Annotated in this window: 99 protein-coding genes, 1 tRNA gene, 1 pseudogene and 1 riboswitch (1 of these 102 running past the window's edge); of the genes and pseudogenes, 62 read left to right on the top strand and 39 right to left on the bottom strand. The window is 67.3% G+C overall.

Annotation, left to right across the window (positions count from 1 at the left end; genetic code table 11):
- The 14 genes and pseudogenes from PI246_RS18555 to hrpB form a co-directional block, all read left to right on the top strand.
- Positions 1-1,185 (top strand): annotated as a pseudogene (locus tag PI246_RS18555) (YadA family autotransporter adhesin); the annotation flags it as partial.
- A gap of 57 nt (positions 1,186-1,242) precedes the next feature.
- Entirely contained in the window at positions 1,243-2,052 is an 810-nt protein-coding gene (locus PI246_RS18550; RefSeq protein WP_407069804.1) for a YadA C-terminal domain-containing protein, read from the top strand.
- A 196-nt stretch (positions 2,053-2,248) separates the two neighbouring features.
- A complete protein-coding gene (gspE, locus tag PI246_RS10425; RefSeq protein ID WP_320551190.1) occupies positions 2,249-3,964 on the top strand; it encodes a type II secretion system ATPase GspE in 1,716 nt (571 codons plus the stop codon).
- Positions 3,965-3,975: 11 nt separating this feature from the next.
- Positions 3,976-5,193: a type II secretion system inner membrane protein GspF gene (gene gspF, locus PI246_RS10420; protein ID WP_320551189.1), complete on the top strand. Its 1,218-nt coding sequence runs from the start codon at positions 3,976-3,978 to the stop codon at positions 5,191-5,193.
- Between the two features lie 24 nt (positions 5,194-5,217).
- Positions 5,218-5,643: a type II secretion system major pseudopilin GspG gene (gene gspG, locus PI246_RS10415; RefSeq protein WP_320551188.1), complete on the top strand. Its 426-nt coding sequence runs from the start codon at positions 5,218-5,220 to the stop codon at positions 5,641-5,643.
- Between the two features lie 24 nt (positions 5,644-5,667).
- Positions 5,668-6,108, top strand: a complete 441-nt coding sequence (locus tag PI246_RS10410; RefSeq protein ID WP_320551187.1) for a GspH/FimT family pseudopilin — start codon at positions 5,668-5,670, stop codon at positions 6,106-6,108.
- The gene (locus PI246_RS10405; RefSeq protein WP_320551186.1) at positions 6,105-6,548 is read left to right on the top strand and encodes a prepilin-type N-terminal cleavage/methylation domain-containing protein; all 444 of its coding nucleotides are present in this window, start codon (positions 6,105-6,107) and stop codon (positions 6,546-6,548) included. Before PI246_RS10410 ends, PI246_RS10405 begins: the two co-directional genes overlap by 4 nt.
- The gene (locus PI246_RS10400; protein WP_320551185.1) at positions 6,545-7,210 is read left to right on the top strand and encodes a prepilin-type N-terminal cleavage/methylation domain-containing protein; all 666 of its coding nucleotides are present in this window, start codon (positions 6,545-6,547) and stop codon (positions 7,208-7,210) included. The genes PI246_RS10405 and PI246_RS10400 overlap by 4 nt, the downstream gene beginning before the upstream one ends.
- Positions 7,207-8,061 carry a type II secretion system minor pseudopilin gene (locus PI246_RS10395; RefSeq protein WP_320551184.1) on the top strand — a complete coding sequence of 285 codons (855 nt, stop codon included), beginning with the start codon at positions 7,207-7,209 and terminating at the stop codon, positions 8,059-8,061. The genes PI246_RS10400 and PI246_RS10395 overlap by 4 nt, the downstream gene beginning before the upstream one ends.
- Positions 8,058-9,305 (top strand): PilN domain-containing protein, encoded by a 1,248-nt coding sequence (locus PI246_RS10390; protein ID WP_320551183.1) that lies wholly within the window; start codon positions 8,058-8,060, stop codon positions 9,303-9,305. Before PI246_RS10395 ends, PI246_RS10390 begins: the two co-directional genes overlap by 4 nt.
- Positions 9,292-9,888: a type II secretion system protein GspM gene (gspM, locus tag PI246_RS10385; protein ID WP_320551232.1), complete on the top strand. Its 597-nt coding sequence runs from the start codon at positions 9,292-9,294 to the stop codon at positions 9,886-9,888. The genes PI246_RS10390 and gspM overlap by 14 nt, the downstream gene beginning before the upstream one ends.
- Positions 9,885-10,661 carry a hypothetical protein gene (locus PI246_RS10380; protein ID WP_320551182.1) on the top strand — a complete coding sequence of 259 codons (777 nt, stop codon included), beginning with the start codon at positions 9,885-9,887 and terminating at the stop codon, positions 10,659-10,661. Before gspM ends, PI246_RS10380 begins: the two co-directional genes overlap by 4 nt.
- A gap of 43 nt (positions 10,662-10,704) precedes the next feature.
- On the top strand, positions 10,705-12,894 hold the full coding sequence (gspD, locus tag PI246_RS10375) for a type II secretion system secretin GspD (RefSeq protein WP_320551181.1): 2,190 nt from the start codon (positions 10,705-10,707) through the stop codon (positions 12,892-12,894).
- A 108-nt stretch (positions 12,895-13,002) separates the two neighbouring features.
- Entirely contained in the window at positions 13,003-15,513 is a 2,511-nt protein-coding gene (gene hrpB, locus PI246_RS10370; RefSeq protein ID WP_320551180.1) for an ATP-dependent helicase HrpB, read from the top strand.
- Positions 15,514-15,528: 15 nt separating this feature from the next.
- Here the strand turns inward: hrpB and PI246_RS10365 are convergent, their stop codons facing one another.
- The 11 genes from PI246_RS10365 to PI246_RS10315 all read right to left on the bottom strand — a co-directional run bounded on the left by PI246_RS10365 (position 15,529) and on the right by PI246_RS10315 (position 26,827).
- Positions 15,529-16,605 (bottom strand): hypothetical protein, encoded by a 1,077-nt coding sequence (locus PI246_RS10365; RefSeq protein WP_320551179.1) that lies wholly within the window; start codon positions 16,603-16,605, stop codon positions 15,529-15,531.
- A 4-nt stretch (positions 16,606-16,609) separates the two neighbouring features.
- Positions 16,610-17,722: a hypothetical protein gene (locus tag PI246_RS10360; RefSeq protein ID WP_320551178.1), complete on the bottom strand. Its 1,113-nt coding sequence runs from the start codon at positions 17,720-17,722 to the stop codon at positions 16,610-16,612.
- 3 nt (positions 17,723-17,725) lie between these two features.
- Complete coding sequence (locus tag PI246_RS10355; protein WP_320551177.1) at positions 17,726-18,691, bottom strand: hypothetical protein; 966 nt, start codon at positions 18,689-18,691, stop codon at positions 17,726-17,728.
- A 5-nt stretch (positions 18,692-18,696) separates the two neighbouring features.
- Complete coding sequence (locus PI246_RS10350) at positions 18,697-19,836, bottom strand: hypothetical protein (RefSeq protein WP_320551176.1); 1,140 nt, start codon at positions 19,834-19,836, stop codon at positions 18,697-18,699.
- Positions 19,837-19,986: 150 nt separating this feature from the next.
- Positions 19,987-21,045, bottom strand: coding sequence for a hypothetical protein (locus PI246_RS10345; protein ID WP_320551175.1), 1,059 nt, complete (start codon positions 21,043-21,045; stop codon positions 19,987-19,989).
- A gap of 3 nt (positions 21,046-21,048) precedes the next feature.
- Positions 21,049-22,152 (bottom strand): hypothetical protein, encoded by a 1,104-nt coding sequence (locus PI246_RS10340; protein WP_320551174.1) that lies wholly within the window; start codon positions 22,150-22,152, stop codon positions 21,049-21,051.
- The gene (locus PI246_RS10335) at positions 22,149-23,195 is read right to left on the bottom strand and encodes a hypothetical protein (RefSeq protein WP_320551173.1); all 1,047 of its coding nucleotides are present in this window, start codon (positions 23,193-23,195) and stop codon (positions 22,149-22,151) included. Before PI246_RS10335 ends, PI246_RS10340 begins: the two co-directional genes overlap by 4 nt.
- Positions 23,192-24,169 (bottom strand): hypothetical protein, encoded by a 978-nt coding sequence (locus tag PI246_RS10330; protein ID WP_320551172.1) that lies wholly within the window; start codon positions 24,167-24,169, stop codon positions 23,192-23,194. The genes PI246_RS10335 and PI246_RS10330 overlap by 4 nt, the downstream gene beginning before the upstream one ends.
- 238 nt (positions 24,170-24,407) lie before the next feature.
- Positions 24,408-25,127, bottom strand: coding sequence for a pseudouridine synthase (locus PI246_RS10325; RefSeq protein ID WP_320551171.1), 720 nt, complete (start codon positions 25,125-25,127; stop codon positions 24,408-24,410).
- Between the two features lie 3 nt (positions 25,128-25,130).
- A complete protein-coding gene (locus PI246_RS10320; RefSeq protein ID WP_320551170.1) occupies positions 25,131-25,898 on the bottom strand; it encodes an ABC transporter permease in 768 nt (255 codons plus the stop codon).
- Entirely contained in the window at positions 25,895-26,827 is a 933-nt protein-coding gene (locus PI246_RS10315; RefSeq protein WP_320551169.1) for an ABC transporter ATP-binding protein, read from the bottom strand. The genes PI246_RS10320 and PI246_RS10315 overlap by 4 nt, the downstream gene beginning before the upstream one ends.
- 82 nt (positions 26,828-26,909) lie before the next feature.
- On the opposite strand from PI246_RS10315, the gene PI246_RS10310 reads away from it, so the two are divergent.
- Positions 26,910-27,656, top strand: a complete 747-nt coding sequence (locus tag PI246_RS10310; protein ID WP_320551168.1) for an FAD-binding oxidoreductase — start codon at positions 26,910-26,912, stop codon at positions 27,654-27,656.
- Positions 27,657-27,728: 72 nt separating this feature from the next.
- The gene (locus tag PI246_RS10305; protein WP_320551167.1) at positions 27,729-29,009 is read left to right on the top strand and encodes a flavohemoglobin expression-modulating QEGLA motif protein; all 1,281 of its coding nucleotides are present in this window, start codon (positions 27,729-27,731) and stop codon (positions 29,007-29,009) included.
- Between the two features lie 6 nt (positions 29,010-29,015).
- Here the strand turns inward: PI246_RS10305 and PI246_RS10300 are convergent, their stop codons facing one another.
- On the bottom strand, positions 29,016-30,824 hold the full coding sequence (locus tag PI246_RS10300) for a reprolysin-like metallopeptidase (protein ID WP_320551166.1): 1,809 nt from the start codon (positions 30,822-30,824) through the stop codon (positions 29,016-29,018).
- A 215-nt stretch (positions 30,825-31,039) separates the two neighbouring features.
- Between PI246_RS10300 and PI246_RS10295 the strand changes: the two genes are divergently transcribed.
- The 3 genes from PI246_RS10295 to PI246_RS10285 all read left to right on the top strand — a co-directional run bounded on the left by PI246_RS10295 (position 31,040) and on the right by PI246_RS10285 (position 36,730).
- Positions 31,040-33,337 carry an NADP-dependent malic enzyme gene (locus PI246_RS10295; RefSeq protein ID WP_320551165.1) on the top strand — a complete coding sequence of 766 codons (2,298 nt, stop codon included), beginning with the start codon at positions 31,040-31,042 and terminating at the stop codon, positions 33,335-33,337.
- A gap of 240 nt (positions 33,338-33,577) precedes the next feature.
- On the top strand, positions 33,578-36,271 hold the full coding sequence (aceE, locus tag PI246_RS10290; protein ID WP_320551164.1) for a pyruvate dehydrogenase (acetyl-transferring), homodimeric type: 2,694 nt from the start codon (positions 33,578-33,580) through the stop codon (positions 36,269-36,271).
- A 120-nt stretch (positions 36,272-36,391) separates the two neighbouring features.
- Positions 36,392-36,730 (top strand): DUF4377 domain-containing protein, encoded by a 339-nt coding sequence (locus PI246_RS10285; protein WP_320551163.1) that lies wholly within the window; start codon positions 36,392-36,394, stop codon positions 36,728-36,730.
- A gap of 134 nt (positions 36,731-36,864) precedes the next feature.
- Here the strand turns inward: PI246_RS10285 and PI246_RS10280 are convergent, their stop codons facing one another.
- From PI246_RS10280 to PI246_RS10265, 4 genes are all read right to left on the bottom strand, one after another.
- Positions 36,865-37,185 carry a hypothetical protein gene (locus tag PI246_RS10280; RefSeq protein ID WP_320551162.1) on the bottom strand — a complete coding sequence of 107 codons (321 nt, stop codon included), beginning with the start codon at positions 37,183-37,185 and terminating at the stop codon, positions 36,865-36,867.
- Between the two features lie 97 nt (positions 37,186-37,282).
- Positions 37,283-37,960, bottom strand: coding sequence for a glutathione S-transferase family protein (locus tag PI246_RS10275; protein WP_320551161.1), 678 nt, complete (start codon positions 37,958-37,960; stop codon positions 37,283-37,285).
- A 79-nt stretch (positions 37,961-38,039) separates the two neighbouring features.
- Positions 38,040-39,347, bottom strand: coding sequence for a thioredoxin family protein (locus tag PI246_RS10270; RefSeq protein ID WP_320551160.1), 1,308 nt, complete (start codon positions 39,345-39,347; stop codon positions 38,040-38,042).
- Positions 39,348-39,410: 63 nt separating this feature from the next.
- The gene (locus tag PI246_RS10265; protein WP_320551159.1) at positions 39,411-40,670 is read right to left on the bottom strand and encodes an MFS transporter; all 1,260 of its coding nucleotides are present in this window, start codon (positions 40,668-40,670) and stop codon (positions 39,411-39,413) included.
- Between the two features lie 98 nt (positions 40,671-40,768).
- On the opposite strand from PI246_RS10265, the gene PI246_RS10260 reads away from it, so the two are divergent.
- Positions 40,769-41,476 (top strand): hypothetical protein, encoded by a 708-nt coding sequence (locus PI246_RS10260; protein ID WP_320551158.1) that lies wholly within the window; start codon positions 40,769-40,771, stop codon positions 41,474-41,476.
- A gap of 46 nt (positions 41,477-41,522) precedes the next feature.
- Here the strand turns inward: PI246_RS10260 and PI246_RS10255 are convergent, their stop codons facing one another.
- Together PI246_RS10255 and PI246_RS10250 are read right to left on the bottom strand one after the other, a co-directional pair.
- A complete protein-coding gene (locus PI246_RS10255) occupies positions 41,523-42,344 on the bottom strand; it encodes a ferritin-like domain-containing protein (RefSeq protein ID WP_320551157.1) in 822 nt (273 codons plus the stop codon).
- A gap of 97 nt (positions 42,345-42,441) precedes the next feature.
- Positions 42,442-42,855: a universal stress protein gene (locus tag PI246_RS10250; RefSeq protein WP_320551156.1), complete on the bottom strand. Its 414-nt coding sequence runs from the start codon at positions 42,853-42,855 to the stop codon at positions 42,442-42,444.
- A gap of 204 nt (positions 42,856-43,059) precedes the next feature.
- On the opposite strand from PI246_RS10250, the gene PI246_RS10245 reads away from it, so the two are divergent.
- From PI246_RS10245 to PI246_RS10225, 5 genes are all read left to right on the top strand, one after another.
- Positions 43,060-43,515, top strand: coding sequence for a hypothetical protein (locus PI246_RS10245; RefSeq protein WP_320551155.1), 456 nt, complete (start codon positions 43,060-43,062; stop codon positions 43,513-43,515).
- 115 nt (positions 43,516-43,630) lie between these two features.
- Positions 43,631-44,155 carry a peroxiredoxin gene (locus PI246_RS10240; protein ID WP_320551154.1) on the top strand — a complete coding sequence of 175 codons (525 nt, stop codon included), beginning with the start codon at positions 43,631-43,633 and terminating at the stop codon, positions 44,153-44,155.
- A complete protein-coding gene (locus tag PI246_RS10235; protein WP_320551153.1) occupies positions 44,155-44,697 on the top strand; it encodes a hypothetical protein in 543 nt (180 codons plus the stop codon). Before PI246_RS10240 ends, PI246_RS10235 begins: the two co-directional genes overlap by 1 nt.
- 58 nt (positions 44,698-44,755) lie before the next feature.
- Complete coding sequence (locus PI246_RS10230) at positions 44,756-45,508, top strand: DUF2884 family protein (protein ID WP_320551152.1); 753 nt, start codon at positions 44,756-44,758, stop codon at positions 45,506-45,508.
- 67 nt (positions 45,509-45,575) lie between these two features.
- Positions 45,576-46,010 carry a PA2169 family four-helix-bundle protein gene (locus tag PI246_RS10225; protein WP_320551151.1) on the top strand — a complete coding sequence of 145 codons (435 nt, stop codon included), beginning with the start codon at positions 45,576-45,578 and terminating at the stop codon, positions 46,008-46,010.
- A 4-nt stretch (positions 46,011-46,014) separates the two neighbouring features.
- Here the strand turns inward: PI246_RS10225 and PI246_RS10220 are convergent, their stop codons facing one another.
- On the bottom strand, positions 46,015-46,236 hold the full coding sequence (locus tag PI246_RS10220) for a hypothetical protein (RefSeq protein WP_320551150.1): 222 nt from the start codon (positions 46,234-46,236) through the stop codon (positions 46,015-46,017).
- A gap of 37 nt (positions 46,237-46,273) precedes the next feature.
- Positions 46,274-49,849: a transporter substrate-binding domain-containing protein gene (locus tag PI246_RS10215; protein ID WP_320551149.1), complete on the bottom strand. Its 3,576-nt coding sequence runs from the start codon at positions 49,847-49,849 to the stop codon at positions 46,274-46,276.
- Positions 49,850-49,958: 109 nt separating this feature from the next.
- Between PI246_RS10215 and PI246_RS10210 the strand changes: the two genes are divergently transcribed.
- From PI246_RS10210 to PI246_RS10200, 3 genes are all read left to right on the top strand, one after another.
- On the top strand, positions 49,959-50,588 hold the full coding sequence (locus PI246_RS10210) for a response regulator transcription factor (RefSeq protein ID WP_320551148.1): 630 nt from the start codon (positions 49,959-49,961) through the stop codon (positions 50,586-50,588).
- 123 nt (positions 50,589-50,711) lie between these two features.
- Positions 50,712-51,545, top strand: coding sequence for a DUF2884 family protein (locus PI246_RS10205; protein ID WP_320551147.1), 834 nt, complete (start codon positions 50,712-50,714; stop codon positions 51,543-51,545).
- Positions 51,546-51,775: 230 nt separating this feature from the next.
- On the top strand, positions 51,776-57,607 hold the full coding sequence (locus PI246_RS10200) for an autotransporter-associated beta strand repeat-containing protein (RefSeq protein ID WP_320551146.1): 5,832 nt from the start codon (positions 51,776-51,778) through the stop codon (positions 57,605-57,607).
- 96 nt (positions 57,608-57,703) lie between these two features.
- Here the strand turns inward: PI246_RS10200 and PI246_RS10195 are convergent, their stop codons facing one another.
- Together PI246_RS10195 and PI246_RS10190 are read right to left on the bottom strand one after the other, a co-directional pair.
- Complete coding sequence (locus PI246_RS10195) at positions 57,704-58,735, bottom strand: aldo/keto reductase (protein WP_320551145.1); 1,032 nt, start codon at positions 58,733-58,735, stop codon at positions 57,704-57,706.
- 111 nt (positions 58,736-58,846) lie between these two features.
- On the bottom strand, positions 58,847-59,704 hold the full coding sequence (locus tag PI246_RS10190; protein ID WP_320551144.1) for a PA4780 family RIO1-like protein kinase: 858 nt from the start codon (positions 59,702-59,704) through the stop codon (positions 58,847-58,849).
- 187 nt (positions 59,705-59,891) lie between these two features.
- Here PI246_RS10190 and PI246_RS10185 point away from each other — a divergent pair, with 187 nt between their 5' ends.
- The 4 genes from PI246_RS10185 to PI246_RS10170 are packed head-to-tail and all read left to right on the top strand — an operon-like array spanning position 59,892 to position 63,154.
- Positions 59,892-60,488, top strand: a complete 597-nt coding sequence (locus PI246_RS10185) for an anthranilate synthase component II (RefSeq protein WP_320551143.1) — start codon at positions 59,892-59,894, stop codon at positions 60,486-60,488.
- Positions 60,489-60,507: 19 nt separating this feature from the next.
- The gene (trpD, locus tag PI246_RS10180) at positions 60,508-61,539 is read left to right on the top strand and encodes an anthranilate phosphoribosyltransferase (protein ID WP_320551142.1); all 1,032 of its coding nucleotides are present in this window, start codon (positions 60,508-60,510) and stop codon (positions 61,537-61,539) included.
- 50 nt (positions 61,540-61,589) lie between these two features.
- Complete coding sequence (gene trpC, locus PI246_RS10175; RefSeq protein ID WP_320551141.1) at positions 61,590-62,441, top strand: indole-3-glycerol phosphate synthase TrpC; 852 nt, start codon at positions 61,590-61,592, stop codon at positions 62,439-62,441.
- Positions 62,442-62,449: 8 nt separating this feature from the next.
- Positions 62,450-63,154, top strand: a complete 705-nt coding sequence (locus tag PI246_RS10170; RefSeq protein ID WP_320551140.1) for a haloacid dehalogenase-like hydrolase — start codon at positions 62,450-62,452, stop codon at positions 63,152-63,154.
- Here the strand turns inward: PI246_RS10170 and PI246_RS10165 are convergent.
- Entirely contained in the window at positions 63,151-63,903 is a 753-nt protein-coding gene (locus PI246_RS10165) for a sulfite exporter TauE/SafE family protein (RefSeq protein WP_320551139.1), read from the bottom strand. The genes PI246_RS10170 and PI246_RS10165 overlap by 4 nt on opposite strands.
- Positions 63,904-64,047: 144 nt before the next feature.
- Here PI246_RS10165 and PI246_RS10160 point away from each other — a divergent pair, with 144 nt between their 5' ends.
- A complete protein-coding gene (locus PI246_RS10160; protein WP_320551138.1) occupies positions 64,048-64,998 on the top strand; it encodes a bifunctional helix-turn-helix transcriptional regulator/GNAT family N-acetyltransferase in 951 nt (316 codons plus the stop codon).
- Positions 64,999-65,013: 15 nt separating this feature from the next.
- Here PI246_RS10160 and crp read toward each other — a convergent pair whose 3' ends face one another.
- Entirely contained in the window at positions 65,014-65,709 is a 696-nt protein-coding gene (gene crp / locus PI246_RS10155) for a cAMP-activated global transcriptional regulator CRP (RefSeq protein ID WP_320551137.1), read from the bottom strand.
- A gap of 340 nt (positions 65,710-66,049) precedes the next feature.
- On the opposite strand from crp, the gene speD reads away from it, so the two are divergent.
- Positions 66,050-66,835: an adenosylmethionine decarboxylase gene (gene speD / locus PI246_RS10150; RefSeq protein ID WP_036109987.1), complete on the top strand. Its 786-nt coding sequence runs from the start codon at positions 66,050-66,052 to the stop codon at positions 66,833-66,835.
- A 122-nt stretch (positions 66,836-66,957) separates the two neighbouring features.
- Here speD and coq7 read toward each other — a convergent pair whose 3' ends face one another.
- Positions 66,958-67,599, bottom strand: a complete 642-nt coding sequence (coq7, locus tag PI246_RS10145; protein WP_320551136.1) for a 2-polyprenyl-3-methyl-6-methoxy-1,4-benzoquinone monooxygenase — start codon at positions 67,597-67,599, stop codon at positions 66,958-66,960.
- A 271-nt stretch (positions 67,600-67,870) separates the two neighbouring features.
- Here coq7 and rplM point away from each other — a divergent pair, with 271 nt between their 5' ends.
- The 5 genes from rplM (at position 67,871) to PI246_RS10120 (ending at position 73,314) form a co-directional block, all read left to right on the top strand.
- Positions 67,871-68,299, top strand: a complete 429-nt coding sequence (gene rplM, locus PI246_RS10140) for a 50S ribosomal protein L13 (protein WP_144916172.1) — start codon at positions 67,871-67,873, stop codon at positions 68,297-68,299.
- Positions 68,300-68,308: 9 nt separating this feature from the next.
- Complete coding sequence (gene rpsI, locus PI246_RS10135; RefSeq protein WP_144916175.1) at positions 68,309-68,701, top strand: 30S ribosomal protein S9; 393 nt, start codon at positions 68,309-68,311, stop codon at positions 68,699-68,701.
- A gap of 69 nt (positions 68,702-68,770) precedes the next feature.
- Positions 68,771-68,844: transfer RNA gene (locus PI246_RS10130), tRNA-Gln, on the top strand.
- Between the two features lie 535 nt (positions 68,845-69,379).
- Positions 69,380-72,808, top strand: coding sequence for an EAL domain-containing protein (locus PI246_RS10125; protein WP_320551135.1), 3,429 nt, complete (start codon positions 69,380-69,382; stop codon positions 72,806-72,808).
- Positions 72,809-72,867: 59 nt separating this feature from the next.
- Entirely contained in the window at positions 72,868-73,314 is a 447-nt protein-coding gene (locus PI246_RS10120; RefSeq protein WP_320551134.1) for a GNAT family N-acetyltransferase, read from the top strand.
- Between the two features lie 314 nt (positions 73,315-73,628).
- Here the strand turns inward: PI246_RS10120 and PI246_RS10115 are convergent, their stop codons facing one another.
- On the bottom strand, positions 73,629-74,936 hold the full coding sequence (locus PI246_RS10115) for an nSTAND1 domain-containing NTPase (protein ID WP_320551133.1): 1,308 nt from the start codon (positions 74,934-74,936) through the stop codon (positions 73,629-73,631).
- Positions 74,937-75,186: 250 nt separating this feature from the next.
- Here PI246_RS10115 and PI246_RS10110 point away from each other — a divergent pair, with 250 nt between their 5' ends.
- The 3 genes from PI246_RS10110 (at position 75,187) to PI246_RS10100 (ending at position 77,107) form a co-directional block, all read left to right on the top strand.
- Positions 75,187-75,852, top strand: coding sequence for a response regulator transcription factor (locus PI246_RS10110; RefSeq protein WP_320551132.1), 666 nt, complete (start codon positions 75,187-75,189; stop codon positions 75,850-75,852).
- Positions 75,853-75,946: 94 nt separating this feature from the next.
- Positions 75,947-76,435, top strand: coding sequence for a hypothetical protein (locus tag PI246_RS10105; protein ID WP_320551131.1), 489 nt, complete (start codon positions 75,947-75,949; stop codon positions 76,433-76,435).
- 162 nt (positions 76,436-76,597) lie between these two features.
- Positions 76,598-77,107 (top strand): hypothetical protein, encoded by a 510-nt coding sequence (locus tag PI246_RS10100; RefSeq protein WP_320551130.1) that lies wholly within the window; start codon positions 76,598-76,600, stop codon positions 77,105-77,107.
- Positions 77,108-77,151: 44 nt separating this feature from the next.
- Here the strand turns inward: PI246_RS10100 and PI246_RS10095 are convergent, their stop codons facing one another.
- Positions 77,152-77,532 (bottom strand): hypothetical protein, encoded by a 381-nt coding sequence (locus PI246_RS10095; RefSeq protein ID WP_320551129.1) that lies wholly within the window; start codon positions 77,530-77,532, stop codon positions 77,152-77,154.
- 5 nt (positions 77,533-77,537) lie between these two features.
- The gene (locus tag PI246_RS10090; RefSeq protein WP_320551128.1) at positions 77,538-80,804 is read right to left on the bottom strand and encodes an nSTAND1 domain-containing NTPase; all 3,267 of its coding nucleotides are present in this window, start codon (positions 80,802-80,804) and stop codon (positions 77,538-77,540) included.
- A gap of 248 nt (positions 80,805-81,052) precedes the next feature.
- Here PI246_RS10090 and PI246_RS10085 point away from each other — a divergent pair, with 248 nt between their 5' ends.
- The 11 genes from PI246_RS10085 to PI246_RS10035 all read left to right on the top strand — a co-directional run bounded on the left by PI246_RS10085 (position 81,053) and on the right by PI246_RS10035 (position 86,863).
- A complete protein-coding gene (locus PI246_RS10085) occupies positions 81,053-81,730 on the top strand; it encodes a response regulator transcription factor (RefSeq protein WP_320551127.1) in 678 nt (225 codons plus the stop codon).
- 98 nt (positions 81,731-81,828) lie between these two features.
- Positions 81,829-82,383, top strand: a complete 555-nt coding sequence (locus PI246_RS10080) for a glycoside hydrolase family 108 protein (RefSeq protein ID WP_320551126.1) — start codon at positions 81,829-81,831, stop codon at positions 82,381-82,383.
- Between the two features lie 3 nt (positions 82,384-82,386).
- Complete coding sequence (locus tag PI246_RS10075; protein ID WP_320551125.1) at positions 82,387-82,926, top strand: DUF2589 domain-containing protein; 540 nt, start codon at positions 82,387-82,389, stop codon at positions 82,924-82,926.
- Between the two features lie 68 nt (positions 82,927-82,994).
- Positions 82,995-83,648: a DUF2589 domain-containing protein gene (locus tag PI246_RS10070; protein WP_320551124.1), complete on the top strand. Its 654-nt coding sequence runs from the start codon at positions 82,995-82,997 to the stop codon at positions 83,646-83,648.
- 60 nt (positions 83,649-83,708) lie between these two features.
- Positions 83,709-83,966, top strand: coding sequence for a hypothetical protein (locus PI246_RS10065; RefSeq protein ID WP_320551123.1), 258 nt, complete (start codon positions 83,709-83,711; stop codon positions 83,964-83,966).
- 9 nt (positions 83,967-83,975) lie between these two features.
- Positions 83,976-84,434, top strand: a complete 459-nt coding sequence (locus PI246_RS10060) for a hypothetical protein (protein WP_320551122.1) — start codon at positions 83,976-83,978, stop codon at positions 84,432-84,434.
- Positions 84,422-84,592, top strand: coding sequence for a hypothetical protein (locus tag PI246_RS10055; protein ID WP_320551121.1), 171 nt, complete (start codon positions 84,422-84,424; stop codon positions 84,590-84,592). Before PI246_RS10060 ends, PI246_RS10055 begins: the two co-directional genes overlap by 13 nt.
- Positions 84,593-84,603: 11 nt before the next feature.
- Positions 84,604-85,038: a hypothetical protein gene (locus PI246_RS10050; protein ID WP_320551120.1), complete on the top strand. Its 435-nt coding sequence runs from the start codon at positions 84,604-84,606 to the stop codon at positions 85,036-85,038.
- Entirely contained in the window at positions 85,035-85,388 is a 354-nt protein-coding gene (locus tag PI246_RS10045) for a hypothetical protein (RefSeq protein ID WP_320551119.1), read from the top strand. The genes PI246_RS10050 and PI246_RS10045 overlap by 4 nt, the downstream gene beginning before the upstream one ends.
- Complete coding sequence (locus PI246_RS10040) at positions 85,385-85,699, top strand: hypothetical protein (protein WP_320551118.1); 315 nt, start codon at positions 85,385-85,387, stop codon at positions 85,697-85,699. Before PI246_RS10045 ends, PI246_RS10040 begins: the two co-directional genes overlap by 4 nt.
- A 723-nt stretch (positions 85,700-86,422) precedes the next feature.
- Complete coding sequence (locus PI246_RS10035) at positions 86,423-86,863, top strand: hypothetical protein (protein WP_320551117.1); 441 nt, start codon at positions 86,423-86,425, stop codon at positions 86,861-86,863.
- A 25-nt stretch (positions 86,864-86,888) separates the two neighbouring features.
- On the opposite strand, the gene PI246_RS10030 is transcribed toward PI246_RS10035, so the two are convergent.
- Positions 86,889-87,827, bottom strand: a complete 939-nt coding sequence (locus tag PI246_RS10030) for an MASE1 domain-containing protein (RefSeq protein ID WP_320551116.1) — start codon at positions 87,825-87,827, stop codon at positions 86,889-86,891.
- 512 nt (positions 87,828-88,339) lie between these two features.
- Here PI246_RS10030 and bufA2 point away from each other — a divergent pair.
- The 3 genes from bufA2 to PI246_RS10015 are packed head-to-tail and all read left to right on the top strand — an operon-like array spanning position 88,340 to position 90,232.
- A complete protein-coding gene (gene bufA2 / locus PI246_RS10025; RefSeq protein WP_320551115.1) occupies positions 88,340-88,609 on the top strand; it encodes a BufA2 family periplasmic bufferin-type metallophore in 270 nt (89 codons plus the stop codon).
- 49 nt (positions 88,610-88,658) lie between these two features.
- Entirely contained in the window at positions 88,659-89,504 is an 846-nt protein-coding gene (gene bufB, locus PI246_RS10020; RefSeq protein WP_320551114.1) for an MNIO family bufferin maturase, read from the top strand.
- Entirely contained in the window at positions 89,501-90,232 is a 732-nt protein-coding gene (locus PI246_RS10015) for a DNA-binding domain-containing protein (protein ID WP_320551113.1), read from the top strand. The genes bufB and PI246_RS10015 overlap by 4 nt, the downstream gene beginning before the upstream one ends.
- A gap of 13 nt (positions 90,233-90,245) precedes the next feature.
- Here PI246_RS10015 and PI246_RS10010 read toward each other — a convergent pair whose 3' ends face one another.
- Complete coding sequence (locus PI246_RS10010; protein ID WP_320551112.1) at positions 90,246-90,713, bottom strand: DUF1203 domain-containing protein; 468 nt, start codon at positions 90,711-90,713, stop codon at positions 90,246-90,248.
- 104 nt (positions 90,714-90,817) lie between these two features.
- Here PI246_RS10010 and PI246_RS10005 point away from each other — a divergent pair, with 104 nt between their 5' ends.
- The 3 genes from PI246_RS10005 (at position 90,818) to pnuC (ending at position 94,870) form a co-directional block, all read left to right on the top strand.
- Entirely contained in the window at positions 90,818-91,942 is a 1,125-nt protein-coding gene (locus PI246_RS10005; protein WP_320551111.1) for a phosphotransferase enzyme family protein, read from the top strand.
- 20 nt (positions 91,943-91,962) lie between these two features.
- Positions 91,963-92,059, top strand: a riboswitch (TPP riboswitch).
- 56 nt (positions 92,060-92,115) lie between these two features.
- Positions 92,116-94,287, top strand: coding sequence for a TonB-dependent siderophore receptor (locus PI246_RS10000; protein ID WP_320551110.1), 2,172 nt, complete (start codon positions 92,116-92,118; stop codon positions 94,285-94,287).
- A complete protein-coding gene (gene pnuC / locus PI246_RS09995; protein WP_407069799.1) occupies positions 94,277-94,870 on the top strand; it encodes a nicotinamide riboside transporter PnuC in 594 nt (197 codons plus the stop codon). Before PI246_RS10000 ends, pnuC begins: the two co-directional genes overlap by 11 nt.
- Before the next feature lie 195 nt (positions 94,871-95,065).
- On the opposite strand, the gene PI246_RS09990 is transcribed toward pnuC, so the two are convergent.
- From PI246_RS09990 to PI246_RS09965, 6 genes are all read right to left on the bottom strand, one after another.
- Entirely contained in the window at positions 95,066-95,983 is a 918-nt protein-coding gene (locus PI246_RS09990; protein ID WP_320551109.1) for a hypothetical protein, read from the bottom strand.
- Between the two features lie 62 nt (positions 95,984-96,045).
- A complete protein-coding gene (locus PI246_RS09985) occupies positions 96,046-97,128 on the bottom strand; it encodes a DNA topoisomerase IB (protein WP_320551108.1) in 1,083 nt (360 codons plus the stop codon).
- A gap of 48 nt (positions 97,129-97,176) precedes the next feature.
- Positions 97,177-98,346, bottom strand: a complete 1,170-nt coding sequence (locus tag PI246_RS09980; protein ID WP_320551107.1) for a class I SAM-dependent rRNA methyltransferase — start codon at positions 98,344-98,346, stop codon at positions 97,177-97,179.
- Positions 98,347-98,392: 46 nt separating this feature from the next.
- Positions 98,393-98,836, bottom strand: coding sequence for a hypothetical protein (locus tag PI246_RS09975; RefSeq protein ID WP_320551106.1), 444 nt, complete (start codon positions 98,834-98,836; stop codon positions 98,393-98,395).
- A gap of 59 nt (positions 98,837-98,895) precedes the next feature.
- Positions 98,896-99,840: a serine/threonine protein kinase gene (locus PI246_RS09970; RefSeq protein ID WP_320551105.1), complete on the bottom strand. Its 945-nt coding sequence runs from the start codon at positions 99,838-99,840 to the stop codon at positions 98,896-98,898.
- Positions 99,837-100,289 (bottom strand): hotdog fold thioesterase, encoded by a 453-nt coding sequence (locus PI246_RS09965; RefSeq protein ID WP_320551104.1) that lies wholly within the window; start codon positions 100,287-100,289, stop codon positions 99,837-99,839. The genes PI246_RS09970 and PI246_RS09965 overlap by 4 nt, the downstream gene beginning before the upstream one ends.
- Before the next feature lie 48 nt (positions 100,290-100,337).
- Here PI246_RS09965 and PI246_RS09960 point away from each other — a divergent pair, with 48 nt between their 5' ends.
- On the top strand, positions 100,338-101,393 hold the full coding sequence (locus PI246_RS09960) for a 2Fe-2S iron-sulfur cluster-binding protein (RefSeq protein WP_320551103.1): 1,056 nt from the start codon (positions 100,338-100,340) through the stop codon (positions 101,391-101,393).
- Positions 101,394-101,435: 42 nt separating this feature from the next.
- On the opposite strand, the gene PI246_RS09955 is transcribed toward PI246_RS09960, so the two are convergent.
- From PI246_RS09955 to PI246_RS09945, 3 genes are read right to left on the bottom strand one after another with little or no spacing between them, the layout of a single operon-like run.
- Positions 101,436-101,882 (bottom strand): rhodanese-like domain-containing protein, encoded by a 447-nt coding sequence (locus PI246_RS09955; RefSeq protein WP_320551102.1) that lies wholly within the window; start codon positions 101,880-101,882, stop codon positions 101,436-101,438.
- 46 nt (positions 101,883-101,928) lie between these two features.
- Entirely contained in the window at positions 101,929-102,342 is a 414-nt protein-coding gene (locus PI246_RS09950) for a hypothetical protein (protein ID WP_320551101.1), read from the bottom strand.
- Between the two features lie 29 nt (positions 102,343-102,371).
- A complete protein-coding gene (locus tag PI246_RS09945) occupies positions 102,372-102,836 on the bottom strand; it encodes a YiiD C-terminal domain-containing protein (protein ID WP_320551100.1) in 465 nt (154 codons plus the stop codon).
- A 136-nt stretch (positions 102,837-102,972) separates the two neighbouring features.
- On the opposite strand from PI246_RS09945, the gene PI246_RS09940 reads away from it, so the two are divergent.
- Together PI246_RS09940 and PI246_RS09935 are read left to right on the top strand one after the other, a co-directional pair.
- Entirely contained in the window at positions 102,973-103,743 is a 771-nt protein-coding gene (locus PI246_RS09940; RefSeq protein WP_320551099.1) for a uroporphyrinogen-III synthase, read from the top strand.
- Positions 103,744-103,789: 46 nt separating this feature from the next.
- Positions 103,790-103,971, top strand: the start of a protein-coding gene (locus tag PI246_RS09935) for a uroporphyrinogen-III C-methyltransferase (RefSeq protein WP_320551098.1). 991 nt of this gene lie beyond the right edge of the window; the window shows 182 of its 1,173 coding nt (coding positions 1-182); it begins with the start codon at positions 103,790-103,792; its stop codon lies beyond the right edge, outside the window.

Genomic DNA, 103,971 nt, shown 5'->3' with positions numbered 1-103,971 from the left:
TCCGGCCAGCAGTCCACGGCCGCGGGCTACGGCGCGGTGGCGACGGGACAGAACAGCGCGGCGTACGGCGCGAACGCACAGGCGACGGGTCCGGGTAGCGTGGCGGTCGGCGGCAACGCCGTCGACGAAGACGGCAACGCGCTGATCACTAATGGCGGCGAGCCGGTGGATACGGGCGCGACAAGCGCGGGCGTCGGCGGCACGGCCGTCGGTGCGAGCGCCGTGGCGAGCGGCTTTGCTTCGACGGCGAATGGCGTAGGTTCTTACGCGGCCGGTGCGCAGTCCGTCGCGGTGGGTGCGGTCGCCAATGCCACGGGCGATTACGCCACGGCGGTCGGTAGCTCGACCACGGCATCCGGCAACGGGTCGGTGGCCGTGGGTGGGCCGGGCGACCTCGGCGGCGGCCTGCTGGTTTACACCGGCGCGACCGGCGAAAACGCCGCGGCGTTCGGCGCTGGAGCGCAGGCCACGGCGGCCAATGCCACGGCCGTGGGCGCCATCACGGCGGCCGAAGGCGTCGGCAGTACGGCGGTGGGCTTCTTCGCCTACGCCCCGGGCACGAACGCCACGGCGGTCGGCATCAACAGCTGGGCATCCGGGGCGAGCAGCGTCGCGCTGGGCGATTACTCCACGGCACGCGCCGCCAACAGCGTGGCGCTGGGTGCCAACGCCGTGGCTACGCGTACCGACACGGTATCGGTGGGTAGCGCGGGCGCGGAGCGCCAGGTCGTCAACGTGGCGGCCGGCACGCAGGCCACCGACGCGGTCAACCTGGGGCAGCTCAATGCCGTGTCCGACGGCGTCAGTGCGGCGAAGCATTATGTGTCGGCCACCGGCACCGGCGACGGCACCGATGACGCCGTGGCCAGCGGTGGCTTCGCCACGGCGATCGGCTCCGGCAGCGCCGCGGCGGGCGACTTGTCTACCGCCGTCGGCGCGTTGGCCTCGGCCAGCAAGGAGTCCGCCACCGCCATCGGCGCCTCAGCCCTTGCGGGTGCGGCCTCGTCCACCGCCATCGGCGACAGCGCGCGGGCGCTGGCGGCCAATTCGGTGGCCCTGGGCGCCGGCTCCACGGCGACCCGGGCGAACACCGTGTCGGTGGGCAGTGCGGGCAACAACCGGCAGATCACCAACGTGGCGGCGGGTACGCAGACCAGTGACGCGGTCAACCTAGGCCAGCTCAACACGGCCTTGTCCAGCGCCTTCGCCGGCACGTCGAACGCCGCGGGCAATGCCGTGGCGATGGCCCTGGGCGGCGGTGCGACCATGGGGGCCAACGGCCTGGTCGGTCCGACCTATCGCGTGCAGGGCGGCACCTACGGTTCGGTCGGTGACGCGGTCGGTGCGCTGGATGGCGCCATCTCGTCGCTCAGCGGACGGGTGGGCAACCTTGAGTCGAAGACCGGTAGCACTGGCGGTACCGGCACGACGGTGCCGCGCCGTAACACCGTGGCGACGGCCTCGGCCGTGGCCACGCCCGAGGTCGCGGGCACGATGTCGGCGACGGCCTCCGCGCCAGTGGCGTCCGGTACGCCCACGACGGCGGCGTTGGGCGCGGCCATTCCGGTGACCCCCGCCGTGGACGGCGGCGGCGCCCGGATCACCAATGTCGCCGCGGGCACTGCGACGACTGACGCGGCGAACGTCGGCCAGGTCGACCAGGCCCTCACCACGGCGAAGTCCTACGCCGACCAGGGGGACGCCGCGACGCTGAGCAGCGCCAAGGCCTATACCGATCAGAAGTTCGGCGACGTGGTGACCGGCGGGGCGTTTGACCAGTACAAACGTGAGGTCGATAACCGCTTCAGCAATCTCAACGATCGCCTGAACAAGGTCGGTGCGATGGGGGCGGCCATGTCGCAGATGGCCTTCAGTACCCAGGGCGTCAGCGGCGACAACCGACTGGGTGTCGGCGTCGGCGGCTACAAGGGGCAGGGTGCGCTGTCGGTCGGTTACTCACGCTCCCTGTCGCCCAAGGCGAGCCTGACCTTCGGCGCCGCAGTCAGCGGCGGTGAGGCATCCGGCGGCGTAGGCGTGGGTATTGGCTGGTAAACGAGTCGGGCGGCGGCCGTCAGGTCGCCGCCCGTGGCGCGGCGGCGTGCGTTGTTGCGTTGTTGTCATGCGTCACGTCATCTACACGTCGCGGTCGCCCTCGACGCATGGGATGTGCTACCAATATCGGCCCGCGCAGTCAGGAACGACCGCGCAACCCATGCATTGAACGGACCGTGAGGATGGCATGTCTGCAATGACCGAGCATAAGGACATGCTTACCGGAGAACCCGGCGAAGCCCAGGTGTGTGCGCACCTGGTGGCGCATGGCCGCCTGAAGGACACCGATCTGGCGCGGGCGCGCCGCCTTCACGACGAGGCGCCCGACGGCACGCTCACCGCCCTGATGGCGCGGCTGGGCCTGGTGTCCGAACGGGACCTCGCCGACGCCTGGGCCGACCTTTTGGGCCTTCCGCTGCTCGCGGCCAAGGATGCGCCCGACCTCCCGCCGGCCGATATCGAGCTGTCGCAGCGTTTTCTGAAGCAATACCACGTGGTGCCCGTGCGCGAGGGCGACGAGGGCGTGGCCCTGCTGGTGGCCGATCCCGCCGATCCCTACCCGTTGCAGGCCGTCCGCTTGGCGACGGGGCGCGAGGTGCAGCTGCGCGTGGGCCTTCGCTCGGAAATCGACGACCTCATCGAAAGGTATTACGGCCAGGGCCGCTCCGCGATGGGCAGCATCGTCGAGAGCCTCGACGGTAGCGCGGCCGAGGAAGACGACGTCGAACACCTGCGCGACCTCGCCTCCGAAGCGCCGGTCATCCGCCTGGTGAACCTGATCCTGCAGCGTGCGGTCGAACAGCGCGCGTCCGACGTTCACATCGAACCGTTCGAGAATCGGCTCAAGGTGCGCTACCGCATCGATGGCGTGTTGCACGAAGTGGAGGCCCCCCCGTCCAGTTCGACCGCGGCGGTCATTTCGCGCGTGAAGATCATGGCGCGGCTGAACATCGCCGAGCGCCGACTGCCCCAGGACGGCCGCATCCAGTTGCGCGTGCAGGGCAAGGAGCTCGACCTGCGCGTTTCCACGGTGCCCACCAGCTTCGGCGAATCGGTGGTGATGCGTATCCTCGATCGCGAGTCGGTGGTGTTCGATTTCGCCTCGCTCGGCTTCACCGATAACTTCCGCGACCGCTTCGTGGAGGTGCTCGACCGACCGCACGGCATCCTGCTGGTCACCGGTCCCACCGGTTCGGGCAAGACAACCACGCTATACACCGCCCTGGCCCAGATCAACACGCCCGACGTCAAGATCATCACCGTCGAAGACCCGGTCGAATACCAGATCGAAGGCATCAACCAGATCCAGGTCAAGCCGCAGATCGGCCTCGATTTCTCCGGGGCGCTGCGTTCGATCGTGCGCCAGGATCCGGACGTCATCATGATCGGCGAAATGCGTGACCTGGAGACCTGCCGCATCGCCATCCAGTCGGCGCTCACGGGCCACCTGGTGCTCTCGACCCTCCATACCAACAGTGCCGCCGGTGGGGTCACCCGCCTTCTCGACATGGGCGTGGAAGACTACCTGCTCGGCTCGACGGTCAACGGCATCCTCGCGCAGCGACTGGTGCGCAGGCTCGATCCCGAAACGGCGGAGCCTTACGAGGCGCTGCCGGAAGTGATCGAGCAGTTCCAGCTCGACAAATACACCGACGAGCGGCCCATCCGCCTGTGGAAGCCCGGTTCGAGCGCCGCCAATCCCACGGGCTACCGCGGACGACGAGCCATCATGGAGTTCCTGGTCATGAGCGACCCGCTGCGTCGCCTCGTGATGCAGCGTGCCGACGCGGGCGAAATCGAACGCCAGGCCCGTGCCGAGGGCATGCGCACGATGTATGAAGACGGACTGGCCAAGGCGGTGGCCGGCATCACCACCATCGAGGAGGTCCTGCGCGTCACGCAGGAGTCCTGAGGGGCGACCGGATGAGCCAGTTCCGTTATCGCGCGATCAGTGCCGTCGGCGAGGTGCTATCTGGACGCATGGAGGCCGCGTCCGTCGAAGACGTGGTCGCCCGGCTCCAGGATCAGGGCCATACCCCGCTTGAAGCCGCGCCCGCGGACGGCGATGCGGCGGGCAGCGGTTTCGCGCGATGGTTCCAGAAGGGCCCCTTCACCGGCGACCAGCTCGCCCAGTTCACGCATCAGCTCGCCACGCTGTTGGGCGCGGGTCAGCCCCTGGATCGGGCGCTCGGCATCCTGCTCGACCTGCCCGAAGGCGAGCGGGCACGCAACCTCGTGGAGCGCGTGCGCGACCGGGTACGTGGCGGTACCACCTTGTCCACCGCGCTCGACGAGGAAAACGGCGTGTTTCCCCGCCTCTACATCAGCCTCGTGCGTGCCGGCGAAGCCGGCGGCTCGCTCGACGACACGCTGCGCCGGCTCGCCGACTACCTCGAACGCTCGCAGGCGCTGCGCGGCAGCATCATCAACGCGCTCATCTACCCGGCGTTCCTCATGGTGGGCGTGCTCGGTTCGCTCGTGCTGCTGCTGGCCTACGTGGTGCCGCAGTTCGTGCCGATCTTCGCCGACATGCAGGTGCCTATTCCTCTCATCACCAAGGTGGTGCTCGCCATCGGCACGGTGGTGGGCGACTGGTGGTGGGCGTGCATGCTCGTGCTGATCGTGCTTGGCGTACTGTTCAACGTGCGACTGCGCGACCCGGACACGCGCCTGGCGTTCCATGCGCGACTGTTGACGATGCGCGTCGCCGGCCCGCTGTTGCTCAAAGTGGAGACCGCGCGTATCGCGCGTACGCTCGGCACCCTGCTCAAGAACGGCGTACCGCTGCTGGCGGGGCTATCCATCGCGCGCCAGGTCACCGGCAACCGCGCGCTCGACCAGGCGCTCGAACAGGCGGCCGACCGGGTCAAGGGCGGCACCGGCCTCGGGAGCGCACTCAGCCAGACCGAGCGGTTTCCCCGGCTGGCCCTGCAGATGATCCAGGTCGGCGAGGAAGCCGGTGCGCTCGATACGATGCTTCTCAAGGTGGCTGACACCTTCGATGTCGAAGCCAAGCGGGCCATCGACAGGCTGCTCGCCGCCCTGGTGCCCACGCTCACCATCGTCATGACGGTGCTGGTCGCATTCATCATGGCGGCGATCCTGTTGCCGCTGCTCAGCCTTACCAGCAACATCAACTGATCCCCTCGTGCCAAGGAGCTAGCCATGCGTCCCACGCGTACCCTGCGACACCGCCACGCCCGCGGCTTCACGCTGCTGGAAATGCTCGCCGTGATCGTGTTGATCGGCATCATCGGCGCCATCGTGGTGACCCAGGTCGGCAAGAACGTCGACAAGGGCAAATACGGCGCAGGCAAGGCGCAGCTGACCACGCTCAGCCAGAAGATCGAAAATTACGCGCTCGACAACGGCACCCCGCCGGCCCAGCTCGGCGACCTGATCGCCAAGCCGGCCGACGCGCCGGGCTGGCAGGGCCCTTACGCGAAAGAATCCGACCTGAAGGACCCCTGGGGCCATGCCTTCGGCTACCGCTACCCGGGCGAACACGGCAACTTCGACCTCGTGTTCTACGGTCAGGACGGCAAGGCCGGCGGCGACGGCTACTCGGCCGACGTGGGCAACTGGCAGTAAGGGACGAAGGCGCGATACACGGCCATGCGCACGCGCGGATTCACGTTGTTCGAAATGCTGGCCGTGATCCTGCTGATCGGCGTGGCCGCGGCGGCGGTATCGATCCCCATCACGCAAGGCCTGGCCAGTGCCCGCGTCAACGCGGCCAGCGGTGAAGTCGCCGCCGCGCTGCGGTGGACGCGTGCGCAGTCGATCGTGCACGGCAAAGACCTCGCCTTCGAGGTGGATACCGCCCGCGCCACTTACCGTGCGCCGGGCAAGGCCGATGTACGGTTGCCCAAGGACATGCGCGTGTCCATCACCAGCGCGCGCGAAGACCAGGCCAACGCCACCACGGGCCGCATCCGTTTCTTTCCGGACGGCAGTTCCACCGGTGGCCGCATCACGCTCAAGCGGGGCGACCGCGAGTGGCACGTCAACGTGGCGTGGCTCACCGGTGCGGTGAGCGTGGTGGACACCCGATGAGTGTGCCGGGTCACCCGGTGCAGGGTCACGTGGCGCGGTCCCAGGGCGGTTTCAGCCTGCTCGAGATCATCGCCGCCATCGCCGTGCTTGCCATCGCGTTCGCTGCCCTGATGCAGGTGGCCGGCAGCGCACTGCAACTCACCGCGCGCGCGAACGAGCGGACGCAGGCGGCTCTGCGCGCACGCACGCTGCTCGACGGTGCGTTCGTGATGGATCCGATCCAGTCCGGCGGCACCGATGGCCGCTTCGACGCCACCTATCGCTGGCACCTGGACGTCACGCCGTGGCAGGTGCCCGGCACCGACCCGGGCAGCGACCCGACCAACGGCAACGTGATGTATCGGCTCGACCTGGACGTCATGTGGGGCAAGGGCGGCGACGAGCGCCACGCCCGGTTCTCCACGTTGCGGCTGGGCGGACCGCCGGGAGCCTCGCCGTGAGGCCGTCCCGCGGTTTCAGTCTCATGGAGGTGCTCGCGGCGCTGGCCTTGCTCACCATCGTGCTGCTCGGCGTCTATTCGGGCATCAGCACCGCCACGCGCATCGTGCGCAGCGGTGACAACGCCATCGCCCGCATGGACGAGATCCGCTCCGCCCAGACCTTTATCCGCAATGAGCTCGCGCAGGCGCTGGTGATGCCCTTCGGCCAGACCGACGACGGTGATCCCCTCGTGTTCAGCGGCGAGCCGCAGCGGATGCGGTTCGTCGCGCCCCTGCCGGGATACCTCTCCCGCCTCGGGGCGCAGATGCTGACGTTCGCGCTGGTCGACGACGGCCCGCATCGCCAACGGCTGGAGGTCTCGCTGGCCCTGCTTCCGCCGGACGGCAGCGATCCCCAGCCCTTGGGCGAGCCGGAGGTCCTTCTGCGCGACATCCATTCAGGCAGCTTCGCCTATCGCGGCATGGACGATCAGAATCGCCCCATGGACTGGCAGGACACCTGGCCGGACGCGCGTCGCACGCCCTCTCTCGTGCGCGTGCAGCTCGCGGCGAACGGTGGGGTGGCCTTCCCCGACATGGTGGCCCCGATCCGCATCGATCCGTCGGCCTCGCGCAATGGCTTTTTCATGGGGCGCGGCACGCGCGGGCCGGTGATCCGATGAGGTGGCGGCAGCGGCGTGGCGTGGCCCTGCTCATCGTGCTGTGGGGATGCACGTTGCTGGCGATCATGCTGGGCGGTTTCGCGGCGCTGGCCCGTACCGAGGGCCTGCAGGCCCGTTACCAGTTTTCGCAGGTGCGCGCGCACTACGCCGCGGAGGCGGGATTCGCCCGCGCCGTGGCCGGCCTGCAAGCGCCCGACATCGACTCGCGATGGATCGCCGACGGGCGCGTTTATCCTTTTCAGTTCGATGGTGCGAACGTCGCCATCACCATCGTCGACGAAGACGGCAAGATCGATCTCAACGCAGCGTCCGACGACGTGCTGGTGGGACTGTTTAAGGCGGCCGGCGCAAATGACGACAAGGCCCGGCACGTGGCCGCGGCGATCGAGGACTGGCGCCGTCCCGGTGACGATCCGTCGCCCAACGGGGCGAAGAAGGCGCAATACGACGCGGCCGGGCTCGGATACGGACCGCGAAACGCGCCGTTCGCGACGGTGGAGGAGGCACGCATGGTGCTGGGCATGGATCCCGACCTGTGGGCCAGGGTGCAGCCGGTGCTCACGATCTGGTCCGGGCGCGAACGGCCCAACACCGACCATGCGCCGCCGCTGGCCCTCGCGGCGGTTCCCGGCCTGGGCGACAACGGCGCCCAGGCGATCCTCGCCCAGCGCGGACAGTCGCAAGGCGCGCTCGCGGCGGGTGGCAACGGTGTCACGCACACGATACGTGCCGAAGCGACCCTTGACGACGGCACGAGAAGTTCGCTGACATCGACGATCCGACTACGTGGGATAAGATCGGGCAACCAGCCCTACGCTATTTTGCGTTGGCGCGAAGGAGACGCTGAATGACCGCTTTGCAGGATGCCTCGCAACTGCAGCTCGAACGCTTGCGCCGCGCCTGGCGAGGCAGCGCGTTGCCGGGCTTCCTGCGGTGGTGGGGCGGTGAGTTGGGTGCGCTGGTGCCTGCCCGGTGGCGCCAGGCGTTCGCCGGTGGCAGGCGCTGGTATGTCGTCGAACGCCAGGACGAGGCGTGGTCGCTGCGCCGGGTGGACGAGGCACAACCGCTGGCGGTCGCTGACGACGCCGAAGACATCGAGCGTCGCATCGCCGTGCTGGCGGGTGCGCTAGCGGAGGCCGATCCCGCCGATCGCCGCGTCGCCCTCGTGCTGCCCCCCGGGCGCGTGCTGCGCCGCCGCCTCGTGTTGCCCCTGGCCGCCCGCGACAACCTGCGGCAGGTCGTCGGCTTCGACCTCGACCGCCAGACGCCCTTCCGTGCCGAGGAGATCCACTTCGGCGTGCGCGATCTCGGTGAGGTGGCGCCCGAAGGTCGCTTCGTCGCCGAACTCGCCGCGACGCCGCGACAAGCGCTCGACGCCCAGCTCGACGAGCTCGCCGGCCTGCGCGTCACGCCTGATCGCGTCGACGTCCGCGACGGCCAAGGGCTGGCCGGGGTCGACCTCCTTCCACCGGCGCGCGCGCCACGCCGTGTCGACCGACGCGCCCGCCTCAACGCCGCGCTCGTAGCGGTGATCGTCCTGTTGTCGTTCGGCGCGATGGCCGGCTGGCTGCATAATCGCAACGCGGCGCTTGACGCCATGCGTGCCGAGGTCGACTCACTGCGTACCGACGCGCAACGGGTCAAGGCGCTTCGCCAGCGCCTCACCGAGAGCGCAGGCGCATCCGGCTTCCTCGCACGTCGAAAGGCCGAGTCGCCGACCATCCTGCCGATGCTTGCCGAGCTTACCGCGCGCCTGCCTGACGATACGTGGCTGGAGCGCTTCACCGTGAACGCAAGTGGACAGATCGGCTTCCAGGGACAGAGCCCGCAGGCTGCGCGCCTGATCGATGCCCTCAAGGGGGCCGCCTACATCGGCGAACCGAGTTTCCAGGGCACCATCCAGAGCGACCCCACGTCCGGCAAGGAGCGCTTCTACATGCAGGCCAAGGCGCTCACGCCCAAGCCGGGCGGGGCCGCTACGCATCCGCACGCGGCGCCCTCCGCCGCCGCGAGCGCGTCCACCGCCCCCGCACGGGCGAAAGCGCCCCCGCCCAAGCCCGCCAAGGAGACCGCCCGTGCGCATGAAGCCCGGTGAATCCCGCATCGCCGCGATCCTGCTGCTCGTGGTGGCGATCGCGGTGGCGTACTTCGCGTTGGTCCACTGGTGGTTCGTGGCGCCCCAGCTCGCCATCGCCGACGAGATGAGCGACCTGCGCGACACGCAACGCCGGTTCGCCACGGCCATTGCCGAGCGCCCGCTGCTCGAGAAGCGCCTCGCGGCGCTCGAACAGGGGCAGACACGCAGCGATGCGTTTCTGGAAGGCGACGACACCAACGCCGCGGCCGCCGGCCTCATGCAGCGCATCGTCGACGTGGCCGCCGCCCATCACGAGGATGGCGCGTGCGACGTGGTGCAGAAGATGCCGGTGCCCAGCCAGGAAAAAGCCGGTGATCCTTACCGCAAGGTTACGGTCAACATCAGCCTGCGCTGTCAGATGCAGCCGATGACGGCCGTGCTGCACGACATCGAAGAAGCCGCGCCGTATCTCTTCATCGAAGATTTCAGCATCTACCGAAATCCGGTGGCCGCGCGTAACGGGGGCACCGCACCGATGGAGGTCCAGTTCACCGTCTCGGGCTACATCCATGCCGCGCGTGCGGCGAAGGCGGCATCGTGAACGCCGCCGGTCAACGCCGTCTTACCCCGGTGCTCGTTGGCGTGGCGCTGGTACTGGCCGCCGTGTGCGGGGCGTTCGCGATGGGCGTCGGGCGTGGGGTGCGGTGGGACGAACCCGCGCCGCCCGAACCCTTGCCGCAGATGCGCGCGGCCGTCATGCCGACGCCGACGCCGATCACCGCCTTCGCCGATGTCTGGCAACGTCCGCTGTTCATGGCCGATCGCAAGCCGGTCGCGTCCACCGGCGGTGACGATTCGGCCAGCAACATCGGCGATCTCGAACTGACCGGCATCATCATGACCTCGGGCCTGCGCATGGCGCTCCTGCGCGATACCAACAAGGATGCCGAAACACCCACGGTCCGTGTGAAAGAAGGCGCGGCGCTCGGGGACGGCCACTGGACGCTGGCATCGCTCACCCCACGCAGCGCGATCTTCGACAACGGTGGCGAACGCCGCGAGCTGACGCTCAAGGTTGCCGCCCCCGATCCGTTGGCGAACACGCCGAAGAACGGACAGCCCGTGCCGCCTCCCAACCCGCCGCCCATGCCACACCCCACCCAGGTCGGCAATGGCATCCACATCGAACAGCGTGGCGCATCGTCGGGCATCGCCGGTCCGATGCCACCGCAGCCGGCGTCGACCGGGACACGCCAGGCGCCGCCCCGGCAGGACGACCAGGCGCTGCAGCAGGCCCGCATCGAAGCGCTGAAGGCCGCCGTGCAGCGGCGACGCATGGAACAACAGCAACAGCAGAACACGCAATCGAGGTAACGGCGCCGCCCGCGCCGTCAAGGAAGACAACAAGGAGCGACACATGCAACGACGCATCCTCGGCCTGGCCCTGGTCGCGGCCACGCTGACGGCGGCTTGCGCCCCGGTCAAGCCCATCCGCACTTCGCACACGCTGGAATACGAGGCCCTCGCGGGCGCCGATGCTCCCGCGCCCACTCCACGGCCGCTCGCGAGCGATGCCGTCCATGGGTCCGGCACGCAAGCGGGCGCCCCCGCCGATATCCTTCGCGGTAGCGGCCGCTTCGTCCGCCCGCTCGAACGCGCGGCGCCACGCGCCGCGGCATCCGGAGAGGCGGCGGTCACGCTGAACTTCGAGAACCAGCCGGTCGATGCCGTGGTCAAAGCGATCCTGGGCGATCTGCTCGACGCCAATTACGCCATCGCACCCGGCGTGCGCGGGGCGGTGACGTTTTCCACGGCCCGGCCGGTGCGTCGCGAGGATGCCCTGCCCATCCTGGAGACCCTGCTCGCGTGGACCGGCAACGCGTTGGTGACGACCCGCGACCGCTATGACGTGGTGCCGTCGTCCCAGGCGATCGCTGGACAGGTCGTGCCACGGCTCGCGGCCGGTGCACCGAGGGCTGGTCTGGGGGCTCGGCTCTATCCGCTACGCCATGTCGCCGCCCCGGAGATGCTTCGCCTGCTGCAACCGTTCGTGACGCCGGAGGCGACGCTGCTCGCCGACGCCGCGCACAACGTCATCGTCCTGGCCGGCACGCCCGCGCAGCTCGCGAATTACGGTGAGACCATCGACACGTTCGACGTCGACTGGGTGGCCGGCATGTCCGTCGGCACGTTCACGCTCGACCACGCGCCCGTGAACGAAATGATGCAGGCGCTCGACGCGGTCTTCGGCGCACAGGGCGGCGCGCCCATCGCGGGCATGGTCCGGTTCATCCCGATCGAGCGGACGCGGTCGATCGTGGCTATCGCCATGCGTGCGGAGCTGCTCGATCAGGTCGGCGAATGGATCGGACGCATCGACCGCGGCGGCGGTAATGGTCCCCGCCTGTTCATCTACGACGTGCGCAACCTGTTGGCTTCCGACCTCGCCCGCTATGTGGGCAACGTGTTCGGCGCCGCCGTCGCGGGCGACACGGGTGGTTCGCCGGTGGCTCCCGGTCTGACGGCGACCCGTGTCGCGGGCGCAGGCGCCAAGGGACCGGACACGTCCCCGGGCGTGACCGGTGACAGCGATCCATCCTTTTTCGAGGCGTCGACCCCCAAGGCCACGGCGGCGCCTTCTCGCTCCGGCAGTGCGGACACGGGCATCCGCGTGACGGCGGTGGACGCCAACAATCAATTGCTGGTGCACGCACGCCCTTCCGAATGGGTCCAGGTGCGTGAGGCGATCGAACGGCTCGACGCGGTGCCGTTGCAGGTGCAGATCGAGACGCGCATCCTCGAAGTGACCCTCCGCGACCACTTCCGTTTCGGCGTGCAATGGTATCTGGAGGGACTCGCCGGAGGGGACGGTGCCGTCGCCCAGCCGGGCAACCGACAGCGCTGGGCGCTCGGTCAGGCCAGTGCCGACGCGTTGCGTCCCGATACCCTGTTCTATTCGTTCGTGAATTCCGAACTCCAGGTCGCGCTGCGTGCGATGGAGCGTGACACCCGCACGAAGATCCTTTCGGCGCCTTCGCTGGTCGTGGTCAACAATCGCAAGGCGAAGATCCAGGTCGGCGACCAGATCCCCGTCACGCAGACCTTCGTCAATACCGGCGCGGGCAGCGGCAACCCCGTCGGGCAAGTGGAGTACAAGGACACCGGCGTCATCCTGGAGGTGCGCCCGCGCGTGAATCCCGGCGGTCTGGTGTATCTCGACGTGGTGCAGGAAGTCAGCCGTGCCGATCCCGACGGTACCGGTGCCAACGTCCCCATCGTCAAGCGCATGCTGAACACCCAGGTCGCGGTGCAGAGCGGTCAGACGGTGCTGCTGGGCGGCCTCATCCGTGAACTGGACGCCGCGCAACGCAGCGGTGTGCCGGGCTTGTCGCGCCTTCCCTTGATCGGCGGATTGTTCGGTGAGCGTACGACCGAAGACGTACGCACCGAACTGCTGGTGCTCATCACGCCGCGCGTGATCGCGAACGGCCAGGATGCGCGCCGCGTGTCGGAAGACTATCGGCGCGCCTTCCGCTCCCTGAGGCCGCTCGATCGCGACGCCGCCCCGGCGGGTGATTCCGTCGTCGAGGAGGCGGTGCCGGGCTGACCCCGCCGGGCGATCGTCAGCAGCCTTCGGTGCGTGAGGGCGGTCAATCCGGCCCTTCACGCACCGATCCCGCACACGTCGTAGCCGGCTTGCGTACCATACCGCGGCATGCGTCCCGTTTTTCCCATCACGCCGCTCCTTCCCGACCTGCTCGCCTCACTGGCCGGGCATCCTCGCCTTGTCCTCGAAGCGCCGCCCGGCGCCGGCAAGACCACGCAGGTGCCGCTGGCCTTGCTCGACGCGCCGTGGCTCGACGGGCAGCGCATCGTGATGCTCGAGCCCCGGCGGATCGCGGCGCGCGCCGCCGCCTCTTTCATGGCGGCGCAGCTGGGGGAATCGGTAGGCGAGACCGTCGGCTATCGCATCCGCTTCGAATCGCGGGTCGGACCACGTACGCGCATCGAAGTGGTCACCGAAGGCATCCTTGGTCGGATGATCCAGGACGATCCCTCCCTGGAGGGCGTCGGTGCGATCCTGTTCGACGAGTTTCACGAGCGCCACCTGGCCGGCGACCTCGGTGCCGCGCTGGCGCTCGACGTCCAGTCGGCCCTGCGCCCCACGCTTCGTCTGGTCGTGATGTCCGCCACGCTCGACGGCGAGCGCATCGCGCGGTGGCTGGGCGCGCCGCGGATTACCAGTCCTGGCCGTGGCTTTCCGGTCGAGATCGTCCATCCGCCGGCGCGCACTCAGGAAACCGTCGAGCACCATCTCGCGCGGGTGGTCGCGCTAGCGTTGCGGGAGAACGAGGGCGACGTGCTGGCCTTCCTTCCGGGTCGGCGTGAGATCGAACGTGCGCGCGGCCTGCTCGATCGGCTGGGCGACGGTGTCGAGGTCGTCGCCTTGCACGGTGAACTCTCGCTCGCGGAACAGCAATGGGCGCTCGCCCCGGCCGATCCCGGTACACGTCGCGTGGTGCTGGCCACCAACGTGGCCGAATCCAGCGTCACCCTGCCGGGCATTCGGGTCGTCGTCGACAGCGGCCAGGCGCGAGAGCCGCGCTTCGATCCGTCATCGGGGTTTACCCGGCTGGAGACGGTCGCGATTTCCCAGGCATCCGCCGATCAGCGCGCCGGCCGTGCGGGGCGCGTGGCGCCTGGACGCGCCTACCGTCTGTGGCCCGAAAGCCGTCGCCTGGAAGCATCGCGCGTCGCGGAGATCGAGCAGGTGGAGTTATCCGGCCTTGCCCTCGAACTGGCCGGTTGGGGGAGTGACCGCCTGCCGTGGCTCGATGCGCCTCCCGCCGGTGCGATGGGGCAGGCGCGCGATCTGCTGCGCCGCCTGGGTGCTCTGGACGATCTGGATGCGATCACGCCGCTCGGGCGCGGCATGCTCACACTCGGCGCGACGCCGCGCCTCGCAGCGGCGGCTTTGCGTGCGCCCGCGTCGAGCCGTGCGCTCGTTGCCGACCTGCTCGCGCTCGCCGAAGCGCGCTCGCCACTGCGCGGCGAAGCGGCGCGCAACGATGACTTCCGGCAGCGACTGCATGCCCTGCACCTTTGGCGCGATGGTGGCGCGCGAGCGGCTCGCTCGGGGACCGCCGATGCCGGCGCGCTCGCCGCCATCGAAAAGGCGTCAGCGGGATGGCGTCGCCGCCTCGACGTTCGTGCCGCGGCCAGCGGCGTACCGGACAGTCGCACCGTCGGCAACCTCCTGGTGCATGCGTTTCCCGATCGCGTGGGACGGCGCGATGATGGGCCGGCGGCACGTTACCTGTTGTCCAATGGCCGGGGCGTGCGCCTGCACGACGCGAGCGCCTTGCATGGCGAACCATGGCTGGTCGTGCTCGACCTACGTCTGGATGCCCGCGATAGCCTGGTCTTCTCGGCCGCACCCGTGGACGAGGATGTCCTCGAACGGGATTACCCCAACCGCTTCATCGTCGAGCGCGTGCTTCGGTGGGACGAAACACGCCAGATCGCCGAGGCATTCGAGGAACGCCGTTTTGATGCGATCGTGATATCGCGCAAGTCCGTGCCGGTTGCCGGTGATGACGCCGTCCCCGCGCTGCTGGCGGCCGTTCGTGCCAAAGGCATCGCATGCCTCCCGTGGAGTGAGCATGCGCAACGTCTTCGAGCCCGCATCAATGCCGTTCGCGGTTGGTTGCCCGACGCCGGGCTGCCAGATGTCAGCGATGAGGCATTGCTGATCCGCCTTGGCGACTGGCTGGCTCCCTACCTGACGGGCAAGCGTCGCCTCGATGCCTTGCAGGCCTCCGCGCTTTCCGAAGCGCTCGCCGCCATGCTCGACTACGACCAGCGCCGTCTTATCGATGCGCTGGCACCCGATGAACTTCGCGTGCCCAGCGGTATGTGTCGGCGTCTTGAGTACGGCACGCGCGAGGATGATCCGTCCGCTCCCCCCGTACTCGCCGTGAAGCTGCAGGAGTTGTTCGGTCTGGCCGACACGCCGCGCGTCGGCGATGGACGCGTTGCTGTCATGCTTCACCTCCTGTCGCCCGCAGGGCGGCCGATCCAGGTGACGCAAGACCTGGCGGGATTCTGGAATCGCACCTATCCGGACGTCAGAAAGGAGCTGAAAGGACGTTATCCCAAGCATCCTTGGCCCGACGATCCGTGGACGGCTACGGCTACGCACCGGGCCAAACCCCGGGGTACGTGACTCGATGCGTGACGGTCAGCATTCCGGCGGAGCCGCGTGGGGCGTATCGGAGGGAAGGGACGGCGATTCATCGCTCGCGGTCGACGTTTCCGAAATCCGGGGGAGGCGGGGGGCAGCCAACTGGAGGGCGTGGCCGCTCCAGGGAACACCCTTGATGACACGGTTCAATGCGCTGGGATTGAGGTTGCGCCTTACCTGCACGGCACGCGCATCGGCCAGGACGTCGGCGGCGAGCAGCGAGCGGTCGGTCATGGCATCGACGAGCTTGAGGCCTTTCAGCCGGGCCCTCCCCGACGCCACGAGTGCATCGCGCTGCGCTCGCGGGACCGACCCGAAAATCTGGGTCATGTGGATGTCCACGTCGAAGTGCGCCGCGAGCTGACGCGCGGACGCCCTGCACGTCGTGCACGCTCCGGTACTGACCATGCCGCGTATTTCGCCGCCGCGAGCTACCACGCCGTTGCGCAGGTCGTCTTCGATGGCTCGCAGGGCCTTGTATTCAGGATCGAGCGCGTGGTATCGGCCCTCGTGCCAAAACGCCTCCATCACGGAGCCCGATGGTGAACGGAACGGGGCTCGTACATCGAGGTCATCGAATCCCGTGTAGAACACGGTATCCGCGTCTTCGGCCGCCGCCAGTTCGCCATCGCTCGGCCTGACGCTTTGAAAGCGCGCTTCCGCCTCGTCCGTCCACTCGAAGTCCGAATCCGGGGAATCCGGGGTGCGCAACGGTGACGAGCCTTCGAAAGCCTCACGGGCCACGAGCCCCAGGGGTTTTCCTCCCATGGCATGGTAGACCTTGAGCCTTGGCTGGCCCGCCGTCTGAAACCGATATTCGAAACGTGCGATCGGTGCCTCGCGCATGTGTGTTTCGATCGATTCCCACCGCCGGGCGATATACGTACCCGCGTGCGTCTGGCCGATCAGGGCGCGCATGGCGTCGATGCTGCGCTGTACGCTCGCCTCCAGCAACGCGGTGACGTTGCCCTCGTCGACGCCGACGGTTTGGATCGACACCGTGCCGGCGTTCGACGGTGACGACAGAAAAAGGATGAGCAGCGCGATCCGCTGCCGTCGGAAGAACGTGCACATAGGATTACCCCTCGACCGGGCAGCTGAGCCGGGAGACGCGAGACGTGGCGACGTCGGCTTCGACATCGGACAGGCTTCCCTCGGCGACCATCTCGTCGGCGATGAGCATCTCGCCGACCTCGACCAGTGCCGCGATATCCAGCAGAACCAGCACGGGCGCGATGAGGTATTCAAGTCGGGCGATGAGGCTCACATGGTTCGGATCAGGTGCGCCCCTCGCTTGCCTGCGCGCCTCGGCAAGATACCAACGATGCACGGCGCGATCGGTCGCTGCCACGAAGCATAGCGGCCTGGGATCGTCCTTCGATCCGGTGCCCGCATGCGACGGGCGCGGAGTCGCATCGGGTGTGCACGGTGGTGCGGAGACATAGCCCTGGAGATCGCGGTAGGCCGCTGCGATACGTGCGATCCGATACGATGCAGGCAAGGAGCTTTCTTCGTCAACGACCCGATGAACCACGAGATGTTGCACGAGCAGCCCCAGGTAGCGAAGATCGCTGGCAGGAATCCGATCGAGTGTTTGCGCCTTCATCATTCGGTCGAGCACAGGCTTTTCGATGCCCAGTGCGTTTCGTCGGGCCGGGTCCGGTGTCCCCGCGACCTGATCCCTGAGCCGCTGCAGTGCGATCGCATAGACGGCGGCCTTCGTGGAATGGCTGTAGCCTGTCAGATCCAGCGCATGCCAGAAAATATCCGCATCTACCCGTGCTTTCGTTGCGCTGGCAGCGACGAAGTCGTCGCGAAACCCTGGTAAGGGCATGACGTCCACGCGTGGCCTGGCCCGGGTCAGGCCGAGCGTACGTTGCAGGGATCGAAGAGCGGTGTCCTGGTCGGCTGCCGGCCATGCCGCGACCGCGTTGGCCCAGTCGACATCGTTCGCCAACACGGGCTGCTCGATGACGTCGCTGTAGGGGGAGGAGGGATCGCTCAGCAGCTTGGCGATGAAGGTCGCGTTGTCGTGCGACAGTGCCTCACGAATACCCAGGCGACGGATGCGCTCCTTGTGGTAGATCGTCAGCGCGTCCGACCCGGCGATCGTCGCAGAGGGTGCCGCGATGACAAGCCACGCCAGGACGAGCGTGCGTGTGCGGAGGATTGGCTGTAACGACGTGATCATGAATCACTGCTCGCATTGGCGGATGCTGAGCGACCCCGCCTCGGCAGCGGCCAGGTGGTCGAGATCGACATCGTCGAACCATGTCGCGCGTGGCGCGCCGTCGATTCGCTGGCGCAGCCGTTCGGTCGTGGTGGATTTTCGCACCGTCTTGAGCAACGTCGAGGACGCGCGGCTTGCGGCCGTGATGTCGGACTGAAGCACGTCGTACAGGCCTGCCTGCGACGGCGTATTGACTTCGTCGAGCTGATACACCTGAACCGATAGGCGGTACGTATCGGCGATGGCCTGGAATCCCGCCTCGCACGAGGCGCACACCGTCTTGCTGACATACGCCGTGATGCGTCCGCCCTGCGGCACCGACGAATCGATGAAAAGGCTCTCCAGTTTTCTCAGGGCTTTGATCTCCGCGTCGCCGGCGTGGTTTCTGCCATCACCGATAATGCTGGCTTCGACCACGCCCCCTGTCGGCTGGTCGAGTAGCGGGGCCCGAATGTCCACGGGCGCCGTCGGTCGGAAACCTTCGCGGAGACTGACCTCGTCTGGATAGTACGTGGCCTCGGCCGCGTCGCTGGCGACGTCATCGGGCGTGGCGAACGGTGCCTCGAGGTCACTCTCGCCGGTACTCGTGACACCGCTTGACGTGTCAGAGAGACCGCCCAGGCGCTGGATGATCGATGTATTCGAGCGGCCGCTGCGCGAGTGAATGCGGATCGGATGCTCCCAGCCGGGAGGGCGGTATTCGACGATGGCAATCGTCGCGCCATGCGTCTTCGCCTCAAGCGCCCTGATCTGTTTCATCGAGGGTGCGCGAACGGCCGCGGTGAGCGCCGCGGCAGCGGCCGTGGCATAGACATCGGCGTCATAGGCCAGCATGGCAGCCATATTGCCGGCGCCGTAGCCGATCGATACCTCCTGACCGGCGACAGGAAAAATGAAGGCGCTCAGGCTAAACGCGGCGAGCTTGAACAAGCGCTTCATGGACGGCGGACTCCACAGATCAGGGGGGCGAGGCGACGCGGAGCGGGAGCTCCCGTGCTCGCCGCCGCTTCTTCAGCGTCGAGGGCTTCGGCAGCGAGTGCCTCGGAGAATTCGGTGAGGGTGGCGATTTCGATCAGTCCCATGAATCCGTTGATCCATCGCGACAGCGTGTTCCAGCCGTCGTGGTTGTTCTCGTGGAGCGGTCGACCGGAGGCTTCGAGTCGTGCTTCGTGGCGATACCAGTGATGAACGGCGCGGTCGGTCGCTGCGACGAAGCACAACGGGCTGTTGTGATCGAAGGCGCTGCTGTCGATCGGCCGGCCTGTCGACGGCTTGCTGTCGGTGCAGTAGGGTCCTCCGAAGTAGCCGAGCGCGTCTTTGTAGGCGGCGGCAGCGCGCGCCACGCGAAGCGCGGCGGGCAATCGCTGGGTGCCCTCGGGTGAGATGCTCATCGAGCCGGTACGTATCGCCATGTGGAGGATCGACATGAGATACGCGCGGTCGCTCGTGGCGGCCAGATAGTCGATGTCGTCGGACATATATCGACGCGCTACATCCTTGCGGATGGCCATGGCCTCCCATTGCTCCCGGGGAACCTGCTTCATCTGCTCCCTCAGTAGCTGCATGGCCACCGCCTCGCGGGCGGCTGCCGTGGGCCGTGACGGGTGGCGGAGCCGTGCCTGGCGGAAGATCGCGGGCGACAGGTCGGCCTTCTTGGCGTTGGCTGCCGCTTCCCGCCCGCCAAAGGCGACCGTATCTGCCGCGGTGACGGCCAGATCGATGTCGGGTCGCGCCTTGGTAAGTCCGGTCTGCCACCGCAACGTGGCGAGTGTGCCGGCGAAAGCATTGGGTAGGTGCGAGCCAACCCGTTGGGTAAACGCGGGCCACCAGGTTTCATTGGTAAACGATGGTGTGTCAACGACGTCGCTGTACGGCGATCCGGGATCGACCAGCAATCGTGTGAGGAGCCCGGCGGTGCCCCAGGTTGCTTCATCAAAGGGCTTGCCTCGCTCCGATGACTGGAAGCGTACGAGCTCTCTGTAGATGTCGGCGGTCAGCGGGTGATCGATGGGGGCGCCCTGCGCGCTCGCGATAAACAAGCTTGCGGCAAGCGCGATCCTGCGTCGTGACGTCATGTCGTCTCTCGGTGATGGCCATATCGGCGGAGAAGTGTGACTCACCCTCCTTCGCAAGCCTGTCGGCGCAGGCGGACAACCCTGTAAGCGCATCTCGCGTGGGGCGTGTTTCTCGTCCGCGAAGGTTGCGCCCACGCATGGGCGCGCTCGTTAGCAGTCCTCGAAGACAGGATCGTCGGACTCGCTCGGTGGTCGGCTGCGACCGCGTTGGCCCTTCTCGCTGTCCGGTGCCATCTTCGACGCGCCCAGTCGGAACGAGCGCCTTATCCAGGACGATGGTCGGGCATCGTTGGTGCCCAGGGGGGAAAGAAGACGTCGGACCTGGCGGTCACGCGACTCCGCAAGGAGGTCCCTGGCGATGAGCGGCCTGCCGCTTTGGGCGTCGACGAGCAAGGGACCTTTCCACCGCGCCACGCCCGATGCGATCGCGTCACGCTGCACTTTCGTCGATACGCCACCGAACACCTGCGTAAGCCTCGCGTCGATGCCGTACGTGTCCGCTAGGCTCTCCAGCGCGTGGCGGCAGGATACGCATGCGCTCGCCCCGACCATGCCGACAAGGGTGCCGCCGCGAGGTACGACCCCGTCGAGGATGTCGCGTTCGATGGCGCGTATCGCCTTGAATTCGGCATCCCCGGCACCCTGCGCTCCTTCGACCTCGAATGCCGTCAGCACCGAGTTGTCCACGTCCGTAACGCGGGCCCTGGCGCTGCCCTCGGGGAGTTCGGAAAAGTACGCATCGTCGCTGGCATCCATCGCGCGTTGCCGCGCGAGATCGTGCGGTGTCGTCTCATGCGGCTCCCGTTGGGTGAAGTCGCCCGAGTCGAGCAGGGGGGGCGTGGGAGCGGGACTGTCGCCCGCGAAGACGGATTCCGCCACGTCGCTCAGCGGCGGTCCCGACATCGCGTGGTAGACGCGTGTCTGGAGCGAACCATTGATCTGGTAGCGGTATTCCACGCGGGCGACAGATGCCGATCGCATGGAAGCTTCCAGCGCTTCCCAGCGGCGCGGATGGTGCGCCAGTGGATATTTGTCGAGAATGAGCGAGCGCATGGCACGCATGTGGTAATCGCTCGTCGCCTCCAGCAGGGCGACGACATTGCCTTCGCTCAGGCCCATCCGGTCGATCGTGACCGTGCCGGCGTGGACCGGAGCGGTGGTCAGGGCCAGCGTCATCGCCAGCCTACGGGTAAGGGTGGTGTGTGCCATGGGTCAGTCCACCCGTGCGCAGGACAGCGGGAGGGCGCGTTCGGCGGTGGCCTCGACGCTTTCCTCCGCGGCGAACGCTTCGGCTGCCAGGCTCTCCGCCTCCGCGGCGCCGGCAAACTCGACGATGGCGGCGGCGTCCAGCAGCGGCATAAACAGTGCGGCAGCCGCGAGCACCTTTGCCAGCCCGCTTTCATGGGGCGCGTCGGGAATCCGATGCGCCTGCCGGTCCACTTCACCGAGGTACCACTGATAAACGGCGCGATCCGTGGCGCCGGCGAAACAGAGTGGACGGTCGTCTCCCGGCCGCCCGGTGCCGGCACGGCCTTCGCGTGGCGTGGCGTCGCGATTGCAAGGGTAAGTTAACAGGTAGCCTTCCAGGTCACGGTAGGCAGCCGCGACACGCGCGACACGATAGGCGGCGGGAAGTTCGCGCGCGCCCATGCGGTCGGCATCGCCGTAGCGCCGGTGCACGAGGTGGTACTGGAGCAGCAGCGAGAGATAGTTGACGTCGTAGGACGTGAGGTGATCCATGAAGCGAGCGGCCATCATGCGATCGAAAACATCCGCACGCACGCCTAGCGCGTCGCGCCGCTCGGCGGGCGTCTGCTCGATCTGCCGCCTTAGGATCTGCATCGCTACCGCGAATCCTGCGGCGCGTGTCGAGTGTTCGTATCCCGTCAGGTCGATCATGTGTCGGAAAATGTCCGCGTCCACGCCCGCCTTGACGACGCTGGCCTCGATGAAAGGGTCGGAGAGGTCGCCACGGGTCGCGACATCCACGCCAGGTCGCGCACGCGTCGCGCCGAGATCCCAGCGGAGGATGTCCAGGGCATCGTCGTGGCCGATGCCGGAGGGGAGTGAACCGAGTACCGATGTCCAGGCCGTGGCATTGGTGAAGTCCGGCTGTTCTTCCAGGGCGCTGTACGGATAGCCGGGTCGATCCAGGAGATCGTCGGGCGCGACGGCGATGCCGCGGCCTCGCTGTGGATCTTTCAACAGCGCGATGACATCCGGGCCCGGGACGGCCGCAAAGGACATGGTGGGAAGGATGGCCACGACCGTTGCCACGGCGGCGTGTCGCCATCGGAAAAAAATTGAGGGGTTCATTCGCACAACTCCTTCGAGAGAATGAGATCCGATGACTCGACCGAGCCCGGAAAAACGTCGCGTGGTGTCGGTTCGCCGTACCAACTCGCGCGTCGCGTCATCCAGGACGTTTCCTTGCCGAGTGCCTGGTTGTTGTAGGCCTTGCGTATCTCCCGCAATGCGTCGGACGACCTGCGGCTTTCCGCCACGATATCGGTCATGCGTGCGGGCGCGTTGCCCTGGCCGGCGGGTGGCTCGATGAGGTAGCGGATGGTGCCGTTCACGTCATGCGTCTCGGCGAAAAGATCGATATTTTCGCTGCATGACACGCAAGGCGATTTACTGACGATACCGGTGAGCTTGCCGCCGCGTGGTACGCGATGTTCACGGATTTCCTTGTCGAGGTATCGCAGGTTCTTCAGTTCCGCATCGTTGGCCCGGTTGTAGTTGCCATCCACCGTCGCTTCGAAGTCCGACTCCCCCTGTCGAACGAGCGTCGTCCTGACGTGCCTCAGGGGTTCGGCCTCGCTGTCGTCGGGCGGGTAGAAGTCCGAGTCGTTGATGTCCCTCTGGAGTTCGGTCTCGGTTACTTCGTACCGACCGCGGGGCGCGTGCGACTCGTCGCTGGATGAGCCTGCGTTGCTTCCGGGGCGGACGACGCCCGAGTCGTCCGATCCCTCGCCTACGCCGAATGAGGGTTGTCGCGAGCCCCCCATCTTGCTTCGGCCGATCGTAGCGATGGTGTCCAATGGCTTGCCGCTTCGTCCATGGAGGATCAGCGTTCGCGGTATGCCATCGACCTCGTAGCTGTACTCGAAGCGGGCAACCGTGTAGTTGCCAGCCTGCCGACGGAATTCGTTCAACGCGCGGGCGTTGACCCTGACGTCGGCCATGTCCGCCCGGGCAAGACGGGAATGCAAGGCGTCGGTATGTACCCGGGCTTCGGTCTCGAGTTGGTCGACGTAGGCCTGTCCGCCGGGTTCGAGTTTGATGGTGCCAGCGACGCCCGGGCCGGCGACGATCCACAGAAGGCCTAGCGCAAGGTGGCGACGTGGGCCTCTCATGGAGGGGTCTCCTGTCCCTGACCCGCGACGGACGACGCGGCGCCCATGCGCTGCGAATCGAACGCCGCTTTCTTCAGGTACCAGTCGTAGACCGCGCGGTCGGTGGCCGCGACGAAACACAGTGGGCGGTAGGCGAGGTGGTGCGCACGCACGGAAATGCGTCGTCGGCGCGGCTCGGTACCCTTGCAATAGCCGCCGGGACGTAGGTCGCCTTGGCTATCGGCATACGCGGCGGCGACGCGCGCGACGCGATAGGCCGCGGGGAGCTGGCGCTCGCCGGCTGCGTTGAACGAAGGTTGTCCGGCGTAAGTCGCGTGGCGGAGAACCTCGCCCAGGTGGTGCCGATCCGCTGCGGAGAGTGGGTCATCCCGATCGTCAAGGTAGCGTTCCACAAGGTCGTCGCGAATATTGAGGGCTGCGTGATACTCGCGGGACGCACGGGATGCCCTGTCGCGGATCAGTTGCACGGCGACCGCCTCGGCCGCGGCGCGTGTGGTGTGGGTGGGGTGTCGGCGGCGCGCCCGTTCGAACAGGTCGGCATCGATGCCCGCCTTCCTCGCATTGGCGGCGGTATACGGGTTGCCGAAGCGTTCGATGGCATCCGGCGTGAGATCGATTTCGCGTCCCGGTCGCGCCTTGGTGGCGCCGAGCTGGTGCTGTAGTGTCACGAGCGCGACACGGTCGGACGTGATGCCTTCCTTGGAGAGGCGCGTCGTCAACGCATGCCACCACGAGGTGTCCATCCACGCGGTATCGTCCAAGGGATCGCTGTACGGATCGTCCGGACGGGCCATCATTTCGCTCAGCACACGTCGGGCGCCGCTCAGGAAATCGTCGTAAGGCGACAGTTCGTCCGGATCTGGCGAGCGGGCCCCGACCAGCGCGCGATAAGTATCGACGGGTGGTGGCGGGATGGGGTGTTCGATCGACGCCGAGGGCGTCGACAACAACGAAAAGAGAGACGGCAAGAACATCGAAGCATCCATGCGAGCAGGGGTTGACCGGATCCTTCCGGCCCAGGATCACCCTTGGCCGGACCCATCCGGTCGAACACTATGCGGGATACGGTTCTTGCGTTCTGTAAGCGCAGGACGATGCGATGGCCCAGCCGATTCGCGCGCAGCACCGCGCGCTTGCTTGACCCGGGTTCACCCGGCTGGCGCACGGCTACGCGGCGCCTATGACACCCGACGGTTGCATTACGGGGCGCGGCTACCAGCGCGTGCGGGTTGGCAGCAGGCCCTTGAGTTCGGCCTCGGTGAGATTACGCCACTGCCCCGGCTTGAGGTGGCCAAGTTTCACGTTGATGATGCGCACGCGGCGCAATTGCGTCACGCGATAGCCGAACGCCGTGGCCATCAGGCGGATCTGCCGGTTGAGACCCTGGGTCAGGATGATGGCGAAGCCGAACTTCGCGATCTTGCGCACCTTGCATGGCTTGGTCATCTGCCCGTGCACGCGCACGCCGCGCGCCATGCCGGCGAGGAACGCTTCGGTCACCGGTTTGTTCACCGCCACGAGGTATTCCTTTTCGTGGTGATTTTCGGTGCGCAGGATCTCGTTGACGATGTCGCCGTTGCTGGTGAGCAGGATGAGGCCTTCGGAGTCCTTGTCCAGGCGCCCGATCGGGAAGATCCGCTGGGGGTGGTCGACGAAATCGACGATGTTGCCGTCGACCGTCGTATCGGTGGTGCAGGTGATGCCCACCGGCTTGTTCAGGGCGATGTACACCCCCCGGTTTTTCGACGAGTCAGGCGCCATGGTGCGGGCGACCACGACCTCGCCGTCGACCTTCACCACGTCGCCTTCCAGCGCCTTGGCGCCCGTGCCGACGGGCTCGTCGTTGATCGTGACCCGACCGGCGACGAGAAGTTCGTCGGCCTCACGTCGCGAGCACAGCCCCGACTCGCTGATGTACTTGTTGACCCGCATCGGTCAGGAGCGCAGGCCGACGCCGCGGCGGAGCAGGTGCAGCCCGACGGCGGACAAGCCCACCACGAACACCAGCATGACCACGAAGGCGGTGACGATGGGGACGTCGCTGACGCCGAGCACGCCGAAGCGGAAGGCGTTGACCATGTAGAGGATCGGATTGACCATCGAGATGCTTCGCCACGGTTCGCCGAGCAGGTCGACCGAGTAGAACACGCCGCCCAGGTAGGTCAGCGGGGTCAGCACGAACGTGGGTACCAGCGCGATGTCGTCGAACTTCTTGGCGAACACGGCGTTGACGAAGCCGGCCAGCGAGAAGACCGTGGCGCCGAGGATCACCGACAGCACCGTGATGAGCGGATGCGCCACGTGCAGGTCGGTGAAGAAAAGGGCGATGACCAGTACCAGCGCGCCCACGATCACGCCGCGGACCACCGCGCCGGTGACGTAGCCGAGAAGGATCACCCAGTTGGGCATGGGCGACACCAGCATCTCTTCGACGAAGCGGCCGAACTTGGCGCCGAAGAACGACGAGGAGATGTTGCCGTAGCTGTTCGTGATGATGCTCATCATGACCAGGCCCGGCACGATGTACTGCATGTAGGTGAAGCCGTGCATCTGGCCGATGCGGCTCCCGATCAGCTTGCCGAAGATCACGAAGTAGAGGGTCATCGTGATGGCCGGCGGGATCAGCGTCTGCGTCCAGATGCGCATGATGCGCATGATCTCGCGGCGGACGATCGTGCCCAGGGGGATGAGATGGTTGCTCATGCCGCGGTCTCCCGGCCGTGTTCGACCAGCCGGACGAAGAGTTCTTCCAGGCGATTGGCTTTGTTGCGCATCGAGGTGACGGTGACGCCGTGCGAGGATAGGGCGGCGAAGAGGGAGTTCAGGTCGTGCGAGCGGGACATTTCCGCCTCGATGGTATGGTCGTCGATCACCCGCAGGGTGACGCCCGGCAAGGTGGGCAGGCTGGCGGGGAGCGTGGAGACGTCAAGCACGAAGGTTTCGACGTCAAGCGTGGAAAGCAGGCTCTTCATCGTCGTGTTCTGCACGATGCGGCCCTGGTCGATGATCGCGATGTTGCGGCAGAGCTGCTCGGCTTCCTCGAGGTAGTGCGTGGTGAGGATGACCGTGGTGCCCGCGGCGTTGATACCGCTGACGAACTGCCACATGGAGCGGCGGATCTCGATGTCGACGCCCGCGGTGGGCTCGTCGAGGATCAGCAGCTTTGGCTCGTTCATCATCGCGCGGGCGATCATGAGCCGTCGCTTCATGCCGCCGGAGAGCATGCGTGCCTGGTGGTGGGCCTTGTCCCAAAGCCGCAGCTCCTTCAGGTACTTCTCTGCCCGCAGCATGGCCTCGACCCGGCCGATGCCATAGAAGCCGGCCTGGTTCACGCAGATGTCGAAAGGTTTTTCGAACTGGTTGAAGTTGATTTCCTGCGGCACGAGGCCGATCAGGCGCATCGCGTCGCTTCGGCGCTTGTGGATCGAGACGCCGAAGATCTCAGCGTCGCCCCCGCTGGCGTTGACCAGCGACGAGAGGATGCCGATGAGGGTGGATTTGCCCGCGCCGTTCGGGCCGAGCAGGGCGAAGAAATCGCCCGGCTGCACGGTAAGCGAGATGCCCTTGAGGGCCTCGACACCGTTGCCGTAGGTCTTGCGGAGGTCTTTGACGTGGAGAGCGGGAGTGGTCATGGGCTGCGCCGGGATGACAAGCCGCCTATTATACCGGGCTTTGCCGGGGCTCCCGTTGCCTCGCCGTCAATAGAGACTTTCCATGGCCGAATCATTCCAGCTGCGCCTCGCCGACAGTTTCATGCTGGCCCCTGCGGTACGGCACCTGTCCTTCGAACGGGCCGATGGCCAGCCGCTGGCCTTCGTGCCGGGCCAGTTCCTCCAGGTGCACTTCCAGTACGACGACGGCAAACCGACCAAGCGCAGCTATTCGGTCGGCACCGTGGGCGACGGTACCGGCCCGGTCCAGCGCATCGAGATCGCCGTCAGCTACGTCGAGGGCGGAGCGGCCACGAAGCTGCTGGGGGGCCTGGAACACGGCCAGACGATCGACGCCAGCGGCCCCTACGGCCGGTTCTGCCTGATGGATGGCGATCAGAACGCGCGCTATATCCTTATCGCCACGGGTACCGGCGTCACCCCCTACCGGGCCATGCTGCCCCAGATCGAGGCGCTCATCGCCAGCCGCGGTTGCCGGTTCGTGCTGCTTTACGGCGCCCGCAACGAGGGTGAACTGCTCTACGGCGAAGAGTTCGACGCCTTTGCCCGGTCGCATGAGGGCTTCGATTTCCATCCGTGCTTCAGCCGCGGCGCCCGCCCCAACCCCCGGCCGCACGACCGCCTGGGTTACGTCCAGGACATGCTCGCCGAACTGGAACCCGCCGCCGACAAGGACATTGCCTATCTGTGCGGCAACCCGAACATGGTGGACGCGGCCTTCGCAGCCATGAAGGAGCATGGCCTCGCCGTGCAGCACATCCGGCGCGAAAAGTACATTTCGTCCCGCTGACGTCGCCTCGCTTGCGGCATCGTGTCGATGCCGGGCGACGAGCCGGCGCCGTGTCGGCCTATACTCCGGCCCATGCACGCCAAGGCCGACCCCTCCGTTCTCTCCGCCGACATGCGCCGATACGCCGAGCTCGACCAGCGGCTCCTGGCGGCGGTGCGTCCCATCCGGATCCTGCCGACCGTCTCCTGGCCGGCGTCAGTGGAAGAGCGGCTGATCGCGGAATTCGGGGCGGGGCGGCTGTCGATCCCCGAGATCCGTTACCACCGCCCCGACCTGGCGGCGACGCGCCATGAACTGGAGGCCATCGAGGCCGAGGCCGGGGAAGACCATCCGATCGCCGATTACCTGCGCCGGACGGCCGAGTCGTGGCGGATCGCGGCGCATATGCTCGACGCAGCCGGTACACGGGGTGTCACCGACGCGTCGAGCCTGCTTTACGGTCGCCCTGGCGACGCCATCCCAGGCAGCAGCCGCAGCAACCTCGATGCCGCGCGTTATTTCGTCGACCTTGCCGACGAACTGGGTGCCGACCTGGACACCGAGGACGCGGCGGGGACGATTCCCGCCGAGGTGCTTCAGCGGGACATGGCGCGCGAGCTGGACGCCTTCTTCGCCCCCGGCACCATTTCGGTGGAGGTTGACCCCGAACTCACCGCCAAGGCGGCCGCGGGCGCGACCCGCATCCGCCTGCGCGGCGGCGTGCGTTTCAGTGAATACGACCGCCACCAACTGCTGGCCCACGAGGCGTTCGTGCACTCGTTGACGGCCCTGAACGGCCGCGAGCAGCCCGTGCTGGCATCGCTGGCACGCACCTCACCCCGCGTGACCGCCACGCAGGAAGGACTGGCCGTGTTCGCCGAACTGATGTCTGGCGCCATCGACATCTCGCGCCTCAAGCGCATCAGCCTGCGCATCCTGGCCATCGACATGGCGCTCAACGGCGCCGATTTCGTCGAGGTTTTCCGCTATTTCCGCGACTGCGGCCAGAACGTGGCGGACAGCTTCCATTCCGCCCAGCGGGTGTTTCGCGGGGTGCCGCTCACTGGTGGCGCGGCGTTCGCCAAGGACAACGTCTACCTGACCGGTCTGCTGGCGGTGCATACCTTCTTTCGCTGGGCCCTGCGCCAGCGCCGACTCGATCTGCTGCGTAACCTGTTCGCCGGCAAGCTCGCCTTGCACGACGTGATGAGCCTGGAAAGCCACTTCGCCAATGGCGACATCGCCGCGCCGCGTTATTTGCCGCCGTGGATGCAGCACGTGCATGGGCTGGCGGGCAAGCTGGCGTTCTCGCTCTTCGTCAACCATATCCACATGGCGCGCGTGGAGGCCGAAGAAATTTCCCTCGGCCTCTGACGCGGTTTACCGGCCGACGAGGGAGACGTCAGCCGGGGACACCGCGAAGAACGGCCGGGATTCGCAGCTGACGCGAACGCGCGCCCGGTCGGTGCGCGGCATGTCGTCGGGCAGCGTCGTCGTCGCCTCCCCGTCGTTGGTTTCGTTTCGCGCCAGCAGGTGGGGCCAGGTGAGACCGCCGTCGGTCGACAGGTCGATCCGCACGCCGCCGCAGCCGATCGGCGCCTGCGCGGTACCGGCGACGTCCCAACGTACGGAGAGGGACGCGCCGGCAGACAGTGCCTCGTTGGCGCCCGGCGACGTCACCGAGAACGGTCTGCCGGTGTCGACCACGCGAACCCGCGTATCCGCGCTCGCCGTCGTGGCGTCGTCGCCACCGTTGTCGCGCACGGTGAGGCGCAAGCGCAGTGTGCGGCTTGTGGTCGGCAACGCTTCGGCGGGATCGGCGGGTTCATGGCCCAGCAGGGCGTGGAGTCGCGGAAACGTCCGCCGTGATTCCGAAGAGGGCGGCAGCGAGCGGAATAGCGGCCCGATGCCGTCGTCGACGAGCGCGCCCTTCTGCTCCGGCCCGGTATCGATCTGCTCCCAGGTGTACGTGAGGCGGCGGCCCGGATCGCCCGCCATCGCGTGTGCCTCCAGAAAGAACGGCGTGCGGGCGGGTATGACGGTGTCGCCGGCCAGCGGGGCCCGGTCGATCCACGGCGCAGGCGTTCGCCCCAGCCGGCGTCGGGCGCACGCACCGCCGCGCGACGCGAGCGACGCGCGGATCTGTTCGATGCTGCTCGCATGGAAGTAACGGTCGGAGGCGTCCTGCAGCCATTGCGCCTCGCTCGCGCAGTGGAGCGAGGCATAGCCCATCGCGGTGCTCCCGCTGCCCGGCTCGACGGCCAGGTCGCTTCCGCGCAGGCAGCCGTTGGCCGTGGGCACCGCCCCCAGTTGCAGTCCGAGCACGTGGATGAAGTGGTCCTGCGCGTAGCGGTCGACATCGGGCGCGGGATCGCCGCTCCAGGCGAACGCCTTGTGCATGGCGCCGTCGTCGGTCGAGCGGTCGTCGCTACACGTGGTGCCGCTTTCGCTGTGGCCGCCGGAAAACGTGGTGAGCGCGTGGCCGATGTCGTAGCGCGAGGCACCGATGCGGCGTTCGATGACATCGACGGCCGCCGGGCCCGGCTCGTGGGACTCGAACGGGTCGCGGCGAGACGTGGTGAAGATGAGACGATCGTTGCGATCCACCAGCGTGAAATGCACCCCGAGATCGGTCTCGAACACGTCGTTGGCGCGATTGACCGCATGGGCGACGGCCGCGAGACCCTGCTCGACGGTGCCGCCGACGCGCGCCGTATAACGACTGCTGGCCGCCACCGCGAGGCGGAAGTCGTAGCGGACGTCGCCGGATACGGTCGATCGCGCCGTGCGGCGCGGCGTGGTGGAGACAGGGGCGGGGGTATAGGCTACCGGCAGCGTCTGCCCGGTGGGTGCGGCCAACGTATCGCCCCAGTGCGCGGACCATTCGCGCGCGCCGTCGCGCACGCTCAACCAGGTGGCGTCGCCGGAGACGTCGATGCGCACAGTGCGGCCTTCGGCATCCTGGCCACGCAGGCTGCGCAGCCCGGGATAGCGGCGCATCAGCGCGTTGGGCAGCGTACGCGAGTCGACCAGCCGGAAACGTGACGCGGCACCGTCCCCCAGGGGGAGGTCGACATCCACGCCCCGCGAGCCATCGGTGGGCACGGCGGCGATCGCCGCGCGCAGGGCACTCGTATCGGGGGCCGGCGACGCCAGCGCGGCGGACAGTGCGAAGGCCAGTAACGGCATCGGAAAACCTCGGGCGACGGAAGGGCCTGGCAGCGTACGCGTGCGCATGGCGCCAGACCGTCCCGCGGAGCCCGTCACCCTTCGTAGGTTTTCCCTATTACTACGTGTCGCAATGCATCACACCGCGCCGCCGGAGCGCGCCCGGCGCGGTGCTACCATGACGGCCGGCACGCGGCTCGCGCCGCCCTTCTTTTCCCTACGTCGCACAGGATCCCATGGCCATCTCCGAGGAACTGAGGCAAGCCGCCCTCGAATACCATCGCCTCCCCCGCCCGGGCAAAATCAAGGTCACCCCGACGACGTCGCTGCTCACCCAGCGCGACCTGTCGCTGGCCTATTCGCCGGGCGTCGCCGCCGCGTGCGATGCCATCGTGGCCGATCCGAGGGCCGCCGCCGAGCTCACCGCGCGTTCCAATCTCGTGGCGGTGATCTCCAACGGCACCGCCGTGTTGGGCCTGGGCAACATTGGCGCACTGGCCGGCAAGCCGGTGATGGAAGGCAAGGGCGTGCTGTTCCAGAAGTTCGCCGGGATCGACGTGTTCGACATCGAGATCGACGAAACCGATCCCGAAAAACTGATCGACATCATCGCCAGCCTCGAGCCCACCTTCGGCGGCATCAACCTCGAGGACATCAAGGCGCCGGAGTGCTTCGTCGTCGAGCGAAAGCTGCGCGAGCGGATGAAGATCCCCGTGTTCCACGACGACCAGCACGGCACCGCGATCATCGTCGGCGCCGCGGTGCTCAATGCGCTGCTGGTCACCGGCAAGAAGATCGAAGACGTCAGGCTCGCCACCACCGGCATGGGCGCGGCGGGCATTTCCTGCGTCGACATGCTCGTGACCCTGGGCATGAAGAAGGAAAACATCCTCGCGTTCGACCGTGACGGCGTGCTGCACACCGGCCGCACCGACCTCGACCCGGACAAGCTGCGCTACGCCCGCGACACCGACAAGCGCACGCTCGCCGAGATCGTCGACGGCGCCGATATCTTCCTGGGCCTGTCGGCCGGCGGCATCCTCAAGCCGGAGATGGTCGCCACGATGGCGGACCGCCCGATCATCTTCGCGCTCGCCAACCCGAATCCGGAAATCCTCCCCGAAGACGCCAAGGCCGTGCGTCCGGATTGCATCATCGCGACGGGCCGGTCGGATTATCCCAACCAGGTCAACAACGCGTTGTGCTTCCCCTACCTCTTCCGCGGCGCGCTCGACGTGGGCGCCACGGTGATCAACGAGGCCATGAAGGTGGCCTGCGTGAAGGCGATCGCCGAACTGGCGCGCCGCGAGTCGTCCGACGTCAGCGCGCGCGCCTATGGCGGCAAGCCGCCGAGCTTCGGCCCGGACTACCTCATCCCGCAGCCATTCGACCCCCGCCTGCTCATCCAGCTCCCGCCGGCGATCGCCCAGGCGGCGATGGATTCGGGCGTGGCCGAGCGTCCCATCGACGATTTCCCGGCCTACGTCGAGAAACTCACCAGCTTCGTGTTCCGCACGGGGCTGCTGATGAAGCCCGTGTTCGACCGCGCCAAGGCCGATCCCAAGCGCGTGGTCTACGCCGAGGGTGAGGAAGAAACCGTGCTGCGCGCCGTGCAGACGGTGATCGACGAGGGCCTGGCGAAACCGATCCTCGTGGGCCGCCCGGACGTGATCGAAAAACGTATCGCGCGCGCGGGCCTGCGCCTGAAGCCGGGCATCGACTTCGAGATGTGCAACATCCATTCCGACCCGCGCTTCGAAGATTATTGGCGCCTCTACCACTCGATCATGGAGCGACGCGGCGTCACCCCCGCGTCGGCCAAGGCGGTGGTGCGTTCACGTCCGTCGGTGATCGCGGCGCTCATGGTCAAGCGGGGCGAGGCCGACGCGATGATCTGCGGCCTGGTCGGCACCTACCAGAGCAAGCTCGACTACATCCGCGACATCCTTGGGCTGGACGAGGGCGTGGGCGAGGCATCGGCGATGGCCGCCGTGGCGACGGAGAAGGGCACGTTCTTCTTCCTCGACACCTACGTGCAGGAAGACCCAAGCGCCGAGCAGATCGCCGAGGCAACCTTGCAGGCCTCGCTGCGCCTGAAGCTGTTCGGCATCCAGCCGAAGATCGCCCTGCTGTCCAACTCCAACTTCGGCAGCCGCGAGACGCGCAATTCGCGCAAGATGCGCGAGGCGCTCAAGCTGATCCGCGAGCGCGTGCCCAAGCTGGAAGTCGAAGGCGAGATGCAGGCCGACGTGGCGCTCAATCCCGAACTGCGCCAGCGCATCTTCCCCAACTCGCTGCTGGAGGGTAAGGCCAATGTCTTCGTCTTCCCCAACCTCGACGCCGCGAACATCACCTACAACATGGTGCGCACGTTGTGCGACGGCGTGGTCATCGGGCCCATCCTCATGGGCGTGTCCAAGCCCGCGCATATCCTTACCCCCCAGGCCACGGTGCGCCGGGTGGTGAACATGACCTCGGTGGCCTGCGTCGAGGCGCAGATCCGGGCCGGGTCGAAGTTCCCTCGGTCGCCGTAAGGCATTCGGATGGGGGCGCCGGCCGCCCCCATCGCACGGGGCGCTTCCGTAGAACGGCGGGGGCGCCGGCCGACGTCGCCCGCTCCCGGGTAAAGCGCCCCGACGGAGGGTTTCTATCGATCCAAACCGCCGTACGGCCGCGTATGCGGGCAGCTTGCGTTATCATCGGCAAGTTTCCCCGCTACCCCGGCGGGTGTCTTCTGTCCCCATGAGCGCGCCTCGTGCGCCGCCGGAGCATCCATGGAACCGATCGACGATATCCTCAACCAGGACCTCGACCCCACCGAAACCCGCGAATGGGTCGAGTCGCTCAATGCCGTGATCCATCACGACGGCACGGAGCGCGCCCATTACCTGCTGGAGCGCATGGTCGACTCCACCCGTCGCGCGGGCGGCTACCTGCCGTTCGACCCGACCACGGAGTACGTCAACACCATCCCCCCGCACATGGAAGCGCGCAGCCCCGGCGACGCCGCCATCGAATGGCGCATCCGCTCGCTGATCCGCTGGAACGCGCTGGCCACCGTGGTCCGCGCCAACCGCAAGCCGGGCGACCTCGGCGGCCACATCTCCAGCTTCGCCTCGTCGGCCACGCTCTACGACGTGGGCTTCAACCATTTCTGGCGCGCCCCCTCGGCGGATCACCCGGGTGACCTGGTGTTCCACCAGGGCCATTCCGCGCCGGGCGTCTATGCCCGCTCCTTCCTCGAAGGCCGCCTGGGCGAAGACCAGCTCGACCTCTTCCGCATGGAAGTCGCCGGCAAGGGTCGCGGCCTGTCGTCCTACCCGCACCCTTACCTGATGCCCGACTACTGGCAGGTGCCGACGGTGTCGATGGGCCTGGGACCGATCCAGGCGATCTACCAGGCGCAGTTCTGGAAGTACCTCGAGCACCGTGGCCTGATGCCCAAGACCGATCGCAAGATCTGGTGTTTCATGGGTGACGGCGAATCCGACGAGCCCGAGTCGCTCGGCGCGATCTCCCTGGCAGGCCGCGAAGGCCTCGACAACCTGATCTTCGTCATCAACTGCAACCTGCAGCGCCTCGACGGCCCCGTCCGCGGCAACGGCAAGATCATCCAGGAACTCGAAGGCGTCTTCCGTGGCGCCGGCTGGAACGCCATCAAGGTCGTCTGGGGCAGCTACTGGGATCCGCTCCTGGCCCGTGACACGTCGGGCAAGCTGCGCCAGCTGATGATGGAAACCGTCGACGGCGAATACCAGGCCTGCAAGGCGTTCGGTGGCGCCTACACCCGCGAGAAGTTCTTCGGCAAATACCCCGAGACGGCCGCGCTGGTCGCCAACATGTCCGACGACGACATCTGGCGTCTCAACCGCGGTGGCCACGACCCGCACAAGGTCTACGCGGCCTATCATGCGGCGGTGAACACCAAGGGCATGCCGACGGTGATCCTCGCCAAGACGGTGAAGGGCTACGGCATGGGTGCGGCGGGCGAATCGCAGAACCCGGCCCACAACCAGAAGAAGATGGATACCGACGCGATCCGCGCCTTCCGCGATCGCTTCAACATCCCCGTGTCCGACGACAAGCTCGAAGACGTCCCGTACTACCATCCGGGCAACGATTCGGAGGAAGTGCAGTACATGCTGGAGCGCCGTCGCGCGCTCGGCGGCTCGCTGCCGCAGCGTCGACGCAAGGCCGACCAGTCCTTCCAGGCGCCGCCGCTCGAAGCCTTCGAACAGATCACCAAGGGCACGGGCGATCGCGAGATCTCCACCACGATGGCCCTCGTGCGCGGCATGAACCTCATGCTGCGCGACAAGGACCTCGGCCCCCGGATCGTGCCGATCGTTGCCGATGAGGCCCGTACCTTCGGCATGGAGGGCATGTTCCGCCAGATCGGCATCTACGCCCCGTTCGGCCAGAAGTATCGCCCGCAGGACGCCGACCAGCTCCTGTACTACCGCGAAGACCAGAAGGGCCAGGTGCTGCAGGAGGGCATCAGCGAGGCAGGCGGCATGAGCGCCTGGCTCGCGGCCGCCACCAGCTACAGCATCAGCAACGTGCCGATGCTGCCGTTCTTCATCTACTACTCGATGTTCGGCTTCCAGCGTATCGGCGACCTTTGCTGGGCCGCCGGCGACATGCGCGCGCGTGGCTTCCTCATCGGCGGCACCTCCGGTCGCACGACGCTCAACGGCGAGGGCCTGCAGCACGAAGACGGTCACTCGCACCTGCTTTCCGGCGCGATTCCCAACGTGGTGTCGTACGACCCGACCTTCTCCTACGAACTGGCCGTCATCCTCCAGGATGGCGCGCGCCGGATGATGCAGGACCAGGAAGACGTCTACTACTACATCACCGTCATGAACGAGAACTATGCCCACCCCGACCTGCCCAAGGGCAGCGAGGAAGGCATCGTCAAGGGCATGTACCTCTTCAAGGACGCCGGCAAGGCGAAGAAGAACGAGCCGCGCGTGCAGCTGATGGGCTCGGGCACGATCCTGCGCGAAGTCATCGCCGCCGCCGAGTTGCTCGAGAAGGATTTCGGCGTCACCGCCGACATCTGGTCGGTGCCGAGCTTCTCCGAGGTGCGTCGCGAGGGCTTCGACGCCGAGCGCTGGAATCGACTGCATCCGGAAGCGCCGCAGCGCGTGCCGTATGTCACCGGCCTGCTGGCCGACCGCCAGGGTCCGGCCATTGCCGCCACGGATTATGTGCGCGAGTTCGCCGACCAGATTCGCGCCTTCATGCCGGACGGGATGCGCTACACGGTGCTGGGCACGGATGGTTTCGGCCGTAGCGATACCCGCGCCAACCTGCGTTCGCACTTCGAGGTCGACCGCTACTGGATCGCCCACGCCGCGCTCGCCGCGCTGGCGAAGGACGGCAAGGTCAACGCCAAGGACGTCAGCCGGGCCATCAAGGATTACAAGCTCGACATGGACAAGCCCAACCCGATGACGGTTTAATGGGTGCGCGAGAGGCCGGGGAAACCCGGCCTTTTCGTTTGCGCAGGGCGCCCTGGCGCGCGTTGGCGAACACGTCACCCCGTCGGTGATATCAAGAACCCGTTATCACAGGATTCCGCCATGCGCTTTCTTATGACCGCCACCGTCCTGCTCGCCCTTGCGGCCTGCGCCAGCACCCCGTCCACGCACGGGTCCCGCTCGCGGCTTGTGTACGTCGCTGCCCAGAAAGCGCCATGCAAGCTGGGCATCGCGCGAACGTCGGCCGAATGCCTGCAGTACCGCGAGCAGCCGAACCAGCCCTGGCAGATCAACCAGGCACCGGTGGAGGGGTTCGACTGGCAAGCGGGTAACGAATACCTGCTCAAGATCACCGAGGTCCAGATAAGGCCAGCGAACGCCGATGAACCGACGGTCCGCTGGCATGTCGACAAGATCGTCGAGCAGCATCCGGTGCCTTGATCGTCTGGCAAGAAAACGGTTAGTTACGGATAACCGGCGGGCTATCGCTGGGACGGTCCCCGGTCATCCGCGATGAACCACAAAAAAGCCGGGCTGATCCCGGCTTTTTCGCTCACGTCGTCTTCCAGTAGCGATCAATCGTCGTCGCGCAGCGCGTGACGGATCAGAAGGAACGTGCCCAAGGCCGCGGCGGCGATGCCGATCGTCACGCCCGGATTGCGGCTTACGCGGCGGCGCAAGCGACGGTACTGGTACGAAGCTTCGTCGGCGAAGTCTTCGGCCATGTAGCGCAGGCGCTGGTTGTTCGTCTGGCGGGCGAACTTGCTCGTGACGCGGCGAGTACGGTCGAGCAGGTCGCTGCCCGCATCCACCGCTTCATCGGCGTAATGACGGACGCGGCCCGAGGCACCGTTGACGGCACTCTCGACCTGACGGGCGAAATCGCGGTTTCTCATGGAGGCGCTCCCTTGTGAACGTTGCTGTCGGGCATCGACTCTGCGACCGCGCCCGTGAGGAGCGCGTAAATAGCCATCCCACTGATTGAACAGGGATTCAGCGTTTCGGGACGAGATCGTATTCACCGCCTCGCTCCCGCGCCGCCTGCCATGCCGGACGGGCATGGATGCGCTGGAGAAACTCGCGCAGGCGGGGGTGGGCGTCGGTCAGGGCGTTGCGACTCTGGGCGGCTTCGAGGGGAAAACTCATCTGGATGTCCGCGGCGCTGAACGCGTCACCCGCGAACCAGCCGGTCTTGCCGATTTCCCCTTCCAGGTATGCCAGGTGCAGTTTGAGCTGCGGGTCGACGAAGGTGTTCTGCGCACCACGTGCCAGCATGCGTGCCACCGGCTTGGCGAAGAAGGGCACCGGCGCCGACTCCATCCGGCGGAACACCAGCTTGAGCAGCAAGGGCGGCATCGCGGAGCCTTCCGCGTAATGCAGGAAGTAGCGGTAGCGCAGCGCGTCGGCCGTGCCGGGCGCCGGACGCAACCGCCCCTCGCCGTAGCGGTCGACCAGGTATTCGATGATCGCGCCGGATTCGGCCACCGTTACGTCGCCATCGACCACGACCGGCGACTTGCCCAGCGGATGGATGGCGCGCAGTTCTTTCGGCGCGAGCATGGTCTTCGGGTCGCGCTGGTAACGCACGATCTCGTAGGGCAGGCCGAGTTCTTCGAGCAGCCAGAGGATGCGCTGGGAACGCGAATTATTGAGATGGTGGACGGTGATCATGCGTATCCGGAAGGGGGCGGGGACCCCGCGAGCATACCGCGTGGAACCTGCCCCATGTCTTCCGGTGCACGTCCCGTCGTCAGGAGTTCAGCGTGGCCTGCAGCTTCTTCACCTGTTCGGGAAACGCCTTGCCTTGCGCCGCCGCCGTCTGCGCGACGAGCTTGCGTGCGTCATCGTCGCGGTGCAGAGCCTGGAGCGCCTTCACGCGGTACGTCGCGACCGTAATGGCATTGGCCCCGTAGGCTTTCTTCGCCGCCTTGTCGAGGTAAGGCAGGCCTTCGGCCGGCTGGCCGCTTTCCACCAGGCGACGGCCGTAACGGTAGTTGTAGACATAGTCGTTCGGATAGGCGGCGATCAACTGCTTCTCGAACGTGTCGAGCTCGTTACCGGCCTTGGCACGAACCAGATAGACGCGCAGGGTGTCGGCGACGTTGCGGTCGCTCTTCACGTCGCCGTGGAGCTTCTCGCGGCTGAGGTCGATGGCCTTGCGCAGCACGGCCTGCTCCGCGGCGTGGTCGCCAAGCGCGGCATCCAGGTCGGCCGCCGATAGCACGGCGCTACGCTGGTCGGCGCAGGCCGGGGTGGCGGTGAATACCTGGGTAGCGAGGTAGTCGTCATAGGCGGGCTTCTGCTTCGCAAGCAGTGCCTTCTGTTCGGCGTCGGGACGCGTCTTCACCGCGTCGAGCAGGGCATCGAGCACGTAAGGCCGCTGGCAGCCGATGTTGCCGTCGAGCACACGCGTTGCCGCGTCGGCGATGGTGGCGTCGTCCTTGGCGTCCTGGGCGTCGAGCAGGCGTAGTTGCTGCTTGGCCAGCGCCACGCGTTTGTCCTTGTCCGACACGTTGCGGACGACCGGCGGCAGGGCATCGAACCAGGCCAGGCCCTCCTTGCCCTGGTAGCGCAACTGGTAGGTCTCCAGCACGTCGGCCACCGCGGCCATCGAGCCCTTGGCCGCGTCGGCCTTCTGTCGCGACAGGCGCGCGTCGCCGGAGAGCAGGGTGCCCACCTCGGCGTAGAACGCGTCGCGCGGGCGTTCGGCGAGGATGCGGCCCAGTTCTTCGCCGTCCGGACCGATCGCGACGTAGGTCGGCAGGAAATGCACGTTGAGCTTTTTCATCCACGCCTGGTCGGCGGGCTTGTCGGCGTCGGCTTCGTAGAAGACGACCTTGCGTTCGAGGTCGTTCCACTCCTTGCCGGTGAGCACATGGCTGGCCATGTAATAGCAGGAGTAGCACCACACCGCCTGGAAATCGATCAGCACGGGTTTGTTCTCATGCTTGGCCTGGGCGAGGGCCGCGTCGATGCTGGCCGGGGCCGCGGGTGCCGCGGGTGCCGCGAATGCCGGTGCGGTGAGGCCGAGCGCGAGCGCGGCGAGCAACGATTTCATGACAGGCATCCCCTTTTTTGGCGGTATAGACGTCTACCCATATAGCACTATTCGGTGGGCTTGTCAGACCGTGTCGCTGGCGCCCTCCTGCGGCACCGGTTCGGAAACCAGACCCTGGCGGCGGCGCAGCGACGGGAACCACCACATCCACAGGCCCACTACCACCAGCGTGCCGATGCCGCCGATGATCGTGGCGTGCACGGCGCCGACCGCCGCGGCGAGGATGCCCGATTCGAACTCGCCCAGCTGGTTCGAGGTGTTGACGAAGATCGCGTTGACCGCGCTGACCCTGCCGCGCATGTCGTCCGGGGTCTCCAACTGCACCAGGGCGCCGCGGATCACCATGCTGACCATGTCGAACGCGCCCAGCGCGAACAATGCGGCGAGGGAAAGCGGCAGCGACGTGGACACCGCGAATACCAGCGTGGCCAGGCCGAACCCCGCCACCGAGGCGAACATGATCGGGCCTACCCGACGGGTCAGCGTGTGCCTCGAGAGCCAGATCGACATCAGAAGCGCGCCCACGGCCGGGGCCGAGCGCAGCAGGCCGAGGCCCCATGGACCGGTATGCAGCACGTCGCGGGCGAAGATCGGCAGCAGGGCCGTGGCGCCGCCAAGCAGCACGGCGAAGAGGTCGAGGGAAATCACGCCGAATACCGCCGGGCGATGGCGAATGAAATGCACCCCCGCGAAGAGCGTCTTCAGGGTGGCCGGTTCGCGGCGAGGGGGTGCCTTCTCGTACGTCAGTCGCGACATCAGCGTCAGCGCCACGAGATAGAGCAGGGCCGACACGCCGTAGACCGTGCCGGGCCCGGCGACGTAGAGCAGGCCGCCCAGGGCGGGGCCCGCGATCATCGCGGCCTGTCCGGCGGCGGACGACGAGGCCATGGCCCGCGGCAGGAGCGGGGTGGGCACCAACGCGGGCAGCATCGACGACATGGCCGGAAATTCGAACGCCTTGGCCACGCCCACCACGAAGACGAGGGAAAGGATGCCCGTCTCGTTGAGGTGACCGCTCAGGCTGAACCCGGCCAACAGCACGATGGCGATCCACTCCACCGCCTGGCACAAGGTCACGATGCGGCGGCGATCGAATTGGTCCGCCACATGCCCCGCGGGCAGGGCGAGCAGCACGGAGGGAACGAACTGCACCAGACCGATCAGGCCCAGGTCGACGGCGCGGCCGGTGAGGGCATAGACCTGCCAGCCGACGGCGACAGACATCATCTGGAACCCGAAACCGGAGGCATTGCGCGCGAACCAGTACAGGACGAAGGCGCGGTGGCGGAGCAGTGACTCGGCGCCGGGGGAGAGGGATGGCATGGAGGATCCTTGGGTCGTGCCCCGATTTTACGCCCGCCTTGCCAGTCGTGACGCCTACGGGCCAAGCTAGGCACTGGTTATCCGGGAATCGCCACGCCATGCGCCGCACCGCCGCCCTTTTCGCCGCCCTCGTCCTGGCCGGCTGCTCATCCCCCCAAGAGTCGCAGCCCGCGTCCGCGTCCTCGGCGGCCAGCGACGCCCATGCCGAGGCGGCGAAGAAGCTGGAGATCTACCAGCAGCTGCTCAAGCTGCACAACGACGGGCCGGCGGTGCAGATCGGCCATGAAATCGTGGACAAATACCCCGACTCGCCCGCCGCGGCCGAGGTGAAGAAGACGCTCGGCCCCTTGGAGGCGAACTACACGTCCGTCACCGAAAAGAACCGGCTCGCGGCCCTGTGGCTCTACCAGGTGTCGCCGATGCAGGGCGGCACGCAGAGCACGGCCACGCTGTCGTCGTCGCGTCCGTCCGGTGAGGAAGCCGTGCGGCTCATCCTGCGCCGCCACACTGACTGGGGCCAGAGTGTGTTTCTCTATGCCGTGGCGGGCAAGGGCTTCGTCTGCAAGGGCGATTGCTCCCTGAAGGCTACCTTCGACGGCAAGGCGAAGACGATCAAGGCATTCCGTCCCCCCACGGGCGAACCCGCGCTGCTGTTCCGCAACGACGCGTCGTTCCTCAAGGACCTCGCCGGCACGAAGCGGCTGACCATCGACGTGGTCATCAGCCGCGGCGAAACCACCCTCACCTTCGAAACCGGTGGCTTCGATCCGGCGAAATGGCAGGCCCTGCCAAAGAAGAAAAAGTAGTCCGGGTGTCCTGACCAGGCCGCGGAACCGTCCGCGGCCTGGTGCGTCAATGCAGGAACAGCTTCTCGGTGATCCGCGTGAGCGGCTTCTCGAGAAAGGTGTTCACGCGCGCAGGAAGGTCGAGCGGGCGCAGCAGCATCTTCACCGTCATTTCGGCGGGAATATGGCGCTTGAGCATCCCTTCGGCTTTCGTGGTGACACGCCGGAACTCGGCGTCGTCGTGCGCTTTCTCGGGATAGCGCGTGTTGAAGACGTGGCGCAATGCAATGTCGCTGTCTTCATTCTTGATCTCGCTCAGACGCTTGAGCAGCGTGCGCAGCGTGCTGATGCGACCGATGCGGTCGCGTTCGCGATAGATGCGGAAATGCTGGTAGAAGTGCTTGTAGTGCCGCACTTCGTCGCTCTTGATGTAGTTGGTGAGCTCGCGTAGCACGGGCTCGTCGGTCACGTCGTTGAGCGCGCGATACAGGCTCGCGGTGCCGGTTTCCACCACGCACCGTGCGGCCAGTTCGAGGCCGCGGTTGGGTTCCAGCTCTTCGGAGGTGCACACCGAGCCGTAGTGGGCGAAGAAATGCCTGAAGCCTGTGTCCCAGTCGAACTCGGGCCACACATGCTTGACGTAGGCGGCGAGCGCGCGGCCGTGCTGAAGCTCTTCGTGCTCCCAGTGATCGCGCAGCCAGCCCTGCAGTTCGTCGTCGCCGGCGAAGTGGTCGACGAGGTTGTGCGTGTAGAGGTCGGAGCCGCTCTCAACGAACGACGAGCTGCAAAGAAGGAAAAAGAGGTCTTCGTTGTCCCTGACCTTGGCGACGTCGATGCGCGAGAAGTCGAGCTTTTCGAGCGTCCATGGCAGGCTGGCGGTGTAACTCACTGCGGGTGTTCCTCGGCGCACGGGTGGGGTCGCCCCCCCCAGGGGCGCGTCTGACCGAATTGTGACAAATGCGGGGCGCGAATAGCTACGACCGTCCCTAGCGGACCACGGTGACCGGCACATGGGCTTTCGCCAGCACGTCGGTGGAGGTCGATCCCATGAGCCATCTGGCCAGGGCGCCACGCCCGGTGTGGCCCACCACGATGTGGTCGGCGCCGTGCTTTTCCACGTAGGCGAGCAGGGCGTCCCCCGGGCTGCCATGGACCATCGCCACACCCACCTCAATCCCGGGGTCCGGCGCCAGTTGACCGACCTCCGCACGCAGGTCGGCCAGTCGCTCGTCGCCGTTGTCGGCCATCACCAGCGGCGCCGTGTCCGAGCCGTTCTCCAGCTGGTAAACCGAGACCACGGACACCCGCGCGCCCGCGCAACGGGCCAGGTCGAGCGCAAACAGGTAGGCGCGCCGGGCGGTTTCCGAGCTGTCGTAGCCGACCAGGATGTGCTTGGGCATGGCATTTCCTTGGGCAGTCGATACGCCGCCATGGTAGACACGGCAGGCGTGACGGGTAGATCGATTCACCACCCCTCGACGATCCTGCGCCGTAGCTGAATGTCCCGCGCTGCCGTCCAGTTTTCTTCACATTCGTGAGCCGAGAATGCCCCCGTCGGACGACTTCCGTCCGCCCAGTCGCCATTTCCAGCAGGGAGAACGAAGATGATCAAGCGTATTACCGGGTTGGCCGTCCTGACTCTGGCTGCCGCGGGGGCGTTCGCTGCCCAGCCGGCCAAGGCCGACAGCGCCGTCGAAACCAAGTGCCACATGACCTTCAACACCTCTGGCTGGGCGGTCATCTACAAGCATGTCGACGGCACGGGCATGGTTCGTTGCGACAACGGCCAGACCGCCACCGTTCGCATCCACATCCGTGGCGGTGGCCTGACCGCCGGTAAGTACAGCATCGAAAACGGCAAGGGTGAATTCACCCACGTCAAGAACATCGGCGAGATCTATGGCTCCTACGCCACCGCTGGCGCCAACGCCGGCGCGGTCAAGAGCGCCGAGAGCCTGGCGATGACCAAGGGCGAAGTGTCCTTGGCCGTCACCGGTACGGGCCGTGGCTTCAACCTTGGCGTCGACGTGAGCAACTTCGAGATCGTCAAGGCGAAGTAATCCGTTTCCATCGATCGATCGACGAAGGCGCCCTCGTGGCGCCTTTTTCGTTGAGGCAGGCAACCCGTGCCGTCCCGCGGGTACACTCACGCATCCACCCCGAGAGGTTACCCCCATGCGTCGTCTGCTCGTCTCGCTCGCGCTCTGCCTCGTTTCCCTGTCCGCCTGGGCCGCCCAGCCGACCGTGGGCGACAAAGCCCCGGATTTCAGGCTGCAGGACCAGAAAGGCACGTGGCACACGCTGGACACCCACAAGGGTCAGTGGCTCGTGTTGTATTTCTATCCGAAGGATTTCACGGCCGGCTGCACCACCGAGGTCTGCACCTATCGTGACGACACCGCCAAGCTGCACAAGGCCGGCGCCGAGGTGCTGGGCGTGAGCCTCGACGACGTCAAGTCGCACCAGGAATTCGCCGAGAAGTATCACGTGCCGTTCCCGCTGCTCTCCGATGCCGACAGCAAGGTCGCTACCGACTACGGCGTGCTGGTCGACCACCTGGGCATCAAGTACGCGCGCCGTGAAACCTTCCTCATCGACCCGTCCGGCAAGATCGTCAAGATCTACAAGGATGTCGATCCGGAGAAGAACTCCGGCCAGGTGCTCGCCGATCTGGCCGCCCTGAAAAAGCCGGGTGCCTGATGGCGTTGAAGCCCGTCACGGCCCCCGGCGGGGACCGTCCCTTCGCGGCGTGGCGCATTGTCGTCTGGCTGGTGATGCTGCTGTCCGGCGCGGCGCTCGTGCTCAACGCCTTCGCGGTCTTCATGGTCTCCCAGGCGTGGCTGACGCTCAGTCCCGAAGCGATCGCCAACGGTCCCGATCCCCGCGTGACGCTGGCCTGGAGCGTGGGCTACGCCGTGGTGGCTTTCATCACCGTGGCGCTCTCGCTCGGGACGCTGCGCTGGCGGGAATGGGGCCGCGCCGGGTTGCGTATCGTGGCGCTCCTGCTGGCGGCGTGGGCGGTCTACACGGCGTGGGTCGGCTATGACCAATGGCGCCAAATCGGCGTCGTGTTGTCCCAACCCGGCCTGCCGCCGCTGTGGCTGGCGCAGGCCGAGCGCCGGCGGACGATCCTGCTGGTGGGTGTGATCCTCAAGGCGATCACGGTGCCGACGCTGGCCTGGTTGTCCTGGCGGCTGGGCAGCCTCCGCGTCCGCGAGCAGTTCGGCCAGGTCGCGATCTAGCGGTTCAGCGACGATTCGCCCCCGGGCGCGTATCGAAGGGTTTTTCGACGGATACCCCATGCGCGCCCGCTCCCTCGCCTTTCTCGCCACCGCCTGGTTCGCAGGCGGTGCCGCGGCCCAGGATCTCGATCACGCCTGTCGCGTGGCGAGTACCTACGACCTGACCGTGAAGCCCGAGGCCTTGCTGTTCGAGCGGACGGACGTCGCACCCCGCACCGTGCGCATGCATGGCGGGAGCCTGGACACCGACGGTCGCCCGGTGGCGCTGCGGCCCGACGAGCAGGATCGCGTGGCCTTGTTCGAGAGCCGGGTGCGGATGCTGGTACCCAAGGCAAAGGCCATTGCCACCAATGGCGTCGACGTCGCCGCGCGCGCCGTTCGCGACGAGGCGTCGGCCGCCGCGCCCGATGCGGTGGCCAGCGGCGATGTCGATCGCGTGCTCAACGCCCGCGTCGCCGACATCAAGCGCCGCATTGCCGCCAGCCAGAGCACGCGGGACTGGCAGGAAGACGCCATGCGCGCCTATGCGCAAGAAATCGTCTCCGACATCGCTCCCGTCCTGACCCAGGATGTGGGCACTCAGGCCATGCAAATGGCCATGAGCGGCGATCTGCAGGGCGCGGCGGCGCTTCGCGACCGCGTTTCGTCGCTGACCGGCGGAGCCCAGGGCCGTATCGTCGCCAAGTTGCGCACGGCGCTCGAGCCCCGCGTGCGCGCCCTGTGCCCCGCCGTGCAGGAGCTCGAAGACCTGCAGTCAGGTTTGCATGACGCGTCGGGACGGCCGCTGGCATTGCTCGAGCCGGGGGAATGACTCCACGCTGAGCGATGAAGGCCTACGTTTAACGCCGGCTAAGACCGCTGGCGCTAACGTGGGACCCATGGAACGTAGTGCCGTCCGAGTCGTCAATGGGTTGATCCGCCGGGTTATCGCGGATCGAGACCTGTACCTGCAGGCGGCGCGCGCGGTTCGTGAGCCGGGTCTCAGGGCCATCCTTGATGAATCGGCAACCTCGTTGACCGCCATCGCGTCGGACCTTCAGAAGGAGGTCAACGCCACGGGCGGCCGGGCCGCCACGGTGGGAAGCGCTTTTTCGGGCGTGCGCCGGACCATGGTCGAAGCCTCGGCCAGACTCTCCCACGATCCTGACGTCACCTACATCCGCACGCTCGAACACATGGAGCGGCGGTTGCTTGATGCGTTTCTCAAGCTGGAAGCGTCATCGCGCGATCGCGCAACCGTCGGGCGGCACATCGCCCGACTCCGTCTGTTGCACCTGGACATGGTGCAATTGGGCGGCGCGGCAGGCCGCTGAGCGATCACGCGGCGAGCCGTTCTTCGCGCAGTCGCTTCTGCAGACATGGCCCGCCGGTCACCTTGACGGGCAACGGCGATGTAAGGCTTTCCCTGTCCGCGAAAAAGTTGGCGAAGGCGATCGCGTCGGCCATGTCGTCGCGACGCGCGATCGGCTGGCCATCCCGGAAGATGCCCCATGCGCCGTCCATTTCGGCGACGTGGTAACGGATGCTCTGCTGCGGCATGATCGACCTCGGTCGCTCTCGTTCGTAGGGAGTGGTCCTATGGTGTAGGTGCGACTGCGTCGCCGGAATCAGACGAGTCTGAAAATTCAGACAAATCGACGGCGCGCCGGTCCAGTGCCCTGGCGGCTCCTTCCAGCCTTCGGACATAGCCTTCCAACGTGTCGAGAAACGGTGCGATGCGGCGCATGGCGTCGTCTGCCTGGGCACCCCGCAGCGCGTGTTCCAGCGACTCGCCCACCGCGGCTTCGGGCGATGCGCCGAATATGCGCATGCCGCCAAGGATCCTGTGCAGCGTGATCGCGGCGTCGCCCGGCGTATTAGCAGACCGCAGCCGTGCCATGTCCTCACGCGTCGACTCGGCGAAGCGCCGCACCAGCGACGGCACGATCGCAAGGTCGCCGAAGGTGTCTTCCAGCAGGCCGGTGTCCCAGGGGAGGTCTTCGCCCAACGTACATGTCGACAGTGCGATGCGCAGGGCGTCCAGGCGCACTGGCTTGGCGAGGAAGCCGTCCATGCCCGCGTCGAGGCAGCGTTCTCTTTCGCCCGCCATCGCGTTCGCCGTCATGGCCACGATAGGCACGCAGGCGCCCCTTGCCCGAAGCGCCCGCGTGAGACCATAGCCGTCGAGCCCGGGCATGTGCAGGTCGGTGAGCAGCACGTCCGCCGGTCCGCGGATGACGAGTTCGAGGGCCTCCTCGCCGCTGGCGACCACGCGATGACGGTGGCCGAGACGCTCAAGCTGTGCCACCACCAGCTCCCGATTGATGGGGTGATCCTCCGCCACGACGATGTCGAGCGAGCGCGTCGGGAGGGCCTCACTGGCCGTGCTGACCACGGCAGGCGCGTTACAACGGCGCATGGGCATCTCGACCGTCACGCAGGTGCCTTCGCCCAAGGCGCTTTGCAGGCTGATCCGGCCCTGCAGCAGGTCGACGAGGCGGCGGCTGATGGCCAGCCCCAGGCCGCTGCCGCCGAAGCGTCGCCCGGTGGACGGCTCGGCCTGCGCGAAGGGTGCAAACAGGCGCGAGGCATCGTCCGGCGCGATGCCGATGCCGGTATCGCGGACGCTGAAGCGAAGCCACTGCACCGCGTCGCTCGTGGTCAGCACCTCCACATGCAGGCCGACACAGCCGCGCTCGGTGAACTTGATCGCGTTGCTGACGAGGTTGAGTAGCACCTGGCGCAGGCGTATGGCGTCGGATGCCAGCCATGGCGCGACGCCGGGGTCTACCTCGTGACAAAGCGCCAGGCCCTTGGCGCCGGCTTGGCCCGCGAACAGATCCACGATGCCCGCCACCAGGGCGCGCGTGTCGACCGGCCCGAATGCCACGGGGAGGCGGCCGGCCTCGATCCGGGACAGGTCAAGGACGTCGTCGAGGATCTGCATCAGTGCTTCGGCGGAGTGCCCGGCCGTGTCCCGCAGCCGCCGCTGTTCCGAGGTGAGGGGGGTATCGCCGAGCAGTTCGAGCATGCCAATCACGCCATGCATCGGCGTGCGGATCTCGTGGCTCATCGTCGCGAGGAACTCGCTCTTCGCCCGCGTGGCGCGTTCGGCCGCCTCTTTGGCTGCCGCCAGCTGGCTCGACTGGCGGTGCCGTTCCGACACGTCGATCCAGTAGCCCGTGAACTCCACCACGGGCCCTTCACCGCGCGGCACCGCGTGCGATGCGATCCAGCGGGGCGGATCAACGTCGCGCACGCGCATCTCCGCGTGGAAAGGCGTCAGCGACGCCGCGGCGCGGGCGATTTCCGCCTGCACCAGCGGCTGGTCGCGCGGGTCGATGCGCGCGAACGCGCTGCGTTCATCATGCAGGAACACGTCGGCGCCGACGCCGAAGATGGGCTCGGGATTGCCGCCGACGTAGGTGAATTCGAGACGTCCGTCGGGATGGTGGCGAAACCGGTAGACCAGGGCCGGCACGTGGCGGGTGACATCGTCGAGCTGCGTTTCGATGTGCCGCCGTCGGCGGATCTCGCGGCGCAGTCGCAGGTGGGCGTAGGTGACCGCGAGCAGCAGCGCCACCACGGCGCTCCCCGCCGGACCGACCTTGCGCGCGACCTCGCTCCACGAACCGCCCCAGGTGTAGTGGGCGCGCAACCAGGCGTTGGCGATGGACCTGGCCCGCCGCTCGGGCATGCGGGCGAGCACGCGGTCGATCAGTGGCTGCAGCTTCGCGTAGCGATGCGCCACCGCCATGGCGATCTCATCGCGTTCGCCAGTCGCGGCGGTGACTTTCAGTCGGCCGGGGTAGTCGCGCCGGATGAGGTGGTCCACGCTCGCGACATCGCCCACGTAGGCGTCTGCGCGACCCGACAGCACGGCGTCCAGTCCCTCGCGCACCGACGACACCGGCAGCGTCTCTGCGGCGGCGATGCCCCGTACGGCCTGTGCCACGGCAGGGCGGGCGAGGTTGGCGGCGACGCGTCGTCCGGCCAGGTCGTGCACCGAAGCGACGGTCACGGCATCGTCTCGCGTGACGATCATCACCGGGAACTCGGTATAGGGCGTCGTGAAGTCGAACCGCGCCGAGAGCTCGGTATTTCGCGGCGAGGCGGCCGGCAGGAGATCGATCTCCCCTGCGGCGGCGCGGCGGAGTGTGTCGGCCCAGTCGTCGGTCGGCACCACCTCGTAACGCAGGCCGAGGACGCGGGCCACGTCACGCAGGTAATCCGAGGCCAGGCCGTCAAGCCGCCCCCGGCGGTCGAGCAGCGTGATCGGTGCCGACGTCGGATCGATGCCGACCCGCAGTGTCGGAAGCCGGGCCAGCCACGCTCGCTCGCTGGCGCTGAGGGGCACGTCGAGTTCGGCGGCGAAGCGCCCCGGGGTGTCGCCCACCCATGCGGCGCGCAGATGGGCGTGATCGTCCGGCGAGAGGCGCTCCAGCGCGTGGTCGAGCGCGTTGAGCAGCGGCGCGCGGCCGCTCCTCGCCGCCACCGCGAACGACAGCGTAGCGAACGGCAGCGGTGCCGTCGGACCGATCCGTAGCCGGTCGCCGAGGTTCGCCGTGAGCATCGCGGCATCCAGCGCGTGCGGATCGCCGACCACCGCGTCGGCCCGCCCCTGGTCCAGTTCACGCAGCGCGGCCGCGGTGGTGGGCACATGGATCACCTGCGCCTCGGGGAGATAGCGGCGGATGGCATCCTCTTCGGCATGTCCCGTCTGGGTGGCGATGCGAACGGTGCGCAGGTCGCCGAATCGCGCGATGCGCGTGTCGTCGCGCCGCAGCGCGATCACCGGGGATGCTTCGTAGTAAGGCGCGCCAAGCAACAGCTTTCCGTTGCGTTCGGGCGTGGGAGCGACGTCCATCAACAGGTCGACGTCGCCGTCCTGCGCGGCCGCCATCGCCGAAGGCCAGTCGGGATACACCCGGAACCGCACCGCGATACCCAGGTCGTTCGTCAGACGCCGCAGGTAATCGACGGCAAGGCCATCGACGTGGCCGTCGCGTACGCGCTCGAAGGGCGCATAGCCTTCGGCGTACGTGGCCGCGACGATCACGGGATGCCGTGCCAGCCACTGCGCCGATGCCGTGGACAGCCGATCGTCGACCGTGGGTGCCGCCTGCGCGACGCGGATACAACAGAACACGAACAATACAAACAGCGATCTCATGGCGTTCCTTCGACCACGAACGGACAATTACGGTAATCTCCACGACGCGTCACTTAAGTAGCACGACTCACGGAAAGTGGCTGCGCATTATTCGCCGCCGATGGAATACATGGCTCTTCGAACGATCCTTGCCGACGATCATCCCGTGGTGCTGATGGGCGCGCGGGCCGCGCTGGAAGCCACCGGTGACATTGAGGTGGTGGGCGAGGCCACGAGCGGCGAGGCCCTGCTCGAACTGCTCGCGTCATGCCCCTGCGACGTCCTGGTCACCGATTTTTCGATGCCCGGTGGCGGCGACGGCCTGTTGCTGATCGACGCGATCCACCGCCGCTTTCCGAGATTGCCCATCGTGGTGCTCACCATGGTGAACAACTCCGCGGTGCTGCAGACGATGCGCGCTCGCGGCGCCATCGGTCTGTGCGACAAGCGGGCCCCCCTGCTGGAGGTCGCCGTCGCGGTACGCCATGCCATCATCGGCTTGCCCTTCGTCAGTGAAACCATCCAGCGGCAGTTTGCCGAGGCCTGCCTGACCGATCGGCCCGGGCACGCGCGACTTTCCGCCCGCGAGATCGAGGTGGTTCGCCTGTATGTCGGCGGCCTGTCGATTTCGGCTATCGCGGAGCGCCTGAGCCGCAGCGTGAAGACCGTGAGCCGGCAGAAGCGCGACGCCATGCAGAAGCTTGGCATCGATCACGACAGCCGGCTGTCCGAATACGCCCGCGAGCACGGCCTGGCGTGACCCTGCCGAAAGTCAGGCCATGACGACGTGCCCATGCGTCGGGTGCCTGGGCGGTTTAAACCGTTTCCTGTCAGGCGGCATCCCAGTCGTCGTGTCCGGAGCCTTTCCGGGAGGGGAACCATCATGCGCCACGCCATCATCGCCGCCGCGCTCGCCGCGGCACTCGCACTCGCGCCGGCCGCTGGGGGCGCCCGCGGCCTGAACGTCAGCACCGACGCCTGCAAATACGATTACGGCACGCCGTACGACGTGGATGTCGCCCGCTCCGGGCTGACCTTCCACCGGACCGACGGTACGCCGGGCCGCATCGTCGTCCACGACGGCTCGCTCGAGGTCGATGGCCGCGCCGTGGCGGTGTCCGCCGCCGACGCCGAGGCGTTGCGCCGTTATGAAAGCGGTGTCCGCCAGTTGATGCCCGAAGTGGCTGCCGTGGCGCGGGAAGGGATCCAGCTCGGGTTCTCCGCGATGACCACGGTCACGATGACCTTCGCCGAGGCCGACCGACGTGAGGAACTGTTGGCGCGCATCCGCCGCAAGCAGGCCGATGCCTTGCGCGAGATCGACCAGGGCGTGGGCGCGGGGCACTGGTCGTCGGTGCGCATGACCGAGTTGACCGCGGGGTCGGTCGCCGACTCGGTGGGCGAACTAGTGGGCTCGGTGACGTCCAACGCGGTGACCGCCGCCCTTTCGGGCGACACCGCCAAGGTCGCCGCCCTGCAGGCCCGAGCCGCCTCGCTCGACAAGGCACTCGACAGCGAGATGGACAAGCGCTCCAAAGCCCTGGAGGCCCGGGCGAAGGGCATCTGCCCTCGGCTGGACGCGCTTGCCGGTCTCCAGCGGGGATGGGGTATCCGGCTCGCGGATGGATCCCCTCTGGCACTGATGACGGTCCGGCCCAGGCAGGAAAGCCGCGACACCTCCGGCGGTGACGGCGCGAGTCGCGTAGCACGGGATTGATGGCGGAAGCGCCTAGCTTGCTCGAATTTTAATGTCAACAGATGAAGGCCATCATGTCCACATATTGCGATTCGCGTCACAAATTGACGCATCGCGCCGATGTGACGCGCATGTAAAAACGGCATAAAACCTGGCTTCATGTCGTTGGCACGGCGTTTGCTCCTGCTCGCCCCCCTGTTTCCGGCCTTCATGGGGAGGGGCGGGGCGCATACGGTCAGGAGCCGTCACCGATGAACAGAATTTTCCGCATCGTCTGGAACCGCGCGATCGGTCAGATGGTCGTTACCTCCGAGCACGCCCGTTCGAACTCCCGCGGTGGCCGCGCTGCCGTGCGTGGCGCGCTCGGCAAGCCGTTCGCCCTGACCGGCCTTGCGCTTGCCCTGGCCTTCGCGATGCCGGCGCACGCTGCGAACCTCGCGATGCCATCGGGGGCGCTGCTCGACATCAACAACGGTTCCGCGCCCAACAGCGCGAGCAACGTCGCTAATCAGTTTCAGACCTATTCGGTGACGTACACCGCGACCGACGCCGGCAACAACTACATCCTCTTCGCTTTCCGCCAGGATCCGTCCTACTGGACGTTCGGCAACGTCGGCCTGTATGCGGCCGGTAGCTCGACCAACCTGTTCACCGACCCGTTGCTCTCCCAGGGCGGCACGTACAGCTCGCAGAGCAACCTGCAGGCGCCGGCCGGCTTCGGCATCGTCTACCAGACCGGCACGACACCGCGCGCCGCGGGCGTATGGCAAGCGCCGGGCACCTCTGGCGCGTCCACCACCAACGTGAACCAGGGCTCCGCCGGCTCGTGGTACGACGGCGCCGTCGGTAGCTTCGACGGCATCTACCAGGGTGTCGAACTGGTGGCCGGCATGACCTACACCATCAGCTTTACCGCGATGACGACCGGGCTGGCGAATACCGCAGGGACCGGATCCAGTGACATCGAGATGGGCGTGTTCGCCGGCAAGTGCGTCAGCCTGAGCGGCCCGGTGACGAACTGCACGCCCGACAACCCGAACTTCACCGTCGCAGCGACCCCGTCGCAGACGCAGAACGCCGGCTCGCCGCCCACGGTCATCAATCAGCCCACGACGACGACGACGCTCGGCACCAACGCGGGTCGTTTCGACGGCGGTACGCTCGTCGTCGACCAGACCACCGATCCCACGCTGAGCCAGAACTTCACGGTCACCGGCCACGGCGGCACCATCGACCAGGCGGGGCACACGTCCACGGTGTCCGGCACGATCTCCGACGATACCGCCGGCACGCCGGGCTCGCTCACGGTCGCCAACAGCGGCCAGGGCGGTGGCGTCACCCTGACCGGTACCAACACGTATACCGGCCACACCACGATCGACAACGGCGCGACGCTCGCCATCGGCGGCACCGGCAGCATTGCTTCGTCCAACGGCGTGACGGACAACGGCATGCTCGACGTGTCCGGTGCCACCCACGACGTCATCGTCAACAGCATCGACGGCCAGGGTAACGTCGCCCTGGGCAGCAACAACCTGATCGTATCCCAGGGCGACGGCACTGCCCTCAACGGCACCATCAGCGGCACGGGCGGCCTCGAGGTCAACGGCGGCACGCAGGTGTTGGGCGGCACCAACACCTACTCCGGCGGTACGCAGGTCTCCAACGCGACGGTGCAGATCGCCAACGACCAGAACCTCGGCGCCGCATCCGGTGGGTTGGCCCTGAACAACGGCACGCTGCACACCACGGGTAACGTCACCACGGCGCGTAACGTCACGGTGACGGGCAACGGCACGTTCAATACTGACGCCAACACGACCACGACCGATACCGGCACGGTGTCGGGCAACGGCGCGCTGATCAAGAGCGGCACCGGCACGCTGGCAATGAGCGGTACGCTGTCGCATAGCGGCGGCACGACGGTGAATGGCGGCACGCTGGTGCTGTCGGGCACCAACACCTACACCGGTGGCAACACGGTGAACACGGGCGGCACGCTGCAGGTCGGCAACGATGCCAACCTGGGCGCGCAGAGCAATGGCGTGGCGCTGAACGGCGGCACGCTGCACACCACGGGTAACGTCACCACGGCGCGTAACGTCACGGTGACGGGCAACGGCACGTTCGACACCGATGCCAACACGACCACGACCGATACCGGCACGGTGTCGGGCAACGGCGCGCTGATCAAGAGCGGCACCGGCACGCTGGCAATGAGCGGTACGCTGTCGCATAGCGGCGGCACGACGGTGAATGGCGGCACGCTGGTGCTGTCGGGCACCAACACCTACACCGGTGGCAACACGGTGAACACGGGCGGCACACTGCAGGTCGGCAACGATGCCAACCTGGGCGCGCAGGGCAATGGCGTGGCGCTGAACGGCGGCACGCTGCACACCACGGGTAACGTCACCACGGCGCGCAACGTCACGGTGACGGGCAACGGCACGTTCGACACCGACGCCAACACGACCACGACCGACAGCGGCACGGTGTCGGGCAACGGCGCACTGATCAAGAGCGGCGCCGGCACGCTGGCGATGAGCGGTACGCTGTCGCATACCGGCGGCACGACGGTGAACGGCGGCACGCTGGTGCTGTCGGGCACCAACACCTACACCGGTGGCAACACGGTGAACGCGGGCGGCACGCTGCAGGTCGGCAACGATGCCAATCTGGGTGCGCAGGCCAATGGCGTGGCGCTGAACAACGGCACGCTGCACACCACGGGTAACGTCACCACGGCGCGTAACGTCACGGTGACGGGCAACGGCACGTTCAATACTGACGCCAACACGACCACGACCGATACCGGCACGGTGTCGGGCAACGGCGCGCTGATCAAGAGCGGCACCGGCACGCTGGCAATGAGCGGTACGCTGTCGCATAGCGGCGGCACGACGGTGAATGGCGGCACGCTGGTGCTGTCGGGCACCAACACCTACACCGGTGGCAACACGGTGAACACGGGCGGCACACTGCAGGTCGGCAACGATGCCAACCTGGGCGCGCAGAGCAATGGCGTGGCGCTGAACGGCGGCACGCTGCACACCACGGGTAACGTCACCACGGCGCGCAACGTCACGGTGACGGGCAACGGCACGTTCAACACCGATGCCAACACCACCACGACTGATACCGGCGCGGTGTCGGGCGCGGGTGCCTTGGTCAAGAATGGCCTGGGCACGCTCGACATCGAAGGCGTCGCGTCGCACACGGGCGGAACCACCGTCAACGAGGGCACCCTGGTGCTCGGCGGCGCGAACACGTACACCGGCGGCAACACGCTCAACGGCGGCACGTTGCAGATCGCATCGGACGCCAACCTGGGCGACGCGTCGAACGGCATCGCGTTCAATGGTGGCTCGCTGTATACCACGGGCAGCTTCACGACGGCGCGTGACCTGTCGCTCAACGGCAGCGGCACGATCGCCACCGACGCAGGCACGACCGTGATCGCCAACGGTAGCGTCAGTGGCGCGTCGGGCCTGGTCAAGAATGGCCTGGGTACGCTCGATATCGAAGGCGTCGCGTCGCACACGGGCGGAACCACCGTCAACGAGGGCACCCTGGTGCTCGGCGGTGCGAACACGTACACCGGCGGCAACACGCTCAACGGCGGCACGTTGCAGATCGCATCGGACGCCAACCTGGGCGGCGCGTCGAACGGCATCGCGTTCGATGGTGGCTCGCTGCATACCACGGGCAGCTTCACGACGGCGCGTGACCTGTCGCTCAACGGCAGCGGCACGATCGCCACCGACGCAGGCACGACCGTGATCGCCAACGGTAGCGTCAGTGGCGCGTCGGGCCTGGTCAAGAATGGCCTGGGCACGCTCGACATCGAAGGCATCGCGTCGCACACGGGCGGAACCACCGTCAACGAGGGCACCCTGGTGCTCGGCGGTGCGAACACGTACACCGGCGGCAACACGCTCAACGGCGGCACGTTGCAGATCGCATCGGACGCCAACCTGGGCGACGCGTCGAACGGCATTGCCTTCAACGGCGGCAACCTCACGGTGACCCGCTCGATGAACACGTCGCGTGGCTTCAGCTTCGGCCCGCAGGGCGCGAGCATCACCACGCTCGACGGCGTCACGCTCGGGCAGCAGGGCGACCTGAGCGGCACCGGCGGCCTGACCAAGCTCGGCGGCGGTACGCTCGTGGTCAGCGGCAACAACACCTTTACGGGCGGCACGCTCATCCGCGGCGGCGTGATCCGGATCGACAGCGGCTCGTCGCTCGGTACGGGCCAGATCCTGCTCCAGGGCGGCATGCTGGAGACGGTAGCGACGTTGGCGACCGGGCAGCAGGTGCTCATCAGCGGCCAGTCGGGCGTCAACGTCGATGCGGGCACGTCCACCGTGCTTTCCGGCAGCCTCAGCGCCGCCTCCGGCGACGCTTGCTTCGTGAAGTCCGGCATGGGTCGCCTCAGCCTCACCGGAAACGCGATGCTGGGTAGCGGCACCTGCGTGCAGCAGGGCGAACTCGCCGCCAACGGCATGCTGACGAGCAGCTTCGTGGAGGTAGACCAGGGTGCGACGCTGCGCGGCATCGGTGCCATCGATGGCCCGGTGACGGTCAGCGGACGCCTTGCCCCCGGTGCGTCGCCGGGTACGCTCACCGTCAACGGTGACGTCACCATGAGCGCGACGAGCACGCTGCAGATGGATATCGACGGCCTGGGCACCGCCCACGGTGTCGGCAACTACGCCCGCCTGCTCGTCGTCGGCGCCGGTCATCGCTTCTTCGCCAACGGCGTGCTCCAGCCGCTGCTTCGCGGCATGACCGGCAGCGCCAGCAACACCTACACGCCGCCGATCGGCACCACGTTCCGCATCGTGACCGCCGACGGTGGCGTGACGGGTCGTTTCAGTGCCATCCAGCCCTCGGACGGCCTGCCGGCGAATGCGCGTTTCGTCGCGTTCTACGGCGTCAACGACGGTCACAGCATCGACCTGCGCGTGGCACCCGTGTCGTACGCGTCGCTGCTCGGTGCAGGTGCGACGCGGAATGACCTGGCCGTCGCCCAGGTGCTGAGCGGCACCCTGGATGCCCAGGGCGCGGGCACCGCCACGGCGGTTCAGACCGGCCTGCTGTATGCCGCGACGGCCGTGGACGCCGCTCACGTGGGCGCCCTGGTGAATGGCCTGTCCGGCGAAGTACACGCCGACGAAGCGGCCGCCGCGCGTGCGGCGGGCCTCGGTATCCAGCGTGATGTCGCCGACCACCTCGGCACCGACGCGCAGGCGTCGACCGATCACCGCGTGTGGGCCAATCTCACCCGCGACGGCAACCGGTCGGTGGCCGACAACCAGGGTTCGGGTTTCGAAACCGGCACCGACCGCACCACGGCCGGCGTGGATCTCTACGCCGACAACGGCACCGTGATCGGTCTGGGCGGTACGCACCATGACACCAACGTGATCTCGCACGGCGGCAGCGGCAGCATCCGTGGCAACTCGGGCTTCGTTTATGCGCAGCAGGCGCTGGGTTCGGCGCTGCTCGACGGCATGGCGGGCTATGGCACCACGGACTGGTCGACCCATCGCGCCGATCCGCTGGGTGGTTCGTCGATCGAGAGCCGCACGTCGGGCAAGGATCTCGTGGCCTCGGCCACCGTCCGCTTCCCGATGCAGACGGCAGCGGGCAATCGCGTGGAACCGTATGCCAGCGTCATCTGGCAGAAGGTCGAGCGTGACGCGGCGAACGAGGGGGGCACCTCGCTCGCGGCCCTTTCGCTCGACAGCCTTTCGCAGAAGGGCACGCGTGTCCTGGGTGGCGTGACCATGGGCTCCAAGGCGGCCGATCCGCTGACGTCGACCCTCACGTGGCGCGCAGGCATCGCGGTGGGTGCGGATACCGGCGATCTGCTCGATCCGACCGTGCACAGCACGCTCGCCGGCCAGCGTTTCGACACGGCCGCGCCTGGCGTCGGTCGTGGGTTCGTGCAGTTGAACGCCAACGGCACGATGCGTCTGGGCAAGGGCACGTACCTCTATGGCGGCCTTACCGCCGAAGAGGGCCGCCGCCGCTCGTCCTACGGCGTGACCGCGGGTATTCGCGTCGCGTTCTGATCGAACCGGTGCAGATGACGAAAGGGGCGGCCTTCGGGTCGCCCCTTTTGTTGTGTGGCGCGGGCTGCCAGCGCCGCGTCGTCCCGGCGCGAGGCCTTACCAGGTGGTGGGCTTCGGATTGCGCTCGTCGAAGTTCTTCTGGTGCCAGTACGGATACGCCGGCGTGGTCTGGCTCACCGTGTCCAGGCGGGTGATTTCCTCGGCGGTGAGCGACCAGCCGACGGCGCCGAGATTCTGCGTGAGCTGCGCCTCGTTGCGCGCGCCGACCACGACGTTGGCCACGGAGGGCCGGCTGAGCGACCAGTTCAGCGCGACCTGGGCGATCGATTTGCCGCGGGCCTGTCCGATCTCGTCGAGCACGTCGACGATGTCGTAAAGCCTCTCGTCGTCCACGGGTGGGCCGCCCACGGCGCCGCCGGATGCGATACGTCCGGCGTCGACCGGCTTGCCGCGGCGGATCTTGCCCGTGAGGCGGCCCCAGCCCAGCGGACTCCAGACCATCGTGCCCACGCCCTGGTCGAGCGCCAGCGGCATGAGCTCCCACTCGTAGTCGCGGCCGATCAGCGAGTAGTAACCCTGGTATGAGACATAGCGGCCGAGGCCGTATTTCTCGGACACCGCCAGCGACTTCATGAGCTGCCATCCGGAGAAATTGGACGCGCCGATGTAGCCGATCTTGCCGCTGGCGATGAGGTCGTCCAGTGCGCGCAGGGTTTCTTCCACCGGTGTGAGCGCATCGAAGCCGTGCATGAAATACAGGTCGATGTGGTCGGTCTGCAGGCGGCGAAGGCTGGCCTCGCAGGCGCGGACCAGGTGATAGCGCGACGAACCCATGTCGTTCGGGCCACTGCCCGTGGGGAAGGTGGCCTTGCTGGCGATGAGCACTTTGTCGCGGCGCCCCTTGAGGGCCTCGCCCAGCACTTCCTCCGAGCCGCCGCCGGAGTAGATGTCCGCGGTGTCGAAGAAATAGAGGCCGTGATCGAGGCACAGGTCGACGATGCGCCGGGCCTCGTCGACCTGGGTGGAGCCCCAGCGCTCGAAGAATTCGCCGGCACCGCCGAAGGTGCCGGTACCGAGGCTGAGGACGGGGACTTTCAGGCCGGAGCGGCCGAGTTGGCGGTGTTCCATGGGATCTCCTTGAGGGGATGGGGCGGGCGGGAGCAGCCCGCGCGTGGAAGCCACCTTGGAGCATGGGGCGCCGCCCGACCGTCCTCAACCAGCCCGGCCCCGCGGGCTCGCCTAGTCATCGTTCTCGGCCGCTTCGCGCCCCTGCTGGCGGATGATCGCCTCCTGGCGGGCGTCTTCAATGGCCTGGCGCACGCCATCAAGGTCGACCTCGCGCTCGTCGGGAACGAACTGGCCAGTGAGCACGGTGTCCGGATGCAGGTCGCCTGCCTCGAACAGGGCCCACATTTCTTCGCCGTACCAGGTGTCAAGCAGGTCGGGCGCCCAGCGACCGAGGTGGGCGGTGAGGTTGTTGACGTCGCGCAACAGCATCGTGCGTGCCGCGTTGTTGCCCGACGCGCTGACCACCTGCGGAAAATCGATCACCACCGGACCGTCGGGCCCCACGAGCACGTTGTAGGCGGAGAGATCGCCGTGGATCAGCCCGCCGCAGAGCATGAGCACCACCTGCCGCACGAGCACGCGGTGGAATTCACGTGCCTCGTCGGCCGCGAGTTCGACCTCGCCCAGGCGGGGCGCGGAAAAGCCATCGGCATCGGTGACCAGATCCATCACCAGCACGCCGTTGAAATAGCCATAAGGCCGCGGCACGCGCGCGCCCGCCGCGTGCAGTTGATAGAGCGCGTCGACCTCGGTGTTCTTCCAGGCCTCTTCCTGCTGCCGGCGGCCGAACCGGGTCGCCTTGCCGATGGCGCGGGCTTCGCGGCTGCCGCGTACCTTGCGGCCTTCCTGGTATTGCACGCGCTGCTGGAAGCTGCGCTGCGCCATGTCCTTGTAGACCTTGGCGCAGCGGACGTCATCGCCGCTGCGCACCACGTAGACGGAGGCTTCCTTTCCGCTCTTGAGCGGCCGCAGCACCTCGTCGATGACACCGTCGTCGATCAGCGCCTGTAATCCTGGGGGTGTTTTCACGTCTCTTTGGGGGTGGCGGCACCGGGGCGTGCCATGGGGCGATTCTCCCACGTCGCCGCCGTGGGCAGGAGGGCAGGGTGTCGAACCCCGGCCGTTCATCGGATAATGGCCGCCCAGGGCCCCAGGCGTGCGCGATCGACGTCGAAAGCCCCCGATACCTACGATAAATCCATTGGATGCCCGTGCCGTGCTCCTGATGATCGACAACTACGACAGTTTCACCTTCAACCTCGTCCAGTACCTGGGCGAACTGGGCCAGGAGGTGAAAGTGGTGCGCAACGATGCCCTGACGGTCGCGGACATCCGTGCGCTGGCGCCCTCGCGCATCATGATTTCTCCGGGGCCGGGCACGCCGGACGACTCGGGCGTGTCGATGGACGTGCTCCGCGAGATGGCCGGCGAGGTGCCGATCTTCGGCGTCTGCCTTGGCCACCAGGCGATGGGGCAGGTGTTCGGCGGCAAGGTGATCCGGGCGCGGGAGATCATGCACGGCAAGACCTCGCCGGTGAAGCACCGGGGGCAGGGCGTCTTCGCGGGGTTGCCCAACCCGTTCGAGGCCACGCGTTACCACTCGCTGGTGGTCGACAAGACCTCGGTGCCCGATTGCCTGGAAATCACGGCATGGACCGAGCGCGAGGACGGCAGCCTCGACGAGATCATGGGCTTGCGCCATCGCACGCTCGACATCGAGGGCGTGCAGTTCCATCCCGAGTCGATCCTCACCCAGCATGGCCACGACCTGCTGCGCAATTTCCTCGGCATGCCGCTTCCGCTCGCCGCCTGATCCACCGTAAGGACGCTTCATGCCGATCACCGCCTCCGAGGCCCTCCAGCGCACCATCGAACATCGCGAGATTTTCCACGACGAGATGATCGAGTTGATGCACCAGATCATGCGCGGCGACGTCAGTCCGTTGATGACCGCCGCGATCCTGACCGGCCTGCGGGTCAAGAAAGAGACGGTGGGCGAGATCACCGGCGCGGCGCGGGTGATGCGCGAACTGTCGGCACGGGTAGACGCCGGCCCGCATCCGCATTTCGTCGATATCGTCGGCACCGGTGGCGACGGCGCCTCCACGTTCAATATTTCCACCGCGTCGATGTTCGTCGCCGCCGCCGCGGGCGCGCGTGTCGCCAAGCATGGTGGCCGCAGCGTCTCGTCGAAGTCCGGCAGCGCCGACGTGCTCGAGGCGTTGGGCGCGCGCATCGACCTGCTCCCGGCCCAGGTGGCCGTGTGCATGGATGAGACCGACATCGGCTTCATGTTCGCCCCGAACCATCACCCCGCGATGAAGGTCGTGGCGCCCGTGCGTCGCGAGATGGGCGTGCGCACGATCTTCAACATCCTCGGGCCACTGACGAATCCGGCCGGAGCGCAGAACATCCTCATGGGTGTATTCCATCCCGACCTGGTCGGCATCCAGGTGCGCGTGCTGCAGGCCCTCGGGGCCCGGCATGCTCTGGTGGTGTGGGGGCGCGACGGCATGGACGAAATCTCCCTCGGCGCCGGCACGATGGTGGGTGAATTGCGCGATGGCACGGTGCGCGAATACGAGATCGAACCGGAGGATTTCGGCCTGGCGATGGCCTCCAGCCGTAATCTGCGGGTGGACGACGCCGCGGCGTCGAAGGCCATGCTGGTCGACGCGATTTCCGGCGTACCGGGCGTGGCCCATGACATCGTCTGCCTGAACGCCGGCGCGGCGCTTTACACCGCCGACGTGACGCCCTCGATCCAGGCCGGTATCGATCTGGCCCGGGCCACCATCGCAAGCGGCGCGGCTCGTGTAAAAATGCAGGCGTTCGTGGCCGCCACCCAGCGGCTCGGCGCCTGATCGCCGTCGCGGCCCCGCGTGACGGCTTCGCCCCATTAGGAACCGCATCGATGCCCGACATTCTCCACCGGATCCTCGACCGCAAGCTCGAAGAGATCGCCGAACGCAGCCGGCACCGCACGCTGGACGATCTCGCCGCCCGCATCGCCGACCTCGAAGAAACCCGTGGCTTCGTCGCCGCGATCGACGCGCAGCTTCACGACCAGAAGCCCGCCGTGATCGCCGAGATCAAGAAGGCCAGCCCCAGCAAGGGCCTGATACGTCCCGACTTCGATCCCGCTGCCATCGCCCGCAGCTACCAGGCCGGCGGCGCGACCTGTCTCTCGGTGCTTACCGACGCCGACTTCTTCCAGGGCCACGAAGATTTCGTCCGCCAGGCCCGCGCGGCGTGTACGCTGCCGATCCTGCGCAAGGATTTCATCATCGACGAATACCAGGTGTACGAAGCCCGGGTGATCGGCGCCGACTGCATCCTGCTTATCGTGTCGGCCTTCGCGCAGAAAGAGCCCGACGGCGACCGCATCTACGACGAGGCGCGCCTCACCGAGCTGTCGATGCTCGCGGCCGAACTCGACCTCGACGTGCTGGTGGAGGTGCACGACGAGGAGGAGCTCGAGATCGCGTTGGGCCTGCCCGCTCCGCTCATCGGCGTGAACAATCGCAACCTGCGCACGTTCGAGACGTCGCTGGGCACCTCGCTCAAGCTCAAGGATCGCGTGGGCCCGGAGACCGCTATCGTCGCGGAGTCCGGCATCCACACGCACGAAGACGTGCGCAAGCTGCGCGAGGCGGGCATCCACACGTTCCTGGTGGGCGAAGCGTTCATGCGCGCGCCTGATCCCGGCGAAGAGCTCAAGAAACTCTTCTTCACCCACCCGCATCCCCACCCGCACCGACACTGATCCGCGCGATGACACAGGGGATGGACACGGTGGCGGCCGAGGCCGCCGCCGATACGCGGCGCGTGGTGCTGTTCGACTTCGACGGCGTGATCGTGCGTCACCAGACGCTCGAGCTTTATTTCCGTGAGCGTCTGAGCGGGTTCGGACGCTGGCGGCTGCTGCTGGCGTTGCCGGTGCTGCCCTTCGTGCCGATGCTCTTGCCTCGCGTCGGTGGCAGTCGGTTCCTGGGGCGGCTCTTTCTTCGGGTGACTACCTTCGGACGCCGCGAGGCGACCTATCGCCGGCACGTCGCCGCCTTCGGCCGTACCTATGCGCGCCGTCCGGGGGTGTTCGTGCGCGATGCCGTCGCGGCGCTCAGACGCCACCAGAGCATGGGCGATCGCGTGATCATCGTCACCGGCAACGACGCGACGCTCGTGCAGGCGATCCTCGACGAGGTGAACCTCGGCGGCTGCGAACTGGTCGCGTCCCGCACGAAGGGCGGCCTGTTCGGCATGCGGTTCGTGGTGCACAACGTGGACACGGCCAAGCCGCTGTCCCTTCAGCGCGCCGGCGTGCCCCGGCCTTGCGCGGTGGCCTACGGCGATTCGTTGTCGGACCTGCCGATGCTGCGTCTCGCCGACACGCCCCGCCTGGTCAACGCGCGGGAAAAGACGATAAAGAAGATGCGCAAGGCGCTCGGGGATCGCCTCGACACCCTGGACTGGTTCTAGGCGGCCACGAACACGTGATGGATCAGCTGATAGAGGCTGATGCCGATAATCAGGCAGCCGACGGCCGTCATCACGTAGCGCGGCGGCAGGTGTTTCACCAGCCAGGCCGCTACCGGCGCGGCGATCACGCCGCCCGTGAGCAGCCCGAGCACGATCGGCCAGTGGTTCACCCCGAGATGCGCCACCAGCGTGCTGGAGATCGCGATGGTCACCACGAACTCGGCGGCGTTGACGGTGCCGATGGTCTGCCGTACGGCGCCGCCGCGGGCGAGCAGGGTGGAGGTGGCGATCGGTCCCCAGCCACCGCCGCCGATGGCGTCGAGCAGGCCGGCGAAGAACCCCAGCACGCCCTTGTGTCGCACGCGGTGGTGCGACACTGTCCGCCCGGCGGCCCGGCCCAGCACCACGATGCCCAGCACGAGCAGGTAGACATAAACGAAGGGCTTGATCGCCTCGCCGGGCACACTGGCGAGAAACCAGGCGCCGATCACGCCGCCGACCACACCGGGGATCGCCAGGCGGCGGAAGGCTTTCCAGTCGACATTGCCGAAGAACGCGTGGGCGCCCCCCGAAACGCCGGTCGTCACCACTTCCGCCGTATGCACGGTGGCGCTGGCCACCGCCGGGGGAAGGCCCAGGGCGAGCAGCACCGCGTTGGACACCAGGCCATAGGCCATGCCCAGCGCGCCGTCGACGAGCTGGGCAAGCAGGCCGACGCCCGCGAAAATCAGGAATTGGCTCCAGTCCATCCGCCATCCGGGCTGAAAATCAGACGCCTACCCTATACGACCGGCACGCGTACGCCACATGAAAGCCCTGCAAAATGGCTTGCGTGCGACGATGTGCCGCCGTAACGTCGTTGGCTTGCGATTCAAATGTGTAAGGACTGACGCATGTATCTTTCCTCGCTCCGGGAACTGGCGCTGGGCAGCCGCCTCAAGGCGTTGAGCGATCACTTCTACCAAGCCGTGGACGAGGTGTACCGGGCATGCGGCGCGGGCATTGAGTCGCGCTGGTTCCCGGTATTGCGCTTCCTGCGCGACGTCGGCCCGAGTACCGTTACCGAGGTGGCGCTCGCCATCGGCCAGACCCATTCGGCCGTCAGCCAGCTCGCCGATCGCCTGGTGGACGCCGGCATGGTGATCCGTCAACGCGACCCGCAAGACGGTCGGCGCAGCGTCCTGGTGCTGACCGAGGCGGGCGAGCGTGCCCTGGGTGCGCTCGGGCCGGTCTGGCTGGCGATCCGCCGCGGCATGGGCGAATCGATGGGACCACGTGGCCAGGAGCTGCTAGACGCCATCGATGCCTGTGAGCACGCCCTCGCCCAGCGTCCGGTGGTGCCGGCCATCCTCGGCCAGCATGCCGCGCTGGCGCGCGAGGCGGTGACGGTGGTGCCCTACGACCCGGCGCTGCGCGAGCACTTCTTCCGGCTCAACCGGCAATGGCTCGAACGCTACTTCCGGGTCGAGGACGTCGACCATGCCGTGCTTTCGGATCCCGAGGGCGCCATCGTCGCCGAAGGCGGGCAGGTGCTGTTCGCTCTCTACGCCGGGGAAACCGTTGGCACCTGCGCGCTGATCCACGAAGGCGAGGGGGTCTACGAGCTGACCAAGATGGCCGTGGACGAGAACTATCGCGGGCTCGGCGCGGGGCGCAAGCTACTGGATGCCGCGATCGCGGCGTACCGCGGGCTCGGCGGCCGCACCTTGTTCCTGGAGTCCAACAGCCGCCTGACCCGCGCCCTGGGCATGTACGAGCGCGCTGGTTTCGTGATGCAAAAGGGCCCCCGGCCCGGTTCGCATTACGAGCGGGCCGACGTCTACATGGTCTACGAAGGCGCCTGAAAGCCCGAACGCGCCTTAGCGCGTGCCGCGCACCACGATGGTCTTGCCGGACACGTCGATCATGCGCTCTTCCTCCAGCTGCTTGAGCACGCGGCCGACCATCTCGCGCGAGCAACCGACGATGCGGCTGACTTCCTGCCGGGAGATGCGGATCTGGGTCCCGTCCGGGTGGGTCATGGCGTCGGGCTCCTGGCAAAGATCGAGCAGGGTGCGAGAGACGCGGTTGGTGACGTCCATGAACGCCATGCGGCTGACCTGGCGCGAGGTGCGCAGCAGGCGGTTGGTCAGTTGGGCACCGATCGCGAACAGCAGTTTGGGGCACTCGGCGGCAAGCGGGCCTTCCAGCAGCTGGAACAAGCGCTCGTAGCTGATTTCGGCCATCTCGCAGGGCGTGCGGGTGCGCACCAGCGACTCGCGCTGGGCCTGCTCGACGAACAGTCCCATCTCGCCGATGAACTGGCCCCGGTTGATGTAGGCGAGGATCAGTTCGCGCCCTTCCTCGTCTTCCGTGCAGACGGCAAGGGAGCCTTCCATCACGTAATAAAGGGTGTTGGCCGGGTCGCCCGGACGGATGATGGCGGTCTTGCCGGGATAACGGCGGCGATGGCAGGCATCGAGGAAGCGGCCCATCGAGGCGGGATCAGGCGCGAAGCTGGTCGGTGCCTGTGACCGTTCGAACGCTTGTTGCAACAGATATTTGAGTTGTGCCACAGCGGATTCCGTTAAGCCTCAATGGCATGGCGTCCCCCCGTGCGGTCTTTGCCGCCGGAAAACCGTCGGGCGTCGCCGAGTCGCCATGTCCCCGGCCGGATTATGGCAGACATCCGGTAGGGGTAATCCAGCCTTTTCGCGGGCCAGATCACCGAACGTGTTCAAATCCTGACCATCTTGCCCCATAATTTCACCCCCTCGGCGGGGATGCCCTGTCTCACGCCGTTCACAAGGGGCGGGCAGACTGCCCGTCTGCGCGTTCGCTTCCTATCTTCTTGCGGGGACCCTTGCTGCTAACCCGCGTCTGCTGCTGGCCTTCCCCCGGCCTCGGAGAGTCGCTGTGGTCAAACCGCTTCCCCGCCTTCGCCTGCAGGGTTTCAACAACCTCACCAAGGCGCTGAGCTTCAACATCTACGACATCTGCTACGCCGTCTCGGAGCAGCAGCGTCAGAACTACATCGAATACATCGATGAACAGTACGACGCCGACCGCCTGACGCAGATCCTCACCGATGTGGCCGAGATCATCGGCGCCAACATCCTGAACATCGCGCGCCAGGATTACGACCCGCAGGGCGCATCGGTCACCATCCTCATCTCCGAGGAGCCGGTGGTCGAGAAGCTCGGCCGCGACACCATCTCGGGCGCCGTCGTGGCGCATATGGACAAGAGCCACATCACCGTCCACACCTATCCCGAGACGCATCCGCACAACGGCATCGCCACCTTCCGCGCCGACATCGACGTGGCCACCTGCGGCGTGATCTCGCCGCTGAAGGCGCTCAACTACCTGATCGACAGCTTCGAGTCCGACATCGTCATCGCCGACTACCGCGTGCGTGGCTTCACGCGCGACGTGAAGGGCAAGAAGCACTTCATCGACCACAAGATCAACTCGGTGCAGGACTACCTCGCCAAGCACATCCGCCAGAAGTACGAGATGTTCGACGTGAACGTCTACCAGGAAAACATCTTCCACACGAAGATGCACATCAAGGACTTCGACCTCGACACCTACCTGTTCGAGGCCCAGGCCGACGACCTCTCGTTCAAGGAGCGCCAGCGTATCGAGTCGCTGCTCCGCCGTGAGATCGAAGAGCTCTTCCACGGCCGCAACCTGATGTGACGAACGAGCCCCGCGACAGCGGGGCTTTTTCGTTGGGCGTCATTGGCGCCTGGCTACGGTACGTGGACAGGCGCGCGCCGCCTGCATGTCCACGTACCGGGCAGGGACGGAGGCGCCTGCGGTCAGAGGCGGTAAGCGACTGTCTTCATCACCGACGAGGCGGCGTGCATCAGGCCCGGGATGGGAAACGGCAGATCGATGCCGCCGCGCGCCTGGGCCGCCTGGGCATGGCGTACCTCGTCGGCCTGCATCTGGCGGAGGATGGCGCGCGAGCGCTCGTCCTGGGGAGGCAGGCGTTCCAGGTGGTCGGCCAGGTGCGCCTCGACCTGACGCTCGGTCTCCACCACGAAACCCAGGCTGATCGGATCGCCCACGGCGGCCGCGGCCACGCCGATGGCGTAACTCCCGGCATACCACAGGGGATTGAGCAGGCTCGGGCGGCTATCGAGCTCCTTGAGGCGATCGGCGCACCACGCGAGATGGTCGGTTTCTTCCTGCGCCGCGTGCATCAGGTGGGCACGGGTCTCGTCGGTGCGGGCCAGGGCCGCCTGTCCGTAGTAGAGCGCCTGGGCGCAGACCTCGCCCACGTGGTTGATCCGCATCAGCCCCGCCGCATGGCGCCGCTCGGCGTCGTCGAGGGGGGCGTCGGCGAGGGCATGGCCGGGTGATGGGCGCGCGGCTTCCGGTGAGCCGGCCACGGCCTCCATGGCGCGTTCCAACCCTGCGAGCAGGCGATCCAAAGGGCTCAGGGTGCGGACGGACATGGAGGACGCTCCTTACGGATGGGGATGACACACGTTACAATGCGCGCCCGCCCGAACGGGGCATCGACGATGCGGCCACTTGTCGCGCCGTCCCTGTGAACGTCCCGGCAGGGTTGCGAGAAGGTCGTGTCATCGTGCTATGATTGTCGGCCCGAAGCTCACCTGTCTGGTGGGCTTGCGCGATGAAGGGCATTTCCGCTATTCTCTCGCGTCTTTGCTTTCACCGATTCCGTGTTCCGCCTCTTAGGGCGGCAAACCAGGTATTTTCGAAATGAAAACGTTCAGCGCCAAGCCGGAGAGCGTCAAGCGCGATTGGTTCGTGATCGACGCCACGAACAAGACCCTGGGTCGTCTGTCGACCGAGGTCGCGCGCCGTCTCCGTGGCAAGCACAAGCCGGAGTTCACCCCGCACGTCGATACCGGCGATTACATCGTCGTCATCAACGCGGGCAAGGTCGCCGTCACCGGTGCGAAGCTGGACGACAAGATGTATCACCGCTTCACCGGCTACGTCGGTAACCTGAAGACCACCAGCCTCAAGGACCTTCTGGCGACCTACCCGGAGCGCGTGATCGAGATCGCCGTCAAGGGCATGCTGCCGAAGAACCCGCTGGGTCGCGCCATGTACCGCAAGCTCAAGGTGTACGGCGGCGCCGAACATCCGCATACCGCCCAGCAGCCGCAGGCGCTGGAAATCTAAGGAACCGATATGGCTACCCAGCAGAATTACGGTACCGGCCGCCGCAAGACCTCCGCCGCCCGCGTGTTCCTTCGCAAGGGCACCGGTGGCATCGTCGTCAACGGCAAGCCGCTCGATCAGTTTTTCGGCCGCGAAACCTCGCGCATGATCGTCCGTCAGCCGCTTGAGCTGACCGACAATTCCGAGAAGTTTGATATCATGGTCACCGTCGCCGGTGGCGGCATCACGGGCCAGGCCGGCGCCATCCGCCTCGGTATCGCCCGCGCCCTCGTCGAATACGACGAAGCGCTGAAGTCGCCGCTTCGCAAGGCCGGTTTCATGACCCGCGACGCCCGCGAAGTCGAGCGTAAGAAGGTCGGTCTCCACAAGGCCCGCCGCGCCACGCAGTTCTCGAAGCGCTAATTCTGATTTAGAATTACCCGCTTCAACATTCGATGCTTCAAGGTCAGAGCGCATCGAATCCCGTTTTATTGGGAGATCGTCTAACGGTAGGACAACGGACTCTGACTCCGTTTATCTAGGTTCGAATCCTAGTCTCCCAGCCAAACTGGCAAAAGGCCTCGCAAATGCGGGGCCTTTTGCTTTTTCAGTATCCGTCGCGTGGCCAACGTGGTTGGTCAACCGATGCGCATGCTGACCACCACCTGCTCCGTCACCCTCTGGGGTGTGGCATTTTCGCCTGATCGCGCCGAGGTTGCTGTCGCCGAGCGTTACTCCGCCGCCACGCACTCGGCGCGCTGCTAGCCGCAGTGGGCGGCGTTGCGGGTGTTGCCGTCGCGCTCGGACTGGCACCCGGATACTGAACGGGGTCGGATGCTGCTCATGCGGCAGCGATCTAACACGAACGCCTGACGTCGGCGTCCTGGCGATCAACGAAGCCTGTGCCGTCGTCTGGCGCCGCACGCAACGAATTCGTGTCCCACGCATCTGTTTGCCCCTTCCCGACGTATATATCCTTGGGGACGTGTCATCCCACGGGACGGCACGCTCCTCGGCGTGGTGGGCCAGCACCTCGCCGGATCGATCTGGCCACAGGGGGCGTTGTCGTTGAAAACCAGGGTATCCCGACGCTTCTGGCCCTTGTCCGGTGCCTTCCTGGCCGCCAGCCTCGGAGCCTTGCTGACCTGGCTGACGGTGTCTGCCGTCGCGGATCGCACCCAGGCGGCTGCCCAGGCACGTTTTGACAGCGAGGCGGCCGAGCTGAAGGTCAACGTCATGGCCCGGCTCGAAAGGCCACGCTACGGCCTCGACGGCTTGCGCGGCACCGTTGCCGCCCTGGGAGAGGCGCCCGGTGTCGTCCAGTTTCGCAAGGCGGTGGCGGCGAGCGATCCCCGTGCGGAGCTCCCCGGCGTGCTGGGCTTCGGCTTCATCGCCGACGTCCCGCGTGATGCGCTCCCCGCATTTCTCGACAAGGCGCGATCGGAGTACGGCGATTCGTTCGCCCTGCGTACGTCGGGCGACGCCCAGGACCTTTACGTCATCCGTTCCATCGAGCCCTTGCCGGCCAATCGGGCGGCCCTCGGGTTCGACGTTGGCTCGGAGGTGCAGCGGCGTGCCACGTTGGACCGGGCTCGGACGACGGGCCAGCTCGCGGTGACGCCGCCGATCCATCTGTTGCAGAAGGCGGACGGAAGCTATGGCGCGCTGTACGTGACCGACGCTCGCGCGACCGACATCGATGGTCGGGTCCGGCATGTCGGTTGGGTGTATGCGGCGGTGCATTTCCCGACCGCCCTGGCTGACCTGTATCACCTCGCCGACCTCCATTTCGTCCTGACCGATCAGGCGGCGTCCGCGCGCGCGATCTTCGCCAGCGAGTCCGACGCGCTTCCCGGCGAGCCGGCGCTATTCCACCGTCGCGAAACGCTGGCTTTCGGTGGCCGGGACTTCGTGTTGTCCATTGCCAGCCGGCCGGAACTCGACGGGCTCACCGGCGGGCGCCGGCTGCTCCTCTTCTGGGAGTTGGGCGGTGTGATCAGTCTGCTGATGGGACTCGCCGCCTGGCTTCTCATCGGTGGCCGCCAGCGCGCGGTGGCCCTGGCGCGGCACATGACCCAGCAGTTGGATCGCCTGGCCAAAGTCGGCGAACTGACCATGGATAGCGTGCTCCTGGCCGATGCCGCGGGCCGAATCGCCTGGGCCAATCCCGCGTTCTATCGCACGCATCGGCAGTGCGCCGCCGAGGTGATCGGTCGTCCGCTTGCCGACTTCTGCGGCGAGACCATGGACGGCGATATGCCCGCCCGCGACGCATGGCAAGCCGCCTTGGCCGGCCAGGGCGCTTTTCGCGGGGAGACATGCTGGACGGCGACAGACGGCCACGTGCATTGGATGGAAACCGAGATCCAGCCGATCCACCATCGTGACGGCCAGTTCGGCGGGGTGGTCGTGATCCAGGCGGATATCACCGCGAGACGCCTTGCGGAGGAAGGACTCAAGGAGAGCGAAGCGTTTCTGGACCGCACCGGCCGCGCGGCGGGCGTGGGTGGCTGGCAGTTGGACCTCGTCACCCAGACCGTCACATGGTCCGCGGAGACGCGGCGGCTGCATGAGGTGCCCGACGACTTCCAGCCCGACTTCGCCAACGCGGTGGCGTTCTATCCGCCAGGGGCACGCGAGCGGATCGAAGTGGCGGTGGCGCACTCCATCGCCACCGGCGAAGGCTGGGATCTCGAACTGCCCTTTGTCACGTTCCGGGAAAAGCGGCTCTGGGTTCGCGCCATGGGGCTCGTCGAATTCGAAGGCGACCGCGCGGTACGGCTGACCGGCGCGTTCCAGGACATTACCCAGCGCAAGCAACTCGAAGTCGATCTCGAAGAACAGCGCGAGTTGCTCCGCGTCACCCTCAACTCGATCGGCGACGCCGTGGTGACCACGGATCCCGAAGCCCGGGTGACGTGGATGAATCCCGTCGCCGAGCGACTCTCCGGCTGGAAGGCCGACGAAGCGCGCGGCCGCCCGATCACCGACGTGCTTAACCTGGTCAATGAGGAGACCGCCCAGCCAGTCGAGAACCCCGTGCTCATCGCGTTGGCCGACAACAAGATCGTCGGCCTCGCCCACAACAGCGTGCTCCTGGCCAGGGATGGGAGCCGGTACGGCGTCGAGGATTCCGCCGCGCCGATTTTCGACACGCGGGGCACGGTCCTCGGTGGCGTGATGGTGTTCCATGACGTGACCGAAGCCCGTGCGATCCACCGCGAGATGGTGCACCACGCGCGCCACGACGTGCTGACGGGCCTGCCTAACCGCATCGAATTCGAAGCACGCGCTTCGCGCTTCCTCAAGCGCGTGCAGGCGACCGGCGGCGACGGGGTCGTGATGTTCATCGACCTGGACCATTTCAAGGTCGTCAACGATACCTGCGGGCACTTCGCCGGCGACGATCTCCTGCGCCAGGTGAGCGCGATCCTGGTCTCGGCGGTGCGCGGCTACGACACGGTCGCTCGCCTGGGCGGCGATGAGTTTGCGGTGCTCCTGGAAAATTGCTCGGCCATGCAGGCCGAAGGGATCGCCCAAGCCATCTGCGATGCAGTCGATCACTATCGCTTCGTGGCGCCCGATGGACAGCGATTCCGCGTCGGTACGTCGATCGGCCTGGCATCGATGGATGCCGCGGGCCGCTCACTGGAGCACCTGCTTCAGGCGGCGGACAGCGCCTGCTACGCGGCCAAGGCCGCCGGACGCCACCGCTACCAGGTATGGAGCGCTGGCGACGGCGACATCCAGTCGCGGGCGGGCGAGACGGCGTGGGGACTCGAAGTCGAGCGGGCGCTGGACGCCCAGGCGCTCGAACTCTACGCGCAACGCATCACGCCGCGGTCGTCCGATGTTCGGGCATCGACGCAAGGCGTTTCGTGCGAAATCCTCGTGCGCATGAAGACCGCCGACGGACAGGCCATTTCTCCCTCGGCGTTCATGCAGGCCGCCGAGCGTTATCAGCTCGCGTCGCAGATCGACCGATGGGTGGTGACGCGGGTCTTCCAGCGACTGGCGGACGGTGTCGCGGAACGTTTCGACCACGTCGGCATCAACCTGTCCGGCCAGTCCGTGAGCGATCCGGCGTTCCACGAGTTCATCAAGGCCATCATGGACCGCGCACGTTTCGACCTGCGCCGCATCTGCCTCGAGATCACGGAGACGGTGGCCATCACCAACCTGAGCGCGGCATCCATTTTCCTCAATGACATGCGACATCGCGGCGTGCGTGTGGCGATGGACGACTTCGGTGCCGGCGTGTCGTCATTCGGTTACCTGAAGTCGCTACATGTCGATTACCTGAAGATCGACGGCCAGTTCATTACGGGCCTCACGACCAGTCCCGTCGACCAGGTGTCGGTTCGAAGCTTCTGCGAACTCGCCCGCGTGCTCGGCATCCGTACCGTGGCGGAATACGTGCAGGACGAAGCCACGCTGCGCCTGCTGGATCGCCTGGGCGTGGATTTCGCGCAGGGCTACCACCTTCACGTACCCGAACGCTTCGACGATCTGCTGACGTCGCTGGATTAGTCCCGGCGAAAGAACGTGGCATGTGGGCGAGCCTGCGCCGAAGCATCGACACTCACGTCATGAGCATGACCTGCATCGTTCGCGCCGCCGCGCCCGTCGATCTCCCGGCGCTTCGCGAACTCTTTCTCTCAAGTCGGCGGCGTACGTTCACTTGGCTGCGGATGGATACGTTTCGCCTGGACGATTTCGATGCGCAGACCGAGGGAGAGCGCATGCTCGTGGCGGAGGTCGGCCAGGACATCGCCGGATTCATTTCCGTGTGGGAGCCCGATGACTTCATTCACCACCTGTTCGTCGACGCCGCGCACGCGCGACGAGGCATCGGCCGCGCCTTGCTGCGAGCGCTGCCTGGGTGGCCGGATCGAACGTACCGCCTCAAGTGCCTGTCCCGTAACCGGGCGGCGCTCGCGTTCTATGGCGCCCAGGGTTTTGTCCAGATCGATCACGGCGTGGGCGGGGACGGCGACTACGTCGTGCTGTCACGTGGCGGCGCCGATCAGCCGTGAAATCGCAGATCGGGACCGCGTGCCGTCGATGTCCCAGACTCGCACGGCATGACCACGCATGTTTTCATTGTGGTGGCGCGACCATGCGATGTGCGACAAGCCTTTGCCCTTTGGCGTGCGCGGCGTTCCCGCTTTCCGTCCGCGCGATAGAAACCTGGATTTGGCGCACCGACCTGTAGGGCTCGCCGGCGCTTTCCACCTTGACTGCACGGGTAGACACGAGCCGCCTGACAGAACGCCCGCCTTCTGCCGCCAAGGCACATCGTGCCCTTGGTGGATCACTGACGCGGCCGCTGCACCATGGCGGGAGGTGCTTAAGCATAGCCCCCAGCCTCGGCGAGCCGTATCGCCGCCAGCGGGCGGGGGGCGACGATGCAGGGCTGGTCGTCGAGCAGCCGGCTGGCGAGGATACGCGCGTCGACGAGGCTGTCGACCAGGGCGAGCTCGGCCTCGTCGAGCGAGCGTAACGGCACGCAGGGCGAGCGGAGCCGCCCGTCGGCGGTCACTAGGGCCAGCCGACGAAGCAGGCGGGGCAGGGCGGGGTGCCACGAGCCGTGCGTCTCTTTCAGGTGACGGAGGGCATGGCGGGTCAACGCTCCATCGATGCCGCCCACGGCGCGGTAGGTGTCGAACGGCATCACCCCCGAAGCGTCTCGTGAATGGAAGAGATCGGCCAGCATCTGCTGAAGCGCGGGGAGCGACCCGGGATGTTTCCAGGCGTCCTGCAGAAGCACGTCGTCGAGTTGGCGCGCGTCGTCGGGATCCTGTCCGAAGCGCAGGCCGCATGCGCGCGCCGGGTCGCGGATGATAGATGCGACCTCGCCCGCGCTGGGTGCGGTCACGGCGTATTCGATGCTTGTCTGCAAGAGCGAGTGCCCCATGCCGCGGCGACGGCAACCCGCCAGGTCGGCGTCGCGACAGGTGGCAATCAGCATGACCCGGGTATCGGTCGCCAGCCGATCGAGCATCGGCGCCAGGGTGGCCGGCATACGCTCCAGCCCGTCAGCCACGATCACGACACGCTGATGCGGCGCGGCCGACCGAAGCAGGTGATTGATGTCGTCGACCGTGTCCGGTGTCACCGACGACCAGCCGGCAAGCGGAAACGCCGCACGGGCGGCAGGTGCGATCAGCGAAGCGATGAGGCCGGCCATGACGAGTGAGGTTTTCCCGCAGGCGCTGGCACCGCGTACCACGATCGAGCGGATGCCGCCCGCGTGCGCCTCGAAAAACGTGTCGCGAAGGTCGGTCAGTGCCCGTGCGCGGCCAAAAAACACGGCGCCGTCGTCGACGCCATAGGGGTGGCATCCCCGATAGGGTGTGCTCGCTCGTGGCAACCGTGTCGTCGCGGGCGAGGCGACCGGAGCGACCAGCTGGTAGCCGCGCTTGCGCACCGTTGCGATATAGCGTGGCGCACGTGCATCGTCGTCCAGCGCCTTGCGTAGCATGGCGATCGTCTTGTGCACCGGGTTATCGCCGTAAAACCCGCTTCCCCAGCACGCCTGGAGCAGTCGCTCGGCGCTGACGACCTCGTCCGCATGCGTGGCGAGGTAGGACAGGACATCGGCATGACGCGGTTCCAGCGTCCGGCGTTCGCCGGGTCGCTCGATACGTCGGTGCATGGGAGAGACGCGCCAATCACCGACGGTGAATGGCTGGCTGTCATGGAGGGGGCTCACGCCGCCATGAATGGACATCGTGTTGCTTGCCTGAACTGGATGGGATTCGCGGGCCGTAAGGTTCCGGGAAGGACTTCGGCTGGCGTCATCTGCGACGGTAGGCGAAGTCTTCAACCGGAGTAGGTGGATGCAAGGAAGTTACCTGGACGGCCGTCCTGCGGACCCCATTCTGTCACAGCCCCGTCGAGGGGCGATGGAAGCCGGGCACCCGGGCGCGTCACGCGCTGTGCGCGTGGTGCTGGTGGATGAGCAACGGATCATGCGTGAAGGCCTGTCGGCGCTCCTGTCGAGCCGGGACCGGTTCGAAGTGATCGGCAGTGCGGGCGACGGACGCGACGGTCTGAAGCTCTGCCTGGATCACCGCCCGGACCTGGTGGTGTTCAACGACACGATGCCGGGCATGGGGGGATTCGAGATGGCACGACGGGTGGCGGCCCGGTGCGCCGCCACCCGCATGCTCTGCCTGTCCGAGAGCGGGGACCGCTCCAGCGTCAGGGCGGCGTTCGACGCAGGTGCCCACGGCTACGTGCTCAAGCGCTGCGCCTTCGACCACCTCATCGAGGGCATCGACAGCGTGCTGGCGGCCCGCTACCACGTCAGCCCCGAGCTGGCCCACGTGCTGGTGGAGGCCTTCTGCCGCGGGGGCAGGGGCGACGAGTCGGTGCTCACGCCCCGCGAACGGGAGGTGCTCCAGCTCTACGCGGAGGGCTACAGCACCCGGAAGATCGCCGAGCGCCTGCATATCAGCATGAAGACCGTCGGTACGCACCGGGAGCACATCCAGTCGAAGCTGGGCATCGAGGGCATCGCCGAACTCACCCGGTACGCCCTTCGTGCAGGTATCGCGACCATGCAGTAGCGGTTTGTGCCGATCCTGTCACTTCTCCTGAGGCATTTCGGAGGTTATCCTGCGGAAGGGAATAATCCGTTCATCGATCTACATGGAGTGACCTGTGAAGACCCGAATCCACCTCGCCCTGATCCTGGTCGCGCTGACCAGCCTGGATGCCAGCGCAGGCATTTTCTCCCGGTCCGAGACGCCGCCGTACCAGACCCGCGCGGAGCTCTACGATCCGACCTTCGTCAGGCAGCACCTGGTCGTGCACAAGAGCACGACGGCCGACGTGGAAAAGCTCTATGGCAAGCCGGATCGGCCGTCGGTCCAATCGGACGGTACGGAGCGCTGGAGTTATTCGATGTCCAGCACCTCTAACGGCGGGCTGGCCCGCTCCGCGGTGGTTCGCGGCGTGTCCGCGCTCTGGAGCCACGTGCCGTCGAACAACGCGACCAATATCGGTGAGGCGGAGTACAACAAGGCCAACGGCGGCGGCGGTAGCGCCAACGCGGTGGCCGACCAGACCATGGGCAAGGAAAAGACCGATTACCGGTCGATCTATTTCCAGTTCAAGGATGGCGTGCTCCAGTCGTACGGCATCAACTGACCGGACGTCCCGTCGTCCCGTCGAAAGGCCCCGCTCCGGCGGGGCTTTTTCGTTTCTGCGCGGATAGGCACGGCACCGGCGGCAAGTCGGTAAAAAACCGATGCCGCGGCCTCCGCCCCGCGCCTAGCCTGTGTCTCACCACACACACAGGAGCTACGCGCCATGTTTCCCGAACTCGCCCGTGCCAAGGACAAGGTGATCTATCCGGTCGTCCACGATTTCTACGAGAACGACGGTAAGGTTCACTACATCGCCCACGCCATCATGTCCAACGGCGTGGCCATCAAGCTGGGCAACGAGTCCGACAACTCGACCGGCGGCAGCACGCGCAGCCATCCCGACCAGAAATTCTGGAGCGAAAACACCCTGCCGAGCCTGGCCAAGCTACGGGAAAAATGTGGCCTGGGCACCGCGACCATTACGCGTATCGAAATCGACTGTACCCTGATGCCATGCGACGGTCAGTGGGATGGCTGCACCTTCGTGGTGCCCACGCTGGTCAATCGTGTTTATCCCTCCACGCCGTTGCGGATCTTCTCGCACCGTGACGAGAAGGTGGCGCAGCCGGGCAGCACCAGCACCAAGCGCTACTTCGATTGCCGCTCCAACGATACGAACGACGCACTGAAGACGGCACTCGGCAATCACGGCGGCTGGGGCTGGACCTCGTGACGTGACGGGCGCCCTTCCGCGAGGGAAGGGCGCCCCTGTCCGGATCAGCCCGGCGGCGGATCGTTGGTCACCTGCGGGTCGAGGCCCAGCGTGTCGCCACCGCCGGTGTCGGAGCAGTCATCCACCTTCACCATCACCAGCAACTGGGTGAGTCGCTTGACCTTGTTCTTATGGGTAATGGCGATGGCATCGCCGTCGTCGATCACCTCCGGCGCGCTGAACTGGTCGGCGGCATCGCTGGTGTAGATGTCCGACATGCGGAATCGCTTGCGGTCGTTCCTGGCGAGCCGATAGACGATGCGCGTGTCGCGGTGTTGCACGTGCACGAGATCCGGGTTGAACACGTAGTTGTATTTCCGTTGGCGGTCGTTGCCGAAGCCCGGCAGCGTTTCGTCGATGGTCAGCGTGACGTCGATCTGTGTCATGGCGGTCAGTGGTCCTTGCTCTGGATGTGGACGAACGACTCGAACGCCGGCGCGCGATAGCCCGATGCGCGCAGGCGTTCGAGGGATGGGGAGGCGGCATCATCATGGCCCAGCAGAAGCGATACGCGTACGTAAGGATCCAGTACCCGCGGATCCGCGCCATGCAGGGCGCGGGGACGGAGCTCCGCGACGGCGGCCCGCCAGTGGCCCAGGGCCCGCGACTCGTCCCCGCGCGCGCGGGCGATCTCGCCCGCCACGATCTGGGTGCCCGCGCGCAGCAAGCGGGTGGCGGCTGCATCGGGCGGTACGTCGCCATACAGCGCCAGGGCCTCGTTGATCGCGGCGGCGGCATCGCCGATGCGGCCTTCCCGCAGCCACGCACTGCTTTCCCAGGTGCGGTTCACGGCCAGCAGGAGGCGCCAGTCCGCGACCCGGGCATCGATACGCGACAGATCGCGAAGCAGGCGCGCCGCATCGGCCAAGCACCGCAGGGCCCGCGCGCTGTCACCCATGCCGAACGCGAGCCAGCCTCGCTGGGACAGCGTCAAGGCCAGATCACGTTGCCATTGGCGGTTGTCCGGGGTGTCATCGACCAGTCGCCTGAACGTGGCGGCCGCGGTCGCGTAGGTGGCGTCCGCCTCCGTGGCCAGGCCCATGTCGGCTTGTGCCCGCGCCAGGTGGAGGTCGGAAAGCGCACGCCGGTAGAGCCACTGATCGGTCGGCGCGCCGCCCGCACGCCCCGCGCGCACGGCGTCCCGTTCCTGGCCCAGGTGATCCAGGGCGCTGGCCAGGTCGCCGTGTTGCTGCTCCACGCTGGCCAGCCAGCTCATCGTGTCGGCCTGCTCAAGCCACACGGCGTGGTCATCGGGACGCATGCCCAGTACGCGACGCTTGAGTGCGGCGGATGCGTCGAACCGCAGCTTCGCCTCGTCGGCGCGTCCGGCGCGCAGCGCCGCCGTGCCCAGGCTGTTCTCGGCGTAGGAAAGTTCGAGCCAGCCATCCGGGTCATCCGGCTCGAGCCGAACGCGTTGCAGCGCATCCGACCGGTAGGTGCGCCACCAGTGCAGGGCTTCGTCGGCATGACCGTACGCGGCGGCGACCTGCGCGCGCCAGAAATCGATCTTGCCGCGCTCCGCATAGGCCACCGCAAGCGACGGATCGCCGGTCGCCAAACGGTCGACGCTCGCGGCGGCCGATTGCAACGCCTGTGCGGCGGCGTCCAGATCGCCACGTGCGAACCGTATTTCCCCGATCTGGCGCAAGGCCCGTGCCTGTCGTGCGACAGCATCGGGATCGTCGCGGCGACCGTCGTGCATCAGCACGGCCATGGCGCGCCCGGTCACTTCGTCGAGCAGATCCAGGCGCCCCAACGCGCTGAGCCGCTCGTACATGTCGCCCAGCATGAAGTCGAGCAACCCCTCCGCGTCGGCGCGCCGCGCCTCGGCGCGGCGGCTGGCCAGGCGCGCGTCCACGGCCGCTACCGACGAGAAGACGGCCAATCCGAGAATCGCACCTGCCATGGTGCAGAGCAGGGCCGTCGCCAGGCGGGCGTGGCGCGACGAACGGCGCACGAACGATCGCTGCGCCTTGTCGAGCGGTGGATGCCCCTCTCGCATCAGATGGCGCGCGTCCGCCAGCAACTGGCCCCGGGGTATGAGGTATTCGCGACGTTGACCGTCGGCATGCCAGCGGCGGCTCATGTCACCCAGGCGTGCGCGCGTGCGCAGCGCCGCCCGGTGGGCTTCCAGCCACTGCACCACGCGCGGCCAATGACGAAGCAGCGCTTCATGCGCCACGGTGAAGCAAGGCTCGTCGTTGTCGAGCAGGCTGACGATGAGCCGCCCGTCGACGAGCTGGCGGACCGCATGCCGTTCGTCGTCGTCCACGTCACGCCAGCGCACCGTGCACGCGATGGCTTCGTCCTCGCCCGAGACCGTCACCAGCCGGTGGAGCAGTCGGGGAAACGTCTTCGCCGCCCGCGCGTCGAGGCTCGCGTGGATGCGCTCGGCGCGGCTGGCAAGCGCCCCTTCGATACCCCCGAGGGCGGCATAGGCGGCGAAGCCAAGGGTGCCGTCGTCGTCGCGCGCTTCGTACAGGGCCTGCAGGGTGTACTGCAGCAGCGGCAGGCTGCCCGTCGCGCGACAGGCGGCATCGAGCAGCACGTCGTCGAGCAGGCGCTCTCCCTGCGGGTCGCGGCCGAAACGGAGATCGGCGGCATACGCGGGCAGGCGGATGATCTGCGCGAGTTCGCCGGGTGTCGGCGGTGCCAGGTCGTAGATGCCGCCATCCTGTTTCAGGGCGCGCAGCGCGGGCATCGCCATGAGCGCGGGATAGAAATCGTTGCGGCAGGTGGCGACGACCAGCACGAGTCCGCTCCGCGCCAGGTGATCGAGTGCGTCGATCATCGGCGCGACCTCCGCGGCAGGCAGCGCGGTCAGCCCTTCGAGCGCGTCGATCGCCAGCAGTACCGTGCCGCGGGCGTCGCGCAACGCCGAAGCGATGCGCCGGGTGACGAAGGGGAGATCGTCCGCCAGCGCGCGGACGAGCGCGGGCCGCTCCGTTTCGACGAACACCGGCCGATCGCCGACGTCGAGTCGGCACAAGGCCGAGGCCAGCGATTCCAGCGGCGTGTGCGCAGGCTGGCGGGCGCTGAACGTCACCGACGCGGCGACACGCAAGCCGTCGTATCCGGCGCGTTCGGACAACGTGGGCACGACGGATGCCTGCACGAGCGAGGATTTGCCGCACCCGCTGGGGCCGGTGACCAGCACGAAAGCGCAACCCTCCGCGTGACTGCGCCGGACGACCCGGAGCACGGCCGCGCTGGCCTGTGCGCGACCGAAGAACACGTGCCGGTCGTCGCTGCCGAACGCCAGCAAACCGCGGAACGGCGATCCGCCACGCCAGCTCCCTCGTGGCACCCATGCGCGTTCGCGGGCGTCGGCAAACGCCACGCGGGCGATCACCTGGTAGCCCCGCTTGCGCACCGTCGCGATGTAGCGTGGCGAGCGCGCGTCGTCCTTCAGGATCTTTCGCAACAGGGCCACCGTCTTGTGCACGGGGTTGTCCCCGTAGAACGGGCCGCGCCAGCAATCGGTGAGGATCTGCTCGGTGCTTACCACGCCCCCCCCGCTACCGGCGAGATAGGCCAGCACGTCGATCAGCTTCGGCTCGAGCACATGGCGTTCGCCGTCTCGTTCGATGGACCGTTCCGCGGGTCGCACCGTCCAGTCCCCCAGGCTGAAAAAGATCGGGTCCCGCTCGCTGCGCATTGTCCCCATCCTGGTCCCGGCGCACGTCGAGATGCTCGTAAATGCCTGCCGTACCGTGTTTTTTTAAACCGTAAGAAAGCCGGAAGGACGGGCGCGCAGCGCCGCGCCAGGGTGCGTCCACCTTTCGCCTTCGGGAGTTTCCCCATGCATGGTTCCATCCCCGCCCACGGCCATGCCGGCCGCATTCTGTCACAGCCCCACCGAGCGCGTGTCGGCGCTGGTTCACGCTATGCCAGCGAGGTGAGGGCATGACGCCGGTCAGCGTGCTACTGGGCGACGAACAGGCGGTATTGCGCGAGGGCGTGGCCGCACTGCTGCTCGGCACCCACCGTTTCGACGTGGTGGGCGGCACCGGAGATGGCCGCGAACTGGTGCGCATGGCCTTGCGCCTGCAGCCGAGGTTGCTGATCTTCGACTGCGCGATGCGCGGGCTCAGTGGCCTGGAAGCGGCGCGGCGGCTCGGTCCGCGCTGTCCGGAAACGCGCATGCTCTGCCTGTCCGCCTACGACGACTCGCGTTGGGTACGTGCCGCCATCGATGCCGGCGCGCATGGTTACGTCCTCAAGCGCGACGGGTACGGCGTGCTCTCCGAAGGCATCGAGGCCGTACTGAAGGCGAGGTATTTCGTCAGCCCGGACATCGGCCACGTCCTGGTGGATGGCCTGAGGCGACGGGCAGGCGCGTCCGCCATGGGCATGGGTGCCGCCCTGAGTACGCGAGAGCGCGAAGTCACGCAGTTGTTCGCCGAGGGTCTCTCCACGCGTCAGATCGCCGAACGCCTGCATGTGAGCGTGAAGACGGTGGGCACGCATCGCGAACACATCATGAGCAAGCTCGGGTTGCAGGGCATCGCCCAGCTGACCCGCTACGCGTTGCGCGAGGGACTCACCGTACTCGAACCCGGCATGCCCGATCAGGATGGGTGACGGGCGCGATCAGGGTTTTGCCGATCCATCGCGATCGCCCGTGACGGGATAGTGAACCCACACCGGCGCCTGTCGCGTCACCTTGGGAGACCACGGCCATGGCCGACTTCAATCACTTCTTTCCGACCCTGCTCCGCCATGAAGGGGGATTCGTCAACGATCCGGCCGACCCGGGTGGCGCCACCAACAAGGGGGTGACCCTGGGCACGTTCCGGCTCTACGCGAAATCCTTGCTCGGCGTCGAACCGACGCTGGACAACCTTCGCGCGCTCACGGACGAGCAGGCCGGCAAGATCTACAAGAAGCAGTACTGGGACGCGATCGGCGGCGACGCGATCCGCAACCAATCGCTCGCGGACATCGTGTTCGACTTCCAGGTCAACGCAGGTAACCGTTCCGCCAGGCTGCTGCAGACGGTGTTGAATCAGTTGGGCGCCGCGCCGCCGCTGGCCGTGGACGGTGTGGTGGGCAAGGGCACGATCGTCGCCGTGAACACGGCGCGTTCTGCCGACGTGTTCAACCGCTTCAAGCAGGGCCGAAAGGATTACTACACCCAACTGGCGGCGCAGAAACCGAGCCTGGCCAAGTTCCTCAAGGGCTGGCTCAATCGCGTGGAGTCGTTCACCTACGCCCCCGATCCGCAGGAGGCCTGACCGGTGGCCACGACGTCCCTCAACGACCTCATCGAGGCACTCGCCGGCGCGGTGACCGACGCGCAGGATCGCATCGAACAGCACCAGATGGCGCACCTGTCGGATTACTTCGACGAGGACAACCGCCCGAAGAGCGTCGTCATCCGCATGCCGTCGATCCAGCACGGTGCCGACGAAGGTGACGAGGACCTCTATCGCGCGCCGATCCTGCCGCTGGTATCGACCAACGTGCTGCGCATCAAGGACGTGGAGATCCGCTTCGACGCCGATCTGGGCAGCCTGATCGACCCGGGCGAACCGTTGCCCGACGAACCCGCCGATGCGCCACCGCCCGACCCGACCCATGGCTGGCGCGTCAAGCCGCGCCCCGCCAAGCCCTATGTGCGCGTGGACACGTCGCTGGGCGCGAAGGAAAGCCGCGGTGGCGCGGTGCACGTCGTGTTGCGCGTGGAGGGCAGCGAGCCCACCGACGGCGCGGCACGCCTGATGAACCATCTCGCCCAGACCCAGGGCGTGTTCAAGACGTTCAAACCCGGCGACTGATCGGTACGCCGTTTCGAACCGTGGCGGCATTCCGCCCGCCGCGCCATGTCACGTAAAGGAGTCACACCATGGCTGACGAACTCGTCAACATGTCCAGTCAGTTCAAGGGCCTGCCGATGGCGGACCTCATCGGTTCGCCGCTGAGCGCCGCCTGCGAGGCGCAGGTCAAGCTCGCCCAGGCCACCGCCGATTTCATCAAGGTGATCGGCTTCATGCCGCCGGCCGCCAACGACCCCACCGGCGTCGGCGCGACCCGCACCGCCCAGTTCCGCTTCAAGCGTCCTGTCGATGATCCGACCGGCGCCGGCATCGCCGAGGAAGAAGTCGAACTCGAGGTGCCGCTGCTCGCTATCGTGAAGGTGCCCAACCTGAGCATCACCAACGTCGACATCACCTTCGACATGGAAGTGAAGTCGTCGTTCTCGCAGAAGGAGTCCGAGGACAAGAAAGGCGAGTTCTCCGCCGACATGTCGATCGGCTGGGGCGTGTTTTCCGCCAAGGTGCACGTGGCCGGTTCGGTCGCGACGCATAAGGAAAACACGCGCAGCTCGGATAACTCGGCCAAGTACCACGTGGCCGTGCACGCCGAAGACAAGGGCATGCCCGAAGGCCTGGCACGCGTGATGGACATCCTGCAGACCGCTTGCGCTCCGCGCAAGGTGGGTGCGCCGGTACCGGTCACCGACACCCCCGCGGCTGCGCCCGCGGCGGCCACGCCGTAATTCGACGCGTCATGTGTCGCGACGTCCGGTGGACGTCGCGATCTTCATCCGGAGCCCGCGATGTTCGACCTGAGCGAAGTCAAGTATTGCAAGCGTATCGTCGTCGGCAACGACAATCCCAACCAGATGGCCTCGCCGGAGAAGGTCGCCGAGGCGCAGGAGCTGCTCAACCGCTGCCTCAGCGAGCCGCCGAAAGGGTGCATCATGGGGATCGAAAAGAGTTTTAAGGTGTTGCAGATCGGCGAACACCAGGTCGTGCTGCAATGGTTGTGCTACCACGTGGGGTTTCCGCGCAAGCCGGCCTGGATCAAGGACTAGGAGCACGCCATGGCTGCCTGCGGACTCGATGTCCTTCTCTTTGCCCTCGGCCATGCGGTGGAGGCCGCGAACGAGTCGCTACGTGCGCGACGCGAGGCGATCCGTGCGGGTGACCTGGCCCAGGGGCGCGGGCTACGCGTCGACGTGCCGCGCGATCCGTCGCCGGATGCGCCGCTGGAGTCCGTGGTGATTCCGCTGGCGATGTTCCGCGACCGGGGGCAGCCCCACGTCTCGATGATGTCGCTGGAATTCGACTGTCGCCTTCGCCTGCGTCGCATGCGCCATGGCGAGACACGGCAGCTCGTCGTCGAACTCGGCGGACGCCGCCGTCGCTGGTTCGCGCGCGATCGCCCGCACCGACTGCGCATCACCTATCGCGCGGTGGATGCCTGGCGGCCCCGCGTGGAACTCGACGGCCGTCTCGTCGCCTTTCCGTCCCTGGCGGGAGACCGATCGTGGAACGCCTGACCGAATTGCACGTGCCACCCGAATGGGAGGCGGCCCTGACCGCCTGTCTCGACGAACCGTTGCCTGCGCCATCGGGCCTGTCCCCATGGTTCGTGACCATCGTCATCCTGTGCCTTGCCGCGGCGTTCGCGGTCGGCATCTTCCTGCTGTATCCATGAAGGAAACCGTTATGAATCCACTGAACACGTCCCTGTGCCGTCTCGCCGTCCTTGCCCTTGTCGCCGCCTCCTCCGTGGCAAGTGCGCAGGAGATCACCAAGGACACCCTGCCCACCGGCGTATGGGTCGGTGTCCTGCGATCGGACAACGTGAACGTCGCGGTGCAGGTGAAGTTCGACGCCAGGTCGGCGCTCGTGCATTTCGATCCGCCGATCGCGTGCAACCTGGGCGCGAAGTTCCAGCAGGTGCAGGCCGATGGGGCGATTTATGCCTTTGCATCGGCGAGCAACGGCGGCAAGCTGTGCGATAACCTCGCCGGCTCGGGCGTGATGAGCATCGTGCGCGCCTCGCCGACGTCGCTGCGGCTGTCGTTCGATGAGAAGTCTTACAACGGCCAGCCGCGCGTGCGTACATGGCGCGCGGAGCTGGAACCCAACGTGCCATGACCGGAGCACGAGCGATGAACTCCATGGATCCCGTGTTGTTTACCCGGTTCTGGTTGCTATTGGCTGCCGTGGGCGGCGCGATACTGCCCGTGGCGATGAACGACGAGCCCTCTCGCAAGCGCGCCATCGTGCAGGTGGTGTGCGGTGCGTTGATGGCCATTTTCCTCGCTCCCGCGCTGGAGCGGCGCTTCATGGCCGACTCCGCGGCCGAGGTGCAGGCCGGCGTGTCGTTCCTGATCGGCTTTTTCGGGCTCAAGCTCGCCAGCCTGGCGCAGCGACTGATTGACACGCGCGGTGAATCCATCGCCAACCGCGTCATCGACCGTATCGCGGGGGGCGAAGGCAAATGACGTCCGACATGACGATGGCGATCAATCTCGTCTGCAACCTTCTCATGGCGCTGTGCGGCATGTGGTTGCTCACCGAGCGGAGCATGTCCCGCGTGGTGCGGATCTATTGCGCCCTCATCGCGTGCGGCGGGGCGGTCAACGCGGCGGGCATGCTCGCCGCGCTGACCGACTTTCGCGACTTCAGCTACGGTTACGTCTGGCCTGGCGAGGTGGTGGTCAACATCGGTGCCACCGCGATGATGCTGCGCTGGACGTGGCGTGCACGGCGGCGGCGAAAAGGGCTTGCGATCGACGCCCAGCCGGCCGCCTAAGCCCTCGTTGCCCTTGCCTGGGTCGCTGGACAAGGGCAATGATCGCTAGCGGTAGGAGTAACGATTCGATCCTGGAGCTTGTGCAGGCGGGAGTCGGCGAGGTGCCTTCGTGGGGTCGTGCGCTCGCTTGCCTTTCGTCACGTGGCTGGCCTGTGCTGGGCGTAGCGGTCCTTAGGCAGGCGTGGCATCGCGATTCCAAGAAAATCGCGCTTCCCCACCGCGCGCGACACGAAAGGCAGTCACGACAGGCGAAGGCTGTGAAACGGCATTTCGCTGACCAAGGCGTCCTTGGCGCCTGAGCTGGGGCTGGGCAGGGATCGCCGCAATGATCGCGTGATGGCCGACATCATCCTGCTCTGCGCTCTTTTCGCCTTGTGCCTTTTCGCAGTTCGCGGCCGCGCAACCGGCGGCCAGCCGTCACATGGGTATCCGGTCGGGCTCCCAGTGAAACACTGTTTTATAGGTGTTTTTCTGAGAGGCCTGTTCGGTCTCAGGTCATGACATACGTCGAAGATAAGCTGTCACCTCACAACGACGGATACCTCGCCGCTTCCGTTGCCGGTGCTTTCCACGCGCTTCACGAAGACACATGCGCGTAATCGGCATCACGCCATAAACTGCGGCGTGGTTGGAGGAAAGTGCATCTTCCAGGTGTCGTAGCCACACCTGGTCCCTAGGGTCGGCAGCCGTTGCCGACTTCCCCTCATCCAGGAGACCCCTTCCATGCGCATTCGTCCCCTCCTTCTCGCTACGGCGCTCGTCGTGATGCCGGTCGCCGCCGGCGCCCAGCAGGCCATCACCGGTCTCGGTCAGTCCTGGCCCAATAGCACCGACGTCAGCTCGAGCCCCAACTATCACGTCTACGTGTTCCAACGCGGCAACACCCGCTATGTCCAGGTGAACGACGCGAACGGCAACGTGCGTGGCGCCTTCGCGCGCACGCCGTATAGCATCATCGGTCTGCCGGTTGGCGCCGATGCAGCGAATCTCGCTACCCAGGACGAGCCCCTTCCGCCCGCCACAAATACGTCGTCCGAAAAGGTCTATGAGGACAGCGGCATCAAGGTTTTCGTTTCACCTCAGCCGAGCGGGGCTTACCGCGTGATGGCCGTATCCGGCGACTGTAAGGGTGATCCCCAGGAGTGCACCACGCACAGTCCGTAAGCATCCGAGTGCAACGGCAGACCGGTCAGCTTGCCTGACCGGTCTGTTGAGGTTTGGACGCCTTGCATTCGGATGCGTGGCGTCTCGCGCTTCGGGCGCCAAGCATCAGCGCGCCGGACAGGACCATCGCTAAAACAACCTGGGCCTGGATCATGGCCGGATCGCGTAGGGTGGTCGCTGTGGCGGCCTGGAACGAGCTGGCGAGCAGTCCACCGATGGCCGCACCATGCCATTCGAATCGCCATGCCAGAACGATCACGGGAATTGCCATACCAATGCGGAAGTACGGGAGCGCATCGCCGCCCACGAACGATGCACCGATAAGAAGCGTGATCAGCACAGGCAGTTCGATTCGCAGGACCTCACGCAGTAGCGGGCTGCGTATGACGTGGTTAAACGTGATCTCACCAGCGATGCGGCTCATCCGCTGGTGCACCGCGAGAATCGACGGTGCGATGGAGAGTGATCCTAAGAAGTATCCGAGAACCCAGACCAGCACCGTTTGAAGCGTGATCGGGGGGCTTGGCGAGCCGTCGGGCATCGTCAACACGGACAGCGCGGTGCAGTTGATCGCCGTGGATATACCGGCGCAAAGCAACGAGGCGACCAGGATGAGGCTCATGTTGATCTGGCCATCGGGGCGAAGCAGTTCCATCCTTCGCTTGAGGGCTGCGACTATGGGCATCGCCAGGGCAATGGGCGGAATGGCCATCAGTGCTGCCCATGCTGCGCCGAACATGGCGCTATGCATCAGTGCAAACTCGGCCAGAGGCAACATTTCGCCGACGGCGAGTGCCGGCCAGAACTTGCGTGGAACGAGCAGCAGGCACGCTACACGCAGGCCGGCGGGAAGAACCCAGTGAGAAAACGAGAAGTATTTCGTCACCTCATAGCAAGCCGCGTACGCGGCCGCCACGGCGAGGTGGCGTCCCCAGATGGACGGATCCTTGAGTTTTGCGATCACGTGGCGCTCTCGTCCTGAACAGCGGTCCAAACAGGGGTGACCGTCGAGATGCCTCGCCGGCCGGCCGACTGCGCCGGCGGAAGCGGGGGAGGCCCGGGTTCGACGACGCCTATAGTCTGAAGGTTCATCGGCCTCCCTGCCATCGGACTGTAGGGCGTCGGTTCAACCTTTGCCGAATCGGCGCCGGGGTCGGAGGTGCCTTTCGCGTCGCCGAAGCCGCCGAAGGGCGCCGGTGGCCGCCGATAAGGCGCGAAACAGGGGGGGGCTTCTTCCGGTCGGGAGCCGCGGCCGGGGGGGCGGTGGCGCCGACGCCGGGGTGGCCGGGCCGATGCGGACCGCCGGGCGACGCACTTGTGGTGGGTGGCGATCCTGGAGTATCTCATCGCCAGGGAGTCGGCCAGCGCCGGTTCGACCGAGGGCCGCCCAAAGGGCCGTTCGGTTGTCGCGGCCCTGCCGCCCGTGCCAACGACCCACGCCATCTCGGCATCACCCCCCGCTACGGAGAGTCCACCATGTCTACCGCTACCCAGAGCGTCGCCACCGCTGCCGCCGTGTTCGCCGTGTCCGTCGCGGCCGTCGCCGTTCCCGCGCAGGCCGCCCCGGCGAGTGGCGGCAAGACCGTCGCGTGCTACGGCATCAACACCTGCAAGGGCACGTCCGACTGCAAGTCGGGCAATCACGGCTGCAAAGGGCAGAACGACTGCAAGGGCCAGGGCTTCAAGTCGGTGAGCGTGAAAGAATGCACCGCCCAGGGCGGCAGCACGACGCCGCCGGCGAAGTGACCGGTCGACCCGGCTGCCCCTGCCGGGTGGCCGGGTGGGCTCCCTGACCATGTCCTGCGCTTCTCCGCTCCCGCGCTTCGACGGCTTCGGCGTGGGCCTGCGTGTCCCGCATTACCCGGATTTCCTCGAGGGGCATCCGCCGGTCGATTTCGTCGAGGTGATCTCCGAAAACTTCATGGTCGACGGCGGCCGCCCACTGGACGTGCTGGCGCGCGTGCGTGAGCGTTATCCGGTCGCCCTGCACGGGGTGTCGATGAACATCGGCGGGGGCGATGGCGTGGATCGCGACTACCTGCGCCGGCTGCATCGCCTGGCGACGGCGATCCAGCCGCTGTGGGTGTCCGATCACCTGTGCTGGACCGCGGTCGACGGCTTCCAGTCGCACGACCTCCTGCCGCTGCCGTATACCCGCGAGGCGCTCGACGTCGTTGCGGACAACGTCGGGCAGGCGCAGGACATCCTCCAACGCCCGCTCGTGCTCGAGAACCCCTCCACCTACGTCGCCTTTGCGGAGGCGGACATGGACGAAGCCGAGTTTCTCGATCGGCTCTGCGCACGCACCGGCTGCCACTTGCTGCTCGACGTGAACAACCTCTACGTCAGTGCCGCCAACCATGGCCTCGACCCCACCGAAGGACTGGGGCGCCTTCCGCTCCACCATGTGCGGCAGGTGCACCTCGCCGGCCACAGCGTCGGTCGCGACAGGTTGGTGGACACGCACGACGCGCCCGTCGCCGATCCGGTCTGGGCGCTGTACGCACGCGTCATGGAGCGGTTGGGCGAGGTCGCGGTGATGATCGAGCGGGACGACAACCTGCCGCCCCTGCCCGAGTTGCTCGACGAAGTGGCCCGGGCGCGGGACATCGCCGCGTCCGTCAGGCGGCGCGCGGCGTGAACCTGCGCGACCGGCAGAGGGCTTTCGCCGCCGCGCTCGTGGGTGGCTTCGTGCCGGCTGGCGTCGATCCACGGGGCATGGCCGTGTACGCCCACAACTATCGGTCGCAGCTGGTGGCGGCGCTGCGCGAGACCTACGAAAAGACGCTTCTCTGGCTCGGCGAGACGGCATTCGATGCGCTCGCGGCAGCTTACGTCGACAGCCATCCCCCGGTGTCGTGGACACTCGACGCGTATGGCGAGGCCTTCATCGCGCACCTGGACGACGCCTATCCCGCGGATGTCGAGGTGGCCGAGATCGCCTGGCTCGACTGGCACCTGCGCCGGGCCTTCAGCGGGCCGGATGCCCGGGCCATCGGGGTGGCTGAGCTGGAGGCCGACGACTGGGATCGCGTGGAGTTCGACTTCGTGCCGACGCTCCGGTATTGCCGGGTGCGCAGCAACGCGGCGGCGATCTGGCGCGCCTTGGGCGACGGGCAGCCTCCGCCGGTGCCACAGGGCGTGGAGGCGGGTGTCGGCTTGCGCGTCTGGCGGGAGGGTCTCTCGCCGCGCTTCGCCAGCATGACCGCCGATGAGACCGCGTGCCTCGACCTCGCCCTGGCCGGGGCGAGCTTCGGCGAGGTCTGCACCTGGCTCGGCCAGCGCTACGACGCCGAACAGGCGGCCCGGATCGCGGGCGGTTGCCTCGGCGCGTGGACGGCGGAAGGCATGGTGAGGGCCCTCCGCTAGCGCGTAGCCCCTGTCAGGCTCGTTCAATCCGGGCGGCATAACATCCAGGCTTCGCGTAATGGGCGTGCAAGTAGGCCACGCTGCGGTTTCCGAGCAAGCGCCCGATCAGCCCTTCGATGCCGGGTCCCTCCACGAGGTCGGCGTCGACCATGTCGCCATGGGCGTCGAACGCGCGAAGCGAGAGCACGCGACGGCGTAGCGCGTCCGGCACGGTATCGATGCCGTCGTAGCGTCGCCCGGCGTATTCGCGCACGAAGATGGCATGGCTGGCGCGGTACGGCGTGTCGGCGGGCTGATGCACGTGGTTGAGCAGGAGCACCGTCTCCCCCGGCGCCGCGTCACGCACTTCGACACGGTCGGGGAAACCCGGCGACGCGTCGACGACGAGGCGCCGGACGCCGCGCCGTGCCAGTTCGTCGGACGGCAGGCCGTAGAGCGGCATGAAGGGCGAGGGGTCCAGACCGAGGATGCGAAAGGCCATGAGGATGCCGGTGGCGGAAGGTGCGCCATGCTGTCCCGTCCGGCGAAACGTCGCCATCCGGTTCGTGCGGCCCACGTCGCGCGTGCGCCCGCTAGACTTCGCGCATGACCGATGACGCACACCTTACCCACGGGCTCGCGGGCGACGAACTCGCGCCCGATTGGCCGCCGCTGACGCTGCACGAGGTCGTGGAGGTGCTTGAGCGCGTGCCGGACGCGGGCCAGGCGGTCTCGCTGGCCTGGCGTAGCCCGCGTCCCCTGTCGGCGGCGGCGCTGGTCGATACCGCGCAGGGGCGGGTCTTCGTCAAGCGCCATCACCATAGCGTGCGCTCCCCGGCGCAACTGGCCGAAGAGCATCGGCTGGCGTCGCATGCGCGGGCCCGCGGCGTGCCCGTGCCCGATCTCCTGCGTGACGCGTCGGGCGCCTCGGTGTTCGTGCGCGGCGACTGGGTGTATGAGGTGCAGGCGCCGGCCCGGGGCGTGGATGCCTATCGCGATGCGTACTCATGGGCGCCAGCCGGCGGCGTGAGGCATGCCTACGCGGCCGGGGCGATGCTGGCCGACTGGCACGCCGCGACCGCGGACTACGAGGCCCCGCAGCGCACGACGCATATCCTCGTGGCGCGGGCGGAGATTCTCTCGGCCGACGATCCGGTCGCGGCCGTGGCGGCCGGATGGGCGGGGCGTCCCCATCTTCGCGCTTATCTGGAGGCGCGCGACTGGCGCCGTGAACTGAGCGACGCCCTGGCACCCTGGCAAAGCCGCTCGTTCACCACGCACCCGGCTTGCTGGACGCACGGCGACTGGCACGTGTCCAACCTCTACTGGAGCGACCGTTCGCAAGCGGCTCGTATCACGGGCGTGCTCGACCTGGGTCTGGCCGCGCGCACGTTCGCCGTGTTCGACCTCGCCACCGCAATCGAGCGCAACGCCATCGCCTGGCTCGATGTCGCGCGGGGCGACATCGCGCGGGTAGACCTAGCCCACGCACTGATCGACGGCTATCGCTCGCGGCGCGACCTGAGCGCGGCCGACATGCGGGGCCTGGTCGACCTGTTGCCGCTGGTGCACGTGGATTTCGCCCTCTCGGAGGTCGAGTATTTCGAAGGCATCACGCGGCGCCGGGATCACGCCGACGTGGCGTGGTACACCTTCCTGCTTGGCCACGCGCGGTGGTTCGCCGAGCCGCCGGGGCGCGCGTTCCTGGATGCGCTTGGACACGTGGCCTGACGATTCGTGTTTCAATAGGCGTTCTGAAGCGGGGGTGCCCGGCGTTCGCCGGGCTGAGAGAGTCCCTTGGAACCTGATCCGGTTGATACCGGCGTAGGGAGCTTGCAGAGCCGCGGATGCCGTTTGCCGGCACGTGGCTCGCCGTCGCTTCGTCCGCTGCCACGAAGACGACGATGACCCTCACCCGCACGCCCCTCGCCCTCGCCCTGCTTTCCCTCGCGCCGCTGGCGCACGCCGATGACGCCACCCCGCCGCAGACGCGCACGCTGCCCGGCATCGACGTGCATGCCACCACCGCCCGGGGCTATCAGGCGGCGGATTCGCAGCTGGATACGTTCGGCAGCTTCGGCAGCGCGCCGCTGCACGATACGCCCGCCGCCATCACCGTCATCACGCGTGCGCAGATCGACGATCGCCAGCCGAGGTCGTTGAGCGAGCTCGTGCGTGGCGACGCGGCGATCAATGACAACTACGCGCCGGCGGGCTACTACCAGGACATTTCGATCCGTGGCTTTCCGCTGGATCTGGCTACCGGCTTCCGCTTCAACGGCATGCTCATGTCCGCCGAGCAGACGCTCGCCCTGGAAGGCAAGGAGCGGGTCGAGGTGCTCAAGGGCCTGGGTGGCCTGGAAGCCGGCGTGGTCGAGCCCGGTGGCCTGGTCAATTACGTGAGCAAGCGCGCGGCCGACGTGCACACGGTGACCGCCGGTACCGACTCGCACGGGTCCACCTACGAGGCGCTGGACGTGGGCACGTGGTTCACGCATGCCTTCGGCATGCGCGTGAACGCGGCGAACGAGAAGACGCACTCGTGGATCGACCATGTCGACGGCCGGCGCAGTTTCGTCTCGGTGGCGGCCGACTGGAAAATCAACGACGACGCCACGCTGCTGCTGGATACCGACTACCAGACCAGCGCGCAGCGCTCGGCGTCCGGTTACCAACTGCTGGGAGGCACGACGATTCCGGCGCATGCCAGCCGCACGCAGTTGCTCGGCTACCAGCCGTGGCAGCGGCCCGTAGGCATCCATGCGAGCAACACCTCGTTGCGCTTCAACTACCGGTTCAGCGACACGTGGAACGCCCAGGTCTCCGCCGGCCACAGCCACACGGTGATCAACGACAACGTGGCCTTCGCCTATGGCTGCGCCTACGCGGCGGCGTGCGCCGATGGGTCGCCGGGTTATTTCTTCGCGCCCAACGGCGACTACGACGTCTACGATTTCCGCAGTCCCGACGACACGCGGCAGAATGACGAAGTGCGCGCGGTGCTCACCGGCAGCTTCGCCACCGGCACCGTCGACCATGAACTCAACCTCGGCGCCACCGCGTTCCGTCGCACGATGGACCAGCGCCCCTACGTCTACGACTACGTGGGCACGGCCAATATCGACGAACGCGAGCCGCCCGTGTTCGCGCCCTCGCCCAACGAGCCCGGTCCGCTCGCGCGCACGCTGACGAGCTGGCAGCGCACGCTGTTCGCGATCGACCGGATTCACCTGGGCGAGGCCTGGCAGGTGCTGGCCGGTGCGCGCCTGGTGCGCCTGGACGAAACCGCCTACGACACGACCGGCACCGCCGAACGGCACACCCGCCTTGTCCGGACGCTGCCGCAGGCGGCGGTGCTATGGCAGCCGGTGAGCGCGCTGACCACGTATGTCAGCTACGGCGAAGGGCTGGCGCTGGGACGGCAGGCGCCGTACTGGACGAGCAATGGCGGCGCGACCCTCGCCCCGCTGCATTCGCGGCAGGTGGAAGCCGGCGCGAAGTACGCGCTCAGCGACGCGCTCGATCTTCAGGCGGCGGTCTATCGCATCCGCCAGCCGTATCAGTTCGCCGCCCCGGACGCGAGCGCCGCCGGCTTTACCTTCGTGCAGAAAGGCGAAGAGGTGCATACGGGCGTAGAGCTGAACCTCGCCGGCCAGGTCACCGATCGGCTGCGCCTGACGGCCAGCGCCAACGCCATCCGCGCCCGGGCCGAGCAGACGGGCGTCGCCGCGTACGAAGGCCACCAGGTGATCAACGTGCCGCGCTGGCACACGGCAGTGTATGCCGACTACAGCCTGCCGTTCGCGCCCGGTCTCGCGCTGCTCGGGGGGTGGCGTTACGTTGGCAGCAATGTCGCGACGCCGGACGGCCGCGTCAGCGTGCCGGCCTACCACGTGTTCGACGCGGGCCTGCGTTACGCCATGACGGCCGGCGGCCACGCGCTGACGTGGCGCCTCAACGTCGACAACGTGTTCGATCGGTTCTACTGGCGCGACACGGGCAGCTCCGGGGGCGATCGCTATCTCTTCCCCGGCATGCCGCGCCTGGCGCGCCTTTCGGTGACCTATGAGCTTTGAGCTGTCGCCCTTCGAGGTCGGCGCGGCGTTGGTCAGTGCCGCCGGCGTATGGCTGACGGCTCGGCGCAGCCCGTGGTGCTGGCCCGTGGGGCTGGTGTCCGTGATCGCGTACGCGTGGATCTTCGTCGAGGCGAAACTCTATTCGGACACGCTGCTGCAGGGCGTGTTCGCCGTATTGATCCTCTACGGCTGGCAACGCTGGATGCGGCACCTCGACGGTGACGGCCATGTGCGCGTGGCCGCCCTGGATCCACGCCGCGCCGCGTTGCACCTGGTGGTGGGCACCGTGGCGGCGCTGGCGTTGGGTTATGGCATGCATCGCTGGACCGACGCATCGCTGCCCTGGCTCGACGCCGCGCTCACTGCGTTCAGCCTCGTGGCGCAGTGGTGGCAGGCGCGGCGCCACGCGGCGGCGTGGTGGCTCTGGATCGCGGTCGACGTGATCTACGTCGGCGAATACGTCTACAAGGCGCTGCCGGTGACGGCGGTGTTGTATGCAGCGTTCGTGGGGTTGGCGGCGATGGGATGGCAGGCCTGGCGGCGTGAGTACGCACGGGAGCAGGGCGTGGCCCAGCGCGCCTGACGGATCGCTTCGGCGACTGCCCATGGCCCCGATTTTTCAGAATGCTTCCATAGGCGGCAGGGTCTTTCCACCGCATTATGTGCAGGTCGACGCGGTCCGGATGCCTGGTGTCCAGGACTGGAGACGTTCAGGGCTTCGGCATCGCACGACAGCGGCGGGGACGTGGGACGCGTCCCCGCCGCTTCTGCGTGTCGGTTATTGCTTGGGGGCGGCGCCCCAGTCGCTCGCCTGAAACGACAGGTGCAACACGGTGCGCGTGTCGTCCTGCAGCGGGGGGTGGTATTCGAGCGAGGTGCAGCCGGTCGCAAGCTGGCGTTTCGCTGCGAGGGCCAGGGTCTTTTCCATCGCGGGGCCGTACGCGGGCAATCCCGCTTTACCCGTGGGCAGCATCACGTGGAAGCCGTCCGCGCTGACGCCGTCGGCCATGTCCGGCGGTGGCGACTGCCCCGACGCGAGCACGGATATATCCATCTTCTTGCCGCAGCCACCCTCGCTCACCACGTCCACCCCGTCGAGCAGGTTGCGCACGAAGCGATCGGCGTTGTCATTGAGCGAATCGACCGCGCCCACGGGGGTGGTGAGGCGGATCTTCGTAAAGTAGAGCTTGCGGTAGAAGAGATACGTGCGCGAGGTGAGCATGTCCTGCTGCGCGTCGAACACGAGCGGCAGGAAGCGCCCTTCCAGCGTCTTGCCGTTTGCGAGGCGGGCGACGTACGGCGAGGTGTCGCCCCACCAGACGTTGCGGTAGATCTCCTGCCGCTCGGCGAAGGCCACCGACTCGCGAAAATCCTCGGCGGCCCTCTTGAGCATGTCCGTGGGCGCGCCATCCCCGGCGGGATAGATGAAGACGTCGGCGGCGATCCATTCGGCGTGGTCGATGCGATAGCGCAGCGACACGCCCGCGGCGATATCGCCCTCGTCGGCGTAATTCTTCACCGCGACCAGGGTCGCGTTACCCAGGTGCTTGGGCGCGATGATCCAGGTGTCGTCGATCACGCCGCGGTGGGCCTGCAGGCCGGGCAGCACGGGCGTCGCATCCGGCGCCTCTTGCGCGCCGACCGGCGTGGCCAGGCCCAGGGCCACCACCAGGGGGATCCGCTTCCACCGCCACATCGTCGACACAATCCCAGAAAAAGTAATGATCCCCACCCGCAAACTATAGCCGCGCATCCGCGTCAACGGGAGCGTTTGCCGCTACGCAGGCGCCGTCGCAGGTAGGCCAGGGCCAGTGCCTCGAGCTTGCGGGTGAAGCGTGGGTCGGTCGGCGGTACGCAGCGGGCCAGTTCACCGTCCAGCCAGCCGGTGAACACCTCCGGGTGGATGTACGAACGGCGACACACGGCAGGCGTGTTGCCGAGGATGCCGGCCACTTCTTTTACCGCTGCGGCGATCGCGGCGCGGCTCGCACGGTCGCCGCCGGCGTCGGGCAGCGGCGTGGCCGCCATGACGGCGATCGCCTGGACCGTTCCGCCCCACGTGCGGAAATCCTTGGCGGTGAATTCGCCGCCGGTCACCTCGCGCAGGTAATCGTTGACCATGCCCGAGTCGACCGGTTGGCGTTGTCCGTCGTCGTCGACGTACTGGAACAGACGCTGGCCCGGCAGATCCTGCACGCGGCGCACCGCGCGCACCAGACGCCGGTCGTCCAGCACGACGTCGCGCCACTGGCGGCTCTTGCCACGGAAGTGGAACTCGATGCGCGTCTTGCTGACGACCACGTGCCGCGAGCGCAGGGTCGTGAGGCCAAACGAGTTGTTCTCCTTCGCATAGGTATCGTTGCCGACGCGGATCATCGTTTCTTCGAGCAGGCTCACGACCAGCGCCAGCACCTTGTCGCGGGGCAGGCCCGGCAGGCCCAGGTCCTTGCGCAGGCGTCGGCGCAGGCGCGGTAGCGCCTCGGCGAAGGCGAGCATCCGCTCGAACTTGTCCTGGTCGCGGATCGAGCGCCATTCGGGGTGATAGCGGTACTGCTTGCGCCGCCGGGCGTCGCGACCCGTCGCTTGCAGATGGCCCCGGTCCTGCGGGCAGATCCATACCTCGGTGTAGGCTGGCGGCACGGCGAGCGAGCGGATACGGGCGAGGGTCGCCTCATCGGTGATCCGGCGACCGTCGATGCCCACGTAGCTGAAATGGCGCCCCCGCCGACAGCGGGTGATGCCCTTGTCGGTGTCGCACACGTAGACCAGGCCCGCCGCTTTCGCGTGGGCCTGCTCGGTGCTGATCGCCGCGAGGGCTTCGGGGGAGGGCTTCCGGGACATGGCCGGCAGTGTGTGCCGGCCGTCGATCAAGACACGGTGAACGAGTCGTCAGATCACCCGGCAGAACACGGCCTTGAGATAGCGGTTCTCCGGCACGTTGCTGGCCACCGGGTGATCGGGGCCGGCACCGGCCACGTGAAGCAACTGGATCTCCCGGCCGGCGTTGAGCGCCACCCGGCGGAGCATCTCGATGAAGTCGGCTTCGCTCACCAGGCCGGTGCACGAGCAGGTCAGCAGGATGCCGCCCGGCGCGATCACGTCCAGGGCCGTGCGGTTCATCGCGAAATATTTCTTGAGCGCGTTCACTACCTGGTTGCGGTCGCGGGTCAGCTTGGGCGGGTCGAGCACCACCGCGTCCCAGGTGCGACCTTCCGCGATGGCGGCGCGCAGCCACTCGAACACATCGCCCTGCTCGAAATGCGCGTCCACCGCGTTCATGCGTGCGTTGGCCCGGGCCACCTCGAGGATGGCGGCATCGGCGTCGACCCCGGTCGCCTCGCGGGCGCCGGCTTTCATCGCGTGCACGGCGAAACCGCCGGCGTTGCAGCACAGGTCGAGTACGCGGCGATCGCGGGCCAGATGGGCGAAACGCCGTCGGTTATCGCGCTGGTCGGCGAAGAAGCCGGTCTTGTGGCCAAGGCCGGGCGCGGCGTGGAACGCCAGGCCATGCTCGTGCACATCGACCGCGGCGGGCGCGTCGTTGGAGCGCACGTCGAAGGACTCCTGTCGCTGCACGTGCTGTTCGGCGAACCAGTACAGCGAGGCGCCGGGGAAGTGGCGCAGCAGTTCGGCGTGGATCGCTTCGCGGAAGCGCCACATGCCGGCGGCGAAATACTCCACCACCAGGTGGTTCGCGTAGCGATCGACGACGAGACCGGAGAGGCCGTCGCCTTCGCTATGGACCACGCGCCAGGCATCGCTGGCATCGTCCAGGCGTAGCAGGTCGCGGCGCAGTTCGACGGCGCGGGCGATGCGCGCGGCGATCCAGTCGGCATCGACGGTCTCGGCCGGGTCGGTGGTGAGCATGCGCAGGGCCACGCGGGCGTGGCCGTTCCAGAAGCCGCGGCCGACGAAGCGGCCCTTGCTGTCGACCACCTCCACCACGCTGCCGGGCGGGATGCGCTCGGCGGGTTTGACGACCTGGGCCGACCAGACCCAGGGATGACCGGGCGTGCGGTCGGATTTAAGGGTGATGCGGGGGGAAGCGACGTCGTTCATCCGGCCATGATACAGGGCGCGAAACCCCTTGGCCTTTCGTCGGCCGTCAGCGCCCGAAGCGCAGAATCAGCCAGGACACGAGCGCGAGCAGGTTGATGCCCACGTGCGTCGCGGAGGGGCCGCCCAGGGCCAGGAGCCAGCCGTGCTCGGCGATCGCCCAGTCGAAGCCGAGACGCGGCGAGCGCTGCACCGTGATCGACAGGTTGGCGAAGGCGCCCGCGGACAGCGCATAGCTGAAGACCGGCATCGCCAGCAGGGGCGCCTGGAGGCATTGCGCCCAGATCGACATCTGCGTGCCGCGACCGTCGTTGCTCGCCAGCAGCACGCCGGCCACGAGGATGAAACCAAAGAGCAGCACGCCCAGCACGCTGGCGATCGCCTCGAAGCCGGTCATCCGCGAGCCCAGCAGATGGTCGACCTGGCGGACCAGGCCGTAAAGGCCACCGGCGATTTCGAAGACGGCGATGACGCGGGTGAGGAACGAATGCATGCGGTCGTGGTTTCCTGGTGGGACGGCGACGGATTATGGCCGTACGGGGCGCCGCGAGGCTAAAGCGCCTCGGCGGCGTCGTTCAGGTCGGCGATGTGCTGCTCCCACCAGCGCGGTTCGCCAGCGAACGGAAACGCCGCTGGAAAGGCCGGATCATGCCAGCGCTCGGCGATCCAGCCGCCGTATTGCACCTGACGCATCGCGCGCAGCGCGGGCACGAGCGCCCGTTCGGCCGGATCGATATCGCGAAACTGCCCATAGCCCTCGAGCAAGGCATCGAGCATCGCCTCGTCGGCGGCCAGCATCCAGAGATCCTGGACGGCGGGCCCCATGCGCGCGTCGTCGAGATCGACGAAGTGCGGGCCGGCGTCGGTCCACAGCACGTTACCCGGATGACAGTCGCCATGCAGGCGGATGCGCCGCACCGGGCCCACGGCTTCGAGCCGGTTCGCCACCGCGTCGTCCAGCCGGGTGACCGCGTCGCGGTAGGCCCCGGCCAGGTGCACGGGCACCAAGTGGGACGCGAGCGCCGCGCGGGCCGGCCCGTCGATCATTGCCGCGCGGTCGAGCACTGCGCGATGGTGGAACGGTTCGCGAGCGCCGACCGCGTGCATCCGGCCGAGCAGGCGGCCCAGCCATTCGAGCTGGTCGGTCGATTCGAGGGAAGGCGCGCGCCCACCACGGCGCGGATAGATCGCATAGCGGAACCCCTCGTGCCGGAGCAGCGTGTGTCCTTCGAACACCCTCGGCGCGACCACGGGGATTTCCGCCTCGGCCAGTTCGCGGGCGAAGGCGTGTTCTTCGACGATGGCGTCGTCGGTCCAGCGCCCGGGCCGGTAGAACTTGGCGACGATGAAGCCGCCGTCCTCGAGGCCGACCTGGAACACCCGGTTCTCGTAGCTGTTGAGGGTGAGCAGGCGTCCGTCGCTCCACAGCCCCGAGGCCTCCACGGCCGCGAGCACCACGTCGGGCGACAGCGCGGCGTAGGGCGCGGCGCGCGTCACCGGCGCAGGGCCTCTTCCATGCCGCCCGGCGTGGCGATCACGGCCATGGTCAGGCGGGAAAGGCAGACGAGCTTGCCGGCCGCGTCTTCGATGCGGATTTCCCACACCTGGGTGGTGCGGCCCAGATGCGCCGCCTTCGCGGTGCCGGTGACCCGACCGTCGCGCACGCCGCGCAGGTGGTTGGCATTGATGTCCAGGCCCACGGCCAGGTGGGTCGCCGGATCGAGGGTGAGCATCGCCGCCGTGCTGCCGACGGTCTCGGCCAGCACGACCGACGCGCCGCCATGCAGCAGGCCGAACGGCTGGCGCGTGCGCGGGTCGACCGGCATGGTGGCGCGTAGCCAGTCGTCGCCGATGTCGGTGAAGCGGATGTCGAGCGTTTCCATCATCGTGTCCCGGCTCCAGGCGTTGATGTGGGCAAGGTCGGTGGACTGTTTCCAGATGGCCATGGCCGCTCCGTCGGGGTGAACGATCCGCCATTGTCCTACAATGCGCGCGTGCCCACCGTAACCCTGACAACGTCCGGCAAGCGATTCGACGCCGCCGGAGACGAAACCGTGCTGGAAGCCGCCCAACGCGCGGGTATCGCCCTGCCGTACTCCTGCCGTGGCGGCGTGTGCGGCAGCTGCAAGGCCACGCTGGTCGAGGGCCGTTGCGACTACCCGCGCCTTCCGCCCGTGGCGCTCAGCGACGACGCCCAGGCCGATGGCGCCATCCTGCTCTGCCAGGCGGTACCGCGCGGCGACATCGCCATCCGCGCCCGCGAGATCGCCTCGGTCGAAGACATTCCGCACCGTCGGGTGCAGACCGAGGTCGTCGCCCGCCGGGCGCTCGCGCCCGACGTGGTCGGCGTGTGGCTGGTGCCGACGGAGGGCCCGCGCTTGAACTGGCTGGCGGGGCAATACCTCGACGTGGTGCTCGAAGACGGCCGCCATCGGCCCTTCTCGATCGCCGGGGGGCCGGCGGACGACGGCCGGATCGAACTGCACGTGCGTTACGTGCCGGGTGGCGGCTTCACGAGCTGGGTCTACGAATCGCTCAAGGTCGGCGATCGCCTCACCATCGAGGCACCGCTGGGCACGTTCGTGCCGCGCGAGGATTCCGAGCGCCCGATGCTCTTCGTCGCGGGCGGCACGGGTTTCGCGCCCGTGAAGGCCATCGTCGAACACTTCATCGAACTGGGCACCCGTCGCGCCATCCACGTCTATTGGGGCGCGCGCCGGGCGGAAGACTTCTACCTGACCGAACTCATCCGCGCGTGGCAGCGCCGCATGCCGGCCTTGCACTTCACGCCCGTGCTGTCGGACATCGACGCCGCATGGGAGGCCGGCATCCGCGCGGGCCTGGTGCACGAGGCCGTGCTGGAGGACCACCCCGACCTGTCGGGGTTCGACGTCTACATGAGCGGACCGCCGCCGATGATCGACCTGGCACGCGAGCATTTCGCCGCGGCCGGACTGCCGGACGACCGGCTGTATTTCGATTCGTTTGAACTGGCGCCGGACGTGCTGGCGGCGATTCTCCGCGGGCGGGCCGGTATCCACGGCCTGTAAGGCTACGCGTCAGCCGTCCCCGCGCGACGGCGTGCGAAGGGTTTACTTCTTGCCCTTGGCCACGGGCAGCTGCGCGTTCTGCCAGGCGTAGGTGCCGCCGTCGAGCACGAACACGCGGGCGAAGCCCGCCTTGATCAGGCGGTTGGCGGCCTTGCCGACGCCGCGACCGTCCTTGTCGACCAGCACGACGGGAAGCTCTTTCGCCTTGCTGAGGTCTTTCTGGGTTTCCGGGTCGAACTGGCTCATGGCGACGTTTTTCGCGCCGGGGATATGCGCCTTCTCGAAGTCGGCGCTCGCGGACAGGTCGATGATGAGCGGCGTGTCGCGATTGATCAGCTGGGTGAGGCCGGCCGGGGTGAGCATTTTCCATTTGCGGAACAGCGCGCCGACTTCGCCGGCGACGAGCGCGACGAGCAGGATGGCGAACAGCGCGGACAGCGCGAGGTGATTGCCCGCGAATTCGGGCAACTTATGCAGTACGTCGTTCATCGGGTCTTCCGGAGCCGGCGGGGTAAAGCGGCCGATTATATCGGGTTCAGTGCGGCGAGAAGTCCGGCAGGCCGGTCATCAGCCGCCACGTGCCCTTTTCGCGGTCGTAGTGCCAGCGCTGGCGATCGATGATCGAGCGCTCGGCCTGGGTGTTGACGTTCACGACGTTGATCTGCACCACCTGGGTGACCTCGCCTTCGCCGTCCGGCTGGGGTCCGCCGCCTTCGTCGTAGGCCGTGACGCGCAGCTGCTCCAGCCGGCTGCGATCGAGCGAGGTCATCGGGTGGGCTTCGGCGTAAGTCGGATCGACGAAGGCTTGCGCGGTCACGAAATCGCCCCAGCGGATCGCTGACGCGTAGCGCATGAGCGTGGTGTTGAGGGCTTCGTTGCGCTTGTCGGTGGCGCAGCCGGACAGTGCGGCCAGGAGCAGGACGAGGGCGGGCAGGGCTAGGCGGCGCATGGCGTGGTCCGTGGGCGGGTCGCCTGGCATTATGCCCGGCGCTTGGCCACGAAGCGTGCTTCCAGGCTCGCGGCGGGTTTGCCGTCGTCCCCCGGCACCGCGCAGGTCACGTCCACGCGGGCCCGCCCGCGGGCGTCGAGGGTGGCCAGGAACGGCCCCCAGTCGCCGCCGACGCCGAGCCGCGCCTCGGCGCGGAGATCGTCCCAGACCGGCGCCAGGTAGCGCACGGTGGAGTCGGCGACGAAAAGGTCGCAGTCGTAACCCCGGGCCCGCAGCACCGACTCGACCAGGGCCCAGCCGGCCAGGGTCATCAGGCTGGCCAGGCTGCCGCCGAACGCGCAGCCCTTGTCGTTGATGTTCGGCGCCAGCGGCGCGGTCATCGACAGGCAGGCGCCGTCGAAGCCCGCGATGCGCACCTGCATGGCGCGCGCGAGGGGAATGCCGTCGAGGATGAAGCCCTCGAGGGCCTGCGGGGAAGGGGCGGGAGAGGTCATAGGCGGCGAAGTCTACGGGCGCGCGATGCACGTTCGCATCCGTATGGCGCATGCGATGATCGGGCCACCGCACCTTCGGCATGGGTGTCATCGGGCGCATGTACGTATGCTCGAAGGTCACCCACAGGACGTTCCCGTGAGCCGCACGCAGCCCCTTCGCAACGTCACCGTCGTCATCACCCGTCCCGCCGGCACGGCCGGGCCCCTGTCGCGCCGCGTGCGCAAGCTCGGCGGTATCCCGGTGGCGGTGCCGGGCCTGTCGCTGCGGGCCACCGCCGACGCCACGGCCACCCACGCCGCCCTGCGGTCGGCCCTGCGGGGGGACATGCTTGTCTTCACCAGCCCCGCCGCCGTGCGCTTCGCCGCCGACCTGCTGCCGCTGGCGACCCGCGCCACGGTGATCGCCGTCGGCCGGGGCACGGCGCGTGCCCTGAAGATGGTCGATGTCGCCGAGGTCCACTTCCCGGCGAATCGCCAGGACAGCGAAGGCGTGCTTGGGATGCCCGAGATGGCGTCGCTCGGCGGCCGCCGCGTGGCATTGATCGGGGCGCCGGGCGGGCGGGGCGTGCTACGGGAGCAGTTGGCCGCGCGTGGGGCGACGCTCGAAGAGATCCACGTCTACCATCGCGTGGCGCCGCGCATCGACCGTCGCCACATTGATCCCCTGCTCAAGCTCGGCCGCCGTTCGGCCGTGCTGATTTCCAGTGCCGAGGCGCTGGAACACCTGCATCGCGCGCTCATTCCCCCGGCCTGGCGCCGCCTCGTGCAAGCGGTGGCCGTGGTCAGCAGCGACCGCCTGCGTCAGGTCGCCGAAGCGACGGGCTTCGAGCGGGTGACCGTCGCTCGATCGGCGCTGCCCGCCGACCTGCTCGAGGCGGCCGCGGGCATCTCGTTCACCCGCCGTTGAGCGATGTGGTCCGTGCGTTCGCGTATGGCCTGCTAGCATGCCGGCCATGACGACCGAGACCCCACCGACCGATACCGCCCCGGCGACGCCGGCCCCGGCCGCCGACGCCGCTCCCCGCCGCCCCGTCCGGCAGCCCGATCCCGCCCCGCGGGGTGGTGGCGCGGCCCTGGCCCTGAGCATCCTGTTGTCCCTGGGCGCCCTGGGCGCAGCGGGTTACACGGCATGGAC

This window comes from Luteibacter sahnii, assembly GCF_034063545.1.
Classification (GTDB): domain Bacteria; phylum Pseudomonadota; class Gammaproteobacteria; order Xanthomonadales; family Rhodanobacteraceae; genus Luteibacter; species Luteibacter sahnii.
The sequence above is the reverse complement of the archived record's forward strand: the minus strand, read 5'-3'. Positions and strand labels throughout refer to the sequence as shown.

Excerpts from the sequence above, each read along its gene's own strand:
- PI246_RS18550 (WP_407069804.1), top strand. The coding sequence starts at position 1,243 with ATGGCCCTGGGCGGCGGTGCGACCATGGGGGCCAACGGCCTGGTCGGT.
- gspE (WP_320551190.1), top strand. The coding sequence starts at position 2,249 with ATGACCGAGCATAAGGACATGCTTACCGGAGAACCCGGCGAAGCCCAG.
- gspF (WP_320551189.1), top strand. The coding sequence starts at position 3,976 with ATGAGCCAGTTCCGTTATCGCGCGATCAGTGCCGTCGGCGAGGTGCTA.
- gspG (WP_320551188.1), top strand. The coding sequence starts at position 5,218 with ATGCGTCCCACGCGTACCCTGCGACACCGCCACGCCCGCGGCTTCACG.
- PI246_RS10410 (WP_320551187.1), top strand. The coding sequence starts at position 5,668 with ATGCGCACGCGCGGATTCACGTTGTTCGAAATGCTGGCCGTGATCCTG.
- PI246_RS10405 (WP_320551186.1), top strand. The coding sequence starts at position 6,105 with ATGAGTGTGCCGGGTCACCCGGTGCAGGGTCACGTGGCGCGGTCCCAG.
- PI246_RS10395 (WP_320551184.1), top strand. The coding sequence starts at position 7,207 with ATGAGGTGGCGGCAGCGGCGTGGCGTGGCCCTGCTCATCGTGCTGTGG.
- PI246_RS10390 (WP_320551183.1), top strand. The coding sequence starts at position 8,058 with ATGACCGCTTTGCAGGATGCCTCGCAACTGCAGCTCGAACGCTTGCGC.
- gspM (WP_320551232.1), top strand. The coding sequence starts at position 9,292 with ATGAAGCCCGGTGAATCCCGCATCGCCGCGATCCTGCTGCTCGTGGTG.
- gspD (WP_320551181.1), top strand. The coding sequence starts at position 10,705 with ATGCAACGACGCATCCTCGGCCTGGCCCTGGTCGCGGCCACGCTGACG.
- hrpB (WP_320551180.1), top strand. The coding sequence starts at position 13,003 with ATGCGTCCCGTTTTTCCCATCACGCCGCTCCTTCCCGACCTGCTCGCC.
- PI246_RS10365 (WP_320551179.1), bottom strand. The coding sequence starts at position 16,605 with ATGTGCACGTTCTTCCGACGGCAGCGGATCGCGCTGCTCATCCTTTTT.
- PI246_RS10360 (WP_320551178.1), bottom strand. The coding sequence starts at position 17,722 with ATGATCACGTCGTTACAGCCAATCCTCCGCACACGCACGCTCGTCCTG.
- PI246_RS10350 (WP_320551176.1), bottom strand. The coding sequence starts at position 19,836 with ATGACGTCACGACGCAGGATCGCGCTTGCCGCAAGCTTGTTTATCGCG.
- PI246_RS10345 (WP_320551175.1), bottom strand. The coding sequence starts at position 21,045 with ATGGCACACACCACCCTTACCCGTAGGCTGGCGATGACGCTGGCCCTG.
- PI246_RS10340 (WP_320551174.1), bottom strand. The coding sequence starts at position 22,152 with ATGAACCCCTCAATTTTTTTCCGATGGCGACACGCCGCCGTGGCAACG.
- PI246_RS10335 (WP_320551173.1), bottom strand. The coding sequence starts at position 23,195 with ATGAGAGGCCCACGTCGCCACCTTGCGCTAGGCCTTCTGTGGATCGTC.
- PI246_RS10330 (WP_320551172.1), bottom strand. The coding sequence starts at position 24,169 with ATGTTCTTGCCGTCTCTCTTTTCGTTGTTGTCGACGCCCTCGGCGTCG.
- PI246_RS10325 (WP_320551171.1), bottom strand. The coding sequence starts at position 25,127 with ATGCGGGTCAACAAGTACATCAGCGAGTCGGGGCTGTGCTCGCGACGT.
- PI246_RS10320 (WP_320551170.1), bottom strand. The coding sequence starts at position 25,898 with ATGAGCAACCATCTCATCCCCCTGGGCACGATCGTCCGCCGCGAGATC.
- PI246_RS10315 (WP_320551169.1), bottom strand. The coding sequence starts at position 26,827 with ATGACCACTCCCGCTCTCCACGTCAAAGACCTCCGCAAGACCTACGGC.
- PI246_RS10310 (WP_320551168.1), top strand. The coding sequence starts at position 26,910 with ATGGCCGAATCATTCCAGCTGCGCCTCGCCGACAGTTTCATGCTGGCC.
- PI246_RS10305 (WP_320551167.1), top strand. The coding sequence starts at position 27,729 with ATGCACGCCAAGGCCGACCCCTCCGTTCTCTCCGCCGACATGCGCCGA.
- PI246_RS10300 (WP_320551166.1), bottom strand. The coding sequence starts at position 30,824 with ATGCCGTTACTGGCCTTCGCACTGTCCGCCGCGCTGGCGTCGCCGGCC.
- PI246_RS10295 (WP_320551165.1), top strand. The coding sequence starts at position 31,040 with ATGGCCATCTCCGAGGAACTGAGGCAAGCCGCCCTCGAATACCATCGC.
- aceE (WP_320551164.1), top strand. The coding sequence starts at position 33,578 with ATGGAACCGATCGACGATATCCTCAACCAGGACCTCGACCCCACCGAA.
- PI246_RS10285 (WP_320551163.1), top strand. The coding sequence starts at position 36,392 with ATGCGCTTTCTTATGACCGCCACCGTCCTGCTCGCCCTTGCGGCCTGC.
- PI246_RS10280 (WP_320551162.1), bottom strand. The coding sequence starts at position 37,185 with ATGAGAAACCGCGATTTCGCCCGTCAGGTCGAGAGTGCCGTCAACGGT.
- PI246_RS10275 (WP_320551161.1), bottom strand. The coding sequence starts at position 37,960 with ATGATCACCGTCCACCATCTCAATAATTCGCGTTCCCAGCGCATCCTC.
- PI246_RS10270 (WP_320551160.1), bottom strand. The coding sequence starts at position 39,347 with ATGAAATCGTTGCTCGCCGCGCTCGCGCTCGGCCTCACCGCACCGGCA.
- PI246_RS10265 (WP_320551159.1), bottom strand. The coding sequence starts at position 40,670 with ATGCCATCCCTCTCCCCCGGCGCCGAGTCACTGCTCCGCCACCGCGCC.
- PI246_RS10260 (WP_320551158.1), top strand. The coding sequence starts at position 40,769 with ATGCGCCGCACCGCCGCCCTTTTCGCCGCCCTCGTCCTGGCCGGCTGC.
- PI246_RS10250 (WP_320551156.1), bottom strand. The coding sequence starts at position 42,855 with ATGCCCAAGCACATCCTGGTCGGCTACGACAGCTCGGAAACCGCCCGG.
- PI246_RS10245 (WP_320551155.1), top strand. The coding sequence starts at position 43,060 with ATGATCAAGCGTATTACCGGGTTGGCCGTCCTGACTCTGGCTGCCGCG.
- PI246_RS10240 (WP_320551154.1), top strand. The coding sequence starts at position 43,631 with ATGCGTCGTCTGCTCGTCTCGCTCGCGCTCTGCCTCGTTTCCCTGTCC.
- PI246_RS10235 (WP_320551153.1), top strand. The coding sequence starts at position 44,155 with ATGGCGTTGAAGCCCGTCACGGCCCCCGGCGGGGACCGTCCCTTCGCG.
- PI246_RS10230 (WP_320551152.1), top strand. The coding sequence starts at position 44,756 with ATGCGCGCCCGCTCCCTCGCCTTTCTCGCCACCGCCTGGTTCGCAGGC.
- PI246_RS10225 (WP_320551151.1), top strand. The coding sequence starts at position 45,576 with ATGGAACGTAGTGCCGTCCGAGTCGTCAATGGGTTGATCCGCCGGGTT.
- PI246_RS10220 (WP_320551150.1), bottom strand. The coding sequence starts at position 46,236 with ATGCCGCAGCAGAGCATCCGTTACCACGTCGCCGAAATGGACGGCGCA.
- PI246_RS10215 (WP_320551149.1), bottom strand. The coding sequence starts at position 49,849 with ATGAGATCGCTGTTTGTATTGTTCGTGTTCTGTTGTATCCGCGTCGCG.
- PI246_RS10210 (WP_320551148.1), top strand. The coding sequence starts at position 49,959 with ATGGCTCTTCGAACGATCCTTGCCGACGATCATCCCGTGGTGCTGATG.
- PI246_RS10205 (WP_320551147.1), top strand. The coding sequence starts at position 50,712 with ATGCGCCACGCCATCATCGCCGCCGCGCTCGCCGCGGCACTCGCACTC.
- PI246_RS10200 (WP_320551146.1), top strand. The coding sequence starts at position 51,776 with ATGAACAGAATTTTCCGCATCGTCTGGAACCGCGCGATCGGTCAGATG.
- PI246_RS10195 (WP_320551145.1), bottom strand. The coding sequence starts at position 58,735 with ATGGAACACCGCCAACTCGGCCGCTCCGGCCTGAAAGTCCCCGTCCTC.
- trpD (WP_320551142.1), top strand. The coding sequence starts at position 60,508 with ATGCCGATCACCGCCTCCGAGGCCCTCCAGCGCACCATCGAACATCGC.
- trpC (WP_320551141.1), top strand. The coding sequence starts at position 61,590 with ATGCCCGACATTCTCCACCGGATCCTCGACCGCAAGCTCGAAGAGATC.
- PI246_RS10170 (WP_320551140.1), top strand. The coding sequence starts at position 62,450 with ATGACACAGGGGATGGACACGGTGGCGGCCGAGGCCGCCGCCGATACG.
- PI246_RS10165 (WP_320551139.1), bottom strand. The coding sequence starts at position 63,903 with ATGGACTGGAGCCAATTCCTGATTTTCGCGGGCGTCGGCCTGCTTGCC.
- PI246_RS10160 (WP_320551138.1), top strand. The coding sequence starts at position 64,048 with ATGTATCTTTCCTCGCTCCGGGAACTGGCGCTGGGCAGCCGCCTCAAG.
- coq7 (WP_320551136.1), bottom strand. The coding sequence starts at position 67,599 with ATGTCCGTCCGCACCCTGAGCCCTTTGGATCGCCTGCTCGCAGGGTTG.
- rplM (WP_144916172.1), top strand. The coding sequence starts at position 67,871 with ATGAAAACGTTCAGCGCCAAGCCGGAGAGCGTCAAGCGCGATTGGTTC.
- rpsI (WP_144916175.1), top strand. The coding sequence starts at position 68,309 with ATGGCTACCCAGCAGAATTACGGTACCGGCCGCCGCAAGACCTCCGCC.
- PI246_RS10120 (WP_320551134.1), top strand. The coding sequence starts at position 72,868 with ATGAGCATGACCTGCATCGTTCGCGCCGCCGCGCCCGTCGATCTCCCG.
- PI246_RS10115 (WP_320551133.1), bottom strand. The coding sequence starts at position 74,936 with ATGCACCGACGTATCGAGCGACCCGGCGAACGCCGGACGCTGGAACCG.
- PI246_RS10110 (WP_320551132.1), top strand. The coding sequence starts at position 75,187 with ATGGAAGCCGGGCACCCGGGCGCGTCACGCGCTGTGCGCGTGGTGCTG.
- PI246_RS10100 (WP_320551130.1), top strand. The coding sequence starts at position 76,598 with ATGTTTCCCGAACTCGCCCGTGCCAAGGACAAGGTGATCTATCCGGTC.
- PI246_RS10095 (WP_320551129.1), bottom strand. The coding sequence starts at position 77,532 with ATGACACAGATCGACGTCACGCTGACCATCGACGAAACGCTGCCGGGC.
- PI246_RS10090 (WP_320551128.1), bottom strand. The coding sequence starts at position 80,804 with ATGCGCAGCGAGCGGGACCCGATCTTTTTCAGCCTGGGGGACTGGACG.
- PI246_RS10085 (WP_320551127.1), top strand. The coding sequence starts at position 81,053 with ATGACGCCGGTCAGCGTGCTACTGGGCGACGAACAGGCGGTATTGCGC.
- PI246_RS10080 (WP_320551126.1), top strand. The coding sequence starts at position 81,829 with ATGGCCGACTTCAATCACTTCTTTCCGACCCTGCTCCGCCATGAAGGG.
- PI246_RS10070 (WP_320551124.1), top strand. The coding sequence starts at position 82,995 with ATGGCTGACGAACTCGTCAACATGTCCAGTCAGTTCAAGGGCCTGCCG.
- PI246_RS10065 (WP_320551123.1), top strand. The coding sequence starts at position 83,709 with ATGTTCGACCTGAGCGAAGTCAAGTATTGCAAGCGTATCGTCGTCGGC.
- PI246_RS10060 (WP_320551122.1), top strand. The coding sequence starts at position 83,976 with ATGGCTGCCTGCGGACTCGATGTCCTTCTCTTTGCCCTCGGCCATGCG.
- PI246_RS10050 (WP_320551120.1), top strand. The coding sequence starts at position 84,604 with ATGAATCCACTGAACACGTCCCTGTGCCGTCTCGCCGTCCTTGCCCTT.
- PI246_RS10045 (WP_320551119.1), top strand. The coding sequence starts at position 85,035 with ATGACCGGAGCACGAGCGATGAACTCCATGGATCCCGTGTTGTTTACC.
- PI246_RS10040 (WP_320551118.1), top strand. The coding sequence starts at position 85,385 with ATGACGTCCGACATGACGATGGCGATCAATCTCGTCTGCAACCTTCTC.
- PI246_RS10035 (WP_320551117.1), top strand. The coding sequence starts at position 86,423 with ATGCGCATTCGTCCCCTCCTTCTCGCTACGGCGCTCGTCGTGATGCCG.
- bufA2 (WP_320551115.1), top strand. The coding sequence starts at position 88,340 with ATGTCTACCGCTACCCAGAGCGTCGCCACCGCTGCCGCCGTGTTCGCC.
- bufB (WP_320551114.1), top strand. The coding sequence starts at position 88,659 with ATGTCCTGCGCTTCTCCGCTCCCGCGCTTCGACGGCTTCGGCGTGGGC.
- PI246_RS10010 (WP_320551112.1), bottom strand. The coding sequence starts at position 90,713 with ATGGCCTTTCGCATCCTCGGTCTGGACCCCTCGCCCTTCATGCCGCTC.
- PI246_RS10005 (WP_320551111.1), top strand. The coding sequence starts at position 90,818 with ATGACCGATGACGCACACCTTACCCACGGGCTCGCGGGCGACGAACTC.
- PI246_RS10000 (WP_320551110.1), top strand. The coding sequence starts at position 92,116 with ATGACCCTCACCCGCACGCCCCTCGCCCTCGCCCTGCTTTCCCTCGCG.
- pnuC (WP_407069799.1), top strand. The coding sequence starts at position 94,277 with ATGAGCTTTGAGCTGTCGCCCTTCGAGGTCGGCGCGGCGTTGGTCAGT.
- PI246_RS09990 (WP_320551109.1), bottom strand. The coding sequence starts at position 95,983 with ATGTGGCGGTGGAAGCGGATCCCCCTGGTGGTGGCCCTGGGCCTGGCC.
- PI246_RS09985 (WP_320551108.1), bottom strand. The coding sequence starts at position 97,128 with ATGTCCCGGAAGCCCTCCCCCGAAGCCCTCGCGGCGATCAGCACCGAG.
- PI246_RS09980 (WP_320551107.1), bottom strand. The coding sequence starts at position 98,346 with ATGAACGACGTCGCTTCCCCCCGCATCACCCTTAAATCCGACCGCACG.
- PI246_RS09975 (WP_320551106.1), bottom strand. The coding sequence starts at position 98,836 with ATGCATTCGTTCCTCACCCGCGTCATCGCCGTCTTCGAAATCGCCGGT.
- PI246_RS09965 (WP_320551104.1), bottom strand. The coding sequence starts at position 100,289 with ATGGCCATCTGGAAACAGTCCACCGACCTTGCCCACATCAACGCCTGG.
- PI246_RS09955 (WP_320551102.1), bottom strand. The coding sequence starts at position 101,882 with ATGAACGACGTACTGCATAAGTTGCCCGAATTCGCGGGCAATCACCTC.
- PI246_RS09950 (WP_320551101.1), bottom strand. The coding sequence starts at position 102,342 with ATGCGCCGCCTAGCCCTGCCCGCCCTCGTCCTGCTCCTGGCCGCACTG.
- PI246_RS09945 (WP_320551100.1), bottom strand. The coding sequence starts at position 102,836 with ATGACCTCTCCCGCCCCTTCCCCGCAGGCCCTCGAGGGCTTCATCCTC.